At 28.2% G+C, this 115,343-nt stretch carries 101 protein-coding genes, 10 tRNA genes, 1 riboswitch and 2 other annotated features (1 of these 114 only partly in view); of the genes, 25 read left to right on the forward strand and 86 right to left on the reverse strand.

Features of this window, described 5'->3' with window-relative positions; all coding sequences use genetic code 11:
- Positions 1–2,079, reverse strand: the 5' portion of a protein-coding gene (locus tag AC4FRL_RS09705) for an anaerobic ribonucleoside triphosphate reductase (RefSeq protein WP_491139997.1). Its footprint begins 39 nt before the window's first position; the window shows 2,079 of its 2,118 coding nt (coding positions 1–2,079); the start codon lies at positions 2,077–2,079; its stop codon lies off the left edge, out of view.
- Positions 2,080–2,338: 259 nt separating this feature from the next.
- Between AC4FRL_RS09705 and AC4FRL_RS09710 the strand changes: the two genes are divergently transcribed.
- The 3 genes from AC4FRL_RS09710 to AC4FRL_RS09720 all read left to right on the forward strand — a co-directional run bounded on the left by AC4FRL_RS09710 (position 2,339) and on the right by AC4FRL_RS09720 (position 4,909).
- Entirely contained in the window at positions 2,339–3,406 is a 1,068-nt protein-coding gene (locus AC4FRL_RS09710; protein WP_491139998.1) for a DUF3048 domain-containing protein, read from the forward strand.
- 214 nt (positions 3,407–3,620) lie between these two features.
- On the forward strand, positions 3,621–4,466 hold the full coding sequence (locus tag AC4FRL_RS09715; RefSeq protein WP_491139999.1) for a DegV family protein: 846 nt from the start codon (positions 3,621–3,623) through the stop codon (positions 4,464–4,466).
- 2 nt (positions 4,467–4,468) lie between these two features.
- Positions 4,469–4,909 carry a PadR family transcriptional regulator gene (locus AC4FRL_RS09720; protein ID WP_491140000.1) on the forward strand — a complete coding sequence of 147 codons (441 nt, stop codon included), beginning with the start codon at positions 4,469–4,471 and terminating at the stop codon, positions 4,907–4,909.
- Positions 4,910–4,953: 44 nt separating this feature from the next.
- Here the strand turns inward: AC4FRL_RS09720 and AC4FRL_RS09725 are convergent, their stop codons facing one another.
- From AC4FRL_RS09725 to AC4FRL_RS09775, 11 genes are all read right to left on the reverse strand, one after another.
- Positions 4,954–5,142, reverse strand: a complete 189-nt coding sequence (locus AC4FRL_RS09725; RefSeq protein ID WP_491140001.1) for a ferredoxin — start codon at positions 5,140–5,142, stop codon at positions 4,954–4,956.
- A 116-nt stretch (positions 5,143–5,258) separates the two neighbouring features.
- A complete protein-coding gene (locus AC4FRL_RS09730) occupies positions 5,259–6,113 on the reverse strand; it encodes an Mrp/NBP35 family ATP-binding protein (protein WP_491140002.1) in 855 nt (284 codons plus the stop codon).
- A 21-nt stretch (positions 6,114–6,134) separates the two neighbouring features.
- Complete coding sequence (locus AC4FRL_RS09735) at positions 6,135–6,974, reverse strand: YhfM domain-containing protein (RefSeq protein ID WP_491140003.1); 840 nt, start codon at positions 6,972–6,974, stop codon at positions 6,135–6,137.
- Complete coding sequence (locus AC4FRL_RS09740; protein ID WP_491140004.1) at positions 6,964–7,734, reverse strand: prolipoprotein diacylglyceryl transferase; 771 nt, start codon at positions 7,732–7,734, stop codon at positions 6,964–6,966. Before AC4FRL_RS09740 ends, AC4FRL_RS09735 begins: the two co-directional genes overlap by 11 nt.
- A 107-nt stretch (positions 7,735–7,841) precedes the next feature.
- The gene (locus AC4FRL_RS09745; RefSeq protein WP_491140005.1) at positions 7,842–8,402 is read right to left on the reverse strand and encodes a hypothetical protein; all 561 of its coding nucleotides are present in this window, start codon (positions 8,400–8,402) and stop codon (positions 7,842–7,844) included.
- A gap of 147 nt (positions 8,403–8,549) precedes the next feature.
- On the reverse strand, positions 8,550–9,863 hold the full coding sequence (locus tag AC4FRL_RS09750) for a DUF7922 domain-containing protein (RefSeq protein WP_491140006.1): 1,314 nt from the start codon (positions 9,861–9,863) through the stop codon (positions 8,550–8,552).
- A 103-nt stretch (positions 9,864–9,966) separates the two neighbouring features.
- Positions 9,967–10,824 carry a 16S rRNA (adenine(1518)-N(6)/adenine(1519)-N(6))-dimethyltransferase RsmA gene (rsmA, locus tag AC4FRL_RS09755; RefSeq protein ID WP_491140007.1) on the reverse strand — a complete coding sequence of 286 codons (858 nt, stop codon included), beginning with the start codon at positions 10,822–10,824 and terminating at the stop codon, positions 9,967–9,969.
- 3 nt (positions 10,825–10,827) lie between these two features.
- Positions 10,828–11,385 (reverse strand): ribonuclease M5, encoded by a 558-nt coding sequence (gene rnmV / locus AC4FRL_RS09760; protein WP_491140008.1) that lies wholly within the window; start codon positions 11,383–11,385, stop codon positions 10,828–10,830.
- 129 nt (positions 11,386–11,514) lie between these two features.
- Positions 11,515–12,537, reverse strand: a complete 1,023-nt coding sequence (locus AC4FRL_RS09765; protein WP_491140009.1) for a resuscitation-promoting factor — start codon at positions 12,535–12,537, stop codon at positions 11,515–11,517.
- A 242-nt stretch (positions 12,538–12,779) separates the two neighbouring features.
- Positions 12,780–13,550 carry a TatD family hydrolase gene (locus tag AC4FRL_RS09770; protein WP_491140010.1) on the reverse strand — a complete coding sequence of 257 codons (771 nt, stop codon included), beginning with the start codon at positions 13,548–13,550 and terminating at the stop codon, positions 12,780–12,782.
- Between the two features lie 18 nt (positions 13,551–13,568).
- Positions 13,569–15,071, reverse strand: a complete 1,503-nt coding sequence (locus AC4FRL_RS09775) for a DUF445 family protein (RefSeq protein ID WP_491140011.1) — start codon at positions 15,069–15,071, stop codon at positions 13,569–13,571.
- Positions 15,072–15,161: 90 nt separating this feature from the next.
- On the opposite strand from AC4FRL_RS09775, the gene AC4FRL_RS09780 reads away from it, so the two are divergent.
- Positions 15,162–15,851, forward strand: coding sequence for a Crp/Fnr family transcriptional regulator (locus AC4FRL_RS09780; RefSeq protein WP_491140012.1), 690 nt, complete (start codon positions 15,162–15,164; stop codon positions 15,849–15,851).
- A 262-nt stretch (positions 15,852–16,113) separates the two neighbouring features.
- Here the strand turns inward: AC4FRL_RS09780 and metG (AC4FRL_RS09785) are convergent, their stop codons facing one another.
- Entirely contained in the window at positions 16,114–17,658 is a 1,545-nt protein-coding gene (gene metG, locus AC4FRL_RS09785) for a methionine--tRNA ligase (protein ID WP_491140013.1), read from the reverse strand.
- A 105-nt stretch (positions 17,659–17,763) separates the two neighbouring features.
- A complete protein-coding gene (metG, locus tag AC4FRL_RS09790) occupies positions 17,764–19,701 on the reverse strand; it encodes a methionine--tRNA ligase (RefSeq protein ID WP_491140014.1) in 1,938 nt (645 codons plus the stop codon).
- 78 nt (positions 19,702–19,779) lie between these two features.
- Positions 19,780–20,036 (reverse strand) — a binding site (T-box leader).
- Positions 20,037–20,192: 156 nt separating this feature from the next.
- On the opposite strand from metG (AC4FRL_RS09790), the gene AC4FRL_RS09795 reads away from it, so the two are divergent.
- Positions 20,193–20,744 (forward strand): FUSC family protein, encoded by a 552-nt coding sequence (locus tag AC4FRL_RS09795; protein WP_491140015.1) that lies wholly within the window; start codon positions 20,193–20,195, stop codon positions 20,742–20,744.
- Between the two features lie 48 nt (positions 20,745–20,792).
- A complete protein-coding gene (locus AC4FRL_RS09800; RefSeq protein ID WP_491140017.1) occupies positions 20,793–21,302 on the forward strand; it encodes an FUSC family protein in 510 nt (169 codons plus the stop codon).
- Positions 21,303–21,385: 83 nt separating this feature from the next.
- On the opposite strand, the gene AC4FRL_RS09805 is transcribed toward AC4FRL_RS09800, so the two are convergent.
- The 7 genes from AC4FRL_RS09805 to AC4FRL_RS09835 form a co-directional block, all read right to left on the reverse strand.
- Positions 21,386–23,104 carry a Na+/H+ antiporter NhaC family protein gene (locus AC4FRL_RS09805; RefSeq protein ID WP_491140018.1) on the reverse strand — a complete coding sequence of 573 codons (1,719 nt, stop codon included), beginning with the start codon at positions 23,102–23,104 and terminating at the stop codon, positions 21,386–21,388.
- A 160-nt stretch (positions 23,105–23,264) separates the two neighbouring features.
- A riboswitch (Lysine riboswitch) is annotated at positions 23,265–23,438 on the reverse strand.
- A 114-nt stretch (positions 23,439–23,552) separates the two neighbouring features.
- A complete protein-coding gene (locus tag AC4FRL_RS09810) occupies positions 23,553–25,166 on the reverse strand; it encodes an ABC1 kinase family protein (RefSeq protein WP_491140019.1) in 1,614 nt (537 codons plus the stop codon).
- Positions 25,167–25,290: 124 nt separating this feature from the next.
- Positions 25,291–25,629 (reverse strand): phasin family protein, encoded by a 339-nt coding sequence (locus tag AC4FRL_RS09815; RefSeq protein WP_491140020.1) that lies wholly within the window; start codon positions 25,627–25,629, stop codon positions 25,291–25,293.
- Between the two features lie 105 nt (positions 25,630–25,734).
- Positions 25,735–26,979, reverse strand: coding sequence for an aminopeptidase P family protein (locus tag AC4FRL_RS09820; RefSeq protein ID WP_491140021.1), 1,245 nt, complete (start codon positions 26,977–26,979; stop codon positions 25,735–25,737).
- A 151-nt stretch (positions 26,980–27,130) separates the two neighbouring features.
- Positions 27,131–29,728 carry a bifunctional acetaldehyde-CoA/alcohol dehydrogenase gene (adhE, locus tag AC4FRL_RS09825; protein ID WP_491140022.1) on the reverse strand — a complete coding sequence of 866 codons (2,598 nt, stop codon included), beginning with the start codon at positions 29,726–29,728 and terminating at the stop codon, positions 27,131–27,133.
- Between the two features lie 404 nt (positions 29,729–30,132).
- Complete coding sequence (locus AC4FRL_RS09830) at positions 30,133–30,651, reverse strand: spore maturation protein (protein ID WP_491140023.1); 519 nt, start codon at positions 30,649–30,651, stop codon at positions 30,133–30,135.
- A 12-nt stretch (positions 30,652–30,663) separates the two neighbouring features.
- Entirely contained in the window at positions 30,664–31,242 is a 579-nt protein-coding gene (locus AC4FRL_RS09835) for a nucleoside recognition domain-containing protein (protein ID WP_491140024.1), read from the reverse strand.
- A gap of 113 nt (positions 31,243–31,355) precedes the next feature.
- On the opposite strand from AC4FRL_RS09835, the gene AC4FRL_RS09840 reads away from it, so the two are divergent.
- Entirely contained in the window at positions 31,356–31,535 is a 180-nt protein-coding gene (locus tag AC4FRL_RS09840) for a hypothetical protein (RefSeq protein ID WP_491140025.1), read from the forward strand.
- A gap of 39 nt (positions 31,536–31,574) precedes the next feature.
- On the opposite strand, the gene AC4FRL_RS09845 is transcribed toward AC4FRL_RS09840, so the two are convergent.
- From AC4FRL_RS09845 to AC4FRL_RS09865, 5 genes are all read right to left on the reverse strand, one after another.
- On the reverse strand, positions 31,575–32,942 hold the full coding sequence (locus AC4FRL_RS09845; RefSeq protein ID WP_491140026.1) for an MATE family efflux transporter: 1,368 nt from the start codon (positions 32,940–32,942) through the stop codon (positions 31,575–31,577).
- Positions 32,943–33,115: 173 nt separating this feature from the next.
- The gene (locus AC4FRL_RS09850) at positions 33,116–33,745 is read right to left on the reverse strand and encodes a hypothetical protein (RefSeq protein ID WP_491140027.1); all 630 of its coding nucleotides are present in this window, start codon (positions 33,743–33,745) and stop codon (positions 33,116–33,118) included.
- 107 nt (positions 33,746–33,852) lie between these two features.
- The gene (locus AC4FRL_RS09855) at positions 33,853–34,545 is read right to left on the reverse strand and encodes a cytochrome c biogenesis CcdA family protein (RefSeq protein WP_491140028.1); all 693 of its coding nucleotides are present in this window, start codon (positions 34,543–34,545) and stop codon (positions 33,853–33,855) included.
- A 3-nt stretch (positions 34,546–34,548) separates the two neighbouring features.
- The gene (locus AC4FRL_RS09860; protein WP_491140029.1) at positions 34,549–34,977 is read right to left on the reverse strand and encodes a thioredoxin fold domain-containing protein; all 429 of its coding nucleotides are present in this window, start codon (positions 34,975–34,977) and stop codon (positions 34,549–34,551) included.
- Positions 34,978–35,074: 97 nt separating this feature from the next.
- Positions 35,075–36,073 (reverse strand): LacI family DNA-binding transcriptional regulator, encoded by a 999-nt coding sequence (locus AC4FRL_RS09865; protein ID WP_491140030.1) that lies wholly within the window; start codon positions 36,071–36,073, stop codon positions 35,075–35,077.
- A 344-nt stretch (positions 36,074–36,417) separates the two neighbouring features.
- On the opposite strand from AC4FRL_RS09865, the gene AC4FRL_RS09870 reads away from it, so the two are divergent.
- The gene (locus tag AC4FRL_RS09870) at positions 36,418–36,747 is read left to right on the forward strand and encodes a rhodanese-like domain-containing protein (RefSeq protein WP_491140031.1); all 330 of its coding nucleotides are present in this window, start codon (positions 36,418–36,420) and stop codon (positions 36,745–36,747) included.
- A gap of 36 nt (positions 36,748–36,783) precedes the next feature.
- Here the strand turns inward: AC4FRL_RS09870 and ileS are convergent, their stop codons facing one another.
- Positions 36,784–39,903, reverse strand: a complete 3,120-nt coding sequence (gene ileS / locus AC4FRL_RS09875; RefSeq protein ID WP_491140032.1) for an isoleucine--tRNA ligase — start codon at positions 39,901–39,903, stop codon at positions 36,784–36,786.
- A 100-nt stretch (positions 39,904–40,003) separates the two neighbouring features.
- Positions 40,004–40,284 (reverse strand) — a binding site (T-box leader).
- A gap of 283 nt (positions 40,285–40,567) precedes the next feature.
- Here ileS and AC4FRL_RS09880 point away from each other — a divergent pair.
- Positions 40,568–40,783 carry a (2Fe-2S)-binding protein gene (locus AC4FRL_RS09880; RefSeq protein ID WP_491140033.1) on the forward strand — a complete coding sequence of 72 codons (216 nt, stop codon included), beginning with the start codon at positions 40,568–40,570 and terminating at the stop codon, positions 40,781–40,783.
- A 134-nt stretch (positions 40,784–40,917) separates the two neighbouring features.
- On the opposite strand, the gene AC4FRL_RS09885 is transcribed toward AC4FRL_RS09880, so the two are convergent.
- The 3 genes from AC4FRL_RS09885 to AC4FRL_RS09895 all read right to left on the reverse strand — a co-directional run bounded on the left by AC4FRL_RS09885 (position 40,918) and on the right by AC4FRL_RS09895 (position 44,074).
- Complete coding sequence (locus AC4FRL_RS09885; protein ID WP_491140034.1) at positions 40,918–41,526, reverse strand: DUF1643 domain-containing protein; 609 nt, start codon at positions 41,524–41,526, stop codon at positions 40,918–40,920.
- A gap of 161 nt (positions 41,527–41,687) precedes the next feature.
- On the reverse strand, positions 41,688–43,616 hold the full coding sequence (locus AC4FRL_RS09890; protein WP_491140035.1) for an ABC-F family ATP-binding cassette domain-containing protein: 1,929 nt from the start codon (positions 43,614–43,616) through the stop codon (positions 41,688–41,690).
- A 146-nt stretch (positions 43,617–43,762) separates the two neighbouring features.
- Complete coding sequence (locus AC4FRL_RS09895; RefSeq protein ID WP_491140037.1) at positions 43,763–44,074, reverse strand: hypothetical protein; 312 nt, start codon at positions 44,072–44,074, stop codon at positions 43,763–43,765.
- Positions 44,075–44,234: 160 nt separating this feature from the next.
- Here AC4FRL_RS09895 and AC4FRL_RS09900 point away from each other — a divergent pair, with 160 nt between their 5' ends.
- Positions 44,235–45,410: a class I SAM-dependent rRNA methyltransferase gene (locus AC4FRL_RS09900; RefSeq protein WP_491140038.1), complete on the forward strand. Its 1,176-nt coding sequence runs from the start codon at positions 44,235–44,237 to the stop codon at positions 45,408–45,410.
- A 199-nt stretch (positions 45,411–45,609) separates the two neighbouring features.
- On the opposite strand, the gene AC4FRL_RS09905 is transcribed toward AC4FRL_RS09900, so the two are convergent.
- The 10 genes from AC4FRL_RS09905 to AC4FRL_RS09950 all read right to left on the reverse strand — a co-directional run bounded on the left by AC4FRL_RS09905 (position 45,610) and on the right by AC4FRL_RS09950 (position 55,476).
- Positions 45,610–45,957 (reverse strand): DUF1667 domain-containing protein, encoded by a 348-nt coding sequence (locus AC4FRL_RS09905; protein WP_491140039.1) that lies wholly within the window; start codon positions 45,955–45,957, stop codon positions 45,610–45,612.
- A 2-nt stretch (positions 45,958–45,959) separates the two neighbouring features.
- Positions 45,960–47,213 carry an NAD(P)/FAD-dependent oxidoreductase gene (locus tag AC4FRL_RS09910; RefSeq protein ID WP_491140040.1) on the reverse strand — a complete coding sequence of 418 codons (1,254 nt, stop codon included), beginning with the start codon at positions 47,211–47,213 and terminating at the stop codon, positions 45,960–45,962.
- A 12-nt stretch (positions 47,214–47,225) separates the two neighbouring features.
- Positions 47,226–48,656, reverse strand: coding sequence for an NAD(P)/FAD-dependent oxidoreductase (locus AC4FRL_RS09915; protein ID WP_491140041.1), 1,431 nt, complete (start codon positions 48,654–48,656; stop codon positions 47,226–47,228).
- A gap of 166 nt (positions 48,657–48,822) precedes the next feature.
- Complete coding sequence (gene glpK, locus AC4FRL_RS09920; protein WP_491140042.1) at positions 48,823–50,325, reverse strand: glycerol kinase GlpK; 1,503 nt, start codon at positions 50,323–50,325, stop codon at positions 48,823–48,825.
- An 18-nt stretch (positions 50,326–50,343) separates the two neighbouring features.
- The gene (locus AC4FRL_RS09925; protein ID WP_491140043.1) at positions 50,344–50,904 is read right to left on the reverse strand and encodes a glycerol-3-phosphate responsive antiterminator; all 561 of its coding nucleotides are present in this window, start codon (positions 50,902–50,904) and stop codon (positions 50,344–50,346) included.
- Positions 50,905–50,946: 42 nt separating this feature from the next.
- On the reverse strand, positions 50,947–51,654 hold the full coding sequence (locus tag AC4FRL_RS09930; RefSeq protein ID WP_491140044.1) for an MIP/aquaporin family protein: 708 nt from the start codon (positions 51,652–51,654) through the stop codon (positions 50,947–50,949).
- A 245-nt stretch (positions 51,655–51,899) separates the two neighbouring features.
- Positions 51,900–52,352, reverse strand: a complete 453-nt coding sequence (locus AC4FRL_RS09935; RefSeq protein WP_491140045.1) for a hypothetical protein — start codon at positions 52,350–52,352, stop codon at positions 51,900–51,902.
- A gap of 272 nt (positions 52,353–52,624) precedes the next feature.
- Positions 52,625–53,347 carry a 2-phosphosulfolactate phosphatase family protein gene (locus tag AC4FRL_RS09940; protein WP_491140046.1) on the reverse strand — a complete coding sequence of 241 codons (723 nt, stop codon included), beginning with the start codon at positions 53,345–53,347 and terminating at the stop codon, positions 52,625–52,627.
- Between the two features lie 25 nt (positions 53,348–53,372).
- Positions 53,373–54,308 carry a tRNA modification radical SAM protein MnmL/YtqA gene (mnmL, locus tag AC4FRL_RS09945; protein WP_491140047.1) on the reverse strand — a complete coding sequence of 312 codons (936 nt, stop codon included), beginning with the start codon at positions 54,306–54,308 and terminating at the stop codon, positions 53,373–53,375.
- Between the two features lie 91 nt (positions 54,309–54,399).
- Complete coding sequence (locus tag AC4FRL_RS09950) at positions 54,400–55,476, reverse strand: hypothetical protein (protein WP_491140048.1); 1,077 nt, start codon at positions 55,474–55,476, stop codon at positions 54,400–54,402.
- A 143-nt stretch (positions 55,477–55,619) separates the two neighbouring features.
- Between AC4FRL_RS09950 and AC4FRL_RS09955 the strand changes: the two genes are divergently transcribed.
- Positions 55,620–56,684 carry a YkvI family membrane protein gene (locus tag AC4FRL_RS09955; RefSeq protein WP_491140050.1) on the forward strand — a complete coding sequence of 355 codons (1,065 nt, stop codon included), beginning with the start codon at positions 55,620–55,622 and terminating at the stop codon, positions 56,682–56,684.
- A gap of 30 nt (positions 56,685–56,714) precedes the next feature.
- On the opposite strand, the gene AC4FRL_RS09960 is transcribed toward AC4FRL_RS09955, so the two are convergent.
- The 7 genes from AC4FRL_RS09960 to murI all read right to left on the reverse strand — a co-directional run bounded on the left by AC4FRL_RS09960 (position 56,715) and on the right by murI (position 63,017).
- Positions 56,715–58,028, reverse strand: coding sequence for a peptidoglycan-binding domain-containing protein (locus AC4FRL_RS09960; protein WP_491140051.1), 1,314 nt, complete (start codon positions 58,026–58,028; stop codon positions 56,715–56,717).
- 71 nt (positions 58,029–58,099) lie between these two features.
- Positions 58,100–59,797, reverse strand: coding sequence for a S8 family serine peptidase (locus AC4FRL_RS09965; protein WP_491140052.1), 1,698 nt, complete (start codon positions 59,795–59,797; stop codon positions 58,100–58,102).
- Between the two features lie 145 nt (positions 59,798–59,942).
- Complete coding sequence (locus AC4FRL_RS09970; protein WP_491140053.1) at positions 59,943–60,614, reverse strand: S24 family peptidase; 672 nt, start codon at positions 60,612–60,614, stop codon at positions 59,943–59,945.
- 1 nt (position 60,615) lies between these two features.
- Complete coding sequence (locus AC4FRL_RS09975; RefSeq protein WP_491140054.1) at positions 60,616–60,990, reverse strand: DUF3783 domain-containing protein; 375 nt, start codon at positions 60,988–60,990, stop codon at positions 60,616–60,618.
- 28 nt (positions 60,991–61,018) lie between these two features.
- Complete coding sequence (locus AC4FRL_RS09980) at positions 61,019–61,531, reverse strand: peptidylprolyl isomerase (protein WP_491140055.1); 513 nt, start codon at positions 61,529–61,531, stop codon at positions 61,019–61,021.
- A 230-nt stretch (positions 61,532–61,761) separates the two neighbouring features.
- Entirely contained in the window at positions 61,762–62,031 is a 270-nt protein-coding gene (locus AC4FRL_RS09985; protein ID WP_491140056.1) for an STAS-like domain-containing protein, read from the reverse strand.
- 206 nt (positions 62,032–62,237) lie between these two features.
- Entirely contained in the window at positions 62,238–63,017 is a 780-nt protein-coding gene (murI, locus tag AC4FRL_RS09990) for a glutamate racemase (protein ID WP_491140057.1), read from the reverse strand.
- A gap of 306 nt (positions 63,018–63,323) precedes the next feature.
- On the opposite strand from murI, the gene AC4FRL_RS09995 reads away from it, so the two are divergent.
- Positions 63,324–65,225 carry a type I glutamate--ammonia ligase gene (locus tag AC4FRL_RS09995; RefSeq protein ID WP_491140058.1) on the forward strand — a complete coding sequence of 634 codons (1,902 nt, stop codon included), beginning with the start codon at positions 63,324–63,326 and terminating at the stop codon, positions 65,223–65,225.
- A 57-nt stretch (positions 65,226–65,282) separates the two neighbouring features.
- On the opposite strand, the gene AC4FRL_RS10000 is transcribed toward AC4FRL_RS09995, so the two are convergent.
- From AC4FRL_RS10000 to AC4FRL_RS10010, 3 genes are all read right to left on the reverse strand, one after another.
- On the reverse strand, positions 65,283–65,567 hold the full coding sequence (locus tag AC4FRL_RS10000; RefSeq protein WP_491140059.1) for a hypothetical protein: 285 nt from the start codon (positions 65,565–65,567) through the stop codon (positions 65,283–65,285).
- Positions 65,568–65,979: 412 nt separating this feature from the next.
- On the reverse strand, positions 65,980–69,183 hold the full coding sequence (gene carB / locus AC4FRL_RS10005; protein WP_491140060.1) for a carbamoyl-phosphate synthase large subunit: 3,204 nt from the start codon (positions 69,181–69,183) through the stop codon (positions 65,980–65,982).
- 12 nt (positions 69,184–69,195) lie between these two features.
- On the reverse strand, positions 69,196–70,245 hold the full coding sequence (locus tag AC4FRL_RS10010) for a carbamoyl phosphate synthase small subunit (RefSeq protein WP_491140061.1): 1,050 nt from the start codon (positions 70,243–70,245) through the stop codon (positions 69,196–69,198).
- Between the two features lie 641 nt (positions 70,246–70,886).
- Between AC4FRL_RS10010 and AC4FRL_RS10015 the strand changes: the two genes are divergently transcribed.
- Positions 70,887–71,507, forward strand: a complete 621-nt coding sequence (locus AC4FRL_RS10015; RefSeq protein ID WP_491140063.1) for a hypothetical protein — start codon at positions 70,887–70,889, stop codon at positions 71,505–71,507.
- 102 nt (positions 71,508–71,609) lie between these two features.
- Here AC4FRL_RS10015 and AC4FRL_RS10020 read toward each other — a convergent pair whose 3' ends face one another.
- The 4 genes from AC4FRL_RS10020 to AC4FRL_RS10035 all read right to left on the reverse strand — a co-directional run bounded on the left by AC4FRL_RS10020 (position 71,610) and on the right by AC4FRL_RS10035 (position 75,321).
- On the reverse strand, positions 71,610–72,224 hold the full coding sequence (locus AC4FRL_RS10020) for a DNA-3-methyladenine glycosylase (protein ID WP_491140065.1): 615 nt from the start codon (positions 72,222–72,224) through the stop codon (positions 71,610–71,612).
- A 117-nt stretch (positions 72,225–72,341) separates the two neighbouring features.
- Positions 72,342–73,589, reverse strand: a complete 1,248-nt coding sequence (locus AC4FRL_RS10025) for a glutamate-5-semialdehyde dehydrogenase (protein WP_491140067.1) — start codon at positions 73,587–73,589, stop codon at positions 72,342–72,344.
- Positions 73,590–73,595: 6 nt separating this feature from the next.
- Positions 73,596–74,405: a glutamate 5-kinase gene (proB, locus tag AC4FRL_RS10030; RefSeq protein WP_491140069.1), complete on the reverse strand. Its 810-nt coding sequence runs from the start codon at positions 74,403–74,405 to the stop codon at positions 73,596–73,598.
- A gap of 139 nt (positions 74,406–74,544) precedes the next feature.
- Entirely contained in the window at positions 74,545–75,321 is a 777-nt protein-coding gene (locus AC4FRL_RS10035) for an SDR family NAD(P)-dependent oxidoreductase (RefSeq protein ID WP_491140071.1), read from the reverse strand.
- Between the two features lie 187 nt (positions 75,322–75,508).
- On the opposite strand from AC4FRL_RS10035, the gene AC4FRL_RS10040 reads away from it, so the two are divergent.
- Positions 75,509–76,801: an NCS2 family permease gene (locus tag AC4FRL_RS10040; RefSeq protein WP_491140072.1), complete on the forward strand. Its 1,293-nt coding sequence runs from the start codon at positions 75,509–75,511 to the stop codon at positions 76,799–76,801.
- Between the two features lie 70 nt (positions 76,802–76,871).
- Here AC4FRL_RS10040 and hcp read toward each other — a convergent pair whose 3' ends face one another.
- Complete coding sequence (gene hcp / locus AC4FRL_RS10045) at positions 76,872–78,521, reverse strand: hydroxylamine reductase (protein ID WP_491140073.1); 1,650 nt, start codon at positions 78,519–78,521, stop codon at positions 76,872–76,874.
- 280 nt (positions 78,522–78,801) lie between these two features.
- On the opposite strand from hcp, the gene AC4FRL_RS10050 reads away from it, so the two are divergent.
- Positions 78,802–80,151 (forward strand): YjiH family protein, encoded by a 1,350-nt coding sequence (locus AC4FRL_RS10050; RefSeq protein WP_491140074.1) that lies wholly within the window; start codon positions 78,802–78,804, stop codon positions 80,149–80,151.
- Positions 80,152–80,186: 35 nt separating this feature from the next.
- Here AC4FRL_RS10050 and AC4FRL_RS10055 read toward each other — a convergent pair whose 3' ends face one another.
- Positions 80,187–80,969 (reverse strand): staygreen family protein, encoded by a 783-nt coding sequence (locus tag AC4FRL_RS10055; protein ID WP_491140075.1) that lies wholly within the window; start codon positions 80,967–80,969, stop codon positions 80,187–80,189.
- A 133-nt stretch (positions 80,970–81,102) separates the two neighbouring features.
- Here AC4FRL_RS10055 and AC4FRL_RS10060 point away from each other — a divergent pair, with 133 nt between their 5' ends.
- Both AC4FRL_RS10060 and msrA read left to right on the forward strand, forming a co-directional pair.
- Entirely contained in the window at positions 81,103–81,690 is a 588-nt protein-coding gene (locus AC4FRL_RS10060) for a sugar O-acetyltransferase (RefSeq protein WP_491140076.1), read from the forward strand.
- A 47-nt stretch (positions 81,691–81,737) separates the two neighbouring features.
- The gene (gene msrA / locus AC4FRL_RS10065) at positions 81,738–82,211 is read left to right on the forward strand and encodes a peptide-methionine (S)-S-oxide reductase MsrA (protein ID WP_491140077.1); all 474 of its coding nucleotides are present in this window, start codon (positions 81,738–81,740) and stop codon (positions 82,209–82,211) included.
- On the opposite strand, the gene AC4FRL_RS10070 is transcribed toward msrA, so the two are convergent.
- The 6 genes from AC4FRL_RS10070 to AC4FRL_RS10095 form a co-directional block, all read right to left on the reverse strand.
- Positions 82,212–83,693 (reverse strand): N-6 DNA methylase, encoded by a 1,482-nt coding sequence (locus AC4FRL_RS10070; RefSeq protein WP_491140078.1) that lies wholly within the window; start codon positions 83,691–83,693, stop codon positions 82,212–82,214.
- A gap of 122 nt (positions 83,694–83,815) precedes the next feature.
- On the reverse strand, positions 83,816–85,972 hold the full coding sequence (locus AC4FRL_RS10075) for a YhgE/Pip domain-containing protein (RefSeq protein ID WP_491140079.1): 2,157 nt from the start codon (positions 85,970–85,972) through the stop codon (positions 83,816–83,818).
- 23 nt (positions 85,973–85,995) lie between these two features.
- Positions 85,996–88,161, reverse strand: a complete 2,166-nt coding sequence (locus AC4FRL_RS10080; RefSeq protein WP_491140080.1) for a YhgE/Pip domain-containing protein — start codon at positions 88,159–88,161, stop codon at positions 85,996–85,998.
- A gap of 329 nt (positions 88,162–88,490) precedes the next feature.
- Complete coding sequence (locus AC4FRL_RS10085; protein ID WP_491140081.1) at positions 88,491–88,829, reverse strand: zinc ribbon domain-containing protein YjdM; 339 nt, start codon at positions 88,827–88,829, stop codon at positions 88,491–88,493.
- Positions 88,830–89,041: 212 nt separating this feature from the next.
- On the reverse strand, positions 89,042–90,073 hold the full coding sequence (locus AC4FRL_RS10090; RefSeq protein WP_491140082.1) for a TRM11 family SAM-dependent methyltransferase: 1,032 nt from the start codon (positions 90,071–90,073) through the stop codon (positions 89,042–89,044).
- 123 nt (positions 90,074–90,196) lie between these two features.
- A complete protein-coding gene (locus AC4FRL_RS10095; RefSeq protein WP_491140083.1) occupies positions 90,197–90,565 on the reverse strand; it encodes a phage holin family protein in 369 nt (122 codons plus the stop codon).
- A gap of 296 nt (positions 90,566–90,861) precedes the next feature.
- Here AC4FRL_RS10095 and AC4FRL_RS10100 point away from each other — a divergent pair, with 296 nt between their 5' ends.
- Positions 90,862–91,260 (forward strand): DUF2871 domain-containing protein, encoded by a 399-nt coding sequence (locus AC4FRL_RS10100; protein WP_491140084.1) that lies wholly within the window; start codon positions 90,862–90,864, stop codon positions 91,258–91,260.
- Between the two features lie 51 nt (positions 91,261–91,311).
- Here AC4FRL_RS10100 and AC4FRL_RS10105 read toward each other — a convergent pair whose 3' ends face one another.
- The 9 genes from AC4FRL_RS10105 to murA all read right to left on the reverse strand — a co-directional run bounded on the left by AC4FRL_RS10105 (position 91,312) and on the right by murA (position 103,243).
- On the reverse strand, positions 91,312–96,180 hold the full coding sequence (locus AC4FRL_RS10105; protein WP_491140085.1) for a hypothetical protein: 4,869 nt from the start codon (positions 96,178–96,180) through the stop codon (positions 91,312–91,314).
- Between the two features lie 447 nt (positions 96,181–96,627).
- Positions 96,628–96,780 (reverse strand): zinc-ribbon domain-containing protein, encoded by a 153-nt coding sequence (locus AC4FRL_RS10110; protein ID WP_491140086.1) that lies wholly within the window; start codon positions 96,778–96,780, stop codon positions 96,628–96,630.
- Between the two features lie 557 nt (positions 96,781–97,337).
- Entirely contained in the window at positions 97,338–98,423 is a 1,086-nt protein-coding gene (locus AC4FRL_RS10115; RefSeq protein ID WP_491140149.1) for a helix-turn-helix domain-containing protein, read from the reverse strand.
- Positions 98,424–98,604: 181 nt separating this feature from the next.
- Entirely contained in the window at positions 98,605–99,084 is a 480-nt protein-coding gene (gene rlmH / locus AC4FRL_RS10120) for a 23S rRNA (pseudouridine(1915)-N(3))-methyltransferase RlmH (RefSeq protein WP_491140087.1), read from the reverse strand.
- A 168-nt stretch (positions 99,085–99,252) separates the two neighbouring features.
- Complete coding sequence (locus tag AC4FRL_RS10125) at positions 99,253–99,894, reverse strand: lactate utilization protein (protein WP_491140088.1); 642 nt, start codon at positions 99,892–99,894, stop codon at positions 99,253–99,255.
- Between the two features lie 68 nt (positions 99,895–99,962).
- Positions 99,963–100,463, reverse strand: coding sequence for an SEC-C metal-binding domain-containing protein (locus AC4FRL_RS10130; RefSeq protein WP_491140089.1), 501 nt, complete (start codon positions 100,461–100,463; stop codon positions 99,963–99,965).
- A gap of 143 nt (positions 100,464–100,606) precedes the next feature.
- The gene (locus tag AC4FRL_RS10135; protein ID WP_491140090.1) at positions 100,607–101,161 is read right to left on the reverse strand and encodes a GerMN domain-containing protein; all 555 of its coding nucleotides are present in this window, start codon (positions 101,159–101,161) and stop codon (positions 100,607–100,609) included.
- A gap of 15 nt (positions 101,162–101,176) precedes the next feature.
- Positions 101,177–101,968 (reverse strand): MBL fold metallo-hydrolase, encoded by a 792-nt coding sequence (locus AC4FRL_RS10140; protein WP_491140091.1) that lies wholly within the window; start codon positions 101,966–101,968, stop codon positions 101,177–101,179.
- Positions 101,969–101,989: 21 nt separating this feature from the next.
- On the reverse strand, positions 101,990–103,243 hold the full coding sequence (gene murA, locus AC4FRL_RS10145) for a UDP-N-acetylglucosamine 1-carboxyvinyltransferase (protein ID WP_491140092.1): 1,254 nt from the start codon (positions 103,241–103,243) through the stop codon (positions 101,990–101,992).
- Positions 103,244–103,572: 329 nt separating this feature from the next.
- Between murA and AC4FRL_RS10150 the strand changes: the two genes are divergently transcribed.
- From AC4FRL_RS10150 to AC4FRL_RS10165, 4 genes are all read left to right on the forward strand, one after another.
- A complete protein-coding gene (locus tag AC4FRL_RS10150; protein WP_491140093.1) occupies positions 103,573–104,115 on the forward strand; it encodes a 2'-5' RNA ligase family protein in 543 nt (180 codons plus the stop codon).
- A 195-nt stretch (positions 104,116–104,310) separates the two neighbouring features.
- Positions 104,311–104,790, forward strand: coding sequence for a dUTP diphosphatase (locus AC4FRL_RS10155; protein ID WP_491140094.1), 480 nt, complete (start codon positions 104,311–104,313; stop codon positions 104,788–104,790).
- Positions 104,791–104,846: 56 nt separating this feature from the next.
- On the forward strand, positions 104,847–105,278 hold the full coding sequence (locus AC4FRL_RS10160) for a DMT family transporter (RefSeq protein ID WP_491140095.1): 432 nt from the start codon (positions 104,847–104,849) through the stop codon (positions 105,276–105,278).
- A 66-nt stretch (positions 105,279–105,344) separates the two neighbouring features.
- Positions 105,345–106,541: a S8 family peptidase gene (locus AC4FRL_RS10165; protein WP_491140096.1), complete on the forward strand. Its 1,197-nt coding sequence runs from the start codon at positions 105,345–105,347 to the stop codon at positions 106,539–106,541.
- Between the two features lies 1 nt (position 106,542).
- Here AC4FRL_RS10165 and AC4FRL_RS10170 read toward each other — a convergent pair whose 3' ends face one another.
- On the reverse strand, positions 106,543–107,559 hold the full coding sequence (locus AC4FRL_RS10170; protein WP_491140097.1) for a M23 family metallopeptidase: 1,017 nt from the start codon (positions 107,557–107,559) through the stop codon (positions 106,543–106,545).
- Between the two features lie 247 nt (positions 107,560–107,806).
- Between AC4FRL_RS10170 and AC4FRL_RS10175 the strand changes: the two genes are divergently transcribed.
- Both AC4FRL_RS10175 and AC4FRL_RS10180 read left to right on the forward strand, forming a co-directional pair.
- Positions 107,807–108,820, forward strand: a complete 1,014-nt coding sequence (locus AC4FRL_RS10175; protein ID WP_491140098.1) for a DnaD domain protein — start codon at positions 107,807–107,809, stop codon at positions 108,818–108,820.
- On the forward strand, positions 108,813–109,790 hold the full coding sequence (locus AC4FRL_RS10180; protein WP_491140100.1) for an ATP-binding protein: 978 nt from the start codon (positions 108,813–108,815) through the stop codon (positions 109,788–109,790). Before AC4FRL_RS10175 ends, AC4FRL_RS10180 begins: the two co-directional genes overlap by 8 nt.
- A gap of 112 nt (positions 109,791–109,902) precedes the next feature.
- Here AC4FRL_RS10180 and AC4FRL_RS10185 read toward each other — a convergent pair.
- The 11 genes from AC4FRL_RS10185 to AC4FRL_RS10235 all read right to left on the reverse strand — a co-directional run bounded on the left by AC4FRL_RS10185 (position 109,903) and on the right by AC4FRL_RS10235 (position 111,498).
- Positions 109,903–109,978: transfer RNA gene (locus AC4FRL_RS10185), tRNA-Thr, on the reverse strand.
- Positions 109,979–109,981: 3 nt separating this feature from the next.
- Positions 109,982–110,058, reverse strand: a tRNA-Asp gene (locus tag AC4FRL_RS10190).
- Positions 110,059–110,070: 12 nt separating this feature from the next.
- Positions 110,071–110,146 (reverse strand) — tRNA-Val (locus AC4FRL_RS10195).
- A 6-nt stretch (positions 110,147–110,152) separates the two neighbouring features.
- Positions 110,153–110,227: transfer RNA gene (locus tag AC4FRL_RS10200), tRNA-Glu, on the reverse strand.
- A 5-nt stretch (positions 110,228–110,232) separates the two neighbouring features.
- A tRNA-Asp gene (locus AC4FRL_RS10205) sits at positions 110,233–110,309 on the reverse strand.
- A gap of 14 nt (positions 110,310–110,323) precedes the next feature.
- Positions 110,324–110,399: transfer RNA gene (locus AC4FRL_RS10210), tRNA-Val, on the reverse strand.
- 6 nt (positions 110,400–110,405) lie between these two features.
- Positions 110,406–110,480: transfer RNA gene (locus AC4FRL_RS10215), tRNA-Glu, on the reverse strand.
- A gap of 7 nt (positions 110,481–110,487) precedes the next feature.
- Positions 110,488–110,564: transfer RNA gene (locus tag AC4FRL_RS10220), tRNA-Asp, on the reverse strand.
- Positions 110,565–110,577: 13 nt separating this feature from the next.
- A tRNA-Val gene (locus tag AC4FRL_RS10225) sits at positions 110,578–110,653 on the reverse strand.
- A gap of 4 nt (positions 110,654–110,657) precedes the next feature.
- A tRNA-Glu gene (locus AC4FRL_RS10230) sits at positions 110,658–110,732 on the reverse strand.
- 211 nt (positions 110,733–110,943) lie between these two features.
- The gene (locus tag AC4FRL_RS10235; protein WP_491140102.1) at positions 110,944–111,498 is read right to left on the reverse strand and encodes a hypothetical protein; all 555 of its coding nucleotides are present in this window, start codon (positions 111,496–111,498) and stop codon (positions 110,944–110,946) included.
- Positions 111,499–111,690: 192 nt separating this feature from the next.
- Between AC4FRL_RS10235 and AC4FRL_RS10240 the strand changes: the two genes are divergently transcribed.
- Positions 111,691–112,935: a BaiN/RdsA family NAD(P)/FAD-dependent oxidoreductase gene (locus AC4FRL_RS10240; protein ID WP_491140103.1), complete on the forward strand. Its 1,245-nt coding sequence runs from the start codon at positions 111,691–111,693 to the stop codon at positions 112,933–112,935.
- An 83-nt stretch (positions 112,936–113,018) separates the two neighbouring features.
- Here AC4FRL_RS10240 and AC4FRL_RS10245 read toward each other — a convergent pair whose 3' ends face one another.
- The 3 genes from AC4FRL_RS10245 to AC4FRL_RS10255 form a co-directional block, all read right to left on the reverse strand.
- A complete protein-coding gene (locus tag AC4FRL_RS10245) occupies positions 113,019–113,777 on the reverse strand; it encodes an acyl-ACP thioesterase domain-containing protein (RefSeq protein WP_491140104.1) in 759 nt (252 codons plus the stop codon).
- Between the two features lie 21 nt (positions 113,778–113,798).
- Positions 113,799–114,539, reverse strand: coding sequence for an acyl-[acyl-carrier-protein] thioesterase (locus tag AC4FRL_RS10250; RefSeq protein WP_491140105.1), 741 nt, complete (start codon positions 114,537–114,539; stop codon positions 113,799–113,801).
- 131 nt (positions 114,540–114,670) lie between these two features.
- On the reverse strand, positions 114,671–115,213 hold the full coding sequence (locus tag AC4FRL_RS10255) for an NADH peroxidase (RefSeq protein ID WP_491140107.1): 543 nt from the start codon (positions 115,211–115,213) through the stop codon (positions 114,671–114,673).
- Positions 115,214–115,343 lie beyond the last annotated feature (130 nt).

The raw sequence follows: 115,343 nt of genomic DNA on the forward strand, positions 1-115,343 counted from the left end.
AGAACGTCTTTCTTCTCTTTCCTCATATTTTCCAGGGCCAAATCTTTCATCAAGACTTAAATATCCTGTAACTCTTGATATTCCTTGTATATCTTGGCTTCCACAATTATTACACTTACATTCATTATTGTGAAGGTATGTTCCACAATTTTTACAATATCTTATATGAAAATTAATTCCCATATAACTTATATTAGTTTCTTTATAAGCATAGTTTATTATTTTCATTATAGTTTCTTCATTTGGACAATCATCAACTTCTATATAACTTATATGTCCACCATTACATAATTTATGATAAGGTGCTTCTATATCAATTTTATTTTTTATTGATATAGGACAATATACAGGAACATGATAACTATTTGTATAGTAATCTTTATCTGTTACACCGCTAATTATTCCAAAAGCTTTCTTATCTTGTTTTATAAATTTACCTGATAACCCTTCAGCTGGTGTTGCATAACAACTCCAATTTAGTTTAGTTTCATCAGTTAAAATGTCACAGTATTCTCTTATTCTTTCAACTATTTTTATTCCTAGCTCTCTTGAAAATTCATCTTCACCATGATGCTTTCCTGTTAATGCTATTAAAGTTTCTGCAAGACCTATAAATCCAATTCCCCAAGTACCTTGTTTTAAAATTGGTTCTATTGAATCATCTGGTCCTAAGTTTTCAGAACCTCTCATAAGCCCTTGCCCTGCAACAAAAGGTAAGTCTTTAACCTTTAAATTTTTAAGAACACCATATCTATGCATTAAAGATTCTTTAACTATTCTTAATCTATCATCTAATAATTCAAAAAATTTATCAATATCTCTCTTTGCTAATATTCCAAGTCTAGGAAGATTTATAGTAGTAGGAGCAATATTACCTCTACCCTTACAACCTGGCTCTCCATTAACATTTTTCATAAGATAAGTTCTACATCCCATAGTAGCTGGCATATAGCCTTTATCATAAAATTCTTTATTAAAGTCCGCATCGATATTCATGAAAGTTGGATTCATTCTTTTAGCTGCTACTCTACAAGCTAATTTATATAAATAAAAATATGGATCCTCTACTTCTCTATTTACACCTTCTTTTACTCTAAATATTATATTAGGGAAAATTGGTTGTTCTCCTTTACCTAATCCTTTTTCATATTCAAGTAAAAATATTTCACAAACTAAGGCAGCATCTTTATTATAAGGAATACCTAAGTTTAATGAACTAAAAGGAACCTGTGAACCTGCTCTTGAGTGCATAGTATTTAAATTATACACAACTCCTTGCATTGCTTGATGTATTCTCTCTCTTAACTTTTTCTCTACTAGTTCATCTAACTTAGAGCCTTCTAAACCTAAAGCTATATATTCTTCTTTTATTTCTTGTCTTGTAGGTTCTACAAAAACACTCATATCATTATCAAAGTCTGGATGTGATTGTCCTCCAAACATATCATTTTGAGTTGATTGTAATAAAATACATGATAATTCAGCTGCTGTTTCTATTCTTCTTGGTGCATTAATAGTTCCGTATCCTGTATTAAATCCACTTTGTAAAAGCTCTCCTGTTGGTATGTGTAAGCAATTAGTAGTTAAATTATAACTATCTAAATCATGATAATACACATCTCCATTTTCATGAGCCTTTGCTAATTCCTTAGGCATAGTAGCTAAGTTATACCATTTGTTAGACTCAGAAGCTATTCTTAAAAGTTTTGATGAGAAGTTATTTCCTACATTTGCATTATCTCTATCTGTTTCTACTCCGATTTTACTTATAGCTTTCATTAAATCTGATTTTATCTCTCTAACCTTGGTTCTTTCAGTTCTATATGCCTTATATGCTGTTGCTACTTGGTTAAAACCATTATCCACTAAAGCCTTTTCTACTAAAACTTGAATTTCCTCAACAGTTACCTTTGTCTTTCCTGACATCTCAATATAATTAATTACCTTTTGTATAGTATCTAAAACTTGGCTTTCCCTTACTGCAATACCAACCTCATTAGCTGCTCTCTTTATTGCATTTGCTATTTTATCCGCATTAAATCTTGATTCTCTACCGTCCCTTTTCACAACATGTAGCATTTTCAATTCCTCCACTCCACTATATCTTGTACTTGAACAATTATACTCTACTATTAATACTTATGCTAATTTCAAAAGATACTTATAACAAAAATAATACTTGTTATCTCCCTCTTTCCTTCTTTTTCTTAGCATATATTCATTTTTTCTTTAGTTGACATTAACAAAATGTTATTATTTTCATGCCCATAAGATGAATAATATTCCATATTATGTAACATAATAAATTTATGAAAAATAATGAAATGGAGGATTATACATGAAAAAGACCTTAATTATTGTATCAGAAATAATACTTAGTATAATTTTTGGTATAGTTTTTGGAAATTTAATTATGCCTACAAAAGTCTATAAAAATACAGAGGCTTTGAAAAATCTAAACCCAAAACTCTTAACAAATAAAAATTCTATTGAAGATATTAATTACGAAAACGAAGTATCTCTAAAAACATTTAACCCCTACACAGGAAATATCTTAAAAGAATCACAATTAAATGAAATACCCTTTATGTGTATAGTTGAAAATTCTAAAGAATCAAGACCTCAAAGTGGTTTATCTGAAGCAGATATTATATATGAAACAATGGCAGAAGCAGGAATACCTAGATTTTTAGCAATATTTTTTGAAAATTCTCCTAAAGTCATAGGTCCTGTAAGAAGTGTTAGACCTTATTTTTTAGAAATTGCTAAAGAATATAATCTTCCTTTTGCTCATTGTGGAGGTAGTTTTGAAGCATTAGATGAAATATCAAAAAACGAATCCTTAAATAGCATAAACGAAATCAAAAATGGCTCTGCTTTTTGGAGAGATAAAACTAGAAAAGCTCCCCATAACCTATACACTTCCTCTGATAACATAAGAAAATTTATTCTAAATAAAAACCTTAATTATTCCAAAGATAACTTATTAAAATTCAAAGATAATGCACTTTTAACTTCTTCTAAATACGCTTCTGAAATTATATTAAATTTAAGTGATTACTATAAAACCTCTTATAAATATGTAGATGGCTTTTACGAAAAATATATGGATGAAGAATTATCAATAGATAAAAATAACAATTCCCCACTAAAATTTAAAAATATTGTAATACAAATAACAGATATGTCTCTTCAAAAAGATAATATACATATAAATGTAAACTTAAATGGAAGTGGAAAGGGATATGTTATTTCTAATGGAAGAGTTGAAAATATAACTTGGGAGAAAAAATCTCCTGAAAGTAAAACCATATTAAAAAACCAAAATGGAGAAATAATTTATTTATCTAGAGGAAATACTATTTGGAATATTGTAGATAAAAATTCTAATATAATTTTTAAGTAAACCTAATATTAAGTTTATAAGTAAACCGTTTTCTTTAAAAACTCTTAATTTTTATATATTGTTAACAGATTGTTCTTTCTTTGTACTATTATCAATATTGATAATGATATCAGTATTGATATATAATGCAAATAAAGATAACTAATTTCTAGTTATATATATAAACATTTACTTATTAAGAATTAAGTATAAATAGATTGGGGGCATAATATAAATGCAAAAAATCGCTATAATAACTGACAGCTCTTGCGACTTAACTATAGATGAAATTACAAATTACAAATTAAATATATTACCATTAAAAATAATATATAAAGACAGAGAATATAACGATATTTTTGACATAAAACCAAATGATGTTTATGAAAATTTACACAAAGAAGTTCCAACAACTTCTCTTTGTAGTCCTGACTATGTAAATTCACTTTTAGATGAGCTAGAAAAAGAAGGTTATACTCATATAATAGGTATTTTTATTTCAAGTTCACTATCTGGTACCTTTAATGCAGCTAGACTTGTTATTGAAGAACGTAGTGCTTTTGAATCCTACTTATATGATAGTAAAATAATCGGTTATCCTTTAGGTTCAATAGTTATAAAAGCTTGTGAACTTCTTAATGAAGGTGCAACCTTCTATGACATTGTTGAAAATCTTAAGGAAATAAGAGAATCTACTACAGGATACTACACTCTTAGCACCTTAGAATATTTAAGAAGAGGTGGAAGAATTGGTAAAGTGGCTGGTACTGTTGGAGATTTGCTTAATTTAAAACCTATAATATCAGTAGATGAAGATGGGGCTTATGCTACTGTGGCTAAGGCAAGAGGTAGAAAGCAATCTCTAAAAAAACTTACAAGTATAATTTTAGAACATCTTGATAAAAGTAAATGTAGCGTAGCTATACTAAATGGTATGGCACAGGAAGAAGCTAAACAAATACTTGATTCTATTAGTTCACATCCTAACTTATTAAATGCGCAATTAAGAGATATAGGAGCAGCTATGGGAGTTCATGCTGGTCCTGGAATGGTTGGAGTTTCAATTCAAAAGGAAATTTAACTATGTATGATGATGAGTTTATTAAAGCTGAAGAAAAACGTCTTTATAATGAATATAAAAAACAAATTGCTAATTTAAAAAAAGTTCAAAAGGAAAAAGATGCTGTAGGACAAGTTTTCACCAAAGGTTTACTTCCTATATATGCTTTATATATTTTAAGCATTAATCCTACTAACGGAAATGATTTAGCTCAAAAAATTGGTGAACAAACTCACGGTCTTTGGTTTCCAAGTACAGGAGGAATTTATCCTTTACTAAAGAAATTAGAAAAGCAAGGTTTTATAAGAGGTTCATGGGATGACCCTGTAAAAAAAACACAAAAAGTTTATTCTTTGACAGAGGAAGGCTTTAAAGAGTTTGAAGAAAAAAAATATTTATTAAAACCTAAGATTAAAGAAGCTCTTGAGGTTTTTGAAATAATATATTCTCAACTCTATAATTAAAAAAGATTCTAAAGGATATTTTCCTTTAGAATCTTTTTTTAATATTATTCAACAGATATAGCTGCAACAGGACAACTTTCTTCTGCTTCTTTAGCAGCTTCTTTACTATTTTCAGGAACTTCATCAACAATTGCATGAGCCTTTCCGTCATCATCCATATCAAAAACTTCTGGTGCAATTGTTGGACATAATCCACATCCAATGCATGTATCTTTATCTACATTAGCTTTCATTATTTTTCCTCCTTAAAATTTGTATTAACAATATTATTATTCCCTAAAATTTAATTTATATTACAATATAAAATAAAAAAGAAGCAAAAGTTATTTCTTTTGCTTCTTTTATCTTATTAATATAAACCTTCAAAAATTAAAGAATATAATGGATTTTCAGCTACATATTCTTCTGCAGTACCATTTTCTAAGGCTTCTGTTAAATCTAAGTTTATTGGTAACTCTCCTATTAGAGGTAATCCTAAATACTCAGCATGCTCCTCTGAAGATTTTTTACTAAATACTTTCATCTTTTTACCACATTCACATTCAATGTAAGCCATGTTTTCAACTACACCTCTTACATCTACATTCATTTTATGTGCCATAGTAACTAATTTCTTAACTATCATAGATACCATATCTTGTGGTGTTGAAACTATTATTAATTCCTTTATAGGGAATGTTTGCATTACTGTTAAAGTAATATCACTAGTTCCTGGTGGCATATCGATTAATAAATAATCTAATTCTTCCCACTCAGTATCTTTAAACATTTGATTTAAAACTCCAGTAACCATTGGACCTCTCCATATAACTGGGTCATCTTCAACTTCCATAAGTAAGTTCATAGATATTACCTTAATACCTAATTTAGTTTTAACAGGGATAAATTTAACTTGTGTTCCCTCTTTATCCATAGCAACTATATCTGCTCTTTTTTCATTTATTCCAAAGAATCTTGGCATTGATGGTCCTGTTATATCAGCATCTAAAACTCCAACTTTATATCCTTTTTTAGCTAATTGAGTTGCTAATATCCCAGTAACAGTTGATTTACCAACTCCACCTTTACCACTTATAACACCTATAACATTTTTAATATTTCCATAGTTAGTTCCTAATTTTGCTGGTACTGAAGAACTACATCCTCCATTTTTACTAGCTGAACTACATTTGTCTTTATTTGCACAACTTGCACAACTTCCCATAAGAAAAATCCTCCATTCTGTTTATCTATCCCATTCCTTTTCAACATCTTTCCAACTGTCATAAACATTTATATCCCAAGAGTTTTTATAAACTCCGTCTACATAGAACTTTTTCTCTGAATGAGTTATTCTGTTTTCAATGGTTACTATAGTTCTAAATTGAGTAGATGTGTAACCATAATTTCTTACAGTAACTATTATATCAAAGTCATCTCTATTGTGGTTCATTATTGAAGAATTTGGAACTATTTTTTTCACTTGTTTTTCAAAATTTTCAATATCTGATGATAACATGTACTTTGTACAATCTCTATCAACAAGTATATCTATTCCGACTTTAGCATTATCTTTATTAAGTTCATCCTTTTCTTTCTTTATTACTTCAAGGATTGAATCATAATATATCTCATCAAAAGCTCTAGGTTTTCTTATAGCTTGCATATTTTGCATTAAATAGTTATCTAACCTTTTAGAAATTCTATAAAAATTCTCATCATCATAAAAATTTCCCTCTCCATTACTCTTAACTCCTGTTACGTAGTAAAATTTCTTTACTTCATCACCAACATGAATTTCAAAAATATAATCTGGAGGTAAGTCAGTTTTCTTACTAACCACTTCAGCTTTAGATAGCATATTGTATATGTTATCTATTACCGATTTTTCTTTTACTAAAAATCTAAAACCTGAATCTCTTGTACTTTGAATAACTATCTTATCAACTTTATTGTCCTTTATATATTCAAAATTATTGTTATTATTTCCAATAAATTTTGCACCTATATTTTTAGCTAAGTATCCAACAATACCTATTCCTATTATTAAACAAAGTACTACTAGAATAACTTTCCTATTTTTCACTTGTTACTTTTCTCCCTTTGAATTTACTTATATTATATAGTAATATTCCACCTATTAATATAAATATTGATATAAATTGAGATGTAGATAAAATACCTACACTTCCTCTAGGGTCATTTCTTAAAAATTCTACAAAAAATCTACCTATACTATATATTATCATATAAAGACTTGTAGTCTTTCCCTTTTCTTTGTGTTTACTTCCATACCATAGTAAAAACAACCCTAAAGCAAAATCAAAAATTGATGAAAAAACTTGTGTTGGATATAAAGGTATTCCTGCTGGTGCTAAAGAACCCTCTGGAAATACAATTCCCATTTTACTACTTGTTTCAGCTCCATAACAACACCCTGCAAGTAAACAACCAATTCTACCAAATCCTTGAGCTATAGCTAAGCCAGGAACTGCTAAATCTGCTAACTCTAATACACTCCATTTGTTTCTTAAACAACAGAAAACAACACCTAAAGCTCCACCTATAATAGCCCCATAAATCACAAATCCATTACCAAAATCTCTAAAAATCAAACTTGGATCTTGCATAACAGTTTTAAAATCAGTTATTAAATAAAGTATCTTTCCTCCTAATACTCCTGCTATAACTGTTATAATAGTAGAATTAAAAAGCTTATCTTCATTGTAACCTCTTTGAGCCCCTTTTTTTAAGAATAATATTGTAGCAAAGATTATGCCTAATCCTATCATAAATCCATAGCTATAAATCTTAAAACCAAAGATTTCCCCTAAAACAATTCTCATAAACTCCTCCAATATTTATTTTTTAAATTTAAAAGAGAAGCATATTTTTTATGCTTCTCTTTTAAATTTAATTATAATACTTATGTTAAAGCAAATCAAATTTTCTCTTAATCATGTTCTATACTATCTATTATAGATTTATATATAACTGAATAATCTTCTTTTTCTTTTCCTTCCATAGAACTAAAAAGTACCTTAATTACTTTACCTTCTTTTATTTTTTTGTAATAAATAGTGTTAAGATAAGTAGCTCCTTCATCATTTTTTTCCTTAAATATAACCTTTTTTACTCCATTGTCTTCTTCTGAAATTTTATAATCTGTAATAAGATTAAAATTTATATTTGATTTTTCTTTTTCAATTAAATCCTCTAAGGATTTATCTGAATTTATTATTTGAACATATCCTAAAAGTCCCATAGAATCACTTATAAAACTATTATCATAAATTATATAATTCCCTGGATATTTCTTTTCTTCAACATCCCAACTATCTGGAAGCTTATAACTTAAAACACCATCTAAAGCGTTATAAGTAACTAATTCTTCTATATTATTATTTGTAAAAACAACCTTTTTAATATTTCCATTAAACATCTTTTCTCCAGTAACCAATATAACCATTAACAAAATAAGCATCAATGTTATACTTAACTGTTTTTTATTCAAAAAATCACCTCTTTTCTCTATTTAAGAAAGTCTCTAATTAAATATATTCAAAAACAAAGTAAAAATTACTAAACATAAGAATAAAATTAAAATATAAAAAAACTGTTTATAAAGAAAATTAATCTTTACAAACAGTTTTTTTATTTATTATTTCATAGGTATAACTACTGTTGAATTTTCAAAATCATAAAACATTATCCAGTATCCTTTATTATTTGCCTCATAGTTATCCCAAGTAACAAAGCCAGTTCTTCCACCATATGGTTGTTCCTCTCTCTCTTTATTACCAGGTATAGCATATAGCATATATTTTATATTATTATCCTTATCACATTTAACACCAAAGAAGAAATGTCCTTCCTTTGCTATATAAGGATAATAATTTATCATAGGATAATAAATCATTGTGTACTTGTTATAATTTGACATATTACACATATCATCAAAATTATCTATATTAATCTTATACCAATTGCATCTTTTTATATCCTTTGAAAAGTCAGAAATCTTTTCACAATCATGTAAAGCTCCCCTTAATATCTCACCTATAGGACAATCAAAGTTAACTTCATACTCTTCCTCTTCATATTTATCTCTCTTCATATCCTCTATTTGATTTTCATAATCTGAGAATTTTTTACCCATTTCATAACGCTCATTTTCATAAGGATACTCTTCTTTGTTTAAATCTTCTTTACTTAAGAATTTATCACATTCCTCAATTTTAGACTTATAATCTAAAGCACTATCAAAATTACACTTTTCCTTATAGTACTCCTTAAATCCTTTTTCATCTTTTTCTTTGTTATTATCTTTTAATTCCACTTCCTTATTATTTTCCTTTTTAATTTCAACTTCTTCTACTTCATTTTCCTTATCCTTCTTATCTTCCTTTTTCTTCTTACTCTCCTCTTCTTTTTTTATATATTCTTTTTCCTTTTCTTTTAAATATTCTTTATAATTATCCTTATTTTTATCCTCACTACTCTTTAAAGAATTATCTTTTTCTTTACTAAATTTTTCTTTTCCTTCTAAAGAAATAACCTCATAATTCTTCCAATTATCCTTTGGTCTTTGATTACTTAAAAATCCACACATAAAGAATGTCATTTTTCCATCTATATTTTTACCTATAGCTGTTCCAACTATTTCTTCACAGGACACCTTTAAATCGCCTATGTTAACAGAGTCATATTCTAAATATTTTTCAGCCTTTCCTAGTTTATTTATGTTCATTGGACCAAGATTTATAACCTTCTTAAAATCTTTTTTATTACAAATAAGCATTACATAGCAATCTTTATATTCTTTTTTTAAATTTTGAGCATAAAAAGAAACCTTACATTTATCATTTTTATTTTCTATTTTGGCATATCCAGTTAAAGGCTTGTCTTTTGATATAGAGTGCCCCTTTTCATCTTCTTGTAATATTATAAAAGTTCTATATTTAATATGTGCCAATTCTCTGGTCCCTCCAATTTTAAAAATTTTATTCTCTACAGTATATGAAGAAATAAAAAAAAAGAGAATAAAAATTTTAAAATTCTTATTCTCTAAAAATCTTCTAATTATTCATATATTTATCTATAGAATCAGAAAGAGCACCGAACTCTGCTAAGCTTAAAGTTTCTCCTCTTCTTTTAGGGTCTATATTAGCTTCTTCATAAGCTTTTTCCATTAATTCCTTAGGAAGTTTTACATTTTTAGTTGCATTCCATAGTGTTTTTCTTCTCATATTAAAAGCGTGTCTAACAATTTCAAAAAATAATTTTTCATTCTTTACTTTAACACTAGGTTCTTCTAATCTTTCTAATCTTATAACTATAGAATCTACCTTTGGTCTTGGTATGAAACATGAAGGTGGAACCTTTCTAACTATTTTAGTATTACAGTAATATTGAACTAAAATAGATAAAGCTCCATAATCTTTACAATTTGGTTCAGCATTCATTCTCTCAGCAACTTCTTTTTGTATCATTATAGTTAAGGATTTAAAGTTATATCCTCCTTTTAATAGATTAACTATTATAGGAGTTGTTACATAATAAGGTAAGTTTGCAACTAGTTTAACACTTTTTTCATCACCTATAATTTCATTGAAATCAACCTTTAAAGCATCATTATGTATTAATTGAAACTTTGGATTGTCTCCAAGTTCCTCTGTTAATATTGGAATAAGTGAACTATCTAATTCAATAGCTACAACTCTCTTTGCTCTTTTAAGCAATTGAGCAGTAAGAGTACCAACTCCAGGTCCTATTTCAATTACTAAATCTTCTTCACACACCTCTGCTCCATTTACTATATCTCTTGGAACAGAATCATCAATTAAAAAGTTTTGTCCTAAGCTTTTTGAAAATCTAAAATTATACTTCTGAACAAGTTCCTTTGTCTTTATATCTTTTATTTCATTTATATCCATTAACTACTCTCCTACCATATTCTTTTCTATCTTTTCTATAGCTTTAACAAACTCTTCCTTTGTTATACCATAGTTATTTAATCTTGAAAGTACTTGGTTTGCATTTCCATAACCGATTCTTAATTCTTTACCAAGCAACTCTCTTCTAATTTTAGCCTTTGGATCTGCTGACAGACCAAAATATATTAAATCTTGTATTGTAAACTCTTCTCTTTTTTCTTCTAAAGTTATTTTTGCATTTTCTAAAGCTCTAATTATAGCCTCTGGTGATGCATTTTCTACGCCTATATTTCCATCTTTAGCTCTCGTTCCCTCAATTCTTCCTATGTAAGCATGTTTAACGCCTTTAACTCTCTTTGATATTATTGATCTTATTTTTTCTCCAGCAAAATCTGGGTCTGTAAATACAATAACACCTTTTCTTTTTTGAGCTTCTTTTATTCTCTCTATAACTTTTGCATTTATTCCGAATCCACCTACAGCTATTATTTCAGCATCTATAGCTTTTTTAACAGCTGTTATATCATCTCTACCTTCAACTACTATAACTTCTTTAATCAAGGTCAAAACTCCCTTTCTTATTATATGTACTATATCTAATTTACCTATATCTCATTTAACTGTCAATAAACCCTTTAATAAAAAAGAAATAGAGGGATAAAAGAATTACTCTCTATCCCTCTATTAAAATTACCATTCACCAGGATATGCTACTATATAAAGATTTACATTTCTTCTTCCCCATGCTTTACATTCAGAGGATGAATTTAAAAATAAATCTATTATATTGTTCTTTATAGCACCACCAGTATCTTCAGCTACTGCATAACCATACCCTTCTATATAAACCTTTGTTCCTAAAGGTATAACTCTTGGGTCAACAGCTATAGTACTTAATCCATTAGGATCTCTCCTTGGAACAGTTCCTGTTGCAGTTACGCCATCTCCTGAATAAGCAGTTGCTTCAACTACCATGGCTTTTTTATAATTTATATTATCTTCTCCTCTTGAAAGGACTAGTTTTTCCATAGTTCCTTTAAGAACTACTTCATCTACAGGTTCTTTTACAACCTTAGATTCAACAACCTCTCTAGATACTTCTTTTCCATTTTCCATAACTAATTTCATAGTTATTTCTTTTTCTCCTAAAGAACCTTCTTGTGTAGTCTTTTTAACTCCACTTTCTAAATTCTCATCTTCTTTTACTACTGTTTCAAAATTTATTGCCTCTTTTTCAACAATAGTTTTTTCCTCAACTCTTGTAATTTCAACCTTTAAATCCTTTGATATTTCTGAGTCTAAAGAAGGTTCTACTTTATCTAAATCATTTAACTTTATTCCTTCTTTTTCTAACATAGATTTTACTGAATCTTCAGCTGAATCTATAGCTATGTTTTTTCCATCAACCATAATTTCAACAGGAAGTGCCCTCTTAATATTTATTATATCATTATCAGAAATTTCACTCTCTAACTTAGGTTCTATTTTATCTTTTTCAGATAAAGCGATTCCTTCCTCTTTTAGAAGTTCGCCTACACTCCCTTTAAAAGTTTTTACCTCTAAAGTTTTCCCCTCTAAATTTATGGTTATGTTTTTATGTGATGTAACTAAAACTACTATAAAACTTGCTAAAACTAAACTAAATACACCTAATGCAATTTTACCATTTTTCGAGGCAACCTTCTCTTTTAATGCCTTAATTATCTTTTTCATATAATCTTCCCCCTTTTAGGCAAGAGTCATTTTGACATTATATATCAGCTTTTTAAGTCTGTCAAATTTAATGACTCCTACAATTTATACTTTTAGTTGTAAATTATAATGAATAAATAACCTCTGATTATACAGGGATTTCTTAAAATAAAGGTTGTTTCTTACTTAAAAAAGTACACTATATTATATTAGTGTACTTTAAATGTTATTACAGTTATTTTTCTTTAGTTTAATTATCTATATTAAATTTTAAATAAGCATTTTTTATTATTTAATAGAATTTCATTCATTTCCTCTCCAGAAATTCCTCTTAGTTCACTCATCTTATCTATTATATATTCAATATAATCTGATTCATTTCTTTTCCCTCTAAAAGGAACTGGTGCCATGAAAGGACAATCTGTTTCAACTAACATTCTATCTACTGGTATCTCTTTACAAACTTCAACTAATTTTTTAGCATTTTTAAATGTTAAAACACCAGTAAAACCTATATAATATCCTAGTTTTATGCATTCCTTTGCAAACTCTACAGAACCTGAAAAACAATGAACAACTCCTCTAACTTTAGGAAACTCTTTCATAATTTCTAAAGTATCTTTATGAGCATCTCTGTCATGTATAACAACAGGTAAATCAAGTTCCTCTGCTAGTTTCATCTGTTCTCTAAATACTCTTTTTTGAACCTCTCTCTCTGGATTTTCTTCCCAGTAATAGTCTAATCCTATTTCACCTATAGCTTTAACCTTTTCTTCTTTAACATATTCTTTTATTTCCTCTTTAACAGAATCATTAAATTCATCAGCATTTTCTGGATGTATTCCAACTGCTGCATAAAATATATCAAAATTTCTTGAAAGTTCTACAGATTTTCTTAATCCATAAAGGTCAGAACCACAATTTAAAATTCCAATTACTCCTTTTTCCTTAAGTTCTTCTATTAAACTTTCTCTATCTTCATCAAAGCTATCTGAATCATAATGAGCATGTGTATCAAATATTTTATATTTCATAGTTTTCTCCTTTGAATTTTACATATATATTGTAGATAGTAGAGGAGATAATATTCCTAAAACTCCCCCTAATAAAGCACCAAGCCATGTTATTGCTCTAAGTTCCTTATTAGCTATTCCAATTATTATTTCTTCTGCATAATCTACTTCAAAAGCATTTATTTGATTTTCAACTATAGAAGCAATATCTACAATTTCAAGCACTTTTGCTGATTTGTTCTCAACAAAGTCATCATATAGTTTATCTAAAATGCTAACAATATTATTTTCTATGTTTTGTTTATTATAACATAGGTCTCTTGGGGAATTTTGTAAAAATTTATCAAATACCTTTTCTATGACTTTACTTATTTCTAATGGAATTTCTTCTTTATTAACAATCTGATAAATAATTGACTCTATATTATCAATTATTATATTTTCATAATTATTTGACAGTAGCTTAACCATTTCTTCATAACTATTAAATGAGGAAATTTTATTATTTAGTTCTCTTATAATTAAGTCTATATTTTCTTCTCTATTTATTTTCTTTGATAATTTATCCCCTAAAATCTCTGAAATAGATTGTAATTTTTCTTCTCCTAAATTTTCTAAAACTTCTCCTACATTTTTCTTCATACTTTCATTTAAAAAGGCAATAATAGCATCACATATGTATTCTTTATTTTCCTCTTCATTTAAAGCCTTATCAAGTATTGAAACTAACTTTCCATAAATTAAATCCCCACTTAAAAACATAGATACTATAGATGGAATATTCTCATTTATAGCACCTTTTATCTTACTTGAAATTTCTTCATCGTTTAAAATATTTTTTATAATATCACAAAGAGTATCTTTTTGAGATTTTATATATTCTTCAACATATAACTTAATATTTTCAGGAATAACTTCTTCTATAGTAATATCTTCCTTCTGCATTTTATTAAGTTCTTTTAAAATACCCTTACTTATAATATCTTTTATTTTTTCCTCAGAAATAGATTTTTCTATTAAATTTCTAAATTTATTACTATTTATAAATTTAATTATAGCTTCTGGTTTCTTACTTAATATGTTTTTTATGTAGTTTAGAGCATAAAAACTTATTTTTTCTTTAAATTCATCTTCTTTTATGCAATTTACAATTGTATTAGTTATTCTTTCAACCATACTACTTTTTAAAGCTATGTAATTTTTTTCACCTAAAGTATCCTTTAAGTAAATATCTAAAGACTTATCACTATCTAAAACTTCTTTTATTTTTTCCTTAGCTATTTTATTAAATTTTCCTTTTATCTTCTCATCCTTTAAAGCCTTATTCAAACTATCTGAATTTAATAAATGAGTTCCTACTGTCTCTCCTACTTTATTTGCTATTCTACTTTTTTCTTTAGGTATTAATCCTGGCGTAAAGGGTAGTTTTTTACCAAAAATATATTTTGCTTCTCTTGGTCTAAATAACATTTTTATTGCAAGCCAGTTTGTTATGTATCCTATTACAGCACCTATCAAAGCTCCTATAATATAAATTTTCATTTAATTTCACTCCTATCAATCTTAAATTCACTTAAATAGTGTAAAATATATATGTTTATATTAATATAATACTACTTATTTTAAAAGGTGGTGAATAAAATAGATTTCAACATAATTAATGATATAAAAAAATGTTCGCTATTTTCTCAATTTACTGATTATGATATTCAAAATTTATTAAATTCTAGAGATGTTTTTATAAAATCTTATTTAAAAAATGACTTATTATTTTCAGAGGGAGAACACTGTAATTTTTTAAGTGTTATTTTAAAAGGGAAAATAGAAATTCAAAAATTAGATGTTAAAGGAAATCTTCTTGTGGTTTCTAATTTAAATAAAGGAAATGTCTTTGGAGAAAATCTTCTCTTTGGTGATAAAAATAACTATCCTATGTCTGTATTATCAAAGGAAGCCTCTAAGGTATTGCATATAAAAAAATCATACATATATGAACTTTGTCATTCAAAGGAGTTTTTTCTAAAAGAGCTTTTAAGAATACTTTCAAATAAAGCTCTTAACTTAAGTTCAAAACTTAAAGAAGTTTCAATGAAATCAATAAGGGAAATGATTTGTGAATATCTTATAAAAAGATATGAAAAGGACAACTCCTTAATAATACACTTAGATTTTTCTAGAAAAGATTGGGCAGAAAAGCTAGGTATTCAAAGACCTTCTTTATCTAGAGAACTTATTAAAATGAGAAATTCAGGTTTAATAGACTTTTCAAAAAATATAATAGAAATAAAAAACTTAGAGGAACTTAAATTAAATTTAAAATAAAATTATAAAGTTAATATTTTTGTACACTTTTTGACACATAAATGCCACATAAGAACCTTAATATAATAATTGTAACGTAGCTAAAACACTAATTTAATTTTACCCCTTAAATGGCCCTTGAATAGTTTGTCCCCCTTACGCAAATATCAAGGGCTATTAAGTTTAATTAATTTAAAAAATTTCTATATAATAATTCCTAACCTTAAACCTTAAGATTTAAAAATAAACCTAGTTTCTAAAAATTTAGAAACTAGGTTTATTTTTAATTTTTTCTCTTTTTAAGCCTATTTAATTCATTTATTGCAGCTCTTTTATCTATTTTTTCAAATAAAAATTCTGCTTTATTTATATTAATTTTATTTTTTTCTAAAAAGCTCCATTTAAGCTCCTTTATATTTAAAATATTACTTATTTTCTTTGAAGTAAACGGAAGAATTGGATTTAATAAATCTATAAGTGCTACTAATATTTGAGAAGCGATGTAAATAATTCTTTCACATTCCTTCTTATCTTTTTTTAAAAGTTCCCAAACATTATTTTTATCTAATAATTCATTTCCCTGCTTTATTAATGTAAAAATTTCTTCTGTACCGGCTTTAAATTCACCATTTTCAAACTTATTCCCAACAGAAGCATAGGTTCTTCTTATTAAATTCTTCCATTGAAGTGGAATATCTTGTCCTCTTATTTGACCATTAAAGTTTTTATATATAAAGTTTGAAACTTTATAAACAAAATTACCAAGAACTCCTGCTAACTCTGTATTATTTGCTTTTATAAAATCTCTCCATGTAAAATCTGAGTTTTTCTCCTCTGCTCCTCTACTTATCAAATAATATCTAATCAAATCTTTATCATATTTTTTTAATATATAAGGCATCCATATAGCCCAATTTCTATTAGTAGAAAAAGGCTTTCCTTCTAAAGTTAAGTATTCAGAAGAAAAAATTCTAATTTTACTTTTATTAAGACCTAAAGAACATAATAGTGATGGAAACATCGTTGTATGAAAAGGAATATTTTCTTTTCCATGAACCAAATAAATTCTACTTTCTTCATTGTTCCAATAATCTTCTAAACTTTCTTTTCTCTCTTCTATTATTTTTTTAGATGAAGTAAGATAAGCTAAAAGAGCATCAACCCATACATATAGTCTTTTATCAGAAAACCCCTCTATAGGAATTTCTATTCCCCAGTTAATCTCCTTTGTTAAAACTTTATCTCTAAGTCCTCCTTCTAAATGTCTATTAGTTATTTTAATAGCATTTTCTCTCCAAGCTTCCTCTCCCTTTACCAAATTATTAATATAATTTTGAAAATAAGATAATTTAAAATATAGATTTTTAGAAACTTTATGTAAAACCTCTCCACTACATTTAATACAAATTCCATTATTAAATTTCAAATCATCAAAATCTTCTAAGCAGTTTTTACAATAAAATTCCTCTGTTTCCTTTTCATATATAAAGCCCTTATTATAAATTGTTTTTATTATATTTTTTACTTGCTCCTCATGATATTCACTATCAGTTCTTGAAAATATATCAAATGAAAAGCCTAATTCCCTAAAACATTTAGAAAATTCTTTATGATATTTATTTATAAGTTCCTCAGGCTTTTCATTAAGTTCCTTTGCTCTATTTAAAACTGGTGCTCCATGACAGTCAGAACCTGATACAAAAATAACCTCATCACCTTTAACTCTATGATATCTAGCTAAGATATCTCCCCCAATCCAAGAGGATACTCTACCTATGTGAAGTGGTCCATTTGCATAAGGCCATGCATTACCTATAATTACTTTCATTATTATCCTCCCACAAAATCTCTTTATAAATTGTCTTTATAAAATTATATTACAAAAGGGCTCCTATATTCTATAAACTATGAATATAAGAGCCCTTAATATTAATTATCTTACTTGACTTCCTGTTGGTAATTCACCTGGATTTACTAATAAAAGTTCTGAATCATCTGAAGGTGCTGCTGCAAGTATCATTCCTTGAGATAATTCTCCTCTTAATTTAACTGGTTTTAAGTTAGCAACTAACACAACATATTTTCCAACTAACTCTTCTGGTTTATAGTGTTGTGCTATTCCTGAAATAACCTGTCTTTCTTCTCCACCTAAATCAACTTTAAGTTTTAATAACTTTTTAGCCTTTTTAACTGGTTCACACTCTAAAACTTTAACAACTCTTAAATCAATTTTGTCAAAGTCTTCTATAGTTATCTCCTCTTTTATTGGATTTTTAACTAATTCTTCATTTTCTGCCTTTACTGGTGCTGGTTTTAAAGCCTCAAGCTCTGCTAATTTTTCTTCCACATCTATTCTTGGGAATATAACATCACCCTTAACAACTTTATCTCCTGGAACTGTTCCATTAAACTCTTTTAAACTATCCCAAGTTGTAACCTTAGTATTTAATTGAGCATCTATTTTTTCACTTGTTTCTGTTAAGAATGGTGAAATCATAACTGAAACAAATCTTAAAGTTTCTAATAAATTATATAAAACTGTTCCTAATCTTTCTTTTTTATCCTCATCTTTAGCAAGTATCCAAGGTGTTGTTTCATCTATATATTTATTAGCTCTTCCAATTAAAGTCCATATACTTTCTAAAGCTTCTGGAATTTTTAATGCTTCTATACTAGATTCAACTTTTCCTGGAGTAGCTAATGCTAAATTTATTAATTCATCATCAATAGGTTCTTTACATGTTGGTGCTTGAATAACTCCATCAAAATATTTATAAACCATAGCTATAGTTCTTGATAATAAGTTTCCTAAATCATTAGCTAAATCTGTATTTACTTTCTTTATGAATATTTCATTATTAAATAATCCATCTGAACCAAATGGTATTTCTCTTAATAAGTAATATCTTACAGCATCAGCACCAAACATATTAACTAAAACTACTGGGTCAACAACATTTCCCTTTGACTTTGACATTTTTCCTCCATCAACAAGTAACCATCCATGACCAAATACTTGTTTAGGTAACTCTAAACCTAAAGCCATTAACATTATTGGCCAATAAATTGTATGGAATCTTAAAATATCTTTTCCTATTAAATGAACATCAGCTGGCCAGAACTTTTTAAATAACTCTTGATTTTCTTGACCATATCCTAGAGCAGTTATGTAGTTTGATAATGCATCTATCCAAACATATATAACATGTTTTTCATCAAAACTTACAGGAATTCCCCAAGTAAAACTTGTTCTTGAAACACAAAGGTCTTGTAAGCCTGGTTTTAAGAAGTTATTTAACATCTCATTTTTTCTTGATTCTGGTTGAATAAACTCTGGATGTTCTTCTATATACTTAATTAATCTATCAGCATATTTACTCATTTTAAAGAAATAAGCTTCCTCTTTAGCTTTTTCAACTGGTCTTCCACAGTCTGGACAATTACCATTTACTAATTGAGTTTCTGTCCAAAATGATTCACATGGAGTGCAATAAAGTCCTTCATAAGAATCTTTATATATGTCGCCTTGGTCATATAATTTTTTAAATATCTTTTGAACTGCTTTAACATGATAATCATCAGTTGTTCTTATAAATTTATCATAATTTATATTCATCATTTTCCAAAGGTCTTTAATACCTGCAACTATTTCGTCAACATGTTCCTTTGGAGTAATTCCTTTTTCATTAGCTATTCTTTCTATTTTTTGACCATGCTCATCAGTTCCTGTTAAGAACATTACTTCATGACCTGTAAGTCTTTTAAATCTAGCTATAGCATCAGCTGCTACAGTTGTATAAGTGTTACCTATGTGTAGGTTTGTTGATGGATAATAAATAGGCGTTGTAATATAATATGGTTTTTTACACATTATTTTTTCCTCCTTAAATTATTACTTATTATTGTTTCCAAAAATTTCTAAAATATAAAAAGCCTCTATGGATAATCCCATAGAGGCGTTAATTACGCGATACCACTCTAATTCATACTTATGTCGCCATAAATATCTCGTCAAGTAACTCCTAAGTTTAACTTATTTTATTACTCTGCAATGTAACGGTTGCTCCCGTACTTTTCTAAAATAAAAATTCTCAAAAAGTCTGCTCCAAGTCCATCTTCATAAAGATTAATACCTCTGGCTTTCACCTACCCCAGCTCTCTTTTTATGTATTATTTCCTTATTACTCTTCTCTTCATTGCATTTATTACTTAATTTTAATTATATGATTAATTTTGTATTAATGTCAATCGTTTTTATTTTATAATTCTTTAAAATTCTTTTAAAGACATAATTTGTATTAATATAAAAATGTTATATACTATCTATAAATAATCATAATTTGTCAGGGAGGTATTATTTTAATGAAAGGCTTAACTCTGCCTAAAGTAGGTGCAAGAAATTTAAAGACCGCTTTAGCTGTAACTTTATGTATAGGCTTATTTGAATTAATACATAGGGAATATCCATTTTATGCTTGTATTGCTGCTGTAATATGTATGAAAGATACAGTTGAAAACTCTTATAAAATGGGAAAAAGCAGAATGATTGGGACTATAACAGGAGGATTAGTTGGTCTTACTCTAACATTTTTAGCCTTAAACCTTAGGTTAATAAAATTTCCTGGAATAATAACAGGAATAGGTATAGTTGTAACAATATATTTACTCAATGCCTTTAACAAAAAAGGTTCTGTTTCTATAGCCTGTATAGTATTAATAGCTATTATGACTAATTTACATGGTAAAGCACCTTATGCTTATGCCATAGATAGAATCATAGATACCTTTATAGGTATAATAATAGCTCTATTAATAAATAAGTATATATATAAATATGAAAATAAAGTAAAAAGTGATTTAGAAAATGTTGAAAATAAGATATCTGAAATAGAAAAAAATATAAAAAAGATATAATTAATTTTGAGGGAAATAAAAACACTAAAATTTATAGGAGGAAATTGTTTGTTTAAATTTAACCTGCAAACTATAGGCGCTAGAAACCTAAAAACTTCTCTTGCTGTATTTACATGCATAATAGTTTTTCATTTATTAGGTCGCTCTAGCGCATTTTTTGCCTGTATAGCTTCTATGATGTGTATGCAAGATACTGTTGAAAACTCTTATAAAATGGGTAAAAACAGAATGCTTGGAACATTTTTAGGTGCTATAGTTGGCTTAATACTAACTACAATTTGTAACTACTTTTCTTTTACACACTTTCTTATATACGCCTTTTTAACGGCAGTTGGTACAACTTTAGCAATATACCTATGCATACTGTTTAATTGTAAGGGAGCTATAAATAGTTCATGTATAGTAGTATTTGCAATAATGACCAACTTAAATGGTCTTGGTTCTTATGAATATGCTTTCAATAGAATCATTGATACCTTTATTGGAGTAATAATAGCTATTGTAATTAATAGACTTATTTTCCCATATCAAAAGAAAGAAGAAGAAAAAAAAAGTTAATAATTTTTTATATAATAAACTTTTATAAAACAAAAATAAGGAATAAAATCTTAATAAGATTTTATTCCTTATTATTTTTAAATTTAGCTACTAACTACTCTTTCATCTACCTTTTTACCAAATATCATAGTTAGTACAAATAATGCTACTAAAGATAATGGAAGTATTATGAAAATACTTAACCCTAATCCAGCTGGAATATAACCAAATACAACAGTTACAATTCCTACAAAAACAGAATACCATATCTGTGTTCTAACGTGTTCTATATGGTCACATCCTGCACCTGTAGAAGAAAGTATTGTAGTATCTGAAATTGGAGAACAATGATCTCCAAAAATAGCTCCAGTTAAAACTGCTGAAGTGCTTACAATAACAAAATTCCACTCTGGATTTATTGCAAAAGCTAAAGGTATTGCAAGAGGCATTAAAATCCCCATAGTTCCATAAGCTGTTCCCGTAGCAAAAGCTATTATAGAACCTAGTATAAATATAATAGATGGTAATAAAAATCCTGGAATAGCATCAGATAAAACACCTACTAAATAGGATGCAGTTCCTAATTCCTTAATTACAGAACTTAAAGACCAAGCTAAAATAAGAATTACTCCTGTTATTAAAAGACCTTTCATGCCTTCAATCCAAATACCAATACCTTCTGATATTGTAAATATTTTTTTACCAACTCCCATTAAAAGTGCTACTATAGTTGCTAATAAAGCTGATTGGAATAAAACTATAGATGCATCAGCATTAGAGAAAGCTGCTTGTATGCTAGCAAAGCTAAAAGGTGCATTATTCATTATCTCTATAATTGCTAAATCTTCTCCTCCCATTACGGTTATCCATCCACTATAATAAAATCCTACTAAGGAGGAAATAATTAAAACTCCAATAGGAATTATTGCATTCCATATGCTTAACTTAATTCCTTTTATAGGTTCTAAATCTTCACTTTCTGAAGATACCTCTGTAACCTTTGGTGAAACTTCTCCTCTTCTAGCCCTTCTCTCTGCTTTAAGCATAGGTCCAAATTCTCTTAAAGTTATAGCCGATATAACAACAAAAGCTAAAATTAATATATTATAAAATCTATAAGGTATAGTTTCTAAAAAAACTCCAAAACCATCAGTCTCTATTCCAACTGTTTTTAATGAATCTCCTATTAGTCCAACTTCTAATCCTATCCAAGTTGATATTATTGCTAATCCTGCAATAGGTGCTGCTGTTGCATCTATTACAAAGGCTAATTTTTCTCTTGAAACTCCTAATTTATCTGTAACTGGTCTCATTATAGGTCCTACTATTAAAGAGTTTGCATAATCATCAAAGAAAACTGCTAATCCTAAAAGCCAAGTAGTAAGTTGAGCACTTTTAACTGTTTTAGCCTTTCTTGCTAAAGCCTCTGCTATAGCCTTTGCACCTCCCATTTTAGCTACTAAATGAATAACTCCTCCAATAACTAAAACTTGAAGTATTATTCCTGCATTCCAAGGGTCTGCTAAGGAATTTAAAGCTCTGTAAGTAAAATCAATAAATCCTTGAACTAAGGCACCAAGTATATTAGTTCCATTTAATTGAAGCATTATACATCCTGTTATTGTTCCTATAAACAACGAGACAACAACATTCTTAGTTAAAAATGCTAGAACAATTGATACTATAGGTGGTAATATTGTCCACATTCCAAATTTAGCTGAATTTGCTGCTGCTACTTCCTCAGAAGCAAAAACTAAAGTTGAACATAGCATTGTCATGACAAAAACCGCTAGAAAAACTTTAAATCTAGTTTTGTTTTTCATAAAAAATCCTCCTTTAAATTATAAAGTGAATTAATTTATAGAGGCTTTCCCTTATTTTTATCATAGAATTTATAAAAAAAGACCTTAGGCTTAATCAACCTAAGGTCTCAACGTTCAATAAAATTACTTTTTCAAATAAATTTTTGTTTGTTTAATTCCCTAAGATGATAGCTCTCCACATTTTTATGTGACAGTTTTGTATATATTCTATACAAACCCAGCATTTAGCTTTAAAGTATCAGCTAAAAACTTCGGCGATAATCCCTTTCCTAAAACTTCAACATCACTTAAACTCCATTTTAGTAATCTTGATTCTCGCACCTCTACATCTTCATTAAATAATTCACTTTTAACTTGTTATATTTGTATACATTTATACAGTATAACCTTAATTCTTTCAAGCATTTAATAAGTTTATTAACTGTTTATTAAAAAAAGTCTCTTTTTATTAAAAAAATCCAGATCTTATTATAGATACTAGTAACCAAAATCCAAAAACTCCAGCTACTATAAAACCTATTAATCCTAAAATAGGAACTCCTTGAAAAGTAGGTCCTATTTTTGCATTTACAACTAAAGAAGAACCAATTATCATACAACCAACTATTAAGGCAAAAGCTATTCTATTGACCATTTTATTTAAATCAGCTAAAGGCTTTTCTGCATCCTTCATCTGAAGTTGTAACTTAGCCCTTCCCTTAGTTAAACTGTCTACAAGCTCTGAAAATTTATCTGGTACTTCAATACTTTTTGAAACAAATTTATATGCATCAGCCATTAATTTATCTTTAGTTAAACTTTTTAAAATTTCTTCTTTGTTTTTTTCTCTAACATAAGGATATATACATTCCATTATTTCTAAATCAGGGTCTATTTTAGCTATAACTCCCTCTAATATAACTGTTGACCTAACTAAAGTTACTAACTCCTTTGGAAACTGTATATTGTTTCTTTCTGCAATTTCAAATATTTCCTTAAGAACATCAGATATTTTTATTGACTTTAAAGAAGCATTTATATATTTAGCTACTATATTTTTCAAGTCATCATATAGTACTGAATAATCTACTTTTCCTTTTTTTATGCCTATTATATTTACAAAATCAACTAAGGTATCTATATCATTTAAAACCATAGCTATCATTGCCTTGTTTAACCAATTTTTTAAATTTGATTCTAATGTTCCAACTAATCCAAAATCTATATAACAAATCTTTCCTTCTTTTATAAATAAATTACCAGGATGAGGGTCTCCATGAAAAAATCCATCTTCAAAAATCTGCTTAAAGAAAGAATTTGCTAATTTATCCGCTACATCATAAACATCATAACCATTTTCTTTTAAAACTTTAAGGTCTGTAATCTTAAAACCATCTATATATTCCATAGTAAGAATTTTTTCAGAGGTTAGCTCATCAATAACTATAGGTGCTTCAACACAAGCTACATTTTTATTAAGCTCTCTAAACTTTTTTGTATTATAGGCTTCCTTTTTAAAATCCAACTCTTTTAAAGTTGCATCCTCAATTTCATCAAAAGCTTCAATAGGATTAATTAAAGTGTTAGCAAAATGATGTGCTGTTAATTTACTAAGCTTTCTTAATATATTTAAATCTAATTTCATTTTTTCATCAATTTTATAATGCTGAACTTTAACTACTACATCTCTTCCATCCATTAACTTAGCTCTATGTACCTGTGCTATAGAAGCAGATGCTAAGGGCTTTTCACTAAATTCTAAAAAATATGTACTAATATCTGTTCCAAAGGAGTCATGAAAAACCTCTTTAACCTTACTAAACTCTGTTATTTCATTGCTATCTTGTAATTTTTCTAATTCATCTATATAAGCTTTAGGAAGTAAATCTGGTCTTGTGCTAAGTATCTGTCCAATTTTAACAAAGGTTGCTCCTAGCTCTTCTAAAGCCTCTCTAAGTGCTTGTGGTCCTGGTTCTACAAATTTACTATTTGGAAGTTTTGATGAAAGCAAATAATCAAAACCATAGTTAGTAAAAACCTTAATTATTTCCTTTAACCTTTTTGCACTTTCTCCCTTGCTCATAAAATTCACCTCCTAATTAAAAATTATAAAAACCCTACAAGGAACTGAAAAGCCTAATCCTCTTAGCTACTTAATATAGCTTTAAATTCTACCCTTCATTATCTTGTAGAGTTTTTTTATTAAATTAAATATTTTCTTCTTTTAACTTAGCTTCTAATTTTTTAACTCTCTCTTTTAATTCATGTATTTCTTTTAAGTTTTCTTTATTAGCTTCTTCAAACATTGTCATAAATTCTTCCTTTGTTAAAGGATGCATACTATCTAACTTGTTTATTATTTCACTTGTTGCTTGACTAGTTTTTGCCTGTACATCTCTTTTTAACTCTTCTGATAAAATTTTTCCATCTTCCACAGTTATTTTACCTTTAGCAACCATATCTTGTACAAAAGAATCTGTTTTTTCATAAGCAGTAGCTGCAGTTCCTATCCCTGCTAATATAACTTTTTTTAATTCGTTCATCATGAAATCATCTCCTAAAACATAGTCTACTTTTTAGTTTATTACATTTTACTCTTAATTTCTTTAAATTTAAAGTTTATTATTCTTAACATACTGTTAATTCTAAAACTATTTTCTGCTCATAAATTTTTCTATATCTTCTACAGATTTTATACATTCCTTTGTTAGAACCTCACAACCATCTTTAGTAACTAATACATCGTCTTCAATTCTTATTCCTATAGCTTCTTCCTCAATATATAATCCTGGCTCTACTGTATAAACCATTCCTTCCTCAAGAATTATATCTCTTCTACCAACATCATGAGTGTCAAGTCCTAAACTATGTCCTATTGAATGGAAGTAATATTTTCTGTAATCTTTTTTATCCTCTATAAGACCTAATCTTACACAGGCTTCAGCTAAAAGTTCATTTGCCTTATTGTTAATTTCATAAAAACCAACTCCTGGTCTTATTGAATTTATTATTTCTTCATTTACCTTTAAAACTTCTTCATAAACTTCTCTTTGTCTTTTAGTAAACTTTCCATTTGCAGGGAATGTTCTAGAAATATCACCATTATAATAATTTACTTGAGCACCTAAATCAAAAAGAATTAAATCTCCATCCTTTATCTCACTATTATTATCAACATAATGAAGAGTTGCTGCATTTACTCCTGCTGCTGCTATAGTTTTAAAAGCATAATCCTTTACTCCATTTTGTTTTAAGTAAAAATCAAAATAAGCTTCTAATTCATATTCCTTCATTCCTGGCTTACATTCTTTCATTAAAAGTTCTACACCCTTAGCTGTTATATGTGCTGCCTTTTTAATTTCTTCTACTTCTTCTTTACATTTAATTTGTCTTAATGAAGCTATATCAGCATAAACATCTTTAACAATTACTTGAGGATATCTTTCTCTAACTTCCTTTGCAAAGCTTTGACTTTTACTAACTTCCTCCTCAAAAGATACTCTTTCTAAATCTAAATAAAGCTTTTCTGAAATTCCATTCGTAAATATTACATTTAAATCTTCTTTAAAATCCTCTAAATATTTAACATTACAAACTCCTGAAACTTCTTTAGCTTCATAATCCCTAATAGTTTTTCCAGTCCATCTTTCTTGCTCTAAATTAGGTCTTAAAATATATAATACTTCTTCAGTAACCCCATTAATTTTTTTAATCATCAATATGTGATTTTCCTCATCTATTCCTGTTAAATAATAAAAATTTCTGTTAGGAGTAAATTGAAAATATTCATCAGCAGTCTTTCTTACTGCATTACCAGCAAATAAAACCACTAAGGAATTATTATCTAATTTTTTTAATAAATTTTCTCTGTTTTTAATAAAAACTTTCTTATCCATTTTAATACCTCCAATTCCTATTTATTAAATTTTACCATATTTAGAATAGAAAATCTTAACATATAATACATATTTATATTTTAATAAAAAAATACCCTTTAGAAAAATTCTAAAGGGTATTTTTTTATTATCTTAATTTCAAAGCTATATATTAAACTCTATCTTTTTTTCCTTCAAATGCATTGATGTACATTTGCTTAATTTCGCTTATTAATGGGTATCTTGGGTTTGCACCTGTACATTGGTCATCAAATGCATCTTCGCTCATTTTTTCTAATGTAGCGTAGAATGATTCTTTTGAAACTCCACAATCAGCTATTGTTGCAGGGATTCCAACTGTTTTCTTAAGGTTATCTATAGCTTTGATTAAGTTATTAACTTTTTCTTCTTCGTTCTTTCCACCTAATCCTAAGTAGTCAGCAATTACTGCATATCTCCATTTAGCATTTGGATATTTGTATTGTGGGAATGCAGCTTGTTTTCTTGGATTGTCAACAGCATTGAATCTTATTACATGGTCTATTAAGATTCCGTTAGCAACTCCATGTGCTATATGGTGTTCTGATCCTAATTTGTGTGCCATTGAGTGACATACTCCTAAGAATGCATTAGCGAATGCCATACCAGCCATTGTTGAAGCATGAGCCATTTTTTCTCTTGCTTTTATATTTGTAGTACCTTCAGCATAAGCTTGTGGTAAATATTTAAATATTAATCTTATAGCTTCTAAAGCTAATCCATTTGTAAATTCTGATGCTAAAACTGAAACGTAAGCTTCTAAAGCATGAGTTAAAGCATCTATACCTGATGCAGCAGTTAATCCTTTTGGCATATTCATCATAAGTTCTGCATCTATAATAGCCATATCTGGAGTTAACTCATAATCTGCTAATGGATATTTTACTCCTGATTGTTCATCAGTTATAACAGCAAATGGTGTTACTTCTGAACCAGTACCAGCTGATGTTGGAACTGAAATCATCATAGCTTTTTGACCCATAGTTGGGAATGGGTAAACTCTCTTTCTTATATCCATAAATCTCATTGCTAAATCTTCAAAAGCAACTTCTGGATGTTCATACATTACCCACATAATTTTAGCAGCATCCATTGGTGAACCTCCACCAAGAGCTATGATTGCATCTGGTTGGTAACTTCTCATTGCTTCAGCACCTTTTTTAGCACAAGCTAAAGTTGGGTCTGGAGTAACTTCTGAGAATACTCTAAAATCTATACCTATTTCTTCTAAAACACTTGTTATTTTATCAACATATCCTAAACTTGCTAATACGTTGTCTGTTACTATAAATACTTTTTTCTTATTTAAATCTTTTAATTCTCTAAGAGCAACTCCTAAAGCACCATATTTGAAATAAACTTTTTCTGGAACTCTGAACCAAAGCATATTTTCTCTCCTCTCAGCTACACTCTTAACATTTATTAAATGTTTAGGACCAACGTTTTCTGAAACTGAGTTTCCACCCCATGATCCACAACCTAATGTTAATGATGGTGCTAGCTTGAAGTTGTAGATATCTCCAATAGCTCCTTGAGTTGATGGCATATTTATTATTGTTCTACCTGTTTTCATAGTTGCACCGAATTTTTTAATTCTGTCTTGTGATTTCATTATGTCAGTATATAAAACTGAAGTATGTCCAAATCCTCCAAGTTCAACTAATCTTTCAGCTTTAACTAAAGCTTCATCAAAGTTAGCAACTCTATACATTCCTAGTACTGGTGATAATTTTTCATGTGAGAATGGTTCTTCTAATTCAACTGATTCAACTTCACCAATTAAAACTTTTGTATCCTTTGGAACCTTAACACCTGCCATATCAGCTATTTTCCATGCTGATTGACCAACTATGTTAGCATTTAAATTACCGTTTATTAAAATTGTTTTTCTTACTTTATCTATCTCTTTATCTTTTAAGAAGTAAGCTCCTCTATCAGCAAATTCTTTTCTTACTTCATCATAAACTTTATCAACAACTAATACTGTTTGCTCAGATGCACAGATAACTCCATTATCAAAAGTTTTTGATAATAATATTGAGTTTACTGCCATTTTAATGTGTGCTGTTTCATCTATTATAGCTGGTGTATTACCTGCTCCAACTCCGATTGCTGGTTTTCCTGATGAATAAGCAGCTTTAACCATTCCTGGTCCACCAGTAGCTAATATAATATCAGCTTCTGACATTAATACTTGTGACATTTCAACTGATGGCTCATCTATCCATCCTATTATATCCTTTGGAGCTCCAGCTTTAACTGCTGCTTCTAAAACAACTCTAGCTGCTTCTATTGTTGAATTTTTAGCTCTTGGATGTGGTGAAAAGAATACAGCATTTCTAGTCTTTAATGATATTAAAGCTTTAAATATAGCTGTTGATGTTGGGTTTGTAGTAGGAACTATTGCTGCTACAACACCTATTGGCTCAGCTATTTTAGTTATACCAAAAGACTCATCTTTTTCTATAACTCCACAAGTTTTTTCATCTTTATATTTATTGTATATATATTCAGCTGCAAAATGGTTTTTTATAACCTTATCTTCAACTATTCCCATTCCTGATTCTTCAACAGCCATTTTTGCTAATCTTATTCTTTCATTGTTAGCCGCTACAGCTGCTTGTCTAAATATCTCATCCACTTGCTCTTGAGAGTAGTTTGAAAACTCTTTTTGAGCTGCTCTAACTTTCTCTAACCTAAGCATTAATTCATCTACATTTGTTACTTTCATTGATACCCACCTCATTTATAGATTAGTCTTATTTTCATAATATATAAAATTAATTAAAAGCACTAGTTAAGTTTTTAACTTTAATAAAATTCCATTTAAGAATTTTTTTTCATTTATTTTGGCTTTTAAAGGTAATAAATTACTTTTCCAAGTTCTTTACCAACCTTACGAGATTATAATATCATGATAAACAAAAAAAATCTAGACTTTTTTTAACATTTTTTACATTTTCTCGACAAAAATTCGTTATTTTTTTAACTATTTTGTGATTTTTTTATCAACCTTAAAGTTTTATTTTTTAGTTAAACGATTTCTGTAATATTTTGTATCCTTTACATAGCCTTTTCATATTTAAATTAAAAACTATTCGTTAACTCTTTTCAAAAAAAATTAACTTTTAAAAATTACAAAGCAAAGAAAATTCCTACTATTATTACTGCCATTATAATAGCTGTTATATCTGCCATAAAAGCCGCCCAAAAAGTGTGTCTTATTTTTTTTATTCCAACAGCCCCAAAATAAACTGTTATTGTATAAAATATTGTTTCTGTTCCACCCATTATTACAGAGGAAATTAAACCCTCTCTAGTATCTGGACCAAAGGTATTTATTATTTCTGTATAAACTCCTAAAGCTCCACTTCCAGATAGAGGTTTAATTAATACTAAAGGAACAACATCCTTAGGTAAACCTATTAAAGATACAACAGGTTCTAAAAGATTGTTTAAATAATTAAGTAAATTAGCATCCTTAAATATTCTTATAGCAATCATCATAGCTAATAAAGCTGGAAAGATTTTAAAGCATACCATAAGTCCTTCCTTTGCTCCTTCTATAAACCATTCATAAACCTTTCTCCCTTTAAACATTCCATAAACTATTATTAAAAGAAATATTATTGGAACTATATTATTCGCAAACAAAATTCTCTCCTCCTAAAAATACCTTTGTAAAATCTTTGAACACATAATTCCTACACAACAAGCAATAAAGGTACATATAATAGCAGGAACTATTATACTAGCAGGATTACTAGAACCTGCTGCTGCTCTAATTGATATAACTGTTGAAGGAATTAACTGAATACAAGAAGCATTTATAACTAAAAATAAGGCCATATCATTTGAAGCCCTTCCTTTTTTCTCTTTATTTATCTTATTTAATTCACTCATAGCTTTAATCCCAAGAGGAGTAGCTGCATTAGATAGTCCAAACATGTTAGCCGTTAAATTCATAACAATAGCTCCCATTGCTTCTTCATTATCTGCACTTTCCTTAAATATTCTTTTTAATATAGGATTTAATAACTTTGCAACCTTAGAAGTTAGTCCACTTTTTTCTGCAATTTTCATTACTCCACACCAAAAACACATAATTCCAACTAGTGAAATTATAAACTTTACTGCACCTTCTGAAGATTCTGTAAGCCCCTTTGTAATCAACTCTCCCTGGCCTGTCATTATGCTAAAAATCAATCCTAAGGCTATAATTGCAAACCATATATAATTAATCATCTCTCCTCCTAAATCACAAGTAATTTCTGTATAATATATGCCTTGCATAGTTAGAATAGTAGTGTTACCATAAAACTACAAAGAACGAATTTACTTCAAAGGAGAATTTTTATATGAACGAAAATAATTTAAAGTTAGCTCAACAAGATATAGATGAAGTTTTAAAAACTGTAGAAGAACTTGAAGTTCAAATAGATGCTTTAAGCAAAGATGATTTAAAGCAAAAATTCGTTACTCTAACAGAGAAAGTAAAAAAACTTGAAGATTTATTAAAAGATGAAGGTATTATATAAAAAAAAGCTGAGCTTAGTAATTACTAAACTCAGCTTTTTTTAATTTATAGCTTCTGATTTTATATTATCTTCTTTTTTAAATTCTTTAATTACAAAAGCTCCTGTAATTAATGTTGATAAGAAGTCTGATACTGTTCCAGCTAACCAAACACCTGTTAAGCCTAACCCAGCAACCTTAGGTAAAATTAAAGTTAAGGGTATTAATAATATAACCTGTCTTAATAAACTTAAGAAAGTAGCTAACTTAGCCTTTCCTATTGATTGGAAATAGTTAGAACCAACTATTGATATTCCTATGATTGGCATCATAAGTAAGTAAATTCTAAGACCAGGAACTCCTATCTCTAAAAGCTTAGGATCTGAATTAAATAAGCCAATAACAAAAGATGGGAAAGCTTGAATTAATATTCCGCCTAAAACTAGTATTATTGTTGCAGCTATCATTGCTAACTTTACTGTTTTTTGTGCTCTATCATACTTCTTTGCTCCATAATTATATCCAATAATAGGTTGAGACCCTTGATTTATTCCGAATATAGGCATTAAGAAAATCATAGATACTGATGATATTATCGCCATAGCTCCCATAGCCAAATCACCACCATAAGTTCTTAAAGCATTATTTGCTATTACTTGAACTACACTAGCTGCCATTTGCATTGAAAAAGGCGCTACACCTATTGCTAAAATAATCTTAACTAAAGGCCAGTCTAATTTAAGAGTTTCTAACTTCAATTTTAAATTTGAACTTCCTAAAGTATAATAATAAAACATTATTAAAGTTGTAATTATTTGAGATATTACAGTAGCTAAAGCTGCTCCCTTTATTCCAAAATCAAATACAAAAATAAAAACTGCATCTAATATTACATTTATAATACATCCTAAAATCATTACTGCAGCAGACATTTTAGGATTTCCATCAGCTCTTATTGTACTATATAGTGAAAAGGACATTAAATTAAATATAGTTCCTAAAAGTATTATATTTATATACTCTTTTGCATAAAAAATTGTAGTTTCACTAGCACCAAATAACCCTAAAATATTATCAGAAAAAGCTATTCCTATAAATGTTAATACTAAAGAAATTATTGTTACTAAAACTATAGAATTTCCTAATATTTTCTCTGCATCTTTTCTTTTGTTTTGACCAAATTTTATAGAAATATTTGCTGTTGCACCAATTCCTATAAGCATTCCAAACCCAAGTAATATAGACATAATAGGCATTGTTATAGCCACTCCAGTAATGGCCATAGGTCCAACTCCAGGAATATGTCCTATGAATATTCTATCAACAATATTATAAAGTGCATTAACTAGCATACCTATAATAGCTGGTACCGAGTATTTTATTAAAAGTTTTATTTCAGATTCTTCCCCTAGTAATTTTTGATCTCTCATAAGCCTTCCTCCTTTATTCTATATTTCTTAAATATATACTAACTTATCTATTATACATTAATTATTTAATTTTAGTCAGTTAATTTTAAAAAATAAAAAAACCACATAAAAGTCAAATTTATTTAAATACACTAAAATTAAACAAACTTAACTCTTATATGGTTTTATAATATTTACATAGTTAATTCTCTATATAGTAAAGTTCCACCTATTAATGTAGCTGATGTAAGAGTATTTACAATCAAAGAAAAAATCAATACAGTTATAAAATTTTGACCTAATATTGAAGCAAGTATAATTGTTATAAAATTAATTATAAAAACTAAAATTACCTGCTTTAAAACTACAGTTAAAAAGTTGTTTTTAACTAAAATAAAACTTTCCTTTATACTTTCTATTATATTTTTATTTTCAAATATAGAGCATGGCATAGCTATTACAAAAAATAAAGATATAACTATTCCTAATGGTGCAAAAATACTAGAACCTAAAGAAACAGCAAGATTTTGTATAAGAAATACACCTATAGGAAAAACAGGATTCTTAAAGGCAGACTTTACTGTTTCTAACCAAGAAACCTTTTCCCCATTAATAAAATTATTAGCTAATCTTATTATTGCTATAGATGAGATTGCTAAACTAAATATTCCTATAAAAGCAAATATAGGATTCCCACCTAAAAGTGTAGGAATAGCAAAAAGAATAGATATTATAGCTATGCTACCTAAATTTTTAATAAATATGCTAAATACAGCTTTTAAAAACTGTCCTACAGATAATTTTTTATTAATTTTTTGCTCCATAAAACTCCTCCAATCAAAATATATAATAATAATCATATCAAAATTAATATAAATTTTGCTTGAATTCACTTTAATTTAACACTTTTTGTATATTTGTTTTACATATTTTATACTCCTATATAAAATAAATAAAATCCTATCAATATAATAATTACTCCTAATATATTTTTTAATAAATTTCCTATCTTTTTTCCCTTTTCAGAATAGGCTATTTTTTCAACTAATCCAAAAGAAGTTCCTGCTAAAATTATTAGTACACTATGCCCTAAAGAATACATTAAAAGCATAATCATTCCGATAAATAAATTTCCACTAGCTGTTATAAAAGTTATTATTGCTGCCATTATAGGTGTTGCACAGGGAGATGATAAAACTCCACTTAGTATCCCTAAAAATAAAGCCTCAAAAATATTATCTCTTTTTTTAACAATCTTACAGGAATCTTTTTTATCTCCAAATAAATTTATAACCTCTAAAACTTGCAATCCAGAAGCTATCATAATAAAAGCTAATATAACATACCAAAACTTCCCTGCCCCAATAAATGCTTTTCCTACTAAAGCTGTAAATAATCCTATTAAAGTAAAGGATATTCCAATTCCTAAGGAAAATAAAATAGAATATTTAAAAGCTTTTTTATTATCTTTAATATTATTTCCTTCTACATAGCCTATTAATAATGGTATAGATGATAGTATGCAAGGACTAAAGGAAGCTACGATACCAGCAAAAAATGAAAGGAAAATAGCTAAAAACCAATTATCTAATATTATATTGTTAAAATAAGATAAAAACTCCATAAATTATTTAACCCCCAAAGAATTTAAAATTACTTCTATGCTATTTCTTCTCATAAGACCTTGATGTATATAAAATTCTTCTCCATTTTTATCTAAAAAAACTGTTGTAGGAACAACCTTTGCATCATATTTATCTGCTAAATCTATATTTTTTTCTTCTTCTAATCTTGCATAATAAATATTAAATTTTCCTTCTCTACCTTTAGAAACTTCACTTAACTCTTTTTGCATTTCTACACAATAGGGGCATGTATCTGTTTTAAACATTATTATTGTCGGTACTTCACTTTTAGCTTCTTCTAAGCTTTTAATTACATTTGTATTTTTAAAACTTTCTTCCTTTTTAGCTTCTAAATAATTCTTCCCAAAATAAATAGTAACTAAGGAAATAAAAACAAGACTTAGTATAACTATTTTTTTCTTTTTATTCACCTCCAAATTCCCCCCTTAAAATTAATTTTTGCAAAATAAAAAGGCAACATAGTTTAATCTTATGTTACCTAAGGATTATGCATTTTTTATGCATTAATTATTTACAACTATCTCTTTCTATCAATTCATGATTTAACACAAAATGATCTTGATCTAGTGGTTTATTATTTATAATTTTAATTAACATTCTCATAGCAATAGAGCCCATATCATACATAGGTTGTGCTACTGTTGTTAATTTTGGATAAAATACATGGGCTAAGTCTATGTCATTAAAACCAATAACACTTACTTCTTCAGGAACACTTATTCCCTTATCCCTTAAAGCATTTATAGCACCCATAGCTATTTCATCTGAAGCACATATTATGCCTTCTATGTCTTGCCCTCTATCAAGGATTGTTAAAATTGCATCATAACCTGTTTTAACTTTTAAATTTTTAAAATAAGTTAATTCTTCATTTAATTCTATATTAGAATCTTTTAATGCAGCTTTATATCCTTTATATCTTTTTCCCCAAGCATTATTTAAATCACCTTCTACACCTATAAAGGCTATGTTCTTCATTCCTTTATCTATTAAATGCTTAGTGGCTTCATATGTAGCTTTTTCATTGTCTATAGTTACACTTGGGAACTTTCCATTTTGCTCATCATTTTCAACTAAAACTGTTTTTAAATCTAATTCGTTTATTAAATTTAAAGTTTCTTCTCCTAAAGATGAACTCATGTAAAGAACACCATCAACCATTTTTTCCTTAAGAACTCTTAAGTACTCTTTTTCCTTTTCTAAGTCTAAGTCTGAATTACATAACATTACATTATATTTATATATGTTTGCTACATCTTCAGCACCTCTAACTATTTCAGGATATATTTGATTTGATATGTCAGGTACTAATATCCCTACAGTTCTTGTTCTATGTGTTTTTAAACTTCTTGCTACTATATTAGGTCTGTACCCTAATTTTTTTATCGCTTCTAAAACTTTTTTCTTCGTTTCTTCGTTTACAACGTCAATGTCATTTAATACTCTTGAAACTGTTGCTATTGATACTCCAGCTTCTCTAGCAACATCTTTAATTGAAGCAGCCATCTAACTCAACTCCTATACTCTAACTTATTACCTATCTATTTCTTAATACTTCAATATTATAATGATAAGTTTACATTTATACAAGGAATTTATGTGCATTTCTAAAATTTGATTAAATTCCTCTCAAATTCTCCCTTAAAAAAACGTTTTCTTATTAATAATTGTAATAAAATTCAAATGGTAATTCAATGCAAAAATTCTTATTATATTAGTTTTTTCTTATAATATTATTTATTAATTATTTGAATTATGTTGTATAATCAATATATTATTATTTATTGATTATATTAACCACACTTTAAAAATTTATAACAGATAAGGAAAATTTTTAGGAGGTAAATAAAATGTATAAAGATATAGATATAAGAGAATCTATAAATCTAATAGAAGAAGAAAAAGATTTATTAATTTTAGATGTAAGAACTGAAGAGGAATATAATGAAGAAGGCCATATAAAAAATGCTAAACTTATTCCTTTAGGAAGATTATTATTTTCTATAGACGAACTTGACGGCTATGAAGATTCTCCAATTCTTGTTTACTGTAGAAGAGGCTCTAGAAGTATGCAAGCTTGTGAAATCTTAGAGGATAATGGATTTACTAAGCTTTATAATATGTTAGGTGGATTTTCAAAGTTAGTTAATGAAGCTCCAAAAGAGCTTTGGGAAAAATAATAAAAAGAGAGCAATTAAAATTGCTCTCTTTTTATTTTAATCTCTTTTTGAAACAGCCATGTTTAATATTTCACCATTTATTTTAGCTTCTGAATAATTAGCTTCTCCGTTATAAACAATTTCCTCTGTTAAAGTTTCTTTCTTTATAACCTCTTCAAATTTCTTAATTACCTCTAAAAGCATTTGATTATTAGCTACATAAAGAGTTATCTTATCAGCAACTTCAAAACCACTTTCTTTTCTCATGTTTTGAATCTTTGATATAATTTCTCTTACATGACCTTCTTCTCTTAGTTCATCAGTTATAGTAGTATCTAAAACAACACCTACTGAACCTTCTCCTGCAAAAGCAAATCCTTCTAATCCTTGCATTGTTACAAGTAAGTTTTCAGCATTTAATTCTATGTCATTTCCATCTATAGTTATAACTTCAACTCCACAATTTTGGATTTTTTGAGCTAATTCCATTTGATTTCTTGAAGCTATTTCTTTTCTTATAGCTGGTATTAACTTACCATAAGCTCTTCCTAAAACAGGTAAGTTAGGTTTAATTTCAAAGTTAACATATTTAGAAAGGTCTGCACCTAACTCTACTTCCTTAATATTTAACTCATCTTTTATTATATCTCCATAATAGTTTGGAAGTTCTGAAGTTGAAAGAAGCATTTTTGAAAGTGGCTGTCTATTTTTTATATTAGCACCATTTCTAGCACTTCTTCCTAGTTTAACTATTTTATAAGCTAAATCCATTTTTTCTTCTAACTTCTTATCTATAGCTTTTTCATCAACTTCAGGCCATGCTCCTAAGTGTATACTTTCTAAAGCATTTTCATCTAAGTTAACTACTAAGTTTTGATATATTTCTTCAGTTATAAATGGTACAAATGGAGCTGAAACTTTACATAAAGTTACTAAAACTCTGTATAAAGTAGTGTATGCACCTATCTTATCATCAGTTAATTCTTCAGACCAGTATCTAGCTCTATTTCTTCTTACATACCAGTTTGATAATTCATCAGTAAATTCTTCTATCTCTAAAGCTGCTTGAGTTATTCTGTAGTTATTTAAATGGTCATCTACATCCTTAACTAAAGTATTAAGTTTTGACATTATCCATTTATCCATTACATTTTCTGATACGAAATCTTTATACTCTAATGGATTAAATTTATCTAACTCTGCGTATAAAATATAGAATGAATAAACATTCCATAATGTACTTAAGAATTTTCTTTGAGTTTCAGCAACATCTTCTATTGAAAATCTAGTTGGTAACCATGGAGCACTTGCAGTATAGAAATGCCATCTTGTAGCATCAGCTCCTTGTGAATCAAGCACTTCAAATGGATCTACTACATTTCCTTTAGATTTTGACATCTTTAATCCTTTTTTATCAAGAACATGACCTAAAACTATACAGTTTTCAAATGGATTTCTATCAAATATAGCAGTTGAAATTGCTAATAATGTATAAAACCAACCTCTTGTTTGGTCAACAGCCTCTGATATAAATTGAGCAGGATAATTTGCCTCAAATAATTCTTTATTTTCAAATGGATAATGATGTTGTGCAAATGGCATTGAACCTGAATCAAACCAACAGTCAATAACCTCCGCTGTTCTCTTCATTTCTTTATTACAATGAGGACAATTTAAATGAACCTTATCAATGTATGGTTTATGAAGTTCTATATCTTCAGGAACATTTATTCCTTTAGTTTTTAATTCTTCAATACTTCCTATACACTCTCTATGTCCGCACTCACATTCCCATATTGGAAGTGGAGTTCCCCAGTATCTATCTCTTGAAATACCCCAATCTATAACATTTTCTAAGAACTTACCAAATCTACCGTTCTTTATGTTATCAGGATACCAATTTATCTTTTCATTATTTGCTAAAAGTTTATCTCTTAATGTTGTCATTGCAACAAACCAGCTTTCCTTTGGATAGTAAAGTAGCGGTGTATCACATCTCCAACAATGTGGATATGAGTGAGTATGCTTTTCAGCTTTAAATAACTTGTTTTGTTCTTTTAAGTAATCAACTATTTGTTGGTCGCACTTTTTAACAAACTTTCCAGCCCATGGAGTTACTTCTTCCACAAAGTTACCACTTAAATCAACTAAATTTAAGAATGCTAATCCATTTTGCTTTCCAATTAAGTTATCATCCTCACCATAAGCAGGTGCTATATGAACTATACCTGTACCATCTGATAATGTTACATAATCTCCATGAACAACTACGAAAGCTTTTCCTTCTGTTGGAGTTACAAATGGTAATAACTGTTCATATTCCATTCCTAATAGTTCTTCACCTTTGAATTCTCTTACTATTTCAAAGCCTTCTCCTAAAACTTTAGGTGCTAATTCTTTAGCTAAGATGTAGATTTCATCTCCTTCTGCTTCTTTAGCCTCTACATAGTCATAAGCTTTATTTATACATAAAGCAACGTTTGAAGGTAAAGTCCAAGGAGTTGTTGTCCAAGCTAAGAAGTATTTATTATCTTCTCCTTTAACTTTAAACTTAGCTATAGCTGTTAAGTCCTTAACATCTTTATATCCTTGTGAAACTTCGTGAGAAGATAAACTTGTTCCACATCTTGGGCAGTAAGGCATTGTTTTATAACCTTTATATAAAAGTTTTTTATCCCACATTTGCTTTAAAGCCCACCATACTGATTCTATGTATGGATTATGGTAAGTAACATATGGATTTTCCATATCTACCCAGTAACCTATTTGCTCAGTCATTTTTTCCCACATGCTAACATATGTGAATACACTATCCTTACATTCAGTTACAAACTTTTCAACCCCATAATCTTCTATTTGAGGTTTACCTGAAATTCCAAGCTTCTTCTCAATTTCAAGTTCAACTGGAAGTCCATGAGTATCCCATCCAGCTTTTCTTATAACCTTATATCCCTTCATAACTTTATATCTTGGGATTATATCTTTCATAACTCTTGTTAAAACATGACCTACATGAGGTTTACCATTAGCTGTTGGAGGTCCGTCATAGAAAGTAAAGTATTCACCATCTTGATTCATATCAAAGTTCTTTTTTATTATGTTTTTTTCTTTCCAAAGGTCTGCAACTTCTTTTTCTACACCAACAAAACCCTTAGGTAATTCAACTTTTTTATACATATTGAAACTCCTTTCCTTCTCTTGTTTAATATTTTAATTATTTACTAATAATAAATTATTTAGCCAGTTTACTTTAGATAAAATAAAAAAAACTCCATCCCAAAAGGACGAAGTTGTATTCGCTATACCACCTAAAGTTCAAACCTATCTAATAATTTAATTATAAGTATTAAAATTTTACATTTTTATGATAGGTAATTAAAAGCACCTATAATGCTCGCATCCTATAACGTAGATATACGGGATAACTTAATAAGAATATATTCCTTTCAGTCTCCAACTCCCAGGTGATTTTCCTTAAATATACCTATAGTTTCACACCAAACAACTACTCTCTGAATAAAGTTCTATTTAAGTACTTGCCCTGTTCACAGTCTTTAAAGAAATTATATAATAGCACTTTTAAAAAGTCAACGTAACAAAACCATATATTTGAAAGATTAGATTAATTATTTAATATAAATTATAATAAAAAATCATTTTTGACATAGTCTAATAGTATAAGAAAATACTATTCATTAAAGATAATAAAAGTTAATGAATAATTTTTATTATTTAATGTTGACTTTTCTTATCAAGTAACTTATAATTAAATCATCAAATACATTCCATTCCCTTTTGTTAATCGTGCTGTTTTACTTTACATAAATAGGAGGAAAATAGTATGACTGATAACAATAATTTAAATCAACAAGTAATTGATAAAATGACTAAAGTTTGTATCTGCAGAGCAATCTCAAGAGCAAAAATTAAGGAAGCCATCAAAGATGGTGCAAACACAGTTGAAGCAGTAGCTAAAAAAACTGGTGCTACAACTGGTTCTTGTAAGGGTTGCAGATGTAGAGATAAAATTGAAGAATTAATTGAAGATAACCAATAATTCTTTTAAGCAAAACTTATTTACTGTTTTAATTTTGTATCTCCCTAAAAGAGTACCTGTATAGGTACTCTTTTTTTACTTTATAAAGTTATAAAAAAGCCTTGTATCAAAATTAAATTGATACAAGGCTTTTTTTAAATTTCAAATTCTATTAAATCTAAGTTTTTTGACCAACTATTATAATGTCTAGGGTATCCTTGATTTGTAAGAGGTCCTACACAGTAAAACTTCTTTAAATCAAAACAATTATTTTTTACAACTTTAAATCCTTTTAAAAGATAATGCAATCTACTTTCATATACCTTTTTAATAACTTTAGAGGTTGGCTCTCCCCAAGAAAATATTATATGAGAACTATTTATTAAGCTTTCGAATATTATTAAATCATTTTTTAAATATTCTCCATTTTTAATAAAACCATCATTTCCACATAAAAATAATTCTCCTTTAGAGTTATAAACTTCTTCTAAAACATCTTTACTATATTCAATAACAGGAAATAAAAATACAAAATTTATTTCTCTTATTACTCCAAGCTCATATTCATTATTAATTAAATATCTTATAGCTTTATTAAACTCTTTTCTTAAATCCTCAACATTATGTGATTTTGGTGCTCTAGTTATAACTAATATATTACTAGTACCCTCTTCATTTAAAGTAAAAGTAACCTTAAAGCACCTTCCACCTTCATGATCTAATAAAATATTTATATTATTTTGATTTTTACAATACTTTTGCATAAGCGCTCCCCTTTTTACCAACTCTAGTTCCTTAGCCTCAATATATTTGTATTAAGTATATTCTAACTTTAGTTTAGTATATAATCGAATATTTAGAAATTCTACAAATTTATATAAATTTAATTTCTATTCTAAAAATATATTATCTAAGAAAAATAATATTATTTATTTTTCTTATTTTCTTCTATTTGTGCCGCTAATTCGTTAAGATATTCCCATCTCTCATATTTAAAAGCTAAATCATTTTCTAGCTTTTCTTTCTCTTCTATTAGTTCTTGAAGCCTTCCATATTCTGAAGCATGTTTTGCCATTAAAGAATCTACTTCTTCAATTTTTTCTTCTATCTTCATTATTTCTTCATCTATACTTTCAAACTCTCTTTGTTCTTTAAATGAAAATTTTAAAACCTTGCTCTTATCTTTGTTTTTATCCACAGGTTGTTCTTTTTTATTTTTATCCACAGATTGTTCTTTTTCTTTCTTATTAACAACTTCTTCTGCTTTGTTTAAAAGATAATCCCCATAATTACCATTATAAACAGCTATTTTTCCATTGCCTTCATAAGAAAATATCTTATTACAAATTCTATCTAAGAAATATCTATCATGTGATACAGTTATAACAACTCCTCCAAAATCATCTAAATAATCCTCTAATCTATTTAAAGTTTCAATATCTAAATCATTTGTAGGCTCATCTAATAAAAGCACATTAGGAGCTTCCATTAAAACTCTTAAAAGATGAAGTCTTCTTCTCTCTCCTCCTGATAGCATTCCTATCATTGTCCATTGAAGTGTTCCATCAAATAAAAATTTTTCACACATTTGTGATGCAGTTATTCTTTCTCCTGTAGCAGTTTGTAAATATTCTCCCGCTTCCTTTATGTAATCTATAGCTCTCATTTCTGGATGCATATGTGTATCTTCCTGTGAAAAACAAGCTATTTTTACAGTTTCACCTTTTATTATCTCTCCACTATCTGGCTTAATCTTTCCTTCTATCATTCCCATAAGTGTTGATTTTCCTATTCCATTAGGACCTACAATACCTATTCTATCACTTCTTAGGACTATATAGTTAAAATCATCAACAATCTTTTTATTTCCAAAGCTTTTACTTAAATGTTCTATCTCTATTATTTTCTTTCCCAATCTTGTTCCCATAACAGAGATTTCTATATTTTCATTTTCAATAAAACCTTCTTGATTTACTAGTTCATCAAATCTTTGAAGTCTAGCTTTTTGCTTAGTAGTTCTTGCTTTAGCACCTCTTCTTACCCAAGCTAATTCCTTTCTCATAAGGTTTTGTCTTTTTTCTTCACTTGCTTTTTCTATAGCTATTCTCTCCATCTTCTTTTCTAAGAAAACAGAGTAATTTCCATCATAACTAAATAATCTGCCTCTATCTAATTCTAATATTCTATTTGTTACTCTATCTAAAAAATATCTATCATGAGTAATCATTAAAAGAGCACCTTTTCTATTATTTAAATACTCTTCTAACCAACTTATTGTTTCATTATCTAAATGGTTAGTAGGCTCATCTAATATTAATAATTCACAGGGAGTTATTAATGCCGCTGCAAGCATTATTCTCTTTTTTTGTCCTCCTGAAAGATTTCCAACTTTCTCATCAAAGTTAGTTATTCCAAGCTTAGTTAAAACATTTTTTGCTTCACTTTCCATATCCCATAAATTTAAGGCATCTATCTTTCCTTGAAGCTTTATTAATCTCTCTGAATCACTTTCCTTAACTTCACCTTTATCAATTTTCTCAAGCAATTCCTCATACTCTCTTAAAATTTTCATTTCTTCTGAATTACCCTTAAAAACTTGTTCTAAAACAGTAGCATTATCATCATAATCTGGAGTTTGAGCAAGATACTCAATTCTTACTCTATTTCCTTTAGTTACTGTTCCTTCATCTGGTTCTTCAACACCAGCAACTATTTTTAAAAAAGAAGACTTTCCTGTTCCGTTAACGCCTATAAGACCAATCTTCTCTCCTTCATTTATTCCTAAAGACACATTGTTAGCTAAAATTTTTTCTGAATAGCTCTTACTTATATTTTCAAGAGTTATTAAATTCATTGATTATCCATCCTTTTCAAAACAAATCTTATTTTAATTATAATATAAACTGAACCTTCTTCCAAAAATAAAATAAGATATACTTAAAATAATAAATTTTAAATATATCTTTTAAAACAAATTTATATATTAATTTCCTAAAATACCTATCTTATTCTATAAAAATTATTTAAATATAAAGATGTATCACTCATAGATTTAATAATTTCATCATCTCCATAGTCCTTATACCATTTTTCTAAAACTTCATAGGCAATACCATTATATATTAAACTCCCTATTACAAATACCTTATAAGGCAATTTATTAAATGCTATTATTATAATACCAGTACCTATAATCCCATATAAAACTATTCTCTCCTTAGTAATTACTAATCTTTTAATCTGCTTAAAATCAAAATTTCCTATGTATTTTTTTATCTTTTTAGGTGTTGGAACAACTATAGCCTTTATCATTTATTTCACCATAAAAATTACTCTTATTAAAAATATACATTTATACAAATAATATTATTCTAAAGTATAAATTTATTTTTTATAAATACATTTTAAACCTCTTGAAAATCAAAGAATATGTTATAATCTTATAAGAATTATTTTGGAAGGAGCTATTTAAATGGCGAGTAAGTTTTATTTACACAAAGGTAAAAACAAAAAAGCTGAACAAGGCAGACCTTGGATATATATTGATGAAATAAATGAATATGATGGAGACTATGAAAATGGAGATATAGTTGAAGTTTATAATCATAAAGGATACTTCTTAGGAAAAGGATACATAAATGACAGAAGCAAAATAACTATAAGAATAATGACTAAAGATATAGATGAAGAAATTAATTATGATTTCTTTAAAAAGAGATTTAAAACTGCATGGGAATATAGACAAAAAGTTATTGATACTTCCTCTTGTAGATTTATATTTGGAGAAGCGGATTTCCTTCCTGGTTTAACAGTTGATAAATTTGAAGACTACTATGTAATTCAAATATCAACTCTTGGAATGGATAAATATAGAGAATTAATAGTTAAACTTCTAGTTGAAGAATATAAAGCTAAAGGTGTTTATGAAAGAAGCGACATAAAAACTAGAGAAATAGAAGGACTAGAGCAAAGAAAAGGATTCTTAACAGAACCTTTTAATACTGACATAGAGATAATTGAAAATGGAGTTAAATACATAGTTGACTTAGAAAATGGTCAAAAAACAGGTTTCTTCTTAGATCAAAAAGAAAATAGAGCTGCAATGCATAGAATATGTAAGGGCATGGATGTTTTAGATTGCTTTACTCACACAGGCTCCTTTGCATTAAATGCTGGTATAGCAGGAGCTAAATCTGTTTTAGGAATAGATGTATCTCAACATGCTGTAGATTGTGCAACTAGAAATGCAGAACTTAATAACCTTCAAGATATAGTTAAATTTGAAAAACATAATGCTTTTGATGTTTTAGGAGATTGGTCAAGAGAAGGTAAAAAATTTGATGTTGTTATCTTAGACCCACCTGCCTTTACTAAATCAAGAAATACTGTTAAACAAGCCATAAGAGGATATAAAGAGATAAACCTTAGAGGAATAAAAATGGTTAAAGAAGGTGGCTACTTTGCTACATGTTCTTGCTCACATTATATGGACGAAGAACAATTAAAAAAGACTGTAGCTGAAGCTGCTCATGATGCTAGAAGAACTTTAAGACAAGTAGAAGTTAGAACTCAAAGTGCAGACCACCCTATACTTTGGAATTCTGATGAATCATATTACTTAAAATTCTTTATATTTCAAGTATTTTAAGAATTTAAGTTTAAAAATAAATTATTTGGTTAATATATAATTATAGCGAAACTTTATGGTAATTCCCCTTAAACAAAGGTTTAAGAACAATTTATACTACCATTTCTAAGCTATTTAGGGTAATTTGTTCTATCCTAATTTTGCATATAATATTAGATTGTACAAAAAAAGGTATCTGAAATTCAGATACCTTTTTTATTTACATAACTGTTTTTGCAGAAACTATACTAACTCCAGTTCCTAAAACATCTTCTATTATAACATCACCAACTTTAATAGGTAATTTAACAGAAGCTTTATTTATTTCTTTCATAACATCAAATATCATACCTTTTGGAATAGGTTCTGCTGTTTTTACTGGAACAACCATATTATCACAGCCCTCAATCTTAACAGTTGAAGTTACTGTTCTTGTAGGATTTTTAACCTCATTTAAACCATAAATTTCTCCTCTTTTACAAGTGTTACCTGTAACTTTTTCTTGCTCTGTATCTACTGTTAAATGACATCCTCTAGGACATACTATACATATTAACTCTCTCATCATAATTATTCACCATCCTCTAAAGAAATTGTTATTGCACCTTTAGCATCTTTTAATTTGTCTTTAAGAATTGTAATTCTCTCCATCTCAGCTGGAACTACATGAGGCTTTTTGAACTTTTGAATAACATTTCCTTCCTCATCTCTAACAACTATTTGCTTATTCTTAAATACATTTCTAACTCTCATAAATACATTTAAATTGCCATCTAAAGATTCAATTTCAAATTTTTGAGGAACTGTATAACTTATATTCTCTCCATTTTTTATCTCAACAAATTTGTTTAATCTCTTTTTACCCTTAATATACTTAGCTGCATTTCTACCCGCATTTTTAGCTTCTTCAGTTACAAAGTCAACTAAATCATGAACATGAACAACATTACCACAAGCAAATACACCTTCCTTGTTTGTTTCCATGCTCTCTGAAACTACAAGACCATTAGTTCTAAAATCTAGTTGAACCCCTGCATTTTTTGAAAGTTCATTTTCTGGTATTAATCCAACTGATAATAATAAAGTATCAGCATCAAACTCTATTTCAGTACCTTTTATAGGTTGTCTATTTTCATCAACCTTAGCTATAATAACTTTCTCTAATCTTCCATCACCTTTAACATCAACAACTGTGTGAGATAGGTATAGTGGAATTCCATAATCCTCTAAGCATTGAACTATATTTCTAGTTAATCCATTTGAATAAGGCATAAGTTCAACAACTGCTTCTACCTTAGCACCTTCAAGAGTCATTCTTCTAGCCATTATAAGTCCAATATCTCCAGAACCTAAAATAACTACCTTTTTACCAACCATATAACCTTCCATATTTATAAATCTTTGAGCTGCCCCAGCTGTAAAAATTCCTGATGGTCTATCTCCAGGAATACTTATAGCACCTCTTGTTCTCTCACGACATCCCATAGCTAAAACGATAGCTTCTGCCTCTATTGTTAAATATCCTTTTTCTGCACTTATAGCATGTATTACTTTATCCTCTATTTCTAGAACCATTGTATCTAACATTACATCTATGTTAGTTCCCTTTACCATATCAATAAATCTTCCAGCATATTCTGGTCCTGTAAGTTCTTCTTTAAAAGTATGTAGGCCAAATCCGTTATGAATACATTGATTTAAGATTCCACCTAGCTCTTTATCTCTTTCTATAATTAATATTTTTTCTACACCATTTTCATAAGCTTCATAAGCTGCTGCTAATCCTGCTGGACCTCCACCTACAACTACTAAATCATATTTCATAACCATGTCCTCCTACTTTGTTTTACCACTTATTATATATGAACCATTTTTATCTAAAAGCACTTCTTCAATATTCATACCAGTTTCACGAGATATTATTTCTTGAACTCTAGGACCACAGAATCCTCCTTGGCATCTTCCACTACCTGGTCTACATCTTCTCTTAACACCATCAATGGTTCTAGCACCTAATGTTCTATTTATACTATCTACTATTTCACCTTCAGTTACATTTTCACATCTACAGATTATTCTTCCGTATCTGCTATCTTTTTTGATTAAGTTTGCTTTTTCTTCTGCTGAAAGTTCTACAAAGTAAATTTGTTCTCTCTTACCATTAAAATCATCTTTTTCTTCTAACTTTAATCCAGCTTCTCCAAGGATTTTTACTACATCTAAAGCAATAGCTGGAGCTGAAGTTAAACCTGGTGATTTTATTCCTGCTACATCAACAAATCCTTTAACATCTTTAGCTTCTTCTATTATAAAATCAGGTCTATCTGCTATAGCACGAAGTCCTGAAAAGTTTCTAATATTTTCTCTAAAGTTAATTTTATTAGTTGTTTTTAGAGATACCTCTCTAACTTTAGCTAATCCATCATATTCTGTAGAAACAGAGTCCTTATCATTTGTATCAATAGCATCAGGACCAACTAATAAGTTTCCATGAACTGTAGGAGTAACTAAAACCCCTTTTCCAAGCTTAGTTGGACATTGGAAAATTGTCTTTTCAAATAAATCTCCTTGATTTTTATCTAAAACATAGTATTCACCTTTTCTAGGAGTTATTTTAAATTCTTCTTTACAAACCATATTATGAATCTTGTCTGCATAAACCCCTGCTGCGTTCACTATGAACTTAGCTTCTACTACATCCCCATTTTCAAGTTTTATCTTGAAGTTTTCATCTTTTTCAATTCCAACAACTTTAGAGTTTAGTCTTAATTCCCCACCATTTTCTATGGCATTTTCTGAAAGAGCTATAGTAAGTTCAAAGGCTCCAACAATTCCTCCTGTTGGACAATATAAAGCACTTTTAACTTTTTCATTTATATTTGGTTCCATTTCTAAAACTTCTTCTCTTGATATTATTTTTAGACCTTCAACACCATTTTTAATGCCTCTGTCATATAGAACCTTAAGCTCTTTTTCATCATCTTCATCAAAACCTATAATTAATGATCCATTTCTTTTAAATGGAACTGATAAATCACTACATAATTTATCAAACATCTTATTTCCTTCAACATTGTATTTTGCCATTAATGTTCCAGGTTCTGGATCATATCCTGAATGGACAATTGCTGAATTTGCTTTAGATGCTCCCATAGCAACATCATTTTCTTTTTCTAATTCTACAACTTTTAAATTATACTTTGTTAATTCTCTAAATATTGCTCCGCCTACTATTCCAGCTCCTATAATTGCTACATCATAAATCATTAAATATCTCTCCCCTTTTTGAAAATAAAAAAAGAACTAAACTCAAAAAAGACATACGAATATCCTTTTTGTGTCTAGCTCTATTTCTCTTATACACAAAATCAAAACTATTTATTAACTTCTAAATTAATTATAACACACTTTTGTAAATGTTTCCACACTTTTTTTAATCTTCTACTGCCCAATCTTTAGCTCTCTCTACAGCTTTCTTCCATTTCTTATGATATTTATTTCTCTTTTCTTCTGATATAGAAGGTTCAAACTCCTCACTTGCATACCAGAATTTAGAGATTTCTTCTTTATCATTCCAATATCCTACAGCTAATCCAGCAAGATAAGCAGCTCCTAAAGCAGTTGTTTCAGTAATTATAGGTTTTATTACCTTTTTACCAACTAAATCAGCTTGGAATTGCATTAAGAAGTTATTTCTACTTGCTCCTCCATCTACTTTTATACAGTTTATATCACATCCAACATCATTTATCATAGCTTCAAGTACATCTCTTGTTTGATATGCAATTGACTCAAGAGAAGCTCTTATTAAATGATTTCTATTAGTTCCACGTGTTAATCCTACTATTATTCCACGAGCATACATATCCCAGTAAGGTGCTCCTAGTCCAACAAAGGCTGGTACAACATAAACTCCACCATTATCCTCTACCTTTGTAGCAAAATATTCAGTATCGCTAGAATCACTTATAATTCTTAATTCATCTCTAAGCCATTGAATAACAGCTCCACCTACGAAAACTGAACCTTCTAAGGCATATTGAACTTTTCCATGCATACCAATAGCAATAGTTGTTAAAAGACCTGATTTACTTTTAACTAATTCATCACCTGTATTCATTAATAAGAAACAACCTGTTCCATAGGTATTTTTTACATCCCCCTTATTAAAAGCAGCCTGTCCAAATAAAGCAGCTTGTTGGTCTCCAGCTATACCAGCTATAGGAACCCTTATTCCTCCCTTTGAACCTAGGTTTGCATATCCATAAATTTCAGATGAATTTTTAACTTCTGGTAACATACTCTTAGGAATACCTAATTCCTTTAACATTCTCTCATCCCACTCAAGAGTCTTTATATTAAATATCATAGTTCTAGATGCGTTAGTATAATCAGTTACATGAGCCTTTCCATTTGTAAGCTTCCAAACAAGCCAAGTATCTACTGTACCAAATAAAAGTTCTCCCTTCTCTGCTTTTTCTCTAGCACCCTCAACATTATCTAATATCCATTTTATCTTTGTTCCTGAAAAATAAGCATCAAGTACAAGACCTGTATTATCTCTAATATAATCTACAAGACCTTCTCTTTCATTTAACTCATCACATATATCAGCTGTTCTTCTACATTGCCAAACAATAGCATTGTATATAGGAACTCCTGTATTTTTATCCCATACAATTGTTGTTTCCCTTTGATTTGTTATTCCTATGGCAGCTATATTTTCTTGAGTAATATTGCACTTTGCCATAACTTCTTGAAGAACACTATATTGAGTTGCCCATATTTCCATAGGGTCATGTTCAACCCAACCTTCCTTTGGATAAATTTGATTAAATTCTTTTTGACTTACTCCGATAATATTTTGTTCCCTATCAAAAATTATCGCTCTTGAACTTGTTGTTCCTTGGTCTAATGCTACTATATATTTATTCATAAAACTCACCTCTTAATTTTATATCCTCCATATATCCTCTTTCGTTGTTGATATACATGTAGCTCCAGATTTTAAAGCTCCCATAACATCATCTTTATCTGAAATTAAACCACCTACTATTAATGGCTTCTGAATTGTTCTTGATAATTCTTTAATTACTTTAAACAATAACCCTGGTAACATTTCAACTGCATCACACTCATCAACTAAATGGTTTTTTGTACTTTGAAAAGAAAGGCTATCTAAAATGAAAACCCTTTGAATAGCTACTAACCCTAGCTTTTTTGCACTTTTTACTGTCTGAGCTTTAGTACTTATTATTCCATTAAAAGTAGTTTTCTCCTTCAAATATTCTAAAACAATTTCTCTATTTGTAAGGCCGTCAACTAAATCTATATGCAATATTCCAATCTTATTCTTTTTTGTTATTCTATTAGAAATATCTATAATGTCTAAAACATTTCCAAACAAAACAAAAATAACATCAACCTCAGTTTCTAAAGCCTTATTTAACTGTTCCATATCCTTTACTGCTGCTACAATAGGGTTATCTTCAAGTATTCTTTTAAAATTAATCATTCTCTATAGCCTCCTTATAATCCTCATAAGTTAATTATACGCTTAAAATATACTTGTATATACCAATGCTCCTGCTACTGCCCCAACTATTGGTGCTACAACTGGAATCCATGAATAAGCCCAATCAGAGCCACCCTTATTTTTCATAGGAAGTAACCAATGTGCAAATCTAGGTGCTAAATCTCTAGCTGGATTAATTGCATAACCTGTTGGTCCTCCTAAAGATACACCTATAACTAAAATTAATAAACCAACAGCTATTGGCATTATTCCATCTGCCATTTTTACATCACCAAGCCCTAAAATTCCAAACATTAGAACAAAAGTGCCTATGAATTCTGTAAAAAAATTCCATTTGTAATTTCTAATAGCTGGTATAGTACAGAAAGTTCCAAGCTTTGCTTCTGGATCTTCAGTAGACTGAAAATGATTGTAATAAGTTAAATAAACTAGTACAGCGCCTATGAAAGCACCCAAAAATTGAGCTATACAGAAGATAACAACTTGCATCCAAGTTAGTCCACCCGTTAATCCTAAAGCAATAGTTACAGCTGGATTAAAAACAGCACCACTAACTCTAGCAAAAATGTAAACTGGAATAGCTACAGCTATTGCCCAACCTACAGTTACTACTATAAGTCCTGCATTGTTACCCTTAGTTTTTTTAAGAGCTATATTTGCAACTACTCCATCCCCTAATAATATTAAAAGCGCAGTCCCAAAAAGCTCAGCCAAGAATTGATTTACCATGACTTTCCACCACCTAGTAATTAATATATTTAGTTTTTAAAATTTAAAATAAAAAAGAGCTAAACCCAAAAAATATGAATTTCTCGTGTTTAACTCTAAAAACTCTTACACAAGTTGAATATAAGTATATACTTTGTATTCCTTTACAATATTATTTTACCACCTTTTGAAATTGTTTTCAACAAATTAAAAATTTAACAATCTTTCCATAAAATTAAAAAAGAGGGATTTTCACCCTCTATCTTTTATTTATTAAATAATAGTTGTTCAATTTCTGATTCTAAATTTTGTATAGCTGTTGGGTCAGCTCCACTTCCATCTAAAGAACTTTGATATTTTTCTATCAATTGTTCTATATCAGTTATGGCATCATTTATAGTGTTATCATCCTTAGGTGTCATATCTTTAATTTCAGTTAAGTCTTTTAAAGCCTTACTCTTTTCTTCATCCCATTCTTTCATTTGTTTATTTTCAAGAACTTCTAAATATTCTTCTTTAAGTCCTAAATAAACTTCAGATACATCACTTGATAAACTATCATTATCTACAACATCATCTTTTTCTTTATCTTTATGTTCTTCTGTAACAGCTTTATTATCAGAAGAATCTTTGTTTGCAGCTTCACTAGAACCTCCACAACCTACTAATTGTAAGCCCATTACTGCAGCAACAAGAACAACCAATAATTTCTTTTTCATAAAAACATCTCCTCTTTAATATCTTATCCTATAAACATAATATAATCTTAAGATTGCATTAACAAACTAAAGTTTTTAACTGTTTACCAAGAAATTAAAGTTAATCTTTTAATATGAAAATTTTAATAAATGTTTTTATATACTTTATCAAAATATTGCTTTATCTTTTTAATAAACTTCAATTAAAAGCAAAATATTCTAAAATAAGATTATTTTACTATTTATTCATAATATAAATAGTTACTTCCTATTATTTATTTTTTATTAATATTTTAATTTATATTTTTTATCTCTCCATCTTTAAATTCTAAAACTAAATTAATTAAATTTTCCTTAGAACAATATTCTAAATCTTCTTCTAGCCCTAGATTTTTTAAAATTTTATAGTGCTTAGCATCTTTTATAAAATCCTCTATACCATTACTACTTTCATAAACATATTTCGCAGTATTAGCTATATCTGTAAGATTCGCCTTTATATCCTTACATATTTCACTTATTATATATCCTGCACAAATAAAATCATCACTAGAGAATTCTCCATTAGTTCCAGAATTAACGAATACTATTTCTTTATCCTCATTTTCTAAATATTTAGCTATAGCTTTTCCATTTAAAACAGAAGCAACTATAACTTTATCTGCTATACTACATAAATTTAAAGCCCTAGTCCCATTTGTTGTAGACATTATTACAACTTTTCCATTAACTAATTCTTTTTTATATTCTAAAGGAGAATTAGAAAAATTAAAGCCCTCTATCTTTAAAGCCTTTCTTTCTCCTCCTAGTAATACTTCTTCTCCTAAAGCTCTTAACTCTTTAGCTTTTTCAAAGGCTTCCTCTACACCAACTACTGGTATAACTTCCTTAGCTCCGTTGTAAATAGCTGTTGTAATTACAGATGTAGCTCTTAACATATCTATAACTACAGCTACTTTTCCCTTAAGTTTTTCACTATCTATATAATCCGCTGAAATTATAACATCAATCTTCATAAAAAATCCCCCACCTTGCTATAAATTATTCCTCAAAATATTTTCCTTGATAAATGTCATTATCTTCAAGAGCCTTATCAATTGCATTTAAAACTTCCCATTTCTTTAAACTCCACATAGGTCCTATAAGAAGTTCTCTAGGTGCATCACCTGTTAATCTATGTATAACCATATCTTGAGGTATTCTACTTATAGCCTTACATATTAAATCAATATATTCTTCTTGAGATAGAAACTTTAACCTTCCTTCTTCATAATCCTTAACCATTCTTGTTCCCTTCATTAAATGAAGTAAATGAAGCTTTATTCCTTGTGCTCCACATCTTGATACATAATCAACAGTTTCTAACATCTGCTCTTTACTTTCCCCAGGAAGACCAAAAATACAATGAACTACAGTATCTATTCCCCTTTTCTTTAATCCTTCCATAGCTTTATCAAATACTTCTAAATCATATCCTCTATTAAAACTTCTAGCAGTATCATCATGAATAGTTTGAAGCCCTAACTCTACCCAAGTATAAACCTTCTTATTCATCTCCTCTAGTAAGTCTAAAACTTCTTCATTTATACAATCTGGTCTTGTTCCTATAGCTAAAGCAACAACACCTTCTTTATTAATTGCTTCCTCATATTTTCTTCTAAGTTCCTCTACAGGAGCATATGTATTTGTATAAGCTTGAAAATACGCTATGTACTTTCCTTCTTTCCATTTTTTATTCATCATATCTTTAACATTATCAAACTGAGTTGAAATGCTTAAAGTTCTTTGACCTGCATAATCACCTGACCCCTTTGAACTACAAAATGTACATCCACCCTTAGCTACCTTTCCATCTCTATTTGGACATGTAAATCCTCCATCTAAACTTATTTTAAATACCTTTTCTCCAAATTTTTCTCTTAAAAATCTATTTAAAGTATTATATCTTTTATCTCCCCATGTTTTTCTTTTTTCCATTTATATCACCTTTTCATTAAAATAAAAATTTCTTTAAAATAAAAAAGTTAATCATAACTTTTTATTTATGATTAACTTATTTTATATTATACTATAGTTTTTTAAGTTTAAAATCTTTTAAAGATATTTTATATATTCCTGTTAAATTGCTTTCACCATTATTTTTTGATGCTTTAGTAACATTCATAATTATATTATTGTCTTCTATTCTCTCATAAATTAGATTATATTCTTCTTCATTAAATATATCATCTAATTCTAAATAAACTATCTCTCCACTACTTTTATAAACTTTAAACCTATTATTATTTTCTTTAATATAATTTACAATAACATATCCGTCATCCTCTGAAAAATGTAAGCTAGTAATTTTACTTCCTCTTAAAACATCTAAGGAAGTTATTTTTTTTCCTATTAATTTATTACTATCTTTCTCCTCTTTTCCTTCTTCTTCACCTTCTTTTACTAAAGTTTCCTTAGCATCTTCAACCTCAACAACACCTATGTAAGAATCCTCATTTTTATATGTTGAAATTGCAACTTTATCTCCTGAAAATGAAATTTCTAAAACTGAAAATTTTTCTTTAGGCACATCCACCTTTGCTATGTCAATAACATTAACTTTAGGATAAATTTTATTAGGTATGCTTTTTAAATCTATTAAAGTATTTATCTCTACTTCATCATCTTTTCTTATTTTTAATTTATCTTTATTAAAAAACACATTATAAAGTTCTCTAGACTTTAATTTTGAAACTTTATAATTTCCCTCCTTAGTTTTCATAACCTCTAAATAATATTCCTCTAAACTTGCTTTAGGCTCATCTTTTTTACTCCTTGTAATATTAAACTTAAACATTGTTTTATTTCCCATTTGAGCAGTTGAAATTTGTTTTATACCTATAATTTCATATTCTTTGTTAGGAATAACTATTATATTTTTATCAATATCTTCATTTGAAAGCTCTTTAATCTTTTCAATATTATTTTCTTTAATAGCATTTATATATTCTTTTGCAACTTCTACAGCTATTTTATTGTCAAAATATATACTTTTAACACTTTCTTTTAACTCCTTGCTTTCCTTTATATTACTTTGAACTCCATTACAACCTACAAGAAAAAATAAGGATGTTAAAAATAAATATAAGCCTATTTTTTTAAACATTTAATCATTCCTCTCTTAAAATAAGTCCTTTTCTTAGGTTTTCCAAATAGATTAAAAGTATTAAAAAAATAATAAACTTTACTTTTTAGATTTAAGAATAAACCTTCTTTACAACTTATATATTTAGTTAGGGAGGTGATTTAATGAAAAATATTATAAAAGTCTTTCAAGTAGCTTTTGTTTTTATAGGAACTATAGTTGGAGCAGGACTTGCCTCTGGAAAGGAAATAACAAACTTCTTTACAGTTTATGGCTATAAAAGTTTTCTAACTATTATTTTTACAGGATTATTTTATATCTTACTTTGCAACATAATTTCAAGAATCAGTATTAAACACAAATTAAATTCTTATAGTGAAGTAATAAGTATTGTAAGTCCTAATATTTTAGGTAAATTAACAGGAATAATAACAACATTTTACTTAATATCTAGTGCTTCTATAATCTTAGCTGGTAGTGGTGCTTTGTTAAACCAATACTTTGGTATTCCTAAAATTATAGGCTCACTTTTTATGGCTATTATAGCTTCATTAATTCTTATGAGAGAAACTAATGGATTAGTTGAGATAAATTCTATTATTGTTCCTTCTCTAATAATAGTAATAACTACACTTATGATTCTTTATGTAGCCTTTTCAAAGGACCCAATTACTACAGAAGCATTAATATCATCTACACCAACTCTTAGCAAGGGAGTTTTTACCTCTGGACTTCTTTATGCTGGATATAACATACTTTGTTGTTGTGGAGTTATAGTTCCTTTAAGTAATGAAATAAAAAATAAAAAGATAATGACCCTTGGAATTATTTTAGGCTCTGTTCTTTTAACAGTAATATGCTTATTTATAAATTCAATGCTTATGGTAAACCAACCTCAAATATTCCAATATGAAATTCCCCTTCTTTATATTGCAGATAGATTTGGGAAACCTATTCAAATAATGCTTTTAATGATTATTTTAGCTGAAATGTTCTCAACTGAAGTTTCAGATGTTTATTCAATAAGTAAAACTCTTACTAAGAGCTTTAAAATAAAATATAAACATGCTATTTTTGTAGTTTTAATTTTAGCTCTTCCTATTTCTTTAATAGGCTTTTCAAATTTAATATCAACCTTATATCCAATGTTTGGGGTATTAAGTTTAGTATTTATAATTCAATGCATATATTTTTACTTTTTTAAATTCAAAAAGAAAAATAAAAAATAAAACTGGGAAAATAATTCCCAGTTTTATTTTTTAATAAATTATCTTAGGTACATTATCTTTTATATCCATAATAGTTGGGGGATAAAAAACTTTCATTTCTCCACTTGACCTAAGCTCTGCCATTTTAGTTACAGCTACATAAACATCTGATATTTTATACCATGTTGCATAATTTACAACGCCAGTTTGAGGTAAATTAAATATTTTTTGAAAAGTTCTAACCGATTCTCTACTTCTAGGTCCAAACTTACCATCAACAGCAATTTTAGGAATTAAAGGATATGCTTTGGAAATATAATTTAACTGTTGTTGTACTGTTTTTACAGCTTCTCCAAAAGAACCTGAAGTTATATTATATCCTGGATAAGATTTTGGACTTCCTTTAACTTTTTTTGCAGACCTTAACTCTAAATCATCTCCATAAAAAGATGTTAAAATATCATAAGGCGCTTTCCCTTGGTCTCCTAAATATTTACTTCCCCATTGTGTCATCCATCCTGGACATTTAACATTAATACCATCACAATATTGTGCTAAAAGTGGTTGTTTAGCATTAAATCTTTTCATATATGTTGAAAAAATTTCATCTACAATTCTGCTTATATTATCATAAAAATTTCTTCCATAGCTAAAAGCATGGTCAAAAGCTGTTGAATTAGTTATATCAAAATTTTTTCCCTTTCCTCTATACCATTCTGTATATATTCTATTTAATGTAAAGGAAATTATAGCATAAACATTGGCTCTTATAGTATTTTCAGACCATGTTGAGAATATTTCACAACAAGCAACATTTTTAATATAATCTTTATAAGAAACTTTGTAATTTGCTACAGAATTATCATTTGGTTTTCCATTGTGAACAACTATATATTCAGGAACTATAGGTTCTGGTAAAACCACTGTTCCCTTTGCTGGTGGTAATTCTTTCTCCTCTGATTCTGGAATTTTAGGTGGGAAATTTCCAACTAATCTATTAGGTTGTATATCAATAATATCTTCTCGCCTATAATCTCTACTTTCAAGTAAATTTATGTTTTGAAGTGCAACCCTTGAAGGATATATTTGAACACCCTTTATTTCTACAGGAGAAAAACCTGCTCTTTCAACAATTATTTCTGCAAAACTATAAGGAATAGAACCTGGATTATTAGAATTTTCTATAGGTGGTGCTGGTAACTCCACAGTATCTGTACTTCCTGTATCATCTGTATATACTTCTATTGTTTCTCCAATAGCTACTCCATCTTCTCCTGTTTGAGTTATTTTAACCTTACATTTATCAATAGGTATATATTTATTTTTTTCACTAAAACATTGAACTTTTAGTCCTCCTAAAGCCATATAAGTTCTCCTAATATAAAATTAATACTCTATATTTTATGATTTTATTTTATGATTTGTTAACAACTTAATTATCTTCTATTTATTAATAAATCCATAGTTTTATCTAAGCAAACAAAACCATAACCTAAGTCTGGATTTGGATAAGCTTGACCAAATATAGTTCTTTTTGCTCCTTTTATTAAATAATATTTTATTCTTTCTCCATACAAAAATGGGTCATTATTTTTTATTATTCCCCATTCAAAAAGAAGTGCACATATTCCTGCAACCTGTGGTGCTGCCATTGAAGTTCCACTTTTTGTATCAAAACCTTGGTCCTCAATTGTTGATAGTATATTTTCTCCTGGTGCAACTAAATCTGGTTTTATAAGCCACTCTGGTCTTACAACGCCTCTCCCTGAAAATGCAGATAAATTATTATTTAAAAAATTATAGCTACCTACAGATATAACTCCCTCTACAGTAGCTGGTATTCCTAAAGTATTATAAACATCAGGTTGTAAAAATCTTGTTCTTTCATTTAATCCTTCTGCTATAGGAAGCCAAATATCAAAAAATCCCTCATAATTATTTAATTTTTTCACTATAATCTTCCAAACTCCAGAGGTTATATGTCCTCTTAAAGGTAAAATACTTATAGTGCTTTGTCCTTGTATATCAAAAGGTTTAGGTCCTGTACTATAAACAACTATTTTTTCTCTTCCTACAAATCTTTCTTTATAATCTTCTGATAAATCCATAGGTCCTGTGCTAATACCTGTTGGAGAAATAACTTCAATAGATACATCTACTAAAACAGGCTTATAAAAATCTAAAATTATTCCTGTTTCTTCTTCTCCTATATTTAAATCTAACTCCTCCACCTTCTGCATTTTTCCACCTACATGGTGAGAACTATTACCTTCATTACCAGCAGCAACCACAATAATAGCTTTTTGTAATTGGGTAAAAACTTGTATATATTTTTCTAATAAGCTACTTCCATTATGAGAACCATCATTTGTACTTAAGCTTATATTAACTACTAAAGGTTTATTAAGTTCATTACTTTTATCCATTAAAAATTTTAATCCTCTCATAAGTTGAGTACTTAAAGCTGCCCTTAAACTATTATCACTAGTTATTTTCACCATAGCTATACTACTTTTATATGCAACACCATAATTATCAAAATTTATATTCCCTCCTGCACAGGCTATTCCAGCAACATGAGTTCCATGACCTGATAAATCTACTTCAGGAACTATACTAAAGGGGTCTTCAGCTCTTAAAGCTTCATTTATTTTATTTTTATCATAAACAGCTCCACTTTCAAGATTATATATATATTCAATTCTAGTGTTTCCTTCATTATCTTTAAAAGCATCATGAGTGTAATCTATTCCCGTATCTAAAAAACCTAATAATATTCCTTCTCCCGTTAAATTATAATTATTCCAAACAGAAGGAATACAAGAAGCTCTATTACTATCATAAGAAGATGTATATAAAATTTTAGGAAGTTCTATATATTGCAATCCTTCTAGTTCAATTATTCTATTTAAATCATTAAACTTTATTATAAGAATCCCAAAACCATAGCCTAAGTCATCAACTTTAGCACCTATTTTATCTACAGACATTTTAAACTTTTTATAATTTTCTCCATATAAAACTACAAGTTCTAACTCACCATTATCTGATGAGTACTTATCTATTAAACTATTTAATATTTGTTTTGGTATTGTATTTATAAAATCTATCCCTACTTTATATTCATTTTCCAAAATAAAACTCTCCTTATTTATTGATAATGATTTATAAATTTAATTTTAATATGGCTTTTATCTTATAGTTATTTTATTCAAAATTTACTTAATTTGATAACTTTATAAATAAAAAAGGATAGCTAAATCTAGCTATCCTTTTTCTTTATAAATCAAACTCTATTTTATATAATTTTGCAATAGGTTTTAATTCTTTTATATTAGCAGTTTCTGTTCTCATACTACCATTATTACTTATTAATAAAGCTTTAACGTTATCTAATTTTTTTATTTGTCTAACAACTCTTTTTCCATTAAACTCAACTAGGCATATAGAATTATTTTCTATCTCCTTTATTGAATAAGATAATGCTAAATCTTCTTTTTGTATTCTATAACCAGCCATATCGTTATTTTCTATTTTTAAATAAAAAACTTTATTAGCTGCATGACCGTCTATTTTATTTGAAGCAGTTGGAAGTTGTTTATATCCTTTTACTTGTGATAAAGAATAATCATAAATAGGTACATTTTTTAAAACTGATCCAAAGGCTTGATTCCAAACCTCATTAACTTCCGCTGGTTTTGTCTTTTTAATTTGTCTTTCAGCTTTAATCTCTTTTTGAAGTTCTTCATCTGTAACAACCATATTTATATCATTTAAATCTGTATTTAAAACCTTTGATACCTTTGATATAAGTGCTTCATTTATTATTTTTCTTCCTGTTTCAACTTCATTTATGAATTTTTCTGCTACACCTAATTTTTTTGCTAAAGCTTTTTGTGTAATTCCACTCTTTTCTCTAGCCTCTTTTATTCTTTCCCCAACTCTACTCATTTTAAGCTTTTCCTCCTTGCATACCTCTATACCATTCTCTCTCTTCAATCAAATGTTCCACAAGATAATCAAACTGCCAATCCTTTGAGGTTTCTGTAACTACAGCCATTATAGGATTTTCTGTTATAAGCTTTACTGCTGAAACCATCATTTGCAATTCTTCATCAGGGAAATTGCTAAAAATAACAACTTTCTCATCAAAATTTTTATTTGAAACAACTTCAAATCTAAAACCATCTAAAATATCTTGAACTTTCATTGAAGTCATTTCATCACTTATATTTATAACCTTGTTCCCTGTTATTTGAAGGTCTTTTATCTCTTTTTCGTTTAAACCATAAGTTAGAATAGCCTTGCTGTTTTTTAACATATTCATGCTAATCTACCTCCCATACATTTATAAATTAAAGTATTTCTGGTTCTCCTATATTATCTGCATTTTCTACAGTTACTTTAGCCATAACTTGTGGTTCATCTGGCATATCGTTATAATCAGTTTTTACATTTGCTATTTTATCAACAACATCCATTCCTTCTATAACTTTACCAAAAGAAGCATATTGTCCATCTAAATGTGGTGAATCTTCATGCATTATGAAAAATTGACTTCCTGCTGAATCAAAATTCATAGCTCTAGCCATTGATATAACTCCTCTTGAATGTTTTAAGTTATTTTGGAATTGATTTCTTGTAAATTCACCTTTTATTCTATATCCTGGATTACCCATTCCTGTACCCTCTGGGCATCCTCCTTGTATCATAAATCCTGGTATTATTCTGTGGAATGTTAATCCATCATAAAAACCTTTCTTTACTAAACTTACAAAGTTTTTAACTGTATTTGGAGCAACCTCTGGGTATAATTCTATTTTTATTTTATCTCCATTTGCCATTTCTATTGTAACTATTGGATTCATATTATTAATTCTCCTTTCAACTTAACTATTTAGTATTATTTACTTAAACTAAAATCTTAATCCTTCTTTGTATAAAATTATATATTATTTCTCATAACAATGGAATATTGCTTAAATATTAAAAAATAAAAATAAGGTAACATATATAGCATTTAAACTTTAAATCCTATAAATGTTACCTTTAAATCTATTACAAAATCTTTAAATCTCAATCTCTTCATAAATATCTTTTAAGCAAAAGTAGTTCCCACTACTACTCTTGAATAATCTTTATAGTTTGATAAATTCTTAACATTAATTTTTGAAATAATATTGTCTCTTCCCTCTTTATTTATCATATCTGTAAATAAACAAGTTAAAAAAGTTGTTGAAACTCTTCCAACTCCTGTGAAGTCCAACTCTACTTCTCCATTAAAATTTTCTTCAATATAATCTCTTAGAACTATTGCATCCTCAACGTTTAACTTCTCTCCTAAAAACTCTTTAACGTTTATTATCATTGTCAATTCCTCCCTATTTCTGCAATCACCATGAAGTTTTTTTCAAATTTTCTGAAAATTCTCTTTACAGTTATTATAATACCAACCCCCTAATAATTTGTCAATATTTTAACGAACTTTTTTTTTGTTAAAAATTTAAAATAAAAAAATCTATAGAAATATTTAAGCATTTCATACTCTGCTTTAATATTTCTGTAGACTAATTTTTATATCTCTAAAAGATTTCTACTTAAATTTAATATCTCATCATCTTCTAATGAATTAAAAATATATAGTTCACCTTTTTTCTTAGAATCATTTAGAATATTTTTTTCTTTTAATCTTCTCTCTAATTCTCTTACAGTACCCTCACTTCCATCTATAATATCAACTTCATTTCCTACTATATCTTGTATTACTTTTTTAACAAAAGGATAATGTGTACATCCTAAAACTATGCTAGATATCTTTTTCTCTTTATAAGGCTTTAATTTTTCCTTTAAAAAAGTTCTTACTTCGTCTCCATCTAAATCTCCCTTTTCTATAAACTCTACTAATCCAGGACAAGGAAGTGGTATAACCTCTCTATGCTCTCCATATTTATTCATAAGATTTTTAAATTTTTCTTGAGTTAAAGTCGCCTTTGTTGCCATAACTATTACAACTCCTGTATCATGTAATTTTATAGCTGGTTTTAAGGCAGGTTCTATTCCTATTATAGGCATGTCTTTATAATATTCTCTAAGATTTTTAGCTGCTGCAGATGTAGCAGTATTACAAGCTATTACAACAGCTTTAACCCCTTTTTCTCTTAAAAATTCAATTGCTTTAAAGGAAAGTTCGGTTATTTCTTCTGGAGTTTTTTCTCCATAAGGAGCATGCTTAGAATCCCCATAATATATATAATTTTCATTTGGCATTATTTCTAAAGCTTTTTTCAAAACACTTAAGCCTCCTAAGCCAGAATCAAAAAAACCTATAGGCGCATTCTTTAAATCATCTTGCATTGCTATCCCTCACTTTTAAGTACTTAATTTAATCCTAAGATAATTTTATAACTTTCTTAAAAATAAATCTATTAAAATTCATATTTTACACTTATACTAAAATATAAAATATATTGACAGTAATATTCTATTGTAATAAAATCTTTTTAAGAATATGTATATAACGAATATTCTTAGATAAATATCATGTCATTATACGTTTTTAAACAAACAAAAATAACTATAGTCATAAAAATGAAAGGATGTGAACAGAAGATTATTACAATATATAAATTACTAATATATTTGTATTTCTTCTAGATTATTATGAACAACAATTTATTATTTACAATTCCTAAAAAATATCATAATAAAGAAAGTTTAATTTCTATTTTTGAAGAACACCCTGAGATAAAATTCGTATCTTTAGTTGGAGTTGATTTAGCTGGTAACGATACTGATGAAAAAATTCCATCTAAATTATTCTTAAAGGACATGGAATCTTTCCTTCATGGTACAGCAGTACAAACTGACGGTTCCTCTGTAGTACTTCCAGGCATAGCAACATTAAATAACGCAAAAGTTGATATGATAGCTGATTTAGACTGTAATTGGTTCGTAGACTACAATTACGATTTTATAGACCACTTAAGCAATAGACCTGTAGGAACACTTAGAATACCTTGCTTTTTAATTCATGAAGATAAAGCAGTAGACTCTAGACATATCTTAAAAAATGCAATTGATACTTTCAAATCAAACATATTAAATCTTTTAAAAAAATATCCAGAAACTTTAAATGAATTAAATATAAAATTTGATGATATAGAAGACCTTTTATTAACTTCTGCAACAGAATTAGAATTTTGGGTTAAAACACCAAATGATAAAGCTTTAATTGAGGAACTTTCTACTTCTGAAGTATTACAAGAACAATATTGGACAAGAACTAAAGGAAATGTTAGAACAGCTTTAGAACAAAGTTTATTATATATGTATGCTTATGGCTTTGAGCCTGAAATGGGACATAAAGAAGTTGGTGGAGTAAAAGCTAAACTTACTTCCTCAGGTCAATTCGACCATATAATGGAACAACTAGAAATAGACTGGAAATATTCTGATGCTATGCAAGCTTCTGATAATGAATTATTTATAAGAACCTTAGTAAAAGAAACTTTCAGAAGAAATGGATTAGAAGTAACTTTCCTTGCAAAACCAATAGCTGGAGTTGCTGGTAGTGGTGAACATACTCATTTAAGCATAAGTTTAAAATTAAAAAATGGAAAAATAATAAATTTATTTAATCCAACTAAAAATCATTTCCTAAGCAAAATAGGCTATGGTTCTATAATGGGTATATTAAAAAATTACGAAGTTATGAATCCTTTTATTTCAGCTACAACAGATTCATTAAAGAGATTAAAACCTGGTTTTGAAGCTCCTGTTTGTATAGTTACATCTCTAGGACAAAGCCCTGAAATTCCTTCTAGAAATAGAACTATATTAGCAGGTTTAATAAGAGACCCTCATAATCCTTTAGCAACTAGATTTGAGCTTAGATCTCCAAATCCATTTACTAATACTTATCTTTGTATAGCTTCAAGCTATATGGCCATGTTAGATGGTATAAAATATGCTTTAGAAAATAATAAAACAGAAGATGAACTTTTAAAAGAACTATCTAAAAAACCTGGTGAAGAAGCAGACTATTTAGAAAAATCTAGAGCTTATAGAAGTGAAGAGGATGTCTTTGAAGACTTTACAGAAGCTCAAAGAAATGAATATTTTGGTGTAGCTCCATGTACTGTTTTTGAAAACTTAAATGCCTTTGATAAATATAAAGAAAAAGTTGAAGTTTTAAAATTCAATTCTGTATTTACAGACAAACTTATAAATAGTTTTAAAATGGCAACTACTAAGAGATGGACTACAGAAATAACTTCAAGAATAATTCCTTCATATACAAAGGATATAAGAGAGGCTAAACAACTTCATTGTTGCGATAAAGCATTAGACCTTGATGTTTCAACATGGATGACTATAAATGAATTAAGACATGTAACTATGAAAGATACTTATCATAGAAGAAGCCTATTTACTCAAATCAAAAATGCTATAAATGAATCTGATTTTGAAAAAGCTTCTGATTTACAAATAAAACTTGATAAAAATATAAGTGAATTAAGAGAACTTTATTCAACTTACAAAAAGAATTTATTAGATATATAAATTTAGAATATATAATAATTTTAAAATTAAAATGGCCTTTTTAAAAAAGGTCATTTTTTAATTATATGTATTTCCTAAATTTATATAATTCTTACTTAATATCTCAAAAGAATAATCTTCATAGCATATAAAAGGATTATTATTTATTATATCTTCAGCTTCTTTAAAATTATTAGCATGAAATATTATAGTACCTCTATTTCTAAAGTAAGCCCCACCACATAATACATACTTTTTAGCAGTAGTATCATTATATCTTTTAGCTTTATGCTCTATTTGTAATTTATTACTTCCATTTACCTTATAATTTATTTTTACAAACATACCACTACTTTTAGTCATATAAATTAACCTCCTAAAATTTATTATATGCTATTATATTATGTTAACTTTTAATATATTCCTAAATTAAATAAGAAAAATAAGAACTTATGTTCGTATTTCTTCTTAATTTTATAAAACATATGTTCCCTTGTCAAGGTAAAAGAATATAATCTTTATAAAGATTTAATAAATAAATTAATTTTCACTTCTCCTTAATTTAACTTGAATATTAATGTTTTTATAGTATAATAACTAAGTACTTTTAAAATAAAATAATAATTTTACATCTCTAAAGAACTCAAAAATTATCCACAGGTTTCAATTTTTAAAGTTATCCACAGTTATTCCTTTAATTTTTTTATCCACAAAATTAAATAAAAAAAGCTCTGTCTAGCTATTAACTAAACAGAACCTTTTATATACTAAATTTTTATACTAAATTAAATACTTCTAACTCTCTATTATCTGCCCCTTCTTTTTGTAATTCTACTAGGGCTTTTAAAGTATCTAAAGAAGTCATAACTCCTATATTTCTTTCTATTGCTGCTCTCCTTATATGAAAACCATCTCTTTTAGAGTCATTAGCTTTAGTTGGAGTATTTACAACTAAATCTATTTCTTTATTCTTTATTAAATCCATAATATTTGGAGAATCCTCTCCTATTCTTCTAACTTCTTTTGCATCTATTCCAGCCTCTCTTAATTCTTTAGCTGTTCCTTTAGTTGCTATAAAGTTATAACCTAGTTTATCTAAATCCTTAGCTAAATCAATAAACTCTTTTTTATCATGTTTCTTAATTGTAGCTAATATTGTCTTTCCTTTATCTCCTGTATACATTGAAGCCCCAACAAATCCTTTATATAAAGCTTCAAAGACATTTCTTCCTACACCTAATACTTCTCCTGTAGACCTCATTTCTGGTCCTAAACTAACTTCAACATTAGGAAGTTTTTGTGTTGAGAATACAGGTACCTTAACTGATACTAAATCAGGTTCCTTATAAACTCCTGTTCCATATCCTAAATCTTTTAACTTTTCCCCAAGCATTACTCTTGTAGCTATATCAACTATAGGAACTCCACTTACTTTTGATATATAAGGTACTGTTCTTGATGCTCTTGGATTAACCTCTATTACATAAAGTTTTCCTTCAAACTCAATAAACTGAATATTTATCATCCCTTTTATTCCTATACTTAAAGCTAATTTTTTAGTATATTCTAAAACATCTGCCTTTATTTTCTCTGAAATATTTTGAGCTGGATACATAGTTATGCTATCTCCTGAATGAACTCCTGCTCTTTCTAAATGTTCCATTATTCCTGGAACTAAAACATCTTCTCCATCAGATATTGCATCAACTTCTATTTCTCTACCCATTAAATATTTATCTATAAGTATTGGATTTTTAGAGTCTTTTTCAAAGGCATTTGTTAAGTAATATGTTAGTTCCTCTTCATCATGAGTTATCTCCATACCTTGACCACCTAATACAAAGGAAGGTCTAACTAATATTGGGAAACCTAGTCTTCTAGCTTCTTCTAAGCCTTCCTCTAAGCTCCAAACTCCTTTTCCTTTAGGTCTAGCTATATTAAGTCTTTCTAATAAGTCATCAAATTTTTCTCTATCTTCTGCTAAATCTATTTGGTCTGAAGTTGTACCTAAAGTTGGAATATTCTTCTCCTTTAAGAACTTAGCAAGTTTAATAGCTGTTTGTCCTCCAAATTGAAGTATAACGCCATTAGGTTTTTCCTTATCTATTATATTTAATACATCCTCTTCAGTTAAAGGTTCAAAATATAGTTTATCTGAAATACTAAAGTCTGTACTTACAGTCTCTGGATTGTTATTTATAACTATTGTTTCAATACCCTGTCTTCTAAGTGCCATTACACAATGAACTGAAGCATAATCAAATTCAATACCTTGACCTATTCTTATTGGTCCTGAACCTATAACTATAACCTTCTTATTATTTGAAACTGTTACCTCATCATATTGCTCATAAGTTGAATAATAGTATGGTGATAATGCTTCAAATTCTCCTCCACAAGTATCAACCATCTTATATGCAGGTTTTATATGCCATATATCTCTTAATCTATATATTTCATCTGGAGAAACCTTAAGCATATTAGCTATAGCTTTATCTGAAAATCCTCTTCTCTTTAATTTTAATAACCACTCTCTATTTAATTCATCTATTGTACTTTGCTTAAGCTTTTGTTCTTCTTCAACTAGCCATCTAAATTTCTCTAAGAAGAATATATCTATACCTGTTATTTTTGAAACCATATCTATTCTATATCCTCTTCTTAGCATTTCAGCTAAAGCAAATATTCTCTCATCATCTGGAGAAACTACCCTTTCTCTTAACTCATACATTGAAAGATTTTTAAATTTTTTATGCTCTAAGGAATACTTACCTATTTCTAATGACCTTATACCTTTTAAAAAGGCAGCTTCAAAATTACTACCTATAGCCATTATTTCTCCTGTTGCCATCATTTTAGTTCCTAAAGCCCTATCTGCCCCTTGAAATTTATCAAAAGGCCACTTTGGAATTTTTACAACTACATAATCTAATGATGGTTCGAAACAGGCATATGTCATTCCTGTTACTGCATTTTTTATTTCATCTAGTCCATATCCTAAAGCAATCTTTGCTGCAACCTTAGCTATAGGGTAACCTGTTGCTTTAGAAGCTAAAGCTGAGGACCTAGAAACTCTTGGATTAATTTCTATTACTGCATATTCAAAGGAATGTGGATTTAAAGCAAACTGCACATTACATCCACCCTCAATACCAACAGCATTTATTATATCTATTGAAGCACTTCTAAGCATTTGATACTCTTTATCTGATAAAGTTTGACTTGGTGCTACAACTATTGAATCACCTGTATGTATTCCTACAGGGTCAATATTTTCCATGTTACAAACAGTTATACAATTTCCAAAGGAATCTCTCATTACTTCATATTCAATCTCTTTCCATCCCTTTACACTTTTTTCTAAAAGAACCTGCCCAATGGTACTTAACTGTAGTCCTGAAGTTAATGTTTCTATTAACTCCTCTTCATTATTAGCTATTCCTCCACCAGTTCCTCCAAGAGTATATGCTGGTCTAACTATTACTGGATAGCCTATCATTCTAGCAAAAGCAATTCCAGAATCTAAATCTGTTATTATTTCACTTTGAATAACAGGTTGATTGATTCTATTCATCATATTTCTGAATAATTCTCTATCTTCTCCTTCTTTAATAGACTCTATGGAAGTACCTATTACCTTAACATTATATTTATTTAAAATTCCTTTTTCATAAAGTTCAACAGCAAGATTTAATCCTGTTTGACCACCCATTCCAGCTAAAAGAGAATCTGGTCTTTCTTTTTCTATTACCTTCTCTAAAAATTCAACAGTTAATGGTTCAAGATATACCTTATCTGCAATTTCTTTATCTGTCATTATTGTAGCTGGATTTGAGTTTACAAGTACAACTTCAATACCCTCTTCCTTAAGTGCTTGACAGGCTTGTGTTCCTGAATAATCAAACTCCGCTGCTTGTCCTATTATTATAGGACCTGAACCTATTACTAAAACTTTTTTAATCTCTCTATTTAATGGCATATTACTTCCTCCTTATAATGCATACTTCATAAACTCATCAAAAATATATTCGCTATCCTTAGGTCCTGGACATGCTTCTGGATGAAATTGTACTGAGAATATAGGTAATTCCTTATGTCTCATTCCTTCTACTGTTCCATCATTCATACTTATATGAGTTATTTCCATATTTTCTGGTAAAGTAGCAACATAGTATCCATGATTTTGTGATGTTATATGAACTCTATTTCTTATTAGGTCTTTAACAGGATGATTACATCCTCTATGTCCAAACTTAAGCTTTTTAGTTTCTCCACCTAGGGTTAAAGCTAATAATTGATGTCCTAAGCAAATTCCAACTATAGGTTTTTTCCCAACTATCTTTCTTATTTCATTTACGGCCTCTTCCATGTCCTCTGGATCTCCAGGTCCATTTGATAGAAATACTAAGTCTGGGTCAATATCTAAAACATCTTCTGCCTTAAAATTGTAAGGAAATACTGTAACATTGCATCCTCTTTTAACAAAATTTCTAATTATATTTTGTTTTATTCCAAAATCTATTACTGCTACATTTTTTCCTTCTCCTAAGATTTCATAAGGCTCCTTAGTAGAAACTATTGAAACAGCATCTTTATTTGAAAAAGCATTTAATTTATCTTTAACATCTTCTAAATTAGAATTATCTAAAACTATAATTCCTTTCATTGTTCCATTGTTTCTTAATATCTTTGTTAAAGCTCTTGTGTCTATTCCATCTAGACCTAAAATTTTATTTTGAGCTAAATATGTTTCAAGTTCTAACTCACATCTAAAATTATTAGGATATTGACACTTTTCTCTAACTATAAATCCACGAACCTTAGGTTCTCTTGATTCTAAGTCTTCTAAGTTTATTCCATAGTTGCCTATTAGAGGATAAGTCATTGTTACTATTTGTCCATAGTAAGAAGGGTCTGTTAAAACCTCTTGATATCCTGTCATTCCTGTGTTGAAAACAACCTCTCCAACACACTCCTTTAAATACCCAAAGGCTTTTCCTTCAAATATTATGCCATTTTCTAATATAAGCTTTGCTTTCATTTTAGACCTCCTATTTAAATTCATTTTAAAAACACACTTTAAAAGGTCTTAATTAATCTTGCCATATTATAATTATTTTTATTAAAAGAAAGAGGTATTAGAGTGATTTCAAAAATAAATCACTCTAATACCTCTTTTTCTCTTTTATATGGAATTGTATTAAAATACAAAGCTAATTCATTATTTAATTTATATTGTTTTTTTGTATAAAAAAAATTGCTATTTAACATGTTTATACCTCTTTCTGGCCTCACGGGACCAATTTAAAGTGTATTTTATCTTTGTTGATAAATTCTTATTATCAATTTTAATTTATTAAATTTATATAGTCAAGTATCTTTAACAAATTTAACAAGTATTAGCAAAATTTTTTTTTGTAAAAAGTTAAGGTGCTAGATGTAAAACACCTAGCACCTTAACTTAATTTCAAACCTATACCTACTTCATTGTCCTATTGAAGCAATTATAATTATTATACATATAAAGCATTTTGTCAATGGAATTCATTGAAATTATATAATTATTTAGACAATTCTATAATTTTATAACGATTACTATTGATTAAAAATCTAATAGAATTCACCTTTATAACTTAAAAAGCATAGTTTAATAATAGATAAAAATTTTATAGGAGATATTTTATGGAAATAATTTATCCAGATGATTTTATTAGATTTTTTAATAAAGAAGAAGAAATTGATGAAGTAGGAGAATTTGAAATTATACCAGATGAAAAAAATATTTTTCCAAATGAATATTTGAAAGAAAGTATCAATTCTTCAATGTTATATAGAAATGATGATGAAGATGATTTTAATAATTCTAATTTAACTAGCACAATAAAGAACATACCTTATTTTATAGAAGATTTACCTTATGCAATAAAAGATGTAGGACATGATTTTATGCATAGTGCTCCTGTAGGATATTTTACTAATATGCTACCTCTTCCTACTAACTGGCAAAGCCCACACTCTCCATCACCTTTAGGTCCACCACCTTCTTATATACCTTCAAAAAAAGATGATGGGGTTAAAAATATAAAGGATTTTAATAATTCTAAAGCTAAAAACATAAGTGATACTTCAATAAAGTTTTGCCAATATCGTTTCACTTATATATGGCAAAATAACGGTAGAAGTTATTGGGCTTACTTAACTAGAGTAGATAAAAAATCTTTATCTGGTTGGAGATGGGCAGGATTTAGATGGGTTTATTTTGGAGTGGACTTAAAAAGGATAGATTCATTTATTTGTTATTAAGATTATAATTATTAAGCTAAAGGAATTTATTAAATAAAAATATTTAATAAATTCCTTTTAACTTTCAGTCATAAAACAAATATTTTTGAATTATATAAGCTTTTATTTTTTAGAAACAAATTTATTATCTTTAATATAAAATCTCCATAAAAAATCTTTAGCTTCCTCTGCATAATCTATACCTATTCTCTTACTTTCAACAATATTTAATTTATCGTAAGTATTTGAATCTTCAATGTAAATTTCATCACTATTTAAGGTGTTTATACCATTTTGATTTTTATCTATACCAAAAGCTTTACATAATTTTGATGGTCCATTAGAAAAATTTTTCTTTTCATAATTATTTAATTCCTCTAGCTTTTTACCATATCTTAAAATGCTCATTTCCTCAATTCCTTCTAAGGGTTCAATTCCTCTTATAAGAACTCCTGCAGCTATATCTTTTTCTTCAGTTATTAAATTAAGACAATAATACATGCCATATATTATGTAAACATATAAAGTTCCAGGAGAACTATATAAAGTTTCTGTTCTATTTGTTCTTTTTCCACCATAAGCATGAGAAGCTTTATCTATAGCACCTATATAAGCTTCTGTTTCAACTATTTTTCCCTTTAAAGTAACTCCATTTATTTTTCTGACTAAAATTTTTCCTAAAAGTTCCTTAGCTACTATTAAAGTATCTCTATTATAAAAATCTTCTCCTAATCTCATAAACACACCTCTATAAAACATATAAATTTATTTTTCCTAAAATAAGAATATTAATTTATGTTTAAAATAAAATATTTTTAAAAAGACACCTAAACTAAAGTTTAAGTGTCTTAAAAACTATCTTATTTGACCATTTCCATAAATTATATATTTATTTGTTGTTAACTCCTTAAGACCCATTGGTCCTCTAGCATGTAATTTTTGAGTACTTATTCCAATTTCAGCTCCAAATCCAAACTCTCCACCATCTGTAAATCTTGTTGATGCATTAACATATACAGCCGCGGCATCAACTCTTTGAAGAAACTTCTCTGAATTAAAATAATTTTTAGTTACTATTGCTTCTGAATGCTTTGTTCCATACTTGTTTATATGTTCAATAGCTTCATCTAAATCTTTAACAACTTTAACTGCAAGAATATAATCTAAATATTCTTTTCCCCAATCCTCATCAGTTGCTAATTTTATATCCTTTACTATATCTTTAGCTTTCTTACAACCTCTTATTTCAACACCTTTTTCTCTTAAAGCTTCTACTGCTAATGGTAAAAATTCCTCTGCAATTTTCTCATTTACCAGAAGCTTTTCAGCAGCATTACATACGGCAGGTCTTGATGTTTTAGCATTTACTATTATGTTTATCCCCATAGCTATGTCAGCTTCATCATCTATGTATATATGACAATTACCTACTCCTGTTTCTATTACTGGAACTGTAGCATTGTTTACTACTGCCTTTATAAGACCTGCTCCTCCTCTTGGAATTAAAACATCTAAATAATCATTTAGTTTCATAAAATCTGTTGCAGTTTCTCTTGAAGTATCTTCTAATATCTGAACTGCTCCCTCTGGAAGCCCTGCTTCCTTTAAGGCATCACTAATAATTTCTACTATTTTTAAATTAGAATTTATAGCTTCACTACCACCTCTTAAGATAACAGCATTACCTGTTTTTAAACATAAAGAAGCGGCATCAGCTGTTACATTAGGTCTTGCTTCATATATTATTCCTACAACTCCTAAAGGGACTCTTTGAACACCTATTCTAAGTCCATTTGGTCTTTTAAACATAGATGTAACTTCTCCTATTGGGTCATCTAATTTAACCACATCTGCTACAGCCTTTGCTATTGATTTAACTCTCTCTTCATCTAATTTTAATCTATCTAACATAACATTAGATGTTCCTTTTTCTAAGGCTCTTTCTATATCCTTTTTATTTTCTTCTAATATCTCATCACATCTTTTTACTAAAGCTTCGCTTATTTTTAATAAGCCATTATTTTTTTCATCAGTAGATGCAAAAGAAAGTTCATAAGAAGCTTCTTTTGCTTTTTTTCCCTTTACAATAAGCTCATTATTCATTTTTACTTATTCTCCCTTCTTAGCTACAAACATAGTTCCTATATCCTCGCCGTTTAATATGTCAATTAATATCTCAGGATTTTCTCCATTTGCTAAAACCATATTTATTCCATTGCTAGTTGCAACCTTAGCTGCTGAAAGCTTAGTTACCATTCCACCTGTTCCTCTATTACTTCCAGCTCCACCTGCACATTCTTCTATTTCAGGAGTTATTTCATAAACTTCCTTAAGCATCTTACTGTCTTTATTCTCTCTTGGGTCTGAATCATAAAAACCATCTATATCAGATAATATTATTAAAGTATCTGCATCTACTAAAGTAGAAACTATAGCTGAAAGATTATCATTATCTCCAAAGTTTAATATATTTTCTATTTCATCTATTGATATAGCATCATTTTCATTAACTATAGGTATTATTCCCTTCTCTAAAAGAGTATTAAATGTATTACAAACATTATTTTTCATTCTTTCATTTTCTAAAACATCTCTAGTTAAAAGAACTTGTGCTACAACGTGGCTATATTCTCCAAAAAATTTATTATATATATGCATTAAAGCACATTGTCCAACGGCTGCAACAGCTTGTTTTTCTCTTATAGTTTCTGGTTTTTTATCAAGTCTAAGCTTTCCAACTCCAACTCCAATAGCACCCGATGAAACAAGAACAACTTCCTTACCCATATTACATATATCTGAAATTACTCTAGATAATTTTTCTATTCTCATTAAATTAATGCTTCCATTTTCATAAGTTAATGTAGAAGTTCCTACCTTAACAACTATTCTTTTACTCTCTTTTAAAGATTTTCTCATTTGTAGGTTTCCCCCTTTTTAAAAAAAATTATTTTTTCCATTTAATCATAAATATATTATATTCTAATACTTTAAATCATGAAACTGTTCATTTTTTAATTTATAACGGAAATGAACTAATTATATAAATTTATTCCTCTTATTTTCCTTTATTTATAGCTTTTAATTGTATCTTTTTTACCATCTTAGCATTTAAAACCGTTGGAGAAACTTTAGATAAAAAAATCAAAATCTTATTCATAAAGCCAGGAATACATATTGCTCTATTCTTCATTAAAGCTTTATATCCACTATATGCAACATCTTTTGCACTCATTGCAACATTTAAATCTTCTTTCCCTGCTCTTTTAGAAAAATTTGTTTTTGTTGCTCCAGGGCATAAAGTTACAATATCAATTCCCTTTTCTTTAACCTCTTCCCTAAGGGCTTCTGAAAAAGATAATACATAAGCCTTACTTGCATAATATACCGAAATTAAAGGACCTGGTTGATAAGAACCTGTAGAGGCAACATTTAATATTTTCCCCTCTTTTCTTAAAACCATATCCTTTAATATAAGTTTAGTTAATTTAGTTAAAGCTATAATATTTACATTTATTATGTCTAATTGTTTATCCCAACTTAAATCATTAAACTCTCCATTTAAACCAATTCCTGCATTATTTATTAATATATTAACTTCTCCAATCTTCTCTTTAATATCTTTATATAAAAAATCTATATTTAAGTCCTTACTTAAATCTAATTTATATATGTAAACACTTCCATTTTTATCTTGTGAAAACTTTTCTAATTCCTTTAAACTTTCTAAATTTCTTCCTACTAATATAGCATCATAGCCTTCTTCTATGAATATCTTTGAAAATTCATATCCTATTCCACTAGTAGCACCTGTTATTAAAACTCTTTTTCTCAATTAACTTTCCCCCATTAAAATAAATTCTTAATAAAATATTTATTATTTTTTTTAATAATCTGTCAATACTTTTTCTGTAAACCTTTGTTTAAAAAACTTTATTAAACGTTTAACATATGATATAATAACATTTGCATCTTACAAAGATGTGGGAGGGTGAGGGAGCTATTTTTGAAAAGGAGAAAGGATGAATAACTTTTTTAAACTTAAAGAACATGACACAAATATAAGAACAGAATTACTTGCTGGTCTTACCTCATTTTTTGCTGCAGTTTATATAATTGTAGTAAATGCTAGCATACTTAGTGATGGCGGTGTTGCTAAAACACCACTTATAATAGCTACAGTATTAGCCTCATTAATAGGCTGTGTCCTAGTAGCACTTTTAAGTAATGCTCCTCTTATTATAATGCCTGGTATGGGTATAAATGCACTATTTACCTACACTATAGTAAATACAATGGGCCTTTCATTTCAACAGGCTTTAGCTGCAGTTATCGTAGCTGGAATTTTATTCGTTGTGGTAGCGGTTACACCCCTAGCAGATATTTTAACTAATTCTATACCAACTTCTTTAAAAGAAGCCATAACAGTTGGAATTGGTATTTTTATTACTTTCTTAGGATTACAAAAAGCTGGATTAATAGTAGGAGATGCTTCAACCCTTGTAAAGCTAGGTGATATTGGCTCAAAAGAAGTTATAGTATTCTTTATAACAATGATATTAATGCTAGTTTTATTTATAAAAAATGTACCAGGTTCCTTCTTAATAGGAATTTTATCAGGAACAGTTATCTCTATACTTTTTGGTGTTACAGATTTATCAAGCTTAAAATTTTCGCTACCAAACTTTAGTGAATACAAAGAAGTATTCTTATCAGCTGATTTTAGTGGAATTGCTTCAGTATCTTTTTGGATTGCAACATTCTCACTTACTTTAGTTTTAGTATTTGAAAATATAGGCTTACTTCATGGACAAATAGATGGTATGTTAAAACAACCAAGCAAAAGACAAAGAGCTCTTAATGCTGTTGCTTTTAGTACTATAATTTGTGGTATATGTGGTACTAGTCCTTCTGTTTCAACAGTAGAAGGAAGTGCTGGAATAGCAGCTGGTGGTAAAACAGGTTTAACTTCTATATTTGCAGGATTTTTATTCTTAATATCAATCTTCTTTATACCTTTTATATCACTTATACCAAATTCAGCTATTGCTCCAGTATTAATAATAATAGGTGGTTTAATGATTCAAAATATAGTTTCAATAGACTTTAAAGACTTTACTGAATCATTCCCAGCATTTATTACTTTATCTATAATACCTTTAACTTTTAGTATAGTAGATGGTATTGCCTTTGGATTTATAGCTTATCCTATTTGTAAGTTAGCAACAAAGAAGTATAAAGACGTATCTATCCCTATGTACGTTATATCAGCAATCTTTTTAATATATTTTATACTTCACGCTACACAGGTATAGCTTTAAATTATAAATTAAACTCCCGTATTTTTATACGGGAGTTTTTTGTTAAATTACAATCTATATTTTTTTATTCTTTAAAAAATATCTTCATATCCTCTTCCACACTTGTAATTCCTGCAATTCCAAAGTTTTTAACTAATATATTAGTTATATTTGATGATAAAAATGCAGGTATAGTAGGTCCTAAATGAATATTTTTAACTCCTAAATATAGTAAAGATAATAAAACTATAACAGCCTTTTGTTCATACCAAGCTATATTGTAACTTATTGGCAATTTATTTATACTATCTAAACCAAACTCCTCTGCAAGTTTTAAAGCTATCATAACTAAAGAATAAGAATCATTACACTGACCAGCATCTAAAACTCTTGGAATACCATTAATATCTCCAAGGGGTAATTTATTATATCTATATTTAGCACATCCAGCTGTTAATATAACAGTATCCTTTGGTAACTTTTCAGCAAATTCTCTATAATAATCTCTTGATTTACTTCTTCCATCACAACCTGCCATAACAAAGAATTTTTTTATCTCTCCCTCTTTAACTGCTTTAACAACTTTATCAATTAAAAATTTTACTTGATTATGAGCAAAACCGCCTATTATTTCTCCACTTTCAATTTCTTCTGGCTCCTTACAAGTTCTTGCTAAATCTATTATTTGAGAAAAATTTTTATATCCATTTTCATCAGCTTCTATATGGCTACATCCTTCATATCCAACAGCACCTGTTGTAAATATTCTATCTTTATATGAATCCTTAACTTTTATTATACAATTTGTTGTCATTAATATTGGACCATTAAAAGATTCAAATTCCTTATTTTGTAGCCACCATGCATTACCATAGTTTCCTACAAAATGAGAATACTTTTTAAACTTTGGATAGTAATGTCCTGGTAACATTTCACCATGAGTATAAACATCTATACCTGTTCCTTCTGTTTGTTCTAATAACATTTCTAAATCCTTTAAATCGTGTCCTGATATAAGTATTCCTTTATTTTTTCTTACTCCTATATTAACCTTTGTCATTTCAGGATGACCATAAGATAAGGTGTTAGCTTCATCTAATAATTTCATTCCTAAAACTCCAAACTCTCCTGTTTTTAATGATAAATTTATCAATTCTTCTAAACTTAAAGAATCATCTAAAGTCTTAACCAAAGTTTCTGAAATAAATTCATGAATTTCCTCTTTATCATGTCCTAAATTCATAGCATGTTCAACATAAGCTGCTAATCCCTTTAAGCCATACATTATAAGTTCTCTTAAACTTCTTATATCTTCATTTTCAGTAGATAAAACACCTACCTGTGAAGCTTTTTTCATCATATCCTCACTATTTTTAAAATTCCAAGTTGCACATTCTTTAAAATTCTCTCCCTTTGAATTTCCACCTTTAAGCTCTATTTTTCTCCTTAAATCCTCTCTTAAATTTAAAGTATTTTTAACTTTTTCTTCTATTGCTTTAAAGTCAAAATTAGCATTAGTAATAGTTATAAACAAATTGTCTATTATAACTCTATTTAAAGCTTTATCTAATACTCCTATTTTTCTACCTTCATTTATAACAGTAGCTAAACCTTTAGTTACAAAAATTAAAAGGTCTTGTATTTTTGCAACTTCTTCATTTTTTCCACAAACTCCAACTACAGTACAGCCACTACATCCTGCTGTTTCTTGACATTGAAAACAAAACATGCTCACTTTTATCCCTCCAATAAAACAATTCATAAATTAATTTATTTTAAATAAGCTAAATTCCTCATATTTAAAATTATATATGGTTAAATTATCTAATTCCGTAACCTAAGTTACCTATATAAAAAATTATTTATTATTCAAATTTTATGTATATTACTCTGCTTTTATTGAATATTTATACAAAATTCATTATTTTTATGCAGTTTTTCATTGATTTTATGCATTTTCTTGTGTATAATAATTTTTGTACTAATTGATTTATTTATTAAAAGGGGGACTAAAATTGAAAGGAAAATATAAGTCGTCGGATTTACTAAAGTTTATAATCCCATCTTTATTAGGTGTAATTTTATTTATGATTCCTATAAATGATGGTGGAAATATAACAATACCAATTGCATTTTTTACAACTAAATTAAAAGAAGTTATAGGTGATTATCTACCTTTATTATCAACTATAGTTATAGTGATAGCTTCTTTATTAACATTGTTAGCTAAAATAATTAAACCTAAATTTATAATAGAAAATGGTTTTTTAAATTCCTTATTAAACGTTAATTGGATTTGGACAATCATAAGAGTATTAGGTGGTTTATTTATAATATCAGCATTTACAGGGGTAGGTCCTGAAATAATAAAGTCAGATTTAACAGGAACTTTTATATTAAATGATTTACTACCAACACTTATTGTAGTATTTTTCTTTGCTGGATTATTCTTACCTCTTCTTTTAAACTTTGGTTTATTAGAATTTTTTGGTTCTCTATTAACAAAAATAATGAGACCATTATTTAAACTACCTGGTCGTTCATCAATAGATTGTATGACTTCTTGGTTAGGAGATGGAACAATTGGAGTACTTCTTACTTCAAAACAATATGAAGAAGGTTTTTATACAAAAAGAGAAGCTTGTATAGTTAGTACAATGTTCTCAGTTGTTTCAATAACTTTTAGCTTTGTTGTTTTATCACAAGTTGGACTTGAAAATATGTTTATTCCATTTTATTTAACTGTTACTTTTGCAGGAATAGTTGCTGCTATAATATTACCAAGAATTTGGCCACTTAGTAAAAAGCCTGATACTTATTTCAATAATGAAACGCCAAAAAATGTAGAGGATGTTCCAGAAGGATTTACTCCTTTTACTTATGGAGTTTACAAAGCAGTAGAAAAAGCTAAAAATGAAAGTAGCTTAAAAAAATTCTTTTCAGATGGAATTAAAAACGTACTTGAAATGTGGATAGGTGTTCTGCCTGTAGTTATGGCAATGGGTACATTAGCTCTTATGATTGCTGAATATACACCTATATTCCAATGGCTTGGTATTCCTTTTATTCCTATATTTAAAATTTTAGGAATTCCAGAAGCTGCTGCTGCTTCTCAAACTGTTATAGTTGGTTTTGCAGATATGTTCTTACCATCTGTTGTAGCTTCAAAGCTTATAGTAAGTGATATGACTAAATTTGTAGTTGCTTGTGTTTCAGTAACTCAACTTATATATTTATCAGAGGTTGGAAGTGTTATTTTAGGTTCAAAAATACCACTAAACTTAAGAGAATTATTTATAATTTTCTTAATGAGAACATTGGTAACTTTACCTGTTATAGCAATAATTGCACACATCCTCTTCTAATAAAAAAGAGATTGTTTAAAACAATCTCTTTTTTATTATCTTGGATTTTTTACACTTAAGGTCTTAACTTCCTTTGGTGTTATTAAAAATCCAATTATAAAATTATTATAATCAGGCTTTACCTCTCCCACCTTAAGACCTACATATACTTTATATTCAGCTTCACAATAATTATCCTGACTATATTTATAAATTTCTAAAACTTCTGCTTCCTTCAAACAATAATTTATATCATTTTTATATACTTTTAAAATTTCTTCTTTAATTTTTGGATTTAAAAGTGTTAATATAACTTCATTTATTAATGGGTCTCTATCATCTAATATACTTTCTTCCTCATAAACTTCATCTTTATTAACTTCATCTCTATTTTTATAATATTTTTCAACTAAACCATAATTCTCAGAAACATTAAATTCTTCATAAATTGAAATAAATCTAACTATTATCTCAGACTTTAATAAATCTTTATTTTTATTTATAAAATATTTATCTCCATAAATTATAGCTGATACTGCTAAGTTTAATTCTTTTCTAAATATTTCATTTCTTTTTTTAGCTTCCTCTATGCCTTTATTTCCGTCAACATATACATATATTTTTAAAACAAACTTATTATCTACTCTCTTCCATTGCCCAAAAACCTCATCTCTAGAATAAAAGTTTATTTTATCATATGCATAAGCTAAGGCTACTGTAAGAAATAATTCTCCAGTATTATCATTGTGAGTTAAAGTATATTTTCTTCCTTCTACAACAGTCCCCTCTCTTGAAACTCCATTTCTAAAATCGACCTCTAGCATATTATAATCAAACAAAATAAACACCTCAAAATCGTAATATTAATTATTAATTATATGAAATTTAAATTATTTATATAACTAAGCTAATGAAAAAATTATATGATATTGATAAAATATATATGAGAATAATTATTATTGGAGGATTTTTATGGCTATGACAGAAAAAGAAAAAATGATAGCAGGACTTCCTTATAATCCTGCTGACCCTCAGTTAACTAAAGATAGAATTAAATCTAGAATTTTATTTCAAAAATTTAATAACTTAAATTTACCTGATAATGAAGAAGATGCTAATAAAGTTTTTGAAGAAAGAAGCAATATATTGAAAAATCTTTTAGGTTCAACTGGAGAAAGCATTTATATAGAACCTAATTTTAAATGTGATTATGGTTATAATATTTCAGTTGGAAATAATTTTTATGCAAATTTTGATTGCATAATGCTAGATATTTGTAAAATCACCATAGGTGAAAACTGCTTTTTAGCCCCTGGTGTTCACATTTATACTGCTACTCACCCAATCGACCCAATAGAAAGATTAAATTATGAATTTGGAAAGCCTGTAACTATAGGCAATAATGTTTGGATTGGTGGACATTCAACAATAAATCCTGGAGTAAATATAGGAAATAATGTAGTTGTAGCTTCGGGTTCTGTTGTTACTAAGGATATTCCTAATAATGTAGTTGTAGGTGGAAACCCAGCAAAAATAATAAAAACAATTAAGACAGAATAATAATTATTTTATAAATAGGAAATATAAAATTAAAAGGAGGTTTATATATGAAAAAAATAGTGTTAGCAGGCGGTTGCTTTTGGGGAGTTGAAGAGTTTCTCTCTAGAATAAATGGAGTTGTAAGTACTGAAGTTGGATATGCTAATGGTCGTACTGAAAACCCAACTTATGAAGATGTATGTACTAAAAATACTTACTTTGTGGAAGCTTGTCTTGTAACTTATGATGAAAAAATAATATCTTTAAAAGAATTATTAAATAAATTTTGGACAATAATAGACCCAACATCATTAAACAAACAAGGTAATGATGTTGGTAGTCAATATAGAACTGGTATTTATTATATAGCTCCAAAGGATTTAGATATAATTTTAAAGAGCAAAGAGGAACTTCAAAAATCTTATTCAAAGAAAATAGTTACAGAAGTTAAACCTTTAGAAAATTATTATAAGGCAGAAGAATATCATCAAAAATATTTAAAGAAAAATCCTAATGGATACTGCCATATAAAATTAGATTAATTAAGTAATTTCAACTAAATATTTATTGAAGTTATTAATTATAATTTTTGATTCTTCTGAAATTTTAGCAACATGATTAACTAAATTATCAATACTTTCTAATTCCTCTTGTATATTATTGTTTTCCTTTTTTAAAAAATAAGCTCTTTTTCCTAAATAAGAAAGTTTATTTTTTTCTTCATAACTAAAATTTAAAAGAGGAATTCTAGATACATATCCTGAAGTTATCATGTTGCTTCTAATTAAAGCACCTCTAACAATATACGTTACTAAAGAAGAATTTAAATAAGCTAATAACCACCAGATATCCTCTGTTTCACAGATAATATTTGGATTAACTCCAAAGGTAACATTCTTAGGCAATAAACATGCATTAAAAGATACTCCCATAGAGGAGCAAGTTATTCCACATTTATATAAAAGTTCTTTATTTCTAACGTTAAAAGTTTTATTCTCCTTTTCAATTTTCAAAAAATCCTTATGAAGATATATAATCCTATTAGTATAAAATTTATCTTTTCCAGGATTTTTATAAAAAGGAATTATAAAATCTCCACTTCTTTTTTTACTTAAATATTTTTTATCATTCCCTGTAGATATACCTGTTATACACTTAAACCTCTCTCCCAACCGAGTATTTTTAAATAAAACTCTTATATCTTTAGGACAGTCTATCAAAAATTCAAAATTATCCTTCTTATTCTTTAATACCAAATCCTTTATATCATATATTTTTTTTCTTTTACTAATATCTCTACACAAAAGCTTTTTAAACTCCTCTATAGATTTAGGTCTATTATTTATTATGATTTCTTCTTGGTACTCCTTTCCTTTTCTTAAAATTACAATGCTTGTCCTAACGTCAGCCCCTTGAGAATGAAAAAGCTCCTTAGGACACATAGTTATTTCATAAACAGAACACTCTCTTAAAATTTTTTTTCTAAGTTCTCTATGATTTTTAGCAGTAAAAAAAGAATCATTACTTATAAATCCAATAATAGCTCCTTTTTTAGCCTTGTCTATTAATGCTGATATAAACATACTATACATATTATGCAGTCCTACATCATTAAAATATTTTTTTAAAATCTCCTTATTTTCTTTTATGAAGTTTACTTCATGGCAATTATATGGTGGATTTGCAATATAATAATCATAATCCCAATTCCCCTTATTCTTTTCTCTACAGTAGTAATATATAAAATTATCTTCTTTAAAAATACAATCATAACTTTCCTTATATTTTATTAAGTCTATTCCAAAAACTTCAATATTATAATCAAGAAAATATTCTGTAAGTTCTTCCTTACCACAACAGGGATCTAATAATTTTTTTCCGCTATTATTTATTTCTAATATTCTTTTACCTATATACTTTGCTACAAAAGAGGGAGTTGAATAATATCCAATTTCCCTAACATTAATAATCTCTTTATGCTCTATATCAAAGGTTTTATATAATTTTTTTTCCTTTCTTCCCATAGAACACCTCCTATAACCTAAAAATATATATACTTTCTATTTTACCACATATTTCTATAAAGCATTTTAAATAATATCCAAATAAAAAAGAGCAAAGATTTCTCCTCACTCTTTTCTTATTTTTATAATCCAGTTTCTCTAAATTTACGTTCAACAAAACCTGTAACCTTATGGAATGGCTTTTTAAGAATAAATAATGCTAAGAATATTACAAGGAATACTCCTAAAGCCTTCATATCCTTAACTACTGCATCCCATACTGGTCCTGCTATAGCTTCTCTAAATCCATCTATTGTGTAGGTAAATGGCCATAATGGTTGTAATACCCCAAATATTTTTGGATTTGTTTGTATAGGATAAATTCCTCCTGCACCAGCTACTTGGAATACCATAATTACAATTGCTATTGCTTTACCTATGTTTCCAAATAATGATACTAAAGTGAATATCATTACGGTATATACAATAGAACTAGCTATAGCAAAGGCAAACATTAACGGTATGCTTTCAGGATGAACTCCTAATATATAAATATCTCCTAAAACTACTATTATTGTTTGAATTAATGATATTGTTAAGAACAATAACATTTTTCCAAAGTGTTTTTGGAAGAAATTTAACTTTGTTCCATCTTCAAAATCTTCACATTCTGTTGTAAGAAGGGAGGTTAAAAGTAATGAACCAACCCAAATTGCTAATGTTGTATAAAATGGTGTAAGTCCTACACCAAAGATACCAGCATTATAAACTTGTTCTTCTTTTACAACTATAGGTGAAGATATAAATGAAGCTATTTCTTCTGGATTTTTAGTCATTAAATCTATTACTTCATTTAAATTTTCTTCAGTTAAATTAGAAGTTTTATCTATTAATTTGTTAAGTGCCTCTTGGAAAGTCTTAAGCTTTTCTGTTATTTGATTTGCTTGTTGACTAGCCATATCACTACTAGCTATACCAAATGTAGTTAAAGCATTCAACTCTGGAACAACTATTTTTGTGGATTCTAATACTGAATTTGCAGTATCTAATCCACCCTTTAAGGATTCTGCTATACTATTTAAAGCTGGCATTCCTTCATTGTAAAAATCATTTGAAATATTAACTAAAGCAGTACTTGTTTCATTGCTTACACCAGATATTTCATCTATTGCAGTATTTATTTTTTCTTTATCTTGAGTATTTGATAAAAGCTCTTTTAAAGCTAAAATCTTTTCTTTTTGTTTATTTATAAGTTCTTGAGTACCTTTTAATTTTTCAATTAAATTTTTTATCTTATTATTTGGTAAGATTGAATTTAATTTTTCTAAAGCTTTTATATTACTATCTAGCTTATTTACTAAAGGTTCTGTTAAATCAAGAACTTGGTCAATAACTTGAACCATTGAAGTTGTATCCATAGATTCATTTAAATTTTTTAATGTAGATAATATGCCTTGTAACTCTTGATTTGTACTTTGCATTGTTAATACATCACTATTAAAACTACTAGATACAGATTCAACTATTTTTTGTGTTGAGTTAATTAAATTCTTACTTGCTTCTACTGTATTTTCTAAATTATTTATTTGGTCTGTTACCTTTGGTAAATCAGTTCTTACACTAGTTAAATAATCACCTAAATTTTTAGAATCTCCATTTGCCTTTTCGATAAAGCTTTCTATTTCTTTTAAGCTATCGTTAGCTCCCTCTAGAGTATCTCTAACCTTTAATATTTCAGGCTTATTATCTTGTAACTTTATACCTAATTTATTTAATACATCAAAGGCTCCCTTATTTACAGTATCAACAAAATTAGTCTTTATCTCTTTTGTAACTTCATCTTTTGCAACATTTGTTATTTTATTTGCTATAGCATTTGCCTTTTCATTTACTTTATATATTATATCTGGTTTTTGTGGATTACCAGTTATTAAGCTTGTTAAACCTTCTGAAAAATTTGAAGGGATTTCAATCATAGCATAATACTTTCCTTCATTTAATCCATAATTACCTTGCCATGAATCTACAAACTGCCATCCTATAGCTTTATTCTTTTTAAGCTCTGCAATAATCTCATTACCTACATTTATTTCTTTACCATCTATAGTGGCACCTAAATCATTATTTACAACTGCAACAGGCAAATTACCTGTATTAACATAAGGGTCCCAACAAGCCTTTATATTAATCCAAGCGTAAAGAGATGGTATTATACATAAGCCAATTACTATTGCTAAAGCTGCTGGATTTTTTCTTATATTCCTCAAATCTCTTCCAAAGACTTTAAAAATTTTCTTCATAATTCACCTCTCTTAAACACAATCTATTCTGCTATTCCAGATTCTTCAAACATATCTTCAAACTTTCTAACCTTAGGATTTAAAGGTCCTTTTAGAAGGTATCCTAAAATTATAAATATTAAGCCCATAATGCTTAATACAACAAAGTCTAAAATTACAATGCTAACTAAAGGTCCCGCTATAGCTTCCCTGTAACCTGATATAGCATATGTGAATGGAAATGCTGGTTGAATTATTCTAAAGAATAATGGGTCTACCTGTATAGGATATGAACCTCCACTACCTGCTAATTGTAAAACCATAAATACAATAGCTAAAGCTTTACCTAAGTTTCCAAAGACAGACATAAGGGTAAACACTATTATTGTAAATATAGCTGAAGCAAACATTGATATAATTATTAAAAGAGCTGCATTTGCTGTCTGAACTCCTAAGAGGAATTTATCTCCAAAGGCTACTATAAATCCTTGAAACACTCCTAAACTTACAAAGGTCAACATTTTACCAAAATGCTTTTCTCTTAAACTAATCTTATCACTTCCTTCAAAATCAGCTGATTCAGTTTTTAATAAAGAAATTAAAATTAATGAACCAACCCATAAAGCTAGTACTGAATATATAGGAGCCATTCCTGAACCATAATTTGCTACCTTATATATAGGTTCTACCTTTATATTGAAAGGATTTGCTATAAAATCTCCCATAAATTGAGGATTACTTTGTAATATACTTACTATCTTAGCAAGTTCATCATCACTTACATCTTGAAGCTTAGAACTTAATTCACTTATAACTCCTGAAAATTCTTCTAAACTACCTTTTAATTTTTCAGCTGTTTTTCCAGCAAGTTTTGAACCTTCATCTGCTGTTCCTAATAAAGTATTAATTTGTTCTGCTAACCCATTTGCTTTACCTAATAAATCAGTAGCTCCTTGAGTAGCAGTAACAAGTCCATCTGCAATTGTATTTAAAGCTGGTCTAGTTTCTGTATCAAATATATTTAAGGCTTCTCCAACCTGTCCCTCTATTTTTTTACTTAATCCACTTATTGAAGATAAAATTCCTTTATCTAATACTTCACTATTATTAACTTGATTTTGTAAAGTATTAAGATTTTCCTTTTCTTCATCTAAAGAACTTACAACATTTTTAAGTGAATTTATAAGACTTGTAATTTTTTCATTAGGAATTTTTTTGTTTATAGCTTCTAAAAATTCAGTTACAGCTTTCACAGCATTATCAATCTTACTTAGCTCTCCTGTTGCCTTTGTAATTAAAGCATTTATTTTAGTAGAGTCTTTTTCAGTATTCATTGAAGATAATTCATCTAAACTACTTTGAACCTTATGTAAAGCTGCTTGAGATTCATTTAAATTTATCCTCATATTATCAAAGCTATTATTTAAAGCTGCCTTAGAATCACTTATTAAAGTTCCTGTATTCTCAGCCTTTTGTGATATATCATCTAATCCATTTGTTATAGAAGGCATAGTACTTTGCACTTCTTCTAAATATGTACTTAAATTTCCTGAATTACTATTTATATTATCAAGCATATCTTTAATTGAACTCATATTTTTATCTATTGCTATAATAGAATCCTTTAGCTTAATAATTTTATCTTTATTCTTATCTAAATCATATCCAACTCCATTTAAAGAAGAAAATACTGTTTCATTAACAGTTGTTATAAAATTTGATGTTATCTGGTCTACTAAAGTACTTTGCGCAATATTTGTTATCTTCCCAGCTACTGGATTAGCTTTTGTATTAACTTTATAAACTATTTCAGGTTTTGTAGGGTGTGTGGATAATATGCTAGTTAAATCAACTGAAAAATCATCTGGAATTTCTATAGTTGCATAATAACTACCATCTAGCAATCCTTTCTCTGCCTGTTTTGTATCAACAAATTTCCACCCTATAGCATGATTATTTTTAAGCTCATCAATAACCTCATTACCAATGTTCATCTCTTTTCCATCTAAAGAAGCTCCCTTATCATTATTTACTACAGCAATAGGAACGCTGCTAGTATTTTCATAGGGGTCCCAACATGCTGCTATATTCACCCAAGCATAAAGTGATGGTATAAAGCATATTCCACCTATTATTAAAAGTGCTATAGGATTTTTTATAATTGCTTTTATATCCCTTTTAAACACTTTTAAAATGTTACTAAACTTCATCTAAACACCTCCATAATAAAACATAAATAAACGTATTTCCCTATCCTCTCCTCATTTTATTGTAAGTTAATATTTAAAAACTCTTAATTACTATAGTATCAAAATTTAGTTTACAAATAAACCTTTTTACTATTATTTTATACTTTTTTCTTAATTTATCGTTTTCATCTTACAATATATTAATTTATAAAAGATTATATATTCTTATTATATAACAATAATATTAATTAATTCTTTTTAGTAATAGATAATTACTAAATTATGCTACTTTTTAAGTATTAAATTAAAAAAAGGTAATATACCTTAAATATATTACCTTTAATCTTTAACTATATTTTTTTAACAAATTCAGATTTTAAGCTCATAGCTCCAAATCCATCTATTTTACAATCTATATTGTGATCTCCATCAACTAGACGTATATTCTTAACTTTTGTACCCTTTTTTAAAGCTGATGAAGCACCTTTTACTTTAAGATCTTTTATTATAGTTACAGTATCACCATCTTGTAGTATATTTCCGTTTGAATCCTTAACTACTAATACATCCTCATCTGCATTTTCACTTCCTAAAGTCCATTCATAAGCACACTCAGGGCAAACTAAAAGATTTCCATCTTCATAAGTGTATTCTGAGTTACATTTAGGGCAATTTGGTAATTTATCCATTATACATATCCTCCGTTCATTAATTAAGCATTCCTTAGTATAAACATTTTCTTCATACTTGTAGAAATTCTTTTATAGGCTTATATAATATCATAGTATAATAATAATGACAAATTTTAAGCTTTTAAAAGATAACTTAATATAATCTTTTAAAACATAGGTTAATAGCAAAATACACTATAATATAATAAATTTTTAAGGAATTTACTACTCTATTCCTTTATAGCTACTATTAAATTTCTATTTATAGATTGGTCTACTCTATGTAAATAATTATGATAAGGTGTTTCTTTAAGAACCTTAAATCCATTTTCTTCTAAAACTTTAGAAAGCTCCTCATATTTCATTGTAAACTCATTGTAAGAAAGAACTAAACTTCCTTTAGTTTTTAAAACATTGTTCCATTTCGGAATTGCTTCCTTTAAAAGACCTATAGGACTTCTCTCCATTATTGAGTTTTTGTCATTTTTACTTCCATGTTGAACTCCATAAGGTAAATCAGAAACTATAATATCACAAGATTTTTTCTTAATAAGTAAGTCTGTGTTTCTAGTATCTGAATTAAATAATTGAAAAGATTGAACTTCTCCTAAATTAAAATCTTTTTTTTCTGATGAGGCAGTCAAATTAAAAACATTAGCTATTTTTTTCTTTTTAGAATCTGATACCTTATTTTTTTCAGCCTTATGCTTAAATTTACCTTCTTTTAAAAATCTAACTACATAATTTTGAATCTCTTGAAACCACTGTTCATTTATCTCTACACCTTTAACATCAAATCCTCTTATGAAACCTTCATATAATGTAGTTCCTTTCCCACACATAGGGTCTAATAAAGTTATCTTTTTACTGCCTGTCTTACAAGCACTTAAAGCTAAATTCACCATAAGTCTAGTAAATTGTTCATTAGTCTTTCCATTATACTTTAATATTTGAACCATACTTTCAGGAAAGGTATTAAATTCTTTTATTTCTATAGGTCTTAGTAAATTTTTATCTACAATCTCAAATAAAGCATAATAAATTGATGAAAAACTTAAAGCCTTAAAATCTTCCTCTTTAAGTTCTCTACTAGTATCAAAACATATTGATGCTTTAAGACCTATATCACCCTTTTCAATATTCTTTATTCCCATATCATAAGAATCTGCAATTGCCTGTAATTCTGAAAATGCAATTTTTAATGCAGTATCAAAATAAATACGATTATGACCTGGGTTTGCAAGTATTGCATATTTGCTCATAAAAAAATCCTCACTTATTCTTATCTTATAATTCTATTTTTACCCATAATATTATAACATCAAAGGATTTAAATATTAATAAAAAATAGAGTGCTTTTTGCACTCTATTTATATAATTAACTTTTACATAATTTTATTTGGAAGTATAGCATCTATTATCCCTATTACAAGAGCTGCTAAAACAGCTCCAATTATAGATACGCCCATATTAGGGACAAAAAATTGTGTTAAATATATTATTATAGCAGCTATTATAAAACCTTTTATTCCCTTTCCAAAAGGAGAAGCATCAATTCCCATAAAAATTTCTGCTAAATAATCTAATAAGGATATTACAACGGCAGCTAATAAAAATGACCATAATCCATGTATTGAAAATCCTGGAGTTATAAATGATGTTACTAATAATACTATGGCAACTAAAATAAATTTTCCTATCCACTTCATTATGCTACCATCATTATGTTCTCTTTTATAATTTTCATTTCCCATCAGTTTTAACCTCCTTAAACTTTATAAGTTTAGCCATATTTTTAAGGCTTTCTTCACTTATATGTTTGCCACTAAAAAAAATATTATTCCTATTAAACAAAGCTCTATATCTTCATAGATAAACATATAAAATAATATAATGTAACATTAGGTCAGTAAACATTAAATTGCATTTTAAATTTAGTTTTAATAATGTAAAATTAAGTTTATTTAAGTTGAAAAATTTATCCAAAAGTTATATGATTACTTATATTTAATGTTAAAGAATAATACTTATTAAATAGAGGAGGGATTTTATGAAAAAGTATTTTAACTTATCAACATTTTATTTAATAGTAGCTTTAGCTATGGGGGTATTCTATAGAGAATTTACCAAAATAAATGGATTTACTGGTAAAACTTCTCTATCAATAATTCATACTCATCTTTTATTATTAGGATTTATATTCTTTATTCTAGTTCTTTTATTAGAGAAAAACTTCAAATTATCAGAAAATAAACACTTTAAAATATGGTGTATTTTTTATAATTTTTCTCTAATTTACTTAACAATTACATTTACTATAAGAGGTGTTCTTCAAGTATTAGGTAAAGATTTTGTAGGATTAAACCATATAGCAGGATTATCTCATGTTCTTATAAGTATTGGATTAATATGGTTTGCTATAATAACTAATAAATCAATAAAAGAATAAAAAAATAGGAAGAAACTAAGTTTCTTCCTATTTTTATTTTTTTACTCTAAATTATTTCTTTCTCTTTAAGAATAATCCTCCAAGTAAAGATGTAATTCCTAGTAATCCCATTGAAGCAGCTCCAACTGGTGCTCCTGTATTTGGTAAACTTTCTTGTCCTTCACCTGGTTTTTGAGTATCTCCTGGCTTTTGAGTATCTCCTGGCTTTTGAGTATCTCCAGGTTTTTCAGTATCTCCTGGCTTTTGAGTATCTCCAGGTTTTTCAGTATCTCCTGGCTTTTGAGTATCTCCAGGTTTTTCAGTATCTCCTGGATTTGAAGATTCAACTTTAACGAAAGTTACTTTCATTGAGTTTTGGATATCTCCCCAGAAGATATAGTCGAAGTATCCGTTCTTTTCAAGACTTTCTACTGCTGATGCTGCATTGTCCTTAGTTAATACAAGACCATTAACTTCTACTTTGTCTACTTTATATCCTTCAGCTGGATTTAATACTACTCTTGTTGGCTCTCCAACCTTAACCATAACGTCTCCGCCAGTTAATGTAGTATCGTTAATTTCTACAGTTCCTTGTCCTTCTGTAGTTACATTAAGGATTGTATCTGTAACTTCTTCTTTAACGAATGTTACTTTCATTGAGTTTTGGATATCTCCCCAGAAGATATAGTCGAAGTATCCGTTCTTTTCAAGACTTTCTACTGCTGATGCTGCATTGTCCTTAGTTAATACAATTCCGTTAACTTCTACTTTGTCTACTTTATATCCTTCAGCTGGATTTAATACTACTCTTGTTGGCTCTCCAACCTTAACCATAACGTCTCCGCCAGTTAATGTAGTATCGTTAATTTCTACAGTTCCTTGTCCTTCTGTAGTTACATTAAGGATTGTATCTGTAACTTCTTCTTTAACGAATGTTACTTTCATTGAGTTTTGGATATCTCCCCAGAAGATATAGTCGAAGTATCCGTTCTTTTCAAGACTTTCTACTGCTGATGCTGCATTATCCTTAGTTAATACAAGACCATTAACTTCTACCTTGTCTACTTTGTATCCTTCTGCTGGTTTAACTGTTACTCTTGTTGGCTCTCCAACTTTAACCATAACATCTCCACCAGTTAATGATGTATCATTTACAACTACTGAACCTTCACCTTCTGTAGCTACTTTTAATATTGTATCTGTAACTTCTTCTTTAACGAATGTTACTTTCATTGAGTTTTGAACATCTCCCCAGAATGTGTAGTCGAAGTATCCATTCTTTTCAAGGCTTTCTACTGCTGATGCTGCATTATCCTTAGTTAATACAAGACCATTAACTTCTACCTTGTCTACTTTGTATCCTTCTGCTGGTTTAACTGTTACTCTTGTTGGCTCTCCAACTTTAACCATAACATCTCCACCAGTTAATGATGTATCATTTACAACTACTGAACCTTCACCTTCTGTAGCTACTTTTAATATTGTATCTGTAACTTCTTCTTTAACGAATGTTACTTTCATTGAGTTTTGAACATCTCCCCAGAATGTGTAGTCGAAGTATCCATTCTTTTCAAGGCTTTCTACTGCTGATGCTGCATTATCCTTAGTTAATACAAGACCATTAACTTCTACCTTGTCTACTTTGTATCCTTCTGCTGGTTTAACTGTTACTCTTGTTGGCTCTCCAACTTTAACATTAACATCTCCACCAGTTAATGTAGTATCGTTAACTTCTACAGTACCATTTCCTTCTGTAGTTACATTTAAAGTAGTATCTGTAACTTCTTCTTTAACGAATGTTACTTTCATTGAGTTTTGAACATCTCCCCAGAATGTGTAGTCGAAGTATCCATTCTTTTCAAGGCTTTCTACTGCTGATGCTGCATTATCCTTAGTTAATACAAGACCATTAACTTCTACCTTGTCTACTTTGTATCCTTCTGCTGGTTTAACTGTTACTCTTGTTGGCTCTCCAACTTTAACATTAACGTCTCCACCAGTTAATGATGTATCATTTACAACTACTGAACCTTCACCTTCTGTAGTTACTTTTAATATTGTATCTGTAACTTCTTCTTTAACGAATGTTACTTTTACTGAGTTTTGAACATCTCCCCAGAATGTGTAGTCGAAGTATCCGTTCTTTTCAAGACTTTCTACTGCTGATGCTGCATTATCCTTAGTTAATACAAGACCATTAACTTCTACCTTGTCTACTTTGTATCCTTCTGCTGGTTTAACTGATATTCTTGTTGGTTCTCCAACTTTAACATTAACATCTCCACCAGTTAATGTAGTATCGTTAACTTCTACAGTACCATTTCCTTCTGTAGTTACATTTAAAGTAGTATCTGTAACTTCTTCTTTAACGAATGTTACTTTCATTGAGTTTTGAACGTCTCCCCAGAATGTGTAGTCGAAGTATCCGTTCTTTTCAAGGCTTTCTACTGCTGATGCTGCATTGTCCTTAGTTAATACCATTCCATTAACTTCTACTTTATCTACTTTGTATCCTTCTGCTGGTTTAACTGTTACTCTTGTTGGCTCTCCAACTTTAACATTAACATCTCCACCAGTTAATGATGTATCGTTTATAACTACTGAACCTTCACCTTCTGTAGCTACTTTTAAAGTAGTATCTGTAACTTCTACTTTTGTAAATGTTACTTTTACTGAGTTTTGAACGTCTCCCCAGAATGTGTAGTCGAAGTATCCGTTCTTTTCAAGGCTTTCTACTGCTGATGCTGCATTATCCTTAGTTAATACCATTCCATTAACTTCTACCTTGTCTACTTTGTATCCTTCTGCTGGTTTAACTGTTACTCTTGTTGGCTCTCCAACTTTAACATTAACATCTCCACCAGTTAATGATGTGTTATTTACTTCTACAGTACCATTTCCTTCTGTAGTTACATTTAAAGTAGTATCTGTAACTTCTTCTTTAACGAATGTTACTTTTAATGAATTTTGAACATCGCCATAGAATATATAATCAAAGTATCCATTCTTTTCAAGGCTTTCTACTGCTGATGCTGCATTATCCTTAGTTAATACAATTCCGTTAACTTCTACTTTATCTACTTTGTATCCTTCTGCTGGTTTAACTGTTACTCTTGTTAAATCACCAATTTTAACATTAACGTCTCCGCCAGTTAATGATTGATCATTTATTACTACTGAACCTTCACCTTCTGTAGCTACTTTTAAAGTAGTATCTTTAACTTCTACCTTTGTAAATGTTACTTTTACTGAGTTTTGAACGTCTCCCCAGAATGTGTAGTCAAAGTATCCATTCTTTTCAAGGCTTTCTACTGCTGATGCTGCATTGTCCTTAGTTAATACAGAACCATTAACTTCTACCTTGTCTACTTTGTATCCTTCTGCAGCTTTAACTGCTATTCTTGTTGGTTCACCAATTTTAACATTAACGTCTCCGCCAGTTAATGAATTTCCATTTACCTCTACAGTACCATTTCCTTCTGTAGTTACATTTAAAGTAGTATCTGTAACTTCTACTTTTGTAAATGTTACTTTTACTGTGTTTTGAGCATCTCCCCAGAATGTGTAGTCGAAGTATCCATTCTTTTCAAGGCTTTCTACTGCTGATGCTGCATTATCCTTAGTTAATACAGTACCATTAACTTCTACCTTGTCTACTTTGTATCCTTCTGCAGCTTTAACTGCTATTCTTGTTGGCTCTCCAACTTTAACATTAACATCTCCGCCAGTTAATGATTGATCATTTATTACTACTGAACCATTTCCTTCTGTAGCTACTTTTAAAGTAGTATCTTTAACTTCTACTTTTGTAAATGTTACTTTTACTGTGTTTTGAACATCTCCATGGAATATATAATCAAAGTATCCGTTCTTTTCAAGGCTTTCTACTGCTGATGCTGCATTATCCTTAGTTAATACAGTACCATTAACTTCTACCTTGTCTACTTTGTATCCTTCTTCTGGTTTAACTGTTATTCTTGTTGGCTCTCCAACTTTAATTGAAGCATCTCCACCAGTTAAAGTTTGATCATTTATTACTACTGAACCTTTTCCTTCTGTAGCTACTTTTAAAGTAGTGTTTGTAACTTCTACCTCTTCTTTAACAAATGTTACTTTTACTGTGTTTTGAACATCTCCATTAAATGTGTAGTCAAAGTATCCATTCTTTTCAAGACTTTCTACTGCTGATGCTGCATTGTCCTTAGTTAATACAAGACCGTTAACCTCTACCTTGTCTACTTTGTATCCTTCTTCTGGTTTAACTGCAATTCTTGTTGGCTCGCCAGTTTTAACACTAACATCTCCACCAGTTACAGTTTCATTATTTATTGATACAGAACCTTTTCCTTCTGTAGCTACTTTTAAAGTTGTATTGTTAACTTCTGCTTTCTTAGCAAAAACTACTTTTACAGTTTCTTGACTTCCAGAGAAAAACCAGTTAAAACTTCCATCCTTTTCTAATTGCTCTACTATACTTGGGAAATTTTGTCTAGTTATAACTTGTCCATTTAATTCCAATCTATCTATATCATATCCTTCAGCTGGCTTTAAGGATACTTTTACGTCTTGTCCAGTTACAACTGAAATGTCTCCACCAGTTGTTGATTGTCCACCTATATCAACTGAACCATTACCTTCAACAGCAACTTTTACAGTTGTATATTTTACTTCATCAAATGATGAACCAAGTTTTGATTCTACTTTCTTGTCTTTGTTGTCAACAACTTCTTTTGATGATGCGTCATCTTTTGAATCAACACCATTTTCATTATTGTCAACTGCTCCTTGTGCAGCTTCATCTTGAGCTACTTCCTTAGAATCTACATTTTCTCTAGATTCTATACCTTGATTATTGGTATCTACTACGTCTTGTGCATATACAGTCTCTATCCCCTGAGCTGATAATGCAACTATTAACGCCATTATAAGCTGTTTTTTCATACAAACCCCTCCATTTTACTTAATTTACTATTTATTTTATCATTGAACTTATTTTCTATTCAATGACTTACATGTTAATAATTTCTAAAAGAAATTAACATTATCATAATAAAAATTTTATTATTCTCTTTACTTTTAATTTATTCCATAATCTTCTTTCGTATATATACCTATGTAAATTCTATATAATTTATTCCAATTATTAATATGTTAAATTTGTGATAATTTATAATCATTTACATTATATTTATTATTATACATTAATTAAAATTATTTTTCACCATTTTAATCCAATTAAAGTTTATTTTACTAATTTTTCATTAATTAACCCATTTTTTAAATATATATAAAAAAAAAGTGTTTTTAACAAACACTTTAGTAAAAATTTCCTATTATTTTTAACAAATTAAAAAAGGACATAGTTAAAAACTATGTCCTTTAAATATACTATCTTCTATTTTGTTCTTTTTTAGCTCTTCTACAAGGTAAGCATCTTGTAGGTTCATTTTCAAATCCTTTTTCTTTGTAGAATTCTTGTTCTCCTACTGAAAATATGAATTCACTTCCGCAATCTCTGCATTTTAATGTTTTATCTGTCATAAAAATTCCTCCTAAAATTAAAGATTCTAAATGGATATATAATCTCTAATTGTGAGAAATATTTATCTAAATGAAACTTTTTTATTATAACTAACTCCTAGTTACTTATATAGTATATCATATATTAATCATAAACACAATCAATTAATATTTGAATTTTATACCTTTAATTACAATATTTAATAATATGTTAAAATAATTAATTACTTTAAATATAGTATATACTATTTTTTAGTATAAAAATACTATAAATATTCAAATTAAAAACTTTTTTATCTTGAAAACTTGTAAATTACTTACTAATCCCCATTCTTTCTCTAAATAAATTTTATTAATTAAATGTTTTCTTATGTCTAAAATAAAAAGAAAATTACCCATTCTAAAATATAGGTAATAATCCTCTTAAATTAAACTTCTATAAAATTCTTCTGTTGTATATTCATACTATACAAATAGAATTAACTTTTCATATGTATTATTTTAAAATTTATTATATTTATAATACTTAATTTCTTATTTATAATTAATAAAAACCATATTATAATAATTTAAAATATTCATTTTCTTCCATAAGTAATCATTAATCCAGATACTTTTAAAAATGACTTCCTTTTTTCATTATTTCTAAAATACTCAGAAAGTTTAGACTGCATTTTAATATATGATATTGCGTCAATTCTGTCAATTCCTCGATTCATAAACAATTCAACAATGTTTTCTTGCTCCGATATACTTAATGTCTTATCCCAACCATTTATCTTAATAAAATCTTGCAATTTTTCATCATAATCCTGCATATCAGAATCTACATATGTTACTCTATCATTCATACGAACATCAATATCATATAGCCCCAATTGTTTCATATAAAATGGCAATCTCATTCCAATTGCATAATCTCTACCTTCATACTCTAATTCTTTTTGCCATAACTTATGAAAATCAAAGGTTGTACAAAGATAGTTATAATTAATACCATCAATATATAATCCATCATTTTCAAATTCTCTATTAACATCTATACAAGCAACAATTCCACCTTCTTTTACTGAATCAACCATTTTCTCTAAAACTTTTATTGGCTTATTCATATGCCTTAATCCAACTTGTGATATGGCAATATCATATTTTTTATTTAATTCAAGAGAATATATGTCTGATTCAATAAATTTTACATTAAAATTGCAATCTTTAAAATTTAGTTTAATCTTATTAATAAAATAATTATTATCAATTCCTGTATATGTACTTCCCTTAGGTAAAAATTCAAGTAGCTTCATTCCCAATAAACTTTCACCACATCGAAATTCAATAATATCTACAGGAGAATTTATATTCCACACAGTTTCTATAAGAAACTTTAAATAATCATCATTCCAAAAATATTTTCTATTCTTATAAAGTTTATCTGCATTTACATTCCAATTATCACGACTATCTGTATCTCTTAAAATGTAGTTTTGTTGATTAAGTGGTTTTACTCCTAATAATTCATCAATTGATACATTAAAGTACTCAGCTATACTTGGTAACAGAGCTATGTCAGGCATTGATACTCCTGTTTCCCATTTACTTACTGTTTGAAATGATACCCCTAATACATCGGCTAAGACTTGTTGCCCTATTTTTTTTTCTTCCTTAATTCTGCTATTTTGAGTTTAATTATGTTCATATAATCCTCTCCTTTAACTTAATAAGTTAATGTTAACATACTCCATAAATTAACCCTATAACTCAAAATGTGAATCAATTCGCATAATAGTTGAATATATCAAAAATAACCTTAGGCTAGTTAATTAAATGCCTAAGGCTATAAAACTTCATTTATTTATGGTACGGTTCATTTTTCATAATTCTAAAAGCTCTATATATTTGCTCTAGCAACATTACCCTAAATAATTGATGAGGAAATGTCATTTTAGAAAAGCATAGTTTATAATTAGCTCTCTTTATAACCTCTTCTGATAAACCTAGACTTCCTCCAATTATAAAAGCAATATTTGAATTTCCTTGAACTCCACATTGCTCTATATATTTTGAAAATTTTTCAGAGGTAATTTCATTTCCTTTCAAGTCCATGGCAATTACATGCATATTATCTTTTATTTTTGAAAGAATAAGCTTTCCTTCCTTTTCTTTAATTTGTATTTCTTCTTTTATAGATGCATTATCTGGTGTTTTTTCATCAGGTAACTCTATAATTTCTAATTTACAATATCTATTTAATCTTTTTGAATATTCATCAATTGCTAATTTTAAATATTTTTCTTTTAACTTTCCTACAGAGATAATTATTATGTTCATATTACTCCTCCTTTTGTTCACTAAGAATAATATTATCACAAAATATTTCTTCTTACTAAAAAAATAAATCTTTTAAACTATAGCTTAAAAGATTTATTTTTATTAATTTAACTTTAGAAAAGTCTATCTAATTAATATATTAAATTTTAATTTTTAATCATAAATTTTTTAATATCCTAAATCTTCATTTAAAAATATAACATGTATTCTATTTGGGTTACTTTGACTTTTAATTAATGTATAGCTTCTACAAATTTTTTCTGGACTATTACAATCTACACAAGAGCCTACTTTAGTACAAGGTGTGTTTTTATTTAATCTCTTAGCATTAGCTGGTGCAGAAATTATTCTATTTCTTTTTATAGCTTCACTTAAATTAGTTACAATTTTATTATATCCAGCTATTATTATAACTTTATTAGGACCATAAATCATTGCAGCAACCCTATTCCCATTTCCATCAACATTATATATTTCTCCCTCTTCTGTAATTGCATTTGTACTTGTAAAATATACATCTGAAGAAAAAGCATCAATATATATTTTTTTCACCTCTTCTTTACTTAATCCCTCTTTGTATCTATCTAAAAAATTATATTTTCCACCTCTAAGATAATCTATAACACCAGTTTCAAATAAAGTCATAGAACCTCCACAAGCTATGACATCTCCTTCATTAATAATTTCTTCTATCTTATTTATAAGCTCCTTCCTTGATGAAACTAAATACCCCTTCATATTATTATTTTCTAAAGCTTTTATTACCTTATTAATTCTAAATTCTCTTAACCAAAGCATATTCTTATCCATAACAAATATCTCCTTAAATAAAAATTTATAAAAAAATAGGCAGACTAAGTCTACCTATTTTAAAGAAATTATTTTCCACAACATTTTTTATATTTTTTACCACTTCCACAAGGACATGGGTCATTTCTTCCAACTTTAACTGATTCATTTCTTACAGTTTTTGAATCTCTATATTTTAATTGAATTTCTTTTCTCTTTTCTCCTGAGAATATAGAATCCCATTGAGGTAAGTTAAATAAATAGTCAGCCTTTGCATCTAACATATTGTAGTATAACTTTTCAAAATCTATGTCAAAAGTTAATTCTGTATCACTTTCAACTTTTTCTAAGTCATATGGAGTTTTTAAACTATCGTTTATTCCATCTACAAATCCCATTACAAATTCTTCAGTTGTATTATACTCTTTAGCTAATTCTGCTATTGAAGCCTTCTTAACAGAATTATGATTAGCTAATAAATCTTTATAGATTCTAGTTTCAACATCACTATACTCTTTCCAGAAAGCAGCCTCTCCCTTAACTTTTACATATTCTACAACCATGTCTGTCCATTGCTTATATAAACTCATACTTCCTTCTCCTTCTTAATCAACTTTATATCAAAATTATAATAATTTACATAATATATTTCAATATTTTACTAATTAATACTTAATAAAACATATATTTTTAATATATCTGAAATTATTTCTTTACATTTTAACAAGTTATACTAACTTTTTATTCTTAAACTAGGTATATCTTCCTTTCCAAAAGGCTTACTAATATCAAAATTTCCACCTAAGGAATTAACCATTTGATTATCAACTAATATATTTATTTTATTTATACTCGGTATTTGAGTTATTGTAGCTAATATTCCTTCTAAAGCAGCTTCTTCTTTAGCTGCACTCATTTTTATAACTGCATCTTTACTTAAATTTATTATTGCAATATCATCCTTGCGGTCAAAGGATAATAATTTTGTATCCTTTGGTAATATAGGTGCTAAACTACCCTTTTGAGAAGGCCCTTGAATAAGTGCCTGTATAAGATATTGCCCTAATATTTCCTCACCATCTACAAGAATCTCCTGTTGTTCTATTTTAGGATTTTTTTCATCACTAGTTCCATCAAAATATAAAGATAAGTTAATATCTCCTATTAAATCATTAGCTATTGTTTTCACTCTTTCATTGTTATTAGCTGCTAATTTATCCATTTTTATACTGTCGCAACCAACTAACAAAAAAGAGGCCATAATTAATAAGATAATACCTTTTTTCATATAAATTCCCCTTACTTAAAAACTTATATAACTACTTGGTTTGTGTCTATCTGCTAATCTAAGCTCTAAATCTTTATCTTTATTAATATTATGTGCATCTAAGACATTAATAACAGCTTGCTTAGCAAGTTCTGGCACATTGTTTGTATTGCTTAAATGGCCTAGTATTATTTTTCTATTTTTTTCATATTTCATTATATCAACTATAGCTTTTCCACAATCTTCATTTGATAAATGTCCAACTTCACTTAAAACTCTTCTTTTCAGTTCATATGGATATGGTCCAAACTTAACCATCTGCACATCATGATTTGCTTCTAACAAAATCACATCTGATTCTCTAACATTTCTTAAAATTTCTTCTGTAAATGTTCCAATATCAGTTGCAATACTTACCCCTTTGTCTTTATGTCTTATAGTATACCCTGTTGAAGCAACTGAATCATGGGGAGTATTAAAGGATATTATGTCTAAATCCTTCAAACTTGTTGTGCTTCTTTTAGAAATAATCTTTATATTTTCTTCCTTTATTTTACCTAAAGATTTCTCCATAGCTTTCCAAGTAAGTTCATTAGCATATATAGGTATATTAAATTTTCTAGATAATATACCAGCTCCCTTTATATGGTCACTATGTTCATGAGTTATAAATATACCGTCTATTTCTTCTGGATTTTGATTTACCTCTTTTAAAGCATCTATTATCTTTTTACCTGATAAACCAGCATCTACTAGTATTTTTGTTCTTTCTGAACCAACTAATATACTATTACCACTGCTTCCACTATATAGTGAGCAAAAAATCATATATTTCCCCCATTTGTATTACTATTTTCTAACTATATCAGCACCAAGCATTCTGAACTTCTCCTCTATGTGAGGATATCCTCTATCTATATGTTCTATACTTGTTATTTCTGTAACTCCATCAGAAATTAGTCCTGCAATAACCATTGCAGCTCCTGCTCTTAAATCTGTAGCCTTAACTACAGCCCCTGTTAATTTATCAACACCATCTATAATTGCTGATCTTCCCTCAACCTTTATAGTTGCGCCCATTTTCTTTAATTCATCTACATGTTTATGTCTATTTTCCCATATAGTTTCAACTATTATACTTCTACCCTTAGCAGTAGATAATAAAGTACACATTGGTTGTTGAACATCTGTTGGGAAACCTGGATATGGTGCTGTTTTTAAATTAACACCTTTTAAATCTCCATCAACATAAACTCTAACACTATCGTCGCCCTCTTCTACTTTAGCTCCCATTTCTAAAAGCTTAGCTGAAATTGACTCTAAATGTTTTGGTATAACATTTTGTATTGTAACATCCCCTCTTGTAGCTGCTGCTGCTATCATAAAAGTACCAGCTTCTATTTGGTCTGGAACAACACTATAGTTACAACCTCTTAGTTCTTTCACACCTTTAATTCTTATAACATCTGTTCCTGCCCCTTTAACATTAGCTCCCATAGCATTTAAAAAGTTTGCTACATCTACAACATGAGGTTCTCTTGCAGAGTTTTCTAATATTGTAGTTCCTTCAGCTAAAGTTGCAGCTATCATAAGATTTATAGTAGCTCCAACACTTACTACATCAAAAAATATGTTTGTTCCAACTAATTTATCTGCTGTTATGTTAACTGCACCATGCTCTATAGTAACCTTAGCACCTAAGGCTTCAAAACCCTTTATATGTTGGTCTATAGGTCTAACTCCTATTGGGCATCCACCTGGAAGTTCAACTCTAGCCTGTTTAAAACGAGCTAAAAGTGCACCAATAAAATAGTAAGAAGCTCTCATTTTTCTTACATCATTTCCACAAGCTTCTACAGCCTTTATATTTTCTGCATTTATTTTTAATGTGTTATTATCTAATTTTTCAACTTTACACCCTAATGATCTAATTATTCTTTCTAAGCAATGTACATCAGCTATATCTGGTACATTATCAATAATACATTCACCTTTGCTAGCTAGTATAGCTGCCGGTAATATAGCTACGGCAGCATTTTTCGCCCCGTTTATTTCTATAGATCCCTTTAAAGCTTTACCGCCATTTATAATTAATCTATTCATACAATTCACCCTTGCTAATTTTTTATATGTATACAATTACCATTTTCTTCTTTTTTAATTAATTTTTTTACTTCGATTAACCATATTTAAACTGGCTAAACCGTGAAATTTAAAGTATTACTCATAATTTTCATTATATCATAATAAGACAATATTTAAAGATTTTTTTTATTCTTTACTTTTAAAATTTACCCAATTTATATTATCTAAAAATACTTTTTATTCTGAAATTTCTTTCATATTATTTTTTTTAAAAATTCTATATGTTATAATTTATAACAAAGTTTGTATTTATTTGGAACAAACTAATATTCAAGAGAGGTTTTGTCATGAAATATTATTTAGTAGCATTGTTTGATGAGGAGTCTTGTAAATCCCTTGAATCACTTCAAAGAGGTTTATTAAGAAAATATAAATTACCAAGAAATCATATAACTTTACACATTCCTCTTGAAACAATAGATAATCCAAATCTAGAAAAACTAGATGAGGTAATCCTTAAATTAATTAAACCTTATAAGAAATTTAAGATAGAGTTGACTGGTACTGCTGAATTTAATGAAAGTACTAACAAAGCTCTAAACTTACAAATTGAAAATAAAGGTTATATAAAAAAAATCCATAGATTATTTAATGATATGCTAAAGCTTCATGGTTTTAATATTAGAGAACGTATTGATTCACCTTTATATATTCCATTAAATAGCCCTAGCTTTAAAGATAACAAAAAAAATAATATTCCACCTACAGTATTTACTTTAAGAGAATCTTCTCAAAAAAAGATATTGAAAATTTCTAAAATAGAACTTTGGAGATTTCAAAATAGTAAAAGAGAAATCCCTATAAAATCATACGATCTAAGAAATTACTAAGATAATATAATAGTTTTTTATTTATATTAATATCTATATAACATATATTCAATAAACTTATGTTAAACTAATTGTAAATTAACATTTCGTAACTTTTTAGGCCTGTATTCGTTTTCTATTCTTTTCAAGTATGAAAAGATTCTGTAAAATTAAGTAGTAAGCATTTTCTGCTTAAGAAGATAGGGGGATATACTAATGGAGTTAAATAACTTTTTTATTCAACAAGATAAGTTTAACAAGGAACTTGTTATCGATAGCAATTTAAATGACTATAAAGTAGCAACTAGAATGTTTTTAGCACTTCAAGTTAAAATAGGCGAGTTAGCTGATGAAACAAAGTGTTTTATTTATTGGAATAATGGTAAGAAAACTAAAGTTTCTAAGGAACTAGTTTTAGAAAAATATATCGATTGTTTAAAACAAATCCTTACTATAGGTTTAAATAAAAATTACACGTGCTTACAAAAACTAATAGTTAAACCAAACGATTATTGTTTAAGCGATCAATTTTTAACTTTACTTATAGATGTTAATGACTTAATAATATCTCCATCTGTTGATCACTATGAAACATTATTTGAAGATTTTATAAGCTTAGGTATAAGCTTAGGTTTTTCAATAAATCAAATAGAAGAAAATTTTTTTAAAAATGATTATTGTAAAATAGCTCTCTAAAATTTAGAGAGTTATTTTTTTATTTATGGGAAATACTAAGCTTGAGGTGATTTATTATGCTTGGTATTATTTTAGCAATTATTTCTGGAGCAGCAATGAGCATACAAGGAGTTTTCAATACAAGAGTTTCTGAAAAAATAGGACTTTGGGAAACAAACACAATAGTTCAAGGATCTGCGTTTTTTTTAGCATTAATTATTATGTTTATGTTTAGAAACGGTAATTACTCTGAACTTCGCTCTGTAAATAAACTTTACTTATTAGGTGGGGCTATCGGTGTTGTTATAACCTATACCGTTATGTCAGCAGTTGGAAGCTTAGGCCCAACCTTTGGCATATCTATTATTTTAATTTCTCAACTTATAACAGCAGGAATAATAGATGCTTTCGCACTTTTTGATAGCGAAAAAATTAAATTTGCAGCACATAACTATTTAGGAATAATTGTAATGATAATTGGAATTATCATTTTTAAATGGAAAAGTTAATATATTGTCAAAACTCTACTCCCATTCATATATTATAAAATAATAAATAAAATGGGAGTATTTATTATGTTTTCAAGAAAACAAAAATTAGATAATAATTTAAAAGTTTATATAAATCGCTCATACTATACAAATTATAGAGTTCTTATAAAGTGCAAAAAATTTTTAGATGATATTTCAAAAATAATTATAAAGTTAAATGGAACTGTTATAAGAAAAATAGAATCCTTAAATCTATTATGTGCAACCCTTACCCCTAACTCAATTAATAGATTAATAGAGTATCCAGAGGTAGAATTTGTTTCATTTGATGATTATGCTTTTTTATGTGGTCTTAGTATTGGAACAGCTAATAGAATTTCTAAAAGTCTGTCCTTTAAATTTACAGGAAAAAATATATCCATAGGTTTAGTTGATAGTGGAGTATATCCTCATCAAGATTTAATAAACCCTAAAAACAAAATAAATTTCTTTTTAGATTTATTAAATGGATACTCCTATCCTTATGATGATAATGGTCACGGTACTGCACTTAGTGGCATAATTTGTGGTAGTGGATATTCTTCAAAATTTGTTTTTAAAGGCATAGCAGAAAACTCTAATATATCCTGTATAAAGGCCTTTGATTCTAATGGAAAAGGCTATGTTTCAGATATACTTTTTGCTATAGAAACACTTATTAATGAAGAAAAAAATCCAGTAAAAATATTATGTCTTCCTTTTGAACTAACAAGCCATAATATAACTATTTCAGATTATTTCAATGAAATGTTCAAAATGGCTGTTCAAAAAAATATAATTCCTATAGTTCCTTCTGGAAGCATAGAAGGAGACAACACAATTCAAGGAATTGCATTATCTCCCTTCTGCATAACAGTTAGTGGTATAGATTCATCTAAAACTCCAACAAAACCTTTTAAATTTTCTTCCTCTGGAAATAACAAAATAAATAAGCCTGATTTTTGTGCAGCCTGCGCTAATATTACCTCTTTAAATTCAGATAAAAAATATATATCTGAAAGAAATGGTATGAAATTATATCCTCATAAATTAGATAATAACTATATTACATTTCAAGGAACTTCTCTAGCTTGTGCATACATAGCTGGAGTATGTGCACTTATACTAGAAGCTAAAGAAAATATTAACTATAAAGATTTATGTTCATTACTTAAAATAGCCTCTAGTAATAAATATGATTTGCCAATTGAGCTTATTGGTAATGGAGTAATAGATTTATCACTTTTATTTAGTAGCATATAGTCTATTTTATATACTCCATTGGATTAACAGGATTCCCTTTATATATAAGTTCTAAATGTAGGTGAGGCCCAGTACTTCTTCCAGTACTACCAACCTTTGCAATGGGCTCACCTTCTTTAACAATCTTACCTTTTTCAGTTAATATAGAACTTGCATGGGCATAAAGAGTTTCCATATTATCATCATGTTTAATCTTAACCATATTTCCATATATATCATTATATCCCACATAAGTTACAGTTCCATCATAAGCAGCTTCTATTTCTGTTCCATTAATAGCTGCTATATCAACACCTCTATGTCCCCCTCTACTTTCATCTCCAAAGCTAGAAGTTATTTCTCCTCCCTTAGTTGGATGATTTAAAAAAGGTACCTTTTCTTCTATTGGATTTTTTATTTTCTTATAAACCTTTGTGTTTTCAGCATTTTTTAAAACCAACTCAGATATTACTTTTCTAGAAACTTCTTTTCCATTTACAAAGTTCACTTTATTTCTAACTTGCTTTTCTCCAACTTTTCCTTCTTTTATAAAATCTTCTTTTAACTTTTCGTCTTTTAATTTTATGACCTCAATTGATGGTGCTATATATTTCATCTCTAAAAACTCTGATTCCATACTTACTTCAACTAAAGGCCTATTTGAAATTTTATTTAAACGAATTATCTCTGACTTTATATCTTCTATAATATTTATTTTTTTATATTGAATAATACTATTTTTTAAATTAATATTATTTTTAACATTTACATCCTTTATAGAAAAATTATAATTTAACAATTCTTTTATATACTCATCTTTTACTAATTCTAAGACCTCTTGAAATTTTTCTTTGCTTTCTATATATCCTATAATCTTATTATTTATAGATAATTCATAAGCCTCTACATAAATGTTAGATATATAAGGCATATTTATAAAAGCAACTCTTCCTAAGCTACCTATATTAGAAAAAGTTTTAGAATAAACATCTAATTTAAAAATAAATATAAAAATAATTAAAGCAAAAAAAGTTTTCAAAAAAAATTTATTCTTTCAATCTAATGAATTCATAATTTTACTCTCCTTAGGTTATAATTTTAAACACTTAAATTAATGTTCCCATTTAAAGAAAAATTATTCATGCTAAGAAAATATTTTTTGCTATTTATAAAAGCATACTTTATTGTTATAGAAAACACACTTTGATATAATTAAACATAGTCTATTTTTTATTGTTCTTATTTTAAAATTAGACTATTTATAAATCTAGAAAGGTGGTTATTTTTTGAGTACTTTTATGTTAAAAAACTCAGCCACTAAGTTTACTCCTGTTAGTAATGTATTTTTAGAAGAATACATGCCTAAAGCTCGTGGAGAATTTATTAAGGTTTATTTATTATTGTTAAAATATAACTTCACAGGAGAACCTGGAGTTAACTCATCAATTTTAGCAACAAACCTAAACCTTTTAGAATCAGATATAATGAATGCTCTTAACTATTGGCATGAAGAAGGTGTTATAAAACTAATTCCTATAGATAAAATGAATAACTTTAAAATAGAATTCTTAGATTTATCAGAAGGGACTCACTCATCAAGTCAAAACTCAGTTGATTTGCTTTCAGCACTTGATGAGAATAATACCAAGGATATGCTAAAAGATATAGAAAAACTTATATGTCGTCCCTTATCAACTAAGGAAATGACAACATATCTTTCTTGGCAAACAGAGCTTAATTTCTCTTCTGAGCTTATATTAATACTAATAGAGTATTGTGTATCTAAGGGAAAAAAAGATGTTAGATACATAGAAACTGTGGCTCTTAGCTGGCACAATGCTGGTATAAAATCAATAGAGGAAGCCCAAGCTTATATAACTAAAACAGAAGATAAATGGGTTAAGATAAGAAAAATTCTAAAATATTTAGGAATCCAAAATACAGAAATAATGAAACCTCAAGAAACTATGATGGAAAAATGGCTTTTAACTTATAATTTTTCTGTTGAATTAATTTGCAAAGCTTGTGATATATGCTTTGAACGCTTAAATAGAGCTGATTTTAAATATATAGATGGTATATTAAGTAAGTGGTTTAAAGATGGTATTAAAACTCTTGAAGATGTAGCAAAAAAAGATGTTAAGAAAAACTCTAATTCTTCAAAAACATTTAGTAGACCTAATATAAATAAGTCATCTGTACATCAAAAGAAACCTGCTAGGCCAGTAAATTTCACGCAAAGAGATTATGACTATGAAGAATTAGAAAAAGAATGGTTGGGATGTGATTTAAGTGATTAAAGGCTATAAATCAAAATTAATGGATATTTATGAAAATACACGATATAATGAAAAATTAGAATTACAAAAAAGAAGAAACGAAATAAAACAAACTTTACCAGAAGTTTTAGATTATGAAAAAGAAATAGGAAAACTATCCTTAAAACTTTCTATCTTAGCTTTAAATAATTTAGACGAATCTAAATTTAATGATTTGAAAAATAAAATTCAACGTTTAGTAAAAAATAAAGAGAATTTACTTCTTGAAAATAATTATCCAAAAAATTTTTTAGAATTACATTACAAATGTCCTAAATGTAAAGATACAGGTTATATAGGTTTACAAAAATGTAGTTGCTATCAAAATAATCTTATAAAGATATATTATAAAAACTCACATATGGAAGATGCATTAAAAGAAAATAATTTTTCTAAATTTGATTTAAATCTATTTTCTCCAATACGTGATGAGAATAATTCTATGTCTCCTAGAGAAAATATGCAATGGATAAGGACTCAACTCGAACAACATTACTTAAAAGATTTTAATTTACATAATAAAAATCTTTTTTTATATGGTAAACCTGGTACAGGAAAAACATTTATCACGTATTGTATTTCTAAATATTTATTAGATAATGGATTCTTTGTAGTCTATAGAACAGCAGATGAATTAATGCAAAATCTCAAAGATATAAGATTTAATAATAATTCAGAGTTAGAAGATTTATTAATTAATTGTGATTTATTAATTATAGACGATTTAGGTAGTGAACAAATTACTGACTTTTCTACTACAGAATTATTTTCTATATTAAATAAAAAATTACTATTAAATAAAAAAATGATTATATCAACTAACTTAAATGTCGAAGAATTAAGCCAGTATTATGCTGAAAGAATAATGTCTAGAATTATAGGTAATTTTACTCCATTTAAAACTTATGGTGTAGACATAAGAAAAACTAAAAAACTAAAAAATAAAAAATAAAAAATGCACCTTATCTTCCTTAAAAGATAAGGTGCATTTTTAGCATAAATAAATTAAACTTTTATTCTATTACAGAATAAAAAAAGAACTTCAGTTAAACTGAAGTTCAATTTGGAGCTGATGATCGGACTTGAACCGATAACCTGCTGATTACAAGTCAGCTGCTCTGCCAATTGAGCCACACCAGCATATGGCGACTCAGAAGGGGCTCGAACCCTCGACCTCCGGCGTGACAGGCCGGCACTCTAACCAACTGAGCTACTGAGCCATTAAAAGTTTATGGTGGTCGCAACAGGGATCGAACCTGTGACCCCCTGCTTGTAAGGCAGGTGCTCTCCCAGCTGAGCTATGCGACCGTAATATGGTGACCCCTAGGGGAATCGAACCCCTGTTACCACCGTGAAAGGGTGGTGTCTTAACCGCTTGACCAAGGGGCCAAAACTGGCGACTCAGAAGGGGCTCGAACCCTCGACCTCCGGCGTGACAGGCCGGCACTCTAACCAACTGAGCTACTGAGCCATTAAAAACTTTTATGGTGGTCGCAACAGGGATCGAACCTGTGACCCCCTGCTTGTAAGGCAGGTGCTCTCCCAGCTGAGCTATGCGACCGTAATATGGTGACCCCTAGGGGAATCGAACCCCTGTTACCACCGTGAAAGGGTGGTGTCTTAACCGCTTGACCAAGGGGCCAAAAATGTGGCGACTCAGAAGGGGCTCGAACCCTCGACCTCCGGCGTGACAGGCCGGCACTCTAACCAACTGAGCTACTGAGCCATTAAAAGTTTTATGGTGGTCGCAACAGGGATCGAACCTGTGACCCCCTGCTTGTAAGGCAGGTGCTCTCCCAGCTGAGCTATGCGACCATGTTGGTGACCCCTAGGGGAATCGAACCCCTGTTACCACCGTGAAAGGGTGGTGTCTTAACCGCTTGACCAAGGGGCCACATTAACTCTTAAAACCACATCATTTTGACCAGTTTTAGCTTTAAACTAAATTTGTTTATTTTGTTTTTGTCTTTCGCTCTTGGCGACCTGACAAGGTCTATAATACCCAAAAATTAAAGTTATGTCAACAGTTTTTTTAGTTATTTTAAGCTATTTATAGCTATTTAATAAAATTATTTTTCAATTTCTCTATTTTACTCAAAATTACTCTATTTTTCTATTTTTTTGACTATTTTTTTATATATACTTAATTGTCTTTCTCTCCAATTTATTTGATTATTTAATTTTTCTATATTAAAATAGCACATTTCAATGAATTCTGTATCTTCTAGAACCTTTATATTAAATTTATAGCTATTTTCTTTAAAATTTCTTCCACTTGCTTCAATTTTTATGGGATATCTCCCATTTAAATACACAAGTATATCTTTATCCCAAAAGCCCTTTCTACTTGTTATTTTAGTAAAATCATTTAAAACCACTAAAGAATTTACCTCTTCTATAGCTTCCTCTATAGAATCTATTATCCCTTTATAAAATAAAGCTGAAGTACCTCTATTTATTTTTATTTTTAACAAATCAGTATGTTTTTTAATTATCTCATCAACCTCTCCCTCTGAAACTAATTCTCCATCAATCATTTTAAATGTTTTTATTCCTGAATTATTATTATAATCTACTACAACTTGGTCATAATTCATTCTTCTTATTTTTAATTCTGTATTATATCCTTCTAAGATTTCATTTGTAATTTTAAATTTCATAAATAAACACCTCCTGTAATATTATTTCTCACCAAATAAAATAATATTACCTTTCATTTTTTCTCTTTAAGTATCTATAAACACTTAAATGTGATACAATTCAAGTTTAGAAATGTTATGATAAAAAATATAATAAATTTTAAAATTATTTGATTATTAATAGATAAACTTAGAAAGGAGAATTTTAAAATTATGATATATCATGATGTAGTTATTTTAGGAGGTGGAGCCTCTGGTATGACAGCTGCAATTACAGCTAAAGATTTTGGTTTAGATGTTGCTATAGTTGAAGGAACTGATAGAGTCGGTAAGAAAATTCTTACTACTGGAAATGGAAGATGTAATATAACAAATTCTTTAATTAGTTTCCCTTATAAAAATTTTCATAGTGAAAATGATGGATTTTTTATAAAAACTTTAGATAAATTTTCTGTAGAAGATACTAAAGCATTTTTTCTTAATTTAGGATTGCCTTTTGTAGAACTTGAAAAAGGTAAAAATTATCCACAATCGCTTCAGGCCTCTTCTGTTTTAGATATTTTAAAAATGGCTTTAGAAGAAAGAGAAATACCTATTTACACTTCCTATAAAGTAAAATCTATAAGTAAAGCAAAGGGGAAATTTAAATTATCCACAGGAAATGAAGAATCTCCTGTGATTAAGTGCAAAAAATTAATAATGGCTTGTGGAGGAAAATCCGCCCCTAAAACTGGTTCAGATGGTTCTGCATATAATCTTGCTAAAAATTTTGGTCATTCTATTATTGAACCTAATCCAGCTATAGTGCAGTTAAAATTATCTCATAATAAACTTAAAGCTTTATCTGGAATAAAATTTAATGGATATGCTGAAGTTTTATGTAATGGTGAAAGTATTAGAAAAGAATTTGGAGAAATTCTTTTTACAGACTACGGAATCTCTGGCCCTCCAATATTACAAATATCTAGAGAAGCATCTTTAGGTTGTTTTAAAGGAAAAGATGTTAAAATAATTGTTGATATGATGCCTGATAAATCTTTAAAAGAACTAGAAGATTTTCTTGAAGGGCATTTTGCTATATTCTCTTGTAGAGAAGTTATAAATTCTCTTATAGGTATTATTAATAAAAAAATGATACCTGTTTTGTTAAGGGAGGCTGGTGTAGATAATTTACATAAACCCTGTTATAAACTTACTTGGAAAGAAAAAAAGAACTTAATAAAGCTTATGAAATCTTGGGAGTTTAAATGTATAGGAACAAATGGCTTTCAAGCAGCACAGGTAACTACTGGAGGAATAAACACAAAAGAAGTTTATCCTGAAACTCTCATGTCAAAGTTAGTTGATAATTTATATTTTTGTGGCGAGATTTTAGATGTAGATGGAGATTGTGGTGGCTTCAATCTTCAATGGGCTTGGAGTTCTGGCTTTAACGCTGCACTTTCTTGTACTCTTTAATTTTTAATATTTTTTTAATTTTATTTTATAAAAAATCCTTGGTATAACTAGGACTTAAATTCCTAGACATACCAAGGATTTTATTAAAATTCTTTTTTCCAAATAGTTTCTATAGATGCTGAGTTTTCTCCCGAAGCTTCATTTACAATCTTATATAAACATTTATATCCTTCTTCAATTTCATCCCATTGACATATAATATTTACATTTTCTCCAAGTCTAACTTCTTTTTCATATTTTATTTTAGCTGATATAAGACTATAATCATCTAAAATACATTCTGGAGTAGCTTCCATTGTCCATTCTAAATATTTAGTATTATTAACATGTTTGTTAAAATCTATATCACTTCTTCTTACAGATATTAGAGCTTCTAAATCTTCTCTAACTAACTTTTCTACTTTAGTTGACTTTAGTTCTACTTCTCCACAATCACTCATGTTTATTAGTTCACAGTACTCTTTAGGAATTCTTACTGCTTTACGCTTTTCTAAGTCTATTAGTAAAAATATAATTTTACCCTCTGCTAGAAAATTATTATTCTCATCATATATCTTGTAAACTCTAGAGGCATAAAACTTTTTTATTCCTTCTAAGTAAGTTTCTACTTTAATTTTACTTCTATACTTTATAGGTTTTTTTATATCTATTGAATAACTATAAATAATCCAACTTAATTTATTTTCTTTTAAATATTTAATTCCCTCATGAGCTAGTTCTTCCTCATGAATTGAGGATATATCTCCAAAAATTTTCATAAGTGATACCATTTTTATGTTTTCATTCACATCTGAATCATAATATAAAACATCATATGTTTTAAAAAAATTGTTCTTACCCATAATAATTCTCCTAAAATAATTTTAATACCAATAAGTTTCAGCTAAAGTTATTAATTCTCCATCTTCATTTTCAACTTTATGAAGAACTTTTATTCCTTCTTCACCCTTAACTATTTTTGATTTTATAATTACATTATGACCATATGTAATTTCTTTTTCAAATTTTATTTTAATTTTTTCCATTCTATAATTTAAAACTATTTTAACTGGAACTGTCTCTAAAATCCATTCTAAATACTTAATATTACTTACATGTTTATTTAAATCAATGTCTAAATATCTTACATGAAAGCTCATATTTATGTCTTCATTTTCAAACTTTTCAAAGCTTAATTTTTTTCTTATCAAATTTGATGAATTCTTGTCCACTCCATGAATTTCATATTCTTTATCACTTATTCTAGCTGGTCTTCTAGTTTTCTTATTTATTAAAAAAGCTAGTGCATTAGCCCTTGCTAATAAATTTCCTTCCATATCATAAGCTTCAAAAATCCTATTAGAGTAGAATTTTCTAATTGATTCAACATATGTTTTAATTTTTATTTTTTCTCTATATCTTGCATATCTCTTTATATCTATTTCATAGTCAAAAAATACCCAAGTTGTATCATTATTATTGTCTGTATAATTCATTGAATTTTCTTCTTCTTGACACAAACAACAATCAGAAAAGAAACCCATCATAGATGTTATTCTACATTCTTTTCTTCCATCAGTCTCTCCATAAGTAACTTCATAAACTTTTTCATAAGCTTTCCCCATTTTAATCACTCCTTATTTGGAAGTATATCAAATAGAAAAAAACCTTTCAAATAATAAAAAAGCTACTAAAATATGTATTTTAGTAGCTTTTTCTTTATAAATATATCAATACAAACAATTTGTGATGGATCTTATTTAAAGTATCTGTTTAATAATCCTTCGAAAGCTCTTCCGTGTCTAGCTTCGTCTTTACACATTTCGTGTACTGTGTCGTGGATTGCATCTAAGTTTAATTGTTTTGCTAATGTAGCTAAGTCTTTCTTACCTTGACATGCTCCATGCTCTGCATTTACTCTTGCTTGTAAGTTAGCTTTTGTATCAGCTTCTACAACTTCTCCTAACATTTCAGCGAATTTAGCAGCATGCTCTGCTTCTTCGAAAGCGATTCTCTTATAAGCTTCTGCAACTTCTGGGAAGCCTTCTCTATCAGCTTGTCTTGACATAGCTAAGTACATTCCTACTTCTGTACATTCTCCAACGAAGTTAGCTTGTAATCCTTCGATTACTCTTTCGTCAACACCTTTAGCAACACCGATTCTGTGCTCATCAGCAAAAGTTAATTCTCCGCTTTGCTCTACGAATTTATCAGCTCCAACACCACATACTGGGCATTTTTCTGGTGCTTTTTCTCCTTCATAAACATATCCACATACTGTACAAACAAATTTTTTCATAATTTATTCCTCCTACAAAACAAACAATTTATCTAATTTCAATTTATATCATAATTAAAAAGTCTTATTATTATTTATTGATGTTTACTCATCAACCTTATGTCATTATTATATAATAATAATTATTATT

This window comes from Clostridium sp. TJA032, from assembly GCF_058310275.1.

Excerpts from the sequence above, each read along its gene's own strand:
- AC4FRL_RS10075 (WP_491140079.1), bottom strand. The coding sequence starts at position 85,972 with ATGAAGAAAATTTTTAAAGTCTTTGGAAGAGATTTGAGGAATATAAGA.
- AC4FRL_RS10060 (WP_491140076.1), top strand. The coding sequence starts at position 81,103 with ATGGCTATGACAGAAAAAGAAAAAATGATAGCAGGACTTCCTTATAAT.
- AC4FRL_RS10020 (WP_491140065.1), bottom strand. The coding sequence starts at position 72,224 with ATGAGATTAGGAGAAGATTTTTATAATAGAGATACTTTAATAGTAGCT.
- AC4FRL_RS09730 (WP_491140002.1), bottom strand. The coding sequence starts at position 6,113 with ATGGGAAGTTGTGCAAGTTGTGCAAATAAAGACAAATGTAGTTCAGCT.
- AC4FRL_RS09835 (WP_491140024.1), bottom strand. The coding sequence starts at position 31,242 with ATGATTAATTATATATGGTTTGCAATTATAGCCTTAGGATTGATTTTT.
- AC4FRL_RS10015 (WP_491140063.1), top strand. The coding sequence starts at position 70,887 with ATGGAAATAATTTATCCAGATGATTTTATTAGATTTTTTAATAAAGAA.
- AC4FRL_RS09960 (WP_491140051.1), bottom strand. The coding sequence starts at position 58,028 with ATGGCTTTAGGAGGACTAAAAGTTCAATGTTTTAGTGAAAAAAATAAA.
- AC4FRL_RS10040 (WP_491140072.1), top strand. The coding sequence starts at position 75,509 with ATGAATAACTTTTTTAAACTTAAAGAACATGACACAAATATAAGAACA.
- murI (WP_491140057.1), bottom strand. The coding sequence starts at position 63,017 with ATGCAAGATGATTTAAAGAATGCGCCTATAGGTTTTTTTGATTCTGGC.
- ileS (WP_491140032.1), bottom strand. The coding sequence starts at position 39,903 with ATGTATAAAAAAGTTGAATTACCTAAGGGTTTTGTTGGTGTAGAAAAA.
- AC4FRL_RS10000 (WP_491140059.1), bottom strand. The coding sequence starts at position 65,567 with ATGACTAAAAGTAGTGGTATGTTTGTAAAAATAAATTATAAGGTAAAT.
- AC4FRL_RS10070 (WP_491140078.1), bottom strand. The coding sequence starts at position 83,693 with ATGGGAAGAAAGGAAAAAAAATTATATAAAACCTTTGATATAGAGCAT.
- AC4FRL_RS09995 (WP_491140058.1), top strand. The coding sequence starts at position 63,324 with ATGAACAACAATTTATTATTTACAATTCCTAAAAAATATCATAATAAA.
- AC4FRL_RS10095 (WP_491140083.1), bottom strand. The coding sequence starts at position 90,565 with ATGGGAAATGAAAATTATAAAAGAGAACATAATGATGGTAGCATAATG.
- AC4FRL_RS09950 (WP_491140048.1), bottom strand. The coding sequence starts at position 55,476 with ATGTTTAAAAAAATAGGCTTATATTTATTTTTAACATCCTTATTTTTT.
- AC4FRL_RS10165 (WP_491140096.1), top strand. The coding sequence starts at position 105,345 with ATGTTTTCAAGAAAACAAAAATTAGATAATAATTTAAAAGTTTATATA.
- AC4FRL_RS10125 (WP_491140088.1), bottom strand. The coding sequence starts at position 99,894 with ATGGATAAGAATATGCTTTGGTTAAGAGAATTTAGAATTAATAAGGTA.
- metG (WP_491140013.1), bottom strand. The coding sequence starts at position 17,658 with ATGAAAGTAATTATAGGTAATGCATGGCCTTATGCAAATGGACCACTT.
- AC4FRL_RS10245 (WP_491140104.1), bottom strand. The coding sequence starts at position 113,777 with ATGGGTAAGAACAATTTTTTTAAAACATATGATGTTTTATATTATGAT.
- AC4FRL_RS09865 (WP_491140030.1), bottom strand. The coding sequence starts at position 36,073 with ATGGCTGCTTCAATTAAAGATGTTGCTAGAGAAGCTGGAGTATCAATA.
- AC4FRL_RS09720 (WP_491140000.1), top strand. The coding sequence starts at position 4,469 with ATGTATGATGATGAGTTTATTAAAGCTGAAGAAAAACGTCTTTATAAT.
- AC4FRL_RS09765 (WP_491140009.1), bottom strand. The coding sequence starts at position 12,537 with ATGAAAAAGATAATTAAGGCATTAAAAGAGAAGGTTGCCTCGAAAAAT.
- murA (WP_491140092.1), bottom strand. The coding sequence starts at position 103,243 with ATGAATAGATTAATTATAAATGGCGGTAAAGCTTTAAAGGGATCTATA.
- AC4FRL_RS10155 (WP_491140094.1), top strand. The coding sequence starts at position 104,311 with ATGGAGTTAAATAACTTTTTTATTCAACAAGATAAGTTTAACAAGGAA.
- AC4FRL_RS09710 (WP_491139998.1), top strand. The coding sequence starts at position 2,339 with ATGAAAAAGACCTTAATTATTGTATCAGAAATAATACTTAGTATAATT.
- AC4FRL_RS09985 (WP_491140056.1), bottom strand. The coding sequence starts at position 62,031 with ATGATAATAAACGTTAAAGAGTTTTTAGGAGAGAAGTTAAACGTTGAG.
- AC4FRL_RS09820 (WP_491140021.1), bottom strand. The coding sequence starts at position 26,979 with ATGGATAAGAAAGTTTTTATTAAAAACAGAGAAAATTTATTAAAAAAA.
- AC4FRL_RS09775 (WP_491140011.1), bottom strand. The coding sequence starts at position 15,071 with ATGAAAATTTATATTATAGGAGCTTTGATAGGTGCTGTAATAGGATAC.
- AC4FRL_RS10085 (WP_491140081.1), bottom strand. The coding sequence starts at position 88,829 with ATGGATAAATTACCAAATTGCCCTAAATGTAACTCAGAATACACTTAT.
- glpK (WP_491140042.1), bottom strand. The coding sequence starts at position 50,325 with ATGAATAAATATATAGTAGCATTAGACCAAGGAACAACAAGTTCAAGA.
- AC4FRL_RS10135 (WP_491140090.1), bottom strand. The coding sequence starts at position 101,161 with ATGAAAAAAGGTATTATCTTATTAATTATGGCCTCTTTTTTGTTAGTT.
- AC4FRL_RS09815 (WP_491140020.1), bottom strand. The coding sequence starts at position 25,629 with ATGATGAACGAATTAAAAAAAGTTATATTAGCAGGGATAGGAACTGCA.
- AC4FRL_RS09715 (WP_491139999.1), top strand. The coding sequence starts at position 3,621 with ATGCAAAAAATCGCTATAATAACTGACAGCTCTTGCGACTTAACTATA.
- AC4FRL_RS10150 (WP_491140093.1), top strand. The coding sequence starts at position 103,573 with ATGAAATATTATTTAGTAGCATTGTTTGATGAGGAGTCTTGTAAATCC.
- adhE (WP_491140022.1), bottom strand. The coding sequence starts at position 29,728 with ATGAAAGTAACAAATGTAGATGAATTAATGCTTAGGTTAGAGAAAGTT.
- AC4FRL_RS10110 (WP_491140086.1), bottom strand. The coding sequence starts at position 96,780 with ATGACAGATAAAACATTAAAATGCAGAGATTGCGGAAGTGAATTCATA.
- AC4FRL_RS09910 (WP_491140040.1), bottom strand. The coding sequence starts at position 47,213 with ATGAAATATGATTTAGTAGTTGTAGGTGGAGGTCCAGCAGGATTAGCA.
- msrA (WP_491140077.1), top strand. The coding sequence starts at position 81,738 with ATGAAAAAAATAGTGTTAGCAGGCGGTTGCTTTTGGGGAGTTGAAGAG.
- AC4FRL_RS10160 (WP_491140095.1), top strand. The coding sequence starts at position 104,847 with ATGCTTGGTATTATTTTAGCAATTATTTCTGGAGCAGCAATGAGCATA.
- AC4FRL_RS10105 (WP_491140085.1), bottom strand. The coding sequence starts at position 96,180 with ATGAAAAAACAGCTTATAATGGCGTTAATAGTTGCATTATCAGCTCAG.
- AC4FRL_RS09840 (WP_491140025.1), top strand. The coding sequence starts at position 31,356 with ATGAACGAAAATAATTTAAAGTTAGCTCAACAAGATATAGATGAAGTT.
- AC4FRL_RS09870 (WP_491140031.1), top strand. The coding sequence starts at position 36,418 with ATGTATAAAGATATAGATATAAGAGAATCTATAAATCTAATAGAAGAA.
- AC4FRL_RS10250 (WP_491140105.1), bottom strand. The coding sequence starts at position 114,539 with ATGGGGAAAGCTTATGAAAAAGTTTATGAAGTTACTTATGGAGAGACT.
- AC4FRL_RS09810 (WP_491140019.1), bottom strand. The coding sequence starts at position 25,166 with ATGAGCAAGGGAGAAAGTGCAAAAAGGTTAAAGGAAATAATTAAGGTT.
- AC4FRL_RS10255 (WP_491140107.1), bottom strand. The coding sequence starts at position 115,213 with ATGAAAAAATTTGTTTGTACAGTATGTGGATATGTTTATGAAGGAGAA.
- AC4FRL_RS09935 (WP_491140045.1), bottom strand. The coding sequence starts at position 52,352 with ATGAAAAAGAAATTATTGGTTGTTCTTGTTGCTGCAGTAATGGGCTTA.
- AC4FRL_RS09955 (WP_491140050.1), top strand. The coding sequence starts at position 55,620 with ATGAAAAATATTATAAAAGTCTTTCAAGTAGCTTTTGTTTTTATAGGA.
- AC4FRL_RS09855 (WP_491140028.1), bottom strand. The coding sequence starts at position 34,545 with ATGGAGTTTTTATCTTATTTTAACAATATAATATTAGATAATTGGTTT.
- AC4FRL_RS09885 (WP_491140034.1), bottom strand. The coding sequence starts at position 41,526 with ATGCAAAAGTATTGTAAAAATCAAAATAATATAAATATTTTATTAGAT.
- rsmA (WP_491140007.1), bottom strand. The coding sequence starts at position 10,824 with ATGGATATAAATGAAATAAAAGATATAAAGACAAAGGAACTTGTTCAG.
- AC4FRL_RS09940 (WP_491140046.1), bottom strand. The coding sequence starts at position 53,347 with ATGAAGATTGATGTTATAATTTCAGCGGATTATATAGATAGTGAAAAA.
- AC4FRL_RS09725 (WP_491140001.1), bottom strand. The coding sequence starts at position 5,142 with ATGAAAGCTAATGTAGATAAAGATACATGCATTGGATGTGGATTATGT.
- carB (WP_491140060.1), bottom strand. The coding sequence starts at position 69,183 with ATGCCATTAAATAGAGAGATTAAAAAAGTTTTAGTAATAGGTTCAGGT.
- rlmH (WP_491140087.1), bottom strand. The coding sequence starts at position 99,084 with ATGAACATAATAATTATCTCTGTAGGAAAGTTAAAAGAAAAATATTTA.
- AC4FRL_RS09850 (WP_491140027.1), bottom strand. The coding sequence starts at position 33,745 with ATGGAGCAAAAAATTAATAAAAAATTATCTGTAGGACAGTTTTTAAAA.
- AC4FRL_RS09770 (WP_491140010.1), bottom strand. The coding sequence starts at position 13,550 with ATGAAATATAAAATATTTGATACACATGCTCATTATGATTCAGATAGC.
- AC4FRL_RS09890 (WP_491140035.1), bottom strand. The coding sequence starts at position 43,616 with ATGAATTTAATAACTCTTGAAAATATAAGTAAGAGCTATTCAGAAAAA.
- AC4FRL_RS10140 (WP_491140091.1), bottom strand. The coding sequence starts at position 101,968 with ATGATTTTTTGCTCACTATATAGTGGAAGCAGTGGTAATAGTATATTA.
- AC4FRL_RS10130 (WP_491140089.1), bottom strand. The coding sequence starts at position 100,463 with ATGAGTTTATATAAGCAATGGACAGACATGGTTGTAGAATATGTAAAA.
- AC4FRL_RS09880 (WP_491140033.1), top strand. The coding sequence starts at position 40,568 with ATGACTGATAACAATAATTTAAATCAACAAGTAATTGATAAAATGACT.
- metG (WP_491140014.1), bottom strand. The coding sequence starts at position 19,701 with ATGTGTAAAAAACCATATTATATTACAACGCCTATTTATTATCCATCA.
- AC4FRL_RS10235 (WP_491140102.1), bottom strand. The coding sequence starts at position 111,498 with ATGAAATTTAAAATTACAAATGAAATCTTAGAAGGATATAATACAGAA.
- AC4FRL_RS09925 (WP_491140043.1), bottom strand. The coding sequence starts at position 50,904 with ATGATTAATTTTAAAAGAATACTTGAAGATAACCCTATTGTAGCAGCA.
- AC4FRL_RS09905 (WP_491140039.1), bottom strand. The coding sequence starts at position 45,957 with ATGATGAGAGAGTTAATATGTATAGTATGTCCTAGAGGATGTCATTTA.
- proB (WP_491140069.1), bottom strand. The coding sequence starts at position 74,405 with ATGAGAAAATCTTTAAAAGAGAGTAAAAGAATAGTTGTTAAGGTAGGA.
- AC4FRL_RS10025 (WP_491140067.1), bottom strand. The coding sequence starts at position 73,589 with ATGAATAATGAGCTTATTGTAAAGGGAAAAAAAGCAAAAGAAGCTTCT.
- AC4FRL_RS09845 (WP_491140026.1), bottom strand. The coding sequence starts at position 32,942 with ATGAGAGATCAAAAATTACTAGGGGAAGAATCTGAAATAAAACTTTTA.
- AC4FRL_RS09740 (WP_491140004.1), bottom strand. The coding sequence starts at position 7,734 with ATGAGAATTGTTTTAGGGGAAATCTTTGGTTTTAAGATTTATAGCTAT.
- AC4FRL_RS09915 (WP_491140041.1), bottom strand. The coding sequence starts at position 48,656 with ATGATTTATGATGTAGCAATTATAGGAGCTGGAATAGTAGGCGGAGCA.
- AC4FRL_RS10100 (WP_491140084.1), top strand. The coding sequence starts at position 90,862 with ATGAAAAAGTATTTTAACTTATCAACATTTTATTTAATAGTAGCTTTA.
- mnmL (WP_491140047.1), bottom strand. The coding sequence starts at position 54,308 with ATGGAAAAAAGAAAAACATGGGGAGATAAAAGATATAATACTTTAAAT.
- AC4FRL_RS09900 (WP_491140038.1), top strand. The coding sequence starts at position 44,235 with ATGGCGAGTAAGTTTTATTTACACAAAGGTAAAAACAAAAAAGCTGAA.
- AC4FRL_RS09795 (WP_491140015.1), top strand. The coding sequence starts at position 20,193 with ATGAAAGGCTTAACTCTGCCTAAAGTAGGTGCAAGAAATTTAAAGACC.
- AC4FRL_RS10090 (WP_491140082.1), bottom strand. The coding sequence starts at position 90,073 with ATGAGCAAATATGCAATACTTGCAAACCCAGGTCATAATCGTATTTAT.
- AC4FRL_RS09970 (WP_491140053.1), bottom strand. The coding sequence starts at position 60,614 with ATGAGTAGAGTTGGGGAAAGAATAAAAGAGGCTAGAGAAAAGAGTGGA.
- AC4FRL_RS10080 (WP_491140080.1), bottom strand. The coding sequence starts at position 88,161 with ATGAAGTTTAGTAACATTTTAAAAGTGTTTAAAAGGGATATAAAAGCA.
- AC4FRL_RS09895 (WP_491140037.1), bottom strand. The coding sequence starts at position 44,074 with ATGATAAAGGCTATAGTTGTTCCAACACCTAAAAAGATAAAAAAATAC.
- AC4FRL_RS09980 (WP_491140055.1), bottom strand. The coding sequence starts at position 61,531 with ATGAATCCAATAGTTACAATAGAAATGGCAAATGGAGATAAAATAAAA.
- AC4FRL_RS09805 (WP_491140018.1), bottom strand. The coding sequence starts at position 23,104 with ATGAAAAACAAAACTAGATTTAAAGTTTTTCTAGCGGTTTTTGTCATG.
- AC4FRL_RS10010 (WP_491140061.1), bottom strand. The coding sequence starts at position 70,245 with ATGAAAGCAAAGCTTATATTAGAAAATGGCATAATATTTGAAGGAAAA.
- AC4FRL_RS10240 (WP_491140103.1), top strand. The coding sequence starts at position 111,691 with ATGATATATCATGATGTAGTTATTTTAGGAGGTGGAGCCTCTGGTATG.
- AC4FRL_RS09975 (WP_491140054.1), bottom strand. The coding sequence starts at position 60,990 with ATGAATATGTTAAAAAACAGCAAGGCTATTCTAACTTATGGTTTAAAC.
- AC4FRL_RS09930 (WP_491140044.1), bottom strand. The coding sequence starts at position 51,654 with ATGGTAAATCAATTCTTGGCTGAGCTTTTTGGGACTGCGCTTTTAATA.